This is a genomic window from Acinetobacter sp. CAU_H_56 (assembly GCF_058599425.1).
Window position 1 is genome coordinate 1,152,585 of sequence record NZ_CM178654.1, and the last position, 115,343, is coordinate 1,267,927.

Here is a 115,343-nt window from a genome sequence, read left to right on the forward strand (position 1 = left end):
ACTGCCAGCACTATAAGCTTTCCATCCTTCAGGAGCGCGGCTGTTAAATAACACTTCTGAAAGGACGCTACGGCAACTATTGCCTGTACATAAGAAAAGGAATTTCATAGTTATTAATCACAATGAATAGAGATAGAGGTATCGGTAGAGGTGCTATTAATCATGTCTTCGTTTTGATTCGAGATGATATTTAGTACAGCTTTAGCCCATTCAGGAAGATTTGGGTTCAGACGGTAATAGACCCATTGTCCTTGTCGCTGATCTAGCAAAATCGAAAGGTTTCTAAGTAATGCTAGGTGTCTGGAAATCTTAGGCTGACTAAGCTGCAAACGTTCAGTGAGTTCACAAACGCAAATATTCTGCTTAGCTATAACAAGCTTTAAGATATCCAAGCGAGTTGGATCAGAAAGGCATTTAAAGAAATCAGTTTGATCCATTAAGTTGACTCAATTTATACTCTTATTCAAATATACGTATATCCATATATTAAGTCAATTTATATCTATTTAACATAGTGACGATTATATGAACTCTAAAGCGTCCAAGTAAGATAGGAATCTCTGTTCACTTTTCTGTGAGATTTAGTGTCCATTAAAATAAGAATACGCAATTAGCAACTGAATAAAAAACTCTCTAGGTAAATTAATGTCTTAAACAGGAAATTGATATCGAGCCCAGCATCCATTACACCAAAATATGAAATATTAAGAACTTTATAGACATCTGTTTTAGTAATAAAGATGCTGGCATTAAGCCAGCATTTTAAATTTTTGAGTTCTTTAACCCGCTATTGACCCGCCATCCTTACGAGTGATTACTACAGTTGCAGAGCGTGGCCGGGAAGTAGCAGATGAGTTAGTCTGTGATGCAGGCCAATGACTAGTGGGCTTATCATAACTTCGAGAATCTTCTCCAGGATGCTGTACGTTGATGAAAATCGCTTTATAGTCTGGTGTCATGGTTACCCCCGTAATCTCGCAGCCTTTCGGACCTGTCAGGAAACGACGTAAAGTTTGATCTGAGACTTGAGCACCGACTATAGTTTCCTGACCAGAAGATGTGGTTGTTCGAGTACCATCTCCAACCTTACCAGGTAAAGCAGCCAACATCATACAATTGGTCGTATCTGTATAAGCACCATCATCAGTCTGAATCCAGAGTACACCACGAGGGTCAAACCACATTCCATCTGGTGAAGACAAGTCATTATTATCATTTAAACCCGATAGATTAATATTCTGTGCCATTTTAGCTTCAGCACCAAATAGGTAAATATCCCATTTGAATGTGATGGCTGTAGTCGTATCCTTATCTTCATGTAAACGGATAATATGACCATTTACATTACCTTTGCCACCTTCAGGATCGCTATAGTTACGTGGATTGGCTGCATCTAAGGCATGTGTAGTGCCGCGGTTAGAGTTATTAGTGAGCGTAACATAGACTTCTCCATTTTCAGGATTGACTGCAACCCATTCTGGACGATCCATTTTAGTAGCGCCTACGCTATCTGCTGCTAGACGGGCAAAGGTCACGACATCCGCCTGGGAACTAAAAGGGTAGATATTGTTCAGCTCATTCAACCCATTAATACCATAACTCAGCTCAATCCATCGACCATTTCCGTCTGCATTGAATTTGGCAACATAAAGTTTGCCATGATCCATATATTTATCTCCGACTGCATAACCGCCATTGCGGTCTTTTTCACTCCATTTGTAGTCAGAGACAAACTTATAGATGTATTCTCCACGTGAGTCATCGCCCATATAGAAAGCCAGGTTATCATCTTCACGAGCACGACTAGCACGACAGTCTTCATGGGCAAAACGCCCTAAGGCTGTACGCTTAACTGGATTTTGTCGGCTATCAAATGGATCAATTTCTACAATCCAGCCAAAAGTATTTGGGCCATTACGATAATCCTTGCTGGCATCACCGGCAGTAATATCTGCGCTCCATCGATCATAAAGATCCTGAGGTTCAATTGTACCTATTGCAGATTCCCAGCCATAACGTGAGCTTGAACCTGCTTTTAAACCATAACGCTCCAAAGCGATCTTTTCTTGCGCTAAGCGATGAACATCATCAGTTTTGCTACGGACAAAGTAACCAATAAAGTTTTCTTCAGTGGTGAGATAAGTACCCCAGGGGGTATAGCCGTTGCCGCAGTTGTTATGCGTACCGCGTGTTAATTTTCCACCTGGTGAAAAGCGTGTAGATAGAAGAGTAGATCCACTCGCAGGACCTGAAAAGCTCATGACAGTTGAGGCAGTAATTCGACGGTTATAAATCGAATTTTTGACAATTTCTATTTTTTGGTTGGAATTGTCTTTTTTGATATGAACGATTGAAACACCATGTGCATTTGTCTCACGAATGACTTCATCTTCAGGGCGGCGACCATCAACTTTGGTTGGTCCTTGAGGATGTAAAAAAGTCGGATTGATATATTCATGGTTCATAACGAGTAGACCGTGCTCAGACACAGTCGGGTCATAGCGGCCAGTAGTAATATTTAAGCCAAAAAAACTCATTCCATCATGGCAGTCGCCAGAGCGAAACTGAAAGCTTGGACCATTCGGGATATTGTTATCATCCCAGTCTGAATATGCAGGATTAATAGAATCTCCAAGAGCATACAGGACATTGGCTTCATAACCGTCTGGTACAGTAACGATATCATTCAAGTTTTTGGCAACTGGTGTAAAGTTCAGTTGCTCTGGTTTTGTATTTGGGTCAGTAGCAGGCGGGTTTGGTGCAGTCTCGGTTGGGGGCAGAGTAGAGCTATTATCGTTATCCCCACATCCAGTCAGAGAAGATGCAAGGGCCAATGCTGCAGCCCCACTTGCAGTTTTGGCAATCAAGTCACGACGAGAGATAGATTGTTCTAAAATATCCCGAAAATGATGATTATCTGACGTATTATTATCCAATTCCTGATTTTCATCATAAGGTAAGTAGTCTGTCATTGTTTTATTCCCATAACTAAGGTCTGGTTGTTTTAAAGTCAGGAATAAATTAGCGGTTAAATATGACAGTCGGGTGAAGCTAATATTGCGGATTTATTAAATATAATATTGATTTATAAATCAAAAATAAAAGCAGCTTAAGCTGCTCATAGAGAATTTTCTTCTTTTATGTTGTTTTTATTATTATTCAGTTATGTCCAGGCATCATTTTTCTATCCATTTTCCTGCTGCTAAACCTAATTCAAATAACAGCCACATTGGAACAGCTAACATAATCATTGATAGGGCATCGGGTGGTGTCACAAACATGGCAATAAAAAAACATCCCACCACAATAAATCGTCTTTTTTCCACCAAGGTCTGTGTGCTGACAACACCAATTATAATAAGTAGGAGCGTGATAATAGGGATTTCAAAAGTAAATCCAAAAACTAAAAATAGTTTTAAGCAAAAAGCCAGATAACTATTGATATCGGTCATCGGCGCAACAGTCTCAGGTGATACGCTGATAAAAAAATGAAGGATAGAAGGTAAAGCGATTAAATAGGCAAAAGCAATACCTGCATAAAACAGTACAATACTGCTGATTAATAGTGGTAAAGCTAACTTTTTTTCTTTTACGTACAATGCTGGTCTAACGAAGGCCCAAAGTTGATACAAAATAAAAGGCATGGCAATAAGTAAAGCAATAAAGAAGTTCAACTTAAATGGAGCCATGAAAGTCGCAGTCACATCTGTTGCAATCATGGTGGAGCTTTCAGGTAACTGAGCGCGTAAAGGCTCTGATAAAAGCTGATAAGTTTGGGTTGCAAAAGGCAGTAAACATAAGAATAGTCCTAATAATACGCCCACAATTTTGAAAAGGTGCTTTCGAAGAATCACTAGATGCTTGGTAATTGGCATTTCTTCTAACGGGATTTGCCGGGTATCGTTGTTTGTTTGAGTCGAAGGCAAAATACTCATACGGCCACCTTTATATCAGTATAAGTTTTTTCTTGTTTTGTTAATTTATTCAGCTGGATTGGCGGTAAATGAACAGGTGAAACTGATTCATTAATTAATTGGTAAGTCGGCTCATGGTTCAAAAGATGTTGTTCCGGATTTCTAATGAAGGGCTGATGGATTACATTGATATTATCCATCTGTGCCTGCACTTTGATTTCTAATTCCTGAATACGTTTCAGCTCGCTTTGCATTTGCTCCCGTAGTTCCGATAGTCGCAATTCACGGTCAAGATCATTTTGTATATTACCGGCGATCCTTTTGATTTTGGCTGACCATTTACCTATAAAACGTACCGCCTCAGGGAGTTTATCTGGTCCAAGAATGAGCAGGGCAATAGCCCCAAAGACCAATAGCTCAGTCATTCCAATATTGAGCATGGTAATACCTTAATTCTTGATTGAACTCTCACTGGCTTTAACTTCCGCATCAATCGTTCGAGAGTGCTGAAGTTGAGCTGTTTTAGTTTCTTCTTCACGGACAGATTTCTTAAAGTCCTTGATTGCACCCCCTACATCTTTTCCTAGATTTTTTAGTTTAGAAGTACCAAACAGTAAGATCACTACAATTGCAAAAATTAGTACATGCCAGATGGATAACCCTGCCATATTTTGTCCTCATTTAATCTTCTTAAGTTTATTGGCTTATATCAACACTAACAAATGACAGTGCTATGACGATTTGATGTCAATATAATGACAAGGATTCAGAAAAAGGCAGGCCTTTTATTTCTATTATTTTAAAATTAGCAAAGAACTACTACATTTTTCACATACCATTCATGTCAAAAATTCTCTACTTTAATAGTTCAATTACATCTTAATAGAAACTGATATGGCTCAAGAAATATATGACCTCCTTTCCTTGATAAAAGAGTCTTAGTCATGGGGCTGTTTCTTTTAATTATTATTATCTTTATAACTGTTCTAGTAATGGTAAGACCGAATACTAGGTATAAGCCTAGTGGAAAGTTTAAAGAATTAACTAAAAACAAATTTAGACATGAAGTTTCAAGTGCAACCAATTTTCAGCGACCTTTAATTACGATCATTGGCCCGGAGATTGAAAATACTGTCAGTAAAGTCGTTAGTGCGCTTTTAATTATAGATCCTGATAAAGTGAATGCAATCATGGTGGTTGTAAATAATGTTCAAGTGGGTTATCTGAGTGAAGAGGATACTGAAAAGTTTTTAGAGTTATTAAAGGATCATCATTTATCAAAGTTTACCGGATTAGAAGTAAAAGCTCTAATCTATGGTGATTGGGGAAATGACCATGAAATTTCTAACTTTAAAGTTAGGTTGAATTTACCTAAAAATTTGGAAGATTCAGAAATTCAATAATTTGATCTAGTAATTAGGTAAAGAATCTTTTTTTATAATTGTTTAATAATATAATAATAAAAACCGTCATTTAGACGGTTTTTTAGATCTTGTATTCTGCTACCTGTGAAGCACAAATGAGCTTAAATTAGGTGGAGGAGATAGACTCTGTATGTGGGAAAAATAGACGAAATTTGTCTAGGAGAGTGGTGGCAGTCCATAAAAATGAAATGTCTGTCTAAGGCTCTAATTTCATTTTTAGCTTTAATTTTTGTAGGAAGTTTCAAAATTAACTTTTATGGAAAGCTTTTTATAAAGAGGAAATTAAAGCTTATAAATATCTTTAATAATAGAAGGGTTGATATTTGAAGTAGGTAATCATTACAAAACATCATTTGAACATTAATAAAATCATGAATTTGCCTATGCCTATATAGTTTTAATATTTAAATTATTCTAGTTCACTAACTTTTTGAATTCGATATTTTTTTGACTTAAAAATGAAAAATTTCTAGCTCTTTATATTTTTACTATGTGAAATAAAAGTCTGAGAAAATTTAGTATTTAAATATTCAATAAAGTCTTTAACTTTTTCGATTACGTCTAAGTTAAATATAGGTCTTTTTCTCCAAATAAGCTTCACAAACTAAAAGCGCTTCTTGCTGCAATTCATCGGTAATATAGCCATAACGATAAAAACTATGCTTCATCAATGCAAAAATTAATTCAATCATAATAGTTATGTCATCTGGCTTTTTAAGTGTTAGAGGATTTTCCTTTTGAGTAAAAATTTTGACGAATTCTTTAGATATCTCTTCGATTACGGCTTCATGGAGGCTAAAACCTTCAATGTTCACAGGACCACCGAGAATAAGCATACTTGCTGGTTTGTTTTGATTATAAAAAGTTGAAGCTTTACTTAAAGCATCTTGAATGATGTCCAGCACTGACCATGTCATGTAGATTTGAGCGTTATGAGTCAAGTAACTTTGGAGTTTTTGGAAATAACGATTTACGATTAAGCTAAATAGATGATCTATCGTAGGAAAATACTGATAAATGTGATTTCTTGGAACACCTGAAATTTGTGAAATTTCCTGGATATTGCATTCTGCTAAGGTCTTGGTTTCTAAAAGTTCTATAGTGGTTTGAATCACTTTTTCCAGACGTTCGATACTTCTTTTCTGAACAGGCATCTTTATTTCATTCATCAGCATCTTGCATCCCCTCATTGATTTATTAAAAAAACTCCCCTATATTTTTTAAAAACCGACATGTGACGGATTTTTGAATAAAATATTTTCATGGAGCTGAAAATGAATAAAACTGTCTGCATTATTGGCGCAGGCCCTTCAGGCATTGCCGCAGCAAAAAACTGTAAAGATTATAATATAGCGTTTGATCTATTTGAAAAAAATGACAAAGTTGGTGGTAACTGGGTATTTAATTCCAAAACAGGCCATTCCTCTGTTTATGAAAATACCCATATCATCAGCTCTAAAAAACTTTCAGAGTATGAAGACTACCCGATGCCGGATCATTATCCAGATTACCCACGGCATGATCAATTACAGCAGTATTTTGAAAACTATAGTAAAAACTTCAATGTGTATAACCAAATAAAGTTTAACCATACTGTTGACCATGTTGAACGCACGTCTGATGGTCAATGGCAAGTGGATTACACGGATGCAGAAGGGCAGAAACATCAAAAAATTTATCAGTATCTGATGGTATGTAATGGTCATCACTGGATGCCGAAATATCCAAAATACGAAGGAGAGTTCACTGGCAAATGGATGCATTCACATGATTTTAAAGGTGTGAATGAAGAGTGGCGTAATAAAAAAATTCTGGTGATTGGTGCAGGTAATTCAGGTTGTGATGTTGCTGTAGAAGCTGCTCGTGTAAGTAAAGATATTTATTTATCCATGCGCAGCCCACAGTGGTTTTTACCCAAATTTTTGCTGGGTCTCCCAAGCGATATGGTCGCAAAAGCGTTAGAAAATTTACGGCCTAAAGCACGTCAGACCATACTCACCAAATCCTTAAAAATTCTTACGGGTGATTATGCAAGTTTTGGACTACCTCCAACGACTAAACCTGTATTAAGCCAGCATCCAACGGTTAACTCGGATTTAATTGACTATGTACGCCATGGCAAGATTAAGCCAAAACCTGCAATCAAAAAAATTGATGGAAAGACAGTTGAATTTACGGACGGTACTAAGCAAGAGTTTGACATCATTTGTTGCTGTACAGGATTCTGGACCGTATTTCCATTCTTTGATCCTGACTTTATTAATTTCCAGCATGCTGAGAAGGTACCGCTCTATCGTAAGATGATGCATGCTGATTATGACAATTTATATTTCATAGGCTTGTTCCAACCTATTGGATGTATTTGGCCGTTATCAGATTTCCAAGCACGTATCGCATGTCAGGAAATATTAGGGAAGTATAAGCGTCCAAAAGATATGAAAGCAGCGATTCAGTATGAGCTAGATCATCCTCACTATAAATTTGAGGGTGGACAACGTCATGCTGTAGAAGTTGATTACAACACTTTCCGTGCTGAACTGGTGTCAGATCTCGCCTCAGCAGGCGTGAAAATTCCTCCACGTGATTATAATATTTCAACATTAAAATTAATTTCTAAATTATTTGCTGCCTAGGCAAATATGAAGTTAAGCAATAAGTGCTGCTCGCACTTATTGCGTTTTAATATTTAAAAAATGTATTACAAGGAATGCGTAATGCAAATAAAAAATGTTTTTATACCTTTAGACTCTTTTCAAATTCAGGCTGATTTATATATAAATAATAATGGCTTGCCTTTTGTCATTATGGCTCATGGCTTGGGTGGAGACAAAAGTTGTGCTCTAGATCGATATATCAAATCTTATCTGGAACAGGGATATAGTGTTTGCTGTTTTGATCATCGAGGATTTGGCAAGAGTAGTGGTAAATATAAAAATCTTGTCGATAAAAATAGTCAATTAAGGGACTGGAAAGCAGTCATTCAATATCTCAAAAATGAGTTTAATCTGACTGAACAGGACTTTGTATTATGGGGTTACTCATTTAGCGGGGGACATGTCTTAACACTCGCCAGTGAGCAGAAGTATCATGCCGTCATTGCTAACTTTCCGCATGTGGATGGTTTGGCTAGTTTGCTGGGTTACCCTAAACGTTATCTCTTACCTGCAACCTATTTAGCAATCACTGACTTGTTCTATAGTCTATTTGGCAAGTCAAAATTGATGAAGATCGTGGCAAAAAGCCGGTTTGCAGTCCTATCGGGTTCAGATTGTTATCGGGGTTATTATTCATTAGTTGAGGAAAACCAAAACTGGGATAACCAGGTTCCTGCACGAATCGTCCTCACTATTCCATTTTATCGCCCCATTTCAGTAAGCCATAAAATTCAGACCCCAACCTTAATGATTGGAGCAAAGCAAGACTCCTTGATTCCAATTTCAAGTACACGTAAAACGGCGCAACAATCAAAGTCAATCTGCTATTTAGAAGAAGATTGTGGGCATTTTGATCTGTTTCATGCACCCTATATCGATCGCATCCAATCGCAACACATATCATTTCTACAGCAGCTTTAATTTAAAAATTTTCTATCGATCGCTTTAAAAAACAGCCTTATCCAAGGATAAGGCTATTTTAGCTGTTATAAACAGTATGGCATTTATACGTGTGCTCTTGAAGGCTTTAAGCTGTTTAAAAAGTCTAACTGATAACTTAAATTTTGTGAGAAGTATGGCTCAAAATAAGGGTCAAAATGGTCCGCTTCAATTTTCTTCATTTGAATGAAAGGATTCTTTACCTTTTCGATCTTTTTAGCTACGAACGGAGCGACGGTATCCTGAGTTGCCCCTACAATCAACATAGGTACTTTGACCTGCTTTAAACGTTTCCATGGGCGATAGAACCCCATGGTCAAAAGCGAACGTGCAGTAACACGATTATCATAGTCTATATTCAATTTCTCTTTAGCAAGTTCCATGGCATTCCAGGCCTGATCACGATCCATCGCTCCTAATTGACCCGGTTGTGACACAGTTGGAATACAAATTCGTTCACCTGGTTTAATTCTGTCCGCTAAACCATACCCTAAAAACTTAAACATTTGGGGTAGAGGTACAGAACGTACTGTACTGATCCCATCTAGCATAGGAACTTGAATAATGGCGCCTTTTAATTCAGGGTGTTCTGCTACCAGATCCACCACATGTCCACCACCAAATGAAGTACCCCAGGCAATAATATTGTCTGCATCCACCTGAGGCAGGGACTTTAAATGTGATAATGCCTTATTAACGGTTTTTACTCGCTTCCACGGATTAATATCCTGACGTGGCAGACCTCCACTCAATCCCCAGCCTGGATAGTCAAATTCCATCACAGCATAACCTTGGGTAACAAAGTGATTGATGAAAGAATCGGTCAATGCACCTTGAATACTTCCCCAACCACCTACCATTAAAACAGCAGGCAGCTTTTGCGTTGTTGACTCTTTAGGTACATGTAATGTTGCTGAGCACATATCGCCCTCAGTTAGGAAGTTAGACTCATAAACTGATTTTTCAATATGTGAGGTATCAGGATATTTGCGTTTTGTCATATAGTTTGGCCTGCTCTTAGATTTCTTGATGGCTGCCTTCCATCTTATTTCTTGTTAAAAATGCACCAGAAAATTAAATTTATTTTGATCAATCCGTAGTGCATTATTATTCTTTTACATTATCTTGAATGTCGTTCAAGATGGTATGATTTAACTATATTCTTGAATAGCATTCAAGAAGAATTTACGATACTGCTTTGATTTATTTTATGTGATAGCACCTTAATTTTTAGTAGAGTGGGAAAACTGAATGGCCCGTAATAAACGTGTACAAGATCGGGAAGAAAAACAACAAGAGATCATCGATGCTGCACGTTCGTTGTTTCTAACCGAAGGGTATGATGCTACTTCAATCAACCGCATTGCGGTCGAAGCTCAGGTAGCTCCAAATACAATATATTGGTATTTCAAAAACAAAGATGAACTGCTAGTGAGCATTTTGAATGCTGAATTAACGAAGCATATAAATGAATACATGTTGCAATCTTCAAAGGATCTTTCTGAACGTTTAATCTGGGTAGTGGATCAACTTCAATTAGTTGATCGCCTAGTGAGTACTGTGCATGCCAGATTAAAATTTTCACCAGAACTAAAGGAGTGGCATGAGAGGTTCCATGTCATGGTGGAAGCATTGTTTCGTTTAGAGCTACAGAAGATAGGGGTGGCCACTGATCAAATTGAGCCTAGAGTAAAAATAGCTGTCTTCACCATTGAAGGTCTTTTAGCCCATCAGTTATCTGAACCAGAAAAACGGGCAATTTGTTCGGCTTTGATTGCTAGTTCATAAGTTAGTTATGAATAGGCATAAGGTATAGAAGTTCTTCACACTATAAGAATTTTAAAAATGAGCATATTTTAAGTTATGAAAAAGCTTGGCAAATATCAGAAGTTTTATACTCATTTACTTCACTTCTATCTTAATGATAGAAGTAAAAGCTATCTTAGGAATTCATGATCAGAAACCTAGAGTAAAAAGGGGAAATTTTTGTTGAAAAAGATTGTGTTTATAGAGAGAAAATGTAAGTATTAAAATAGTTCTTTATGATTATATTTTTTTAAAATCAATGACTTTTAAATAAAAAATCTCTTTGATTTTAAGCTAAATTGTATTTTTTTTAATATAAAATTTTATATAAGATTTTGAAAATTAATGCCTTTTAATTATATGTATCTTTATGGTTTCTATCTATATTGTATTATCTTACGAATCTAAAGATCTCCAATGTCTTCACACATTCCGTCAATCTGAAAAAAATCCTTCATTTCATTGAGTGTATTAGCTAGTGTTCGATAAGCATTTATAAGAAGGCTAGAATAACGATTACCTATTTCCTGCTGATTCTTTTCATGTCCAAACAGCGCAAGAATTAAAGATTCCTCAGCTTTGTCAGTGAGAAATGCACGTGTGGTATGTCTGAGCCAGTTGGCATGATCAAGCTGCATGCCTTCGGTAAATTCCGCCACAATGGAAGGACTAAGAGGTTGCCACTGGTGATCAAGAAATACCCCCAGTAATGGCTTCTTACTCTCAAATATATCATCGATATACTGTGAGCCGTTCTCTATATGTACAGCAATACTCGCAGCATTCTTTCTTAAATATTTCAGATAGCATTTCAGTTCATTTCTAAGAAAGTCACATAAAGGCAGTATGCGTCCATCATCCTGTCTCCCATGAATCTCCTTATCTGACACCCACAGCCAGCCTTGCTCTAAATCAAAGTCTTTTAACACTCCTGGAAAATCCTTTACAGGTCGTGCTGCTGTAAATAATAGCAGGATATGCCATAGCCAGATGTTGTAATGGTTATAGGTGGCAACTACATCAAATTGATGCATGGCTTGAATCACTTGAGCGTACAGGTAGGCAAAGACACTGGTCACAGTAGAAGGTGTCGGTGCTTTAAGACTACCGAAATTTTCTGATGGTTGATCGATATGAAACAGCTTGGTCATTTCAGCAGATAAGTGCTTAACCGTATCAAGATACTGACTCTGCAAACGATAGACCGGGTAAGAGCAGTAGGAAATAGAACTGGATCGGTTAGCATCTATACCAGTCAAAATATCAGCAAGTTGTGCATTCCCAGTCATATGATAAATAGAGGCATGTAATAGAGTAGTTAATTTCTTACTTGTGAGAGAGGGAATATAGAGTTCTTCACGGCATGTTTTCAATGCGCTCCTAATATGAGACTGTTCAAGAACAGGTCCTGTCTTTAACCCTTCGATAAAGTTATAGGGTAAGGGTAAATCAAAGTGCGTGATCTGATTCTGTAAAGCATCTTTATGAGGGAAGTGCACTGGATCAAACAAAGTAAATTTAGAGCGCAGGACATACCTGCCATCAACGCAGATTAAACGTTGCCGCTGATTCAAACGCGAGATTTTGGGACTTTGTACCTTGAGCCATTCCTCCGTCGAATTGCCAGTGAGAAAGCTGAGCAGAATAATGAGATAGGCTTTATTTCTGTATTGCGCTGTACTGTATTGATTCCAGCAATGTGTAATCAGTAAACAAATAGATTCCAGATCAGGATAATGATTACTACTTCTAAAACGATGCTGAAGTCGAACAATGTACTGCTGCATCAATTTGACTGATTGCTGTTGAATGCTTTTAGATTGCTTGCATAACGGTGACACTGCTTCCGTATCAATCTGAACGTGCTGTAGCTCTGGCTGATCCGATAGTTCCTCAAACTGCAGAGACCGGACTTGCTCGGATGTGGACAGTTCCTGAAGGATCAGAAGACTGTCTGAATCTTCCAAGCTATATTGTTCAAAGCGTTTATGGGATGAGTTGTGATGTCCCTGCTTTTTTGCTGTCAGATTCAGTACATAACTATAGGCCCGTCTAATATCCCGGATGAGATTAAATTGGAAGCTTGTTAACTTGCCAGATTGTTCCAAATCACAAAGTTGCTGAACAAAAGCTTTCAGAGAAGTTGGAGATTGAGGTAACTGATCCCAAAGCCATACATATAATTTTTCATATTTAGACAGTTTTTTATTCTGTTGAGCTTTGATCAGGGCCAGGGAGGCGAGGCGGAACCGGCTGGCTAGCGTTGTAATAGTGGTTTGATGGTTAGAGGATGTTGTTGGATTAATGCTACTTAAAGTACTCAAGGCAAAGACTGTATTGATGCCCCAGAGATAGGCTGGGTGATCTGAGTTTAAGTCTTTTAAGCAGTATAGATAGCTACTGATCGGCTGTTGAGTTGGATGCGGTTTTTGCTGGGATAAATGAATCACTAGTTTTTCTAATGATAAAGATTGATCGAAGTATGGATGCAGCGACTTAAGGTCTTCAAGCAATGGCGTCTCGCTTAAGAAATGAGCACCTAAATACTGAAAGGCCTCCAGTGTTTTTTCAGACCCGAACAACCTAACCATGATGGATTGAAGAGAGTCATGCATGTTCAACTCTCCAGAACATTGAAGGCTCTATATGTATATGATGTAGGGCTTCGCATTTGGCTTGAAGGGCAGAGAATCTAGTTTTAAAAGCTTTATCAATTTGAGATTGGCGATAGTTGAGCTGGTTCCGTGTAAAACCTAGGATTTTGGCCAACAGTTCCATCGACATCGAGGTATGAGGTTTGTCGTATATACGACTGTTCAGATCATAAATAAAGGTCTTGCTCAGATACTGATTGAATAACATCAGCAGTCTGTTTGGAAAGATTTGGTCAATATTGATTTTAGACTGTACCAACATAGTGACAAATTGCTGAGTGAGCTGAAAATGGATATCTTCCCACTCCAGTTTTTCTGCATGCCTCAGAATTTTCTTTCGAACCGTAGTGAAGGCTTGGATTCCTGGGTGGATAGGCAGTACTGAAGGCATTGCCTTAGTGACTTCATGGAGACAAAGGTCAAAGCCTTTCACTATTTTTAGTAGTTTAAGAGCCTTTTCTTTGTGTGACATTGATTTAGCCATCGCAGTGGGTAAATTTCTTTTCATAGAGGTTTCTTATTATTTTTATGACCTATCTCTATGATAGAACCTAAATACATGCTCTGAATGCTTGATCAAAAACTTGGGAATAAAGGAGGGTGGTTTTTGTTGAAAAATTTGAATCTAGTTAAAGTTTAAATAAGAACTCTAGTAGGCCTAATTGTCTTAAATTAATATAAAATAAAAATATTTATAAAATAAAATCTCTGAGGTTTTAACCCATATTGTATTTTATTAATACTAGGATTTTTGGAACAACCATTTTGGAAAAGGCTGTACATGAGTAATTTTGATAGTATAAAAGAAAATTTAAGTGATATTTTGAAAAAGATAGTTGAGGGGAAATTACAGCTTCCTGATTTCCAAAGAGGGTGGGTTTGGGATGATGCGCACATTAAGTCTTTATTAGTCAGTATTTCTCGATCTTTTCCTGTGGGTGCAGTAATGCTCCTAGAAACAGGTGGAGAAGTTAGGTTTCAAGTACGACCTGTAGAAAATGTTGAGCTTATAAAAAAAGACATTGAACCTGAAGAGTTAATTTTAGATGGTCAGCAGCGGTTAACTTCATTAACACAAGTACTTAAGCTAGAGAAACCAGTAAAAACCTTTGATGAAAAGGGGCGGGTAATCAAGCGGTTTTATTATATTGATATAGAAAGGGCACTAAACGGGAACTTAGAGGATGCATTCATTTCTGTAGAAGAAGATAAAGTTGTTAAGACAAACTTTGGGCGAGATATCAAAAAAATAAAAAACGAGAAAGGTGAGGAAATTGAGTTAGATTTCTCAACGATAGAAAAAGAATGCAAAGCATTTTTTTTCCCATGTAATCGAATTTTTAATGCCAATGAATGGGAAGTTGTTTTATTTAAAAACCATACAAACAGAATTCAAGAATATATGGAATTTAGAGAGAAAATTCTTGAAAGCTTTAGACAGTATGCTGTGCCGGTCATTAAATTAAATAAAGAAAATTCTAAAGAAGCAGTCTGTTTGGTATTTGAAAAAGTGAATACAGGTGGTGTGCCGTTATCTGTATTTGAACTTGTTACAGCAACATTTGCTGCTGAAGGATATAACCTCAGGGATGATTGGTATGGGCATCCTGAGCGTAATCCAATTGGTCGTGCTAAACGATTGAGTGATAAAGAATCTATATTAAAGCTTGTAGAGCCAACAGATTACTTACAAGCTATTAGCTTATTAAGTACTTTGAAACAGAGAAAAGCAGATATCGCAGCTAAGAAGACTGGTAAATTTATTTCTGCGGTCAGTGCAAAACGTTCAGCTATTTTGGGTATGTCTCTTTCAGATTATAAAAAATGGGCAGACGAAGTAGAAAGAGGATTTTTATTAGTCGCAAAATTTTTAAGGAAAGAATGCTTTTTCTTTACCAAAGATTTACCTTATCGAACACAGCTAGTTCCATTGGCAGCGATTTTAACATTGCTTCAGGAAAGATGGTTAGAGCCGAAAATCTATGAAAAATTAAGCCAATGGTACTGGTGTGGTGTACTCGGTGAGCTTTATGGTGGCGCCGTTGAAACGCGGATTGCTAATGATTTAGAAGATTTTAGCAATTGGGTTGTAAACCCTGATCATGAAATTCGAACAATTCAAGAATCCTCATTTCAGGCACAACGCCTGAAAACGTTGAGATCTCGCTTGAGTGCAGCATATAAAGGCTTAAATACATTGGCGCTGAGAGAGGGGGCACAAGACTTCTTCTGGAAGGAATCGGTTCAAAATTTAGATGTCGAAGAAGTTGCATTGGACATTCATCACATCTTTCCGAAAAAATGGTGTGAAGAAAATAATAAGCCTTCTAAAATATATGACTCTATCCTTAATAAGACACCAATTTCGTATAAAGCAAATCGTATGATTGGTGGTAAGGCACCGTCGAAATATCTTAATGACTTGCAAAATCATAAGACAGTGTTGATGGATGATATCAGTATGAACCAAATCTTAGCATCACACTTTATTGAGCCTGAGTTGCTAAGAACTGATAATTTCGAAGCGTTTATTGATGCTCGTCAACAGCAATTATTGAAGATCATTTCTAGAGTAATGGGTAAAACACTAACAGAAGATAATATCGTTTAGTGAGATATTAAGGGAGCATTGACTCCCTTAATTTTTTGTTTTTGAGTAGACTACGTTTAGTTTTTGGCCCAAGCATTAATTATGAAAACAATAGACTATTACAATCAGTATGCAGATGAATTTACGCAAGCCACACTCTACGTTGATATGGAAAGTTTGTATCAGCCGTTTCTAGAAAAATTACCAAATAATGCTCATATTTTAGATTTAGGCTGTGGATCTGGTCGCGATACATTAGCATTTAAAAATAAAGGCTATACGGTTGAAGCAATGGATTATTCCAAAGTATTGGTTGAGCAAGCTACGATATTAACAGGTATTCAAGTGCGTCATGCAAGTTTTTATGAATTAGCTGAATCCAATCAATATGATGGTGTTTGGGCGTGTGCATCCTTACTACATTGCGAGAGGGATAAGTTACTTGATGTACTGCGCAGAATTCATCGTTCATTGCGCTGTACTGGTGTTTGCTATATGTCTTTTAAATATGGAACGACAGATCGTGAAAAAGATGGTAGATCATTTACGGATCTAGATGAAAATCAGGCCAAAGCATTGCTAGACCAGTTAGATGGTAATGAGATATTAGAACAGTGGATCACAGTAGATAAACGTCCTGAACGTAATGAAAAATGGCTGAATATACTTTGGAAAAAGAAATAAAATAATACGGAAATCGATTTAATGTCTGAGTTTTACGAGATTGAGCCATCTTTAGAAAATTATTGGCGTGCTGTTATTCTATTTGGACGTAATGTAGCTTCCTACAAGTTTGCTTTAGCTAAGTCGCTATACGAGTTACAAGCCTCTTCTGGTACGGTCATTACACTCGATCAACTGGCTGGCCCATTTAGTCATCATATCTGTGAACACTTAAAATTAGTGGATAAGCAGGCAACTTCAAGCTCTAGTAAATTCTTGGATTTTTGCCGCGCGTTTAATGCAGATGAAATAGATCAGCAAACTTTGATCGCAAAGACAGTGCAATATGGTTTTGTGAATGTTATTGATGCTTTTCATAATGTACATGGTCAGGAACTTCCACAAAGATTTTTTATGGATGCCCGAAAAACGCATGGAGGCATCATTTTGACTGATGAAGTATTTCAGCTATTTGAAGCACAGAATTCTAAAGATTTGATCGATGAAACTGAAGCAAGATGGCGCTTAGTTGAAACAGCTTGGGATATGAATTTACCTAAGCATTTAGTACAAATTCAGCACGACGATCAAGGAATTTTGGTTGCGGACAATAAAATACGAAGAATAAATGTCACATCAGCTAAGCCTGCTTTAAATGGATACCAGAAGAGCAGGTGTTTTTATTGTTTTGCTCCAGTTACGATTGAACAGCTTTTTGAACATTCAGCGGATGTTGATCATTTTTTCCCACATAAACTTCGTGAGTGTGATATTCAAAAGCCTATCAACGGAGTTGCGAATTTAGTATTAGCATGTCCCTCATGTAATCGTGGTCAACAAGGGAAGTTTGATAGGTTGCCTTCAGTAAACTTATTAGAACGCTTGCATAAGCGTAATGAGTATTTGATTACTAGCCATCATCCATTAAGAGAAACTTTAATTGCCCAGACAGGATTTACAGAGCAAGCGCGGCGAGGCTTTCTGCAGGATGCTTATAATTGTGCCACATTGACCATGGGTAGTAGTAAGAAATGGGAACCTATGAGTAGTGGGATAGCAATATTTTAAAATGATAACCTAAACTTATTATCAATATGCTAGGCTAAATACTCAGAACTTTAGTTTGCTGTAGAAATACCATAACAATACCTAGTATATAAATAAATCCAAACGAAGCCCAAATTAGCAATATGAAAGCACCTTCTAATCTGAACTTAATTAAAAGACTATTTCTTAATCCTTTGAATTTTTTTGATATTTCAATTAAGTTATTGTCTTCTTTATTTGGCTTAGTCATAAGGCGAATACGATCAAATTTCTCTCCCTGACGCCATAAATAATCTCGATAGTCGTTATATAAAATACAAACATTACTAATAGCAGAGTACATAGACCAAAGAATAAGTAATATTCCTAATATATAAAGGCAGGTATAGTTAAATAAAGATAAATTAGACTTAGTATCAATTGTATAGAGAGATAATAATGCAAATCCCCCTAAGAGTAATTGAGAAGCAATGTTTCTAGAAAAGGACTGCAACTCTTTATTCATCGTATTATCAAAAAGCATATTAACTCCATAATTCTTATTATTAAATCAATAAAATAAGGAAATCTAGGCTTAAGCATGTTACGACAATTTATGTCGTAAGAGTAATCTTTTAAGAAATTAGTGCTTAATTTAAAGAGTCAGATATGGCAAAGTATTGCCATTCTAAAATAATGATTTTTGGTTGATTTTTAACATGACCCAAGTACAACTCCAACAACTGCAAAAACAGCTCTGGAATATCGCCAATACTTTGCGTGGCACCATGGGCGCCGATGAATTCCGTGATTACATACTGGGTTTTATTTTCTTTAAATATTTATCAGAAAAATCGGTGAACTTTGCCAATGAATTGCTCGATGGTGAAGACCTCAGCTTTTTAGAATTAGATGAAAATAATCCTGAGCATGTGCCGTACATCGAAGAAATTAAAAAGAATGCCATTGCCGAAGTCGGTTATGCGCTCACACCAAAACAGCTATTCCATACCTTAGCCGAGCGTGGTCGTCAGGGCGAATTCATTTTGGATGATTTAACTGCGACCTTAAAATCAATTGAACAAAGCACTTTAGGCACCGACTCTGCCGATGACTTTGCCAACCTGTTTGAAGATTTGGATCTAAACTCGACCAAGCTTGGCAATAATGCCAGTGACCGTAATGCACTGGTGGCGAAAGTCCTTAGCCATTTAGATGATATTGATTTTGATATTAGTAATACCGAAGCCGATGTACTGGGAGATGCTTACGAATACCTGATTGGTGAATTTGCCTCAGGCGCGGGCAAAAAAGCGGGGGAATTCTATACCCCGCAAACGGTATCGACTTTACTGGCAAAGATTGTCACCCAAGGCAAAGACCGTTTACGTTCAGTCTATGACCCGACTTGCGGTTCAGGTTCGTTATTGCTTCGGGTAAAACGTGAAGTGAAAGATGTCGATATGATTTACGGTCAGGAAATGAACCGTACCACCTACAACTTGGCGCGCATGAACATGATTCTGCATGATGTGCATTTTGCCAAGTTTGACATCAAGCAGGAAAATACTTTAACCCGTCCGCAGCATTTAGATAAAAAGTTTGATGCGGTGGTGGCGAATCCGCCATTTTCTGCAAAATGGTCTGCCGATCCGTTATTTTTACAAGATGAACGCTTTGCTGCGTATGGCAAACTGGCGCCAAGTTCTAAAGCCGATATGGCTTTTGTACAGCACATGCTGTATCAACTCGATGACAACGGCACCATGGCGGTGGTATTACCGCATGGCGTCTTGTTCCGTGGTTCAAGTGAGGGCGTGATTCGTCAGTACCTGATTGAACAGATGAACGTGGTGGATGCGATTATTGGTCTACCCGCCAATATTTTCTATGGCACGTCTATTCCGACCTGTATTTTGGTGTTGAAGAAAAACCGTGAGCAGAGCGGCAATATTCTGTTTATTGATGCCAGCAATGATTTTGAAAAGCAGAAGAATCAAAACAAGTTATTGCCTGAGCATTTAGATAAGATTGTTGCGGCATTTGAAAAGCGTGAAAATATTGAAAAATATGCGCATGTGGCGACTTTGCAAGAAGTCAAAGATAACGATTACAATCTGAATATTCCGCGTTATGTGGATACCTTTGAAGCGGAAGCCGAAATTGATTTAGATGCGATTGCAAAACAGCTTCAAGCTTTGGAACACGACAGCCAAAAAACCGATGCCATCATTGCAGATTTCTGCAAAGAGCTAGGGATTGTTTCACCATTTGCGGAGGTGAAGTAATGGTTGCACCTCTATTGAGATTCACGGAGTTTACCGATGACTGGGAAGAAACTACGTTAGAGAATTTGGCAGAAGTTGAACGAGGTAAGTTTTCGGTTCGTCCTCGAAATGACCCTCGTTATTTTGATGGAGAAATGCCATTTGTTCAGACTGGTGATGTTGCTGGCTCTGATATGTATTTAAAGGGTTATAGTCAAACATTAAATGCTGATGGTATTAAAGTTAGTAAGGTTTTTCCTGCGGATACTATTTTAATTACAATTGCTGCAAATATAGGTGATACAACAATTACTCGATATGCTGTTGCTTGTCCTGACAGTGTTGTGGCGATTCAATCAAAAAAAGATAAAGCTAATACGATCTTTCTAAAAAATTTAATAGATTTACAAAAAGAAGTCTTAGATTCTCAAGCAACTCAAAATGCTCAGAAGAATATCAATTTACAAGTTTTAAAACCTTTAGAATTGTTTGCTCCCTCAATTGAAGAACAAACCAAAATCGCTTCTTTTCTTTCAGCCGTGGATGAAAAGATTAGCCAGCTCACGAAAAAACATCAGCTACTTAGTCAATATAAACAGGGCATGATGCAAAAGCTGTTTAGTCAGCAGATTCGTTTTAAAGCGGATGATGGTAGTGAGTTTGGGGAGTGGGAAGAAAAGACATTAATAGATTCTGTAGATACTAATATTAAGTGGAGTTTCACAGGTGGTCCATTTGGGTCAAATTTAAAGTCTGAGGATTACACTGAATTAGGTATTAGAATTATTCAACTTCAGAACATAGGTGATGGTGCATTTTTAAATGACTATAAAATCTATACGTCACCTGAAAAAGCTAATGAATTATTAAGCTGTAACATTTATCCAGATGAAATTTTAATTTCCAAAATGGGTGATCCTGTTGCTCGTTGCTGTATTGTTCCTAAACATCATGATCGTTATGTAATGTGTTCAGATGGAATCCGCTTAGTTGTTGATAAAAAAAACTATTCATCAATTTTTATGTTTTATCAAATTAATTATCAAGATTTTAGACAAAGTGCATCTGATGTAAGTACAGGATCAACAAGAAAAAGAATTGGTTTGAGCGATTTAAAACAGCTTCCAATCAAAGTCCCATGCTTAGAAGAACAAACTAAAATCGCCAATTTCTTATCTGCAATTGACCAAAAAATTGAAGTGGTGGCACAGCAAATTGAACAGGCTAAAACTTGGAAAAAAGGCTTGTTGCAGCAGATGTTTGTGTGAATTTTAAGGTTTAGAGTTTTTAAATTTTTTTGTATGGGTGTGGAATGTTGGATTGGCAAAAGTGGAAATATGAAAATAGAGACAAGATTAAGCATATTGTTGGGTATGAAGAAAAATTTGTAGATGAAATCTTAAGTCAAATTCCAGAAATCTCCCCCGATGATGTTATCGCTCAGTATCCGTTTAAAGATAATAAATCTGGTAATCGGTATATTGATTTCATGATCGTTAATAAAAGCAAAGGCTATCAATTGCCAATTGAGTTGGACGGTTACGCAAAAATCAATAATAAGGGCTATGAAAAGTTTAATGACTTTCTCGAGCGTCAGAATGATTTAATTCAACAATTTGGAATTGTCTTACGCTATACCAATAAAAAAGCATTTCAACAACAGCAACAAGTAATCCTTGAGATTCGTAAAGCATTACAAGCTCAAGTGAGCCATCAAATTACTGAACAATCTAAACAAAAACAGATTCAAGTTCTGATCGCTGAATATGAAGCTAAAATAGCCGATTATGAAAAACAGCAAACTACAAATAATTCACTAAATCATTCAGATGTTTCAAATGAGCTAAGCAATGTCAGAAAAGGTATAGATGCATTTAAACAAAATCATTTACAAGAACTACAAAATGTACAAAAAGAACTTTCAGAGATGAAAGGAAGGCAAACACAAGAGCTTGGCTCAGTTAAAAATGAAATCAAAAAACAGATTTATATCGGAGTAGGTCTTGTTGCCTCTATTGCGCTAGGTGCAGTGGTATATATAAAATCAACCTCACAATCTGCTGAAAATATACCCATAACACAGCAAGTTTCATCTAGTTATCTTTCATCAGATGTTCAGGCAGATCAAAATTCAACTTCAAGTGCGAATCATATTCAATCTATTCAAGCTAGTATGTATATTGGTCAAAATCGAATAGTATGCGGTAAGGTAGCCCAATTAAAAGAGTTCTCAAAAGGGGTGTATTTGAACTTTGATCAACCTTATCCAAAAGCAACATTTACAGTAGTCATTTGGAATAATAACTCTCATATCAGCAAACAACTGCGAAATGTAGAAAATAATACACTCTGTGTGAAAGGGATGATCGAGGAGTACAAAGGCAAGCCTCAGATGATTCTAGGCTCATTGGATCAAATCGTGTAAAGAGAAACGGAATGTTTGAATTTGCTATTGGTTTTGCAATTTTCGTAGCGGTCATGATTGTTCTAAGTATTTGCAAATTCTTTTCAGAGACTAATCAGGAGCTGAAAGAAAAAAAGCGATACGATTTTGAGCAAAAGAAAAAACAAGATGAGTTTGCGCTAGAAGCACAGAGGAAGCAGGTTGAACAAGAATTAGAGTTTAGAAAGCAAGCGGGTCTTGATCCTATTTACCAAGAACAGACTCGCAAGAATAAACAATATAAGGCTGTAATTGTTAGCTTGATTGCTTTGATAATTTTTATTGGTGGCTATATTTTATTTTCAAACAATGAATCTGCAGTTGCTAGAGAAGATCAGGTACTTCTTAACGCAGAAGAAATAGCAGATGCCACACGACAATTGCCAGTGGACAGTCAACAAAATCAAGACTTGCCAGAAAGATTTACGCCATCGAATGTGCATGAGCAACAAATAGAAACTGATACAGCATCAACTACTAAACCAATTGATCAACCTAAAATTGAAGAGCCAAGACAGGCTGTTTTAAATCCATTTGAAGGCAATATAGACGATACAAATTTATCGACATCTGGTCAAATTTCAGTATATGAAGCAGATGCACATATTGGAGAAAGTACGACTGTGTGTGGTGAAGTGAGTCAAATTTCACAAACATCAAAAGCAACGTATATAAATTTTGGAGGTATATATCCAAAACATAAATTCAGTGCAGTGATTTGGTCAAACAACATCATGCCGACATCAGAGGGTAGCAATATTTGTATCACTGGCTTAATCGAAAGCTATAAAGGTGTTCCTCAAATTGTGATTCGCTCTGTTGAAAATCAGATTTCAAGCTATTAAATACTTAAGGTGTTCCCTATGCTAAAAAAAATATTAATTACTTCTTTGTTGTCTATGGCGAGCTTAAATGCTTTTTCGCAGGAAATTAAAATTGAGGCAATTAAAGCTCCATTCCATGTTGGTAAGACCGTGATGGCATGTGGGCAGTTAGCTGAGATTAAGCATTTAGGAAATCGGCATTATTTAAATCTTGATCGAATGTATCCGAATCAAACGTTGACGCTTTTAGTTTGGGACAATAACTACAAATGGTTTGAAGAGCGCTTCGGTCGTATTGATGGCATGGTAGGTAAGCGTTTCTGTGCTCGAGGAACAATTGAAGAATATAAAAACAATTTGCAAATGAAGGTGAATAATCCTCAGTTTTTGAGATTAATGCACTGATTCTTTAAAAGTTTTCTATGTGGTATTCCTCTTATCAAGTCTTTAAATGAGATTAATGAAAAATATGCGTTGCACAGATTTTGTTTAAATAGAGTCTAAAATTTGATAAATAGCTAAAACTATGCTTAGTTATTGTATTGGTTAAGTTGTTGTTAAATATTGATTTAAAGTGATGGTGAAATGACAGTACAAAGCGAATATCAACTTGAAAATGAACTGATTAGCCAGCTCAAGCAATTGGGATATGCTGCGGTGACCATCAAGGACGAAAGCCAACTACTGTCTAACCTAAAAAACCAAGTCGAACGTGCCAATGGACTTGCGCCACTGTCAGAAACGGAATGGAAACAGGTCATCAGTTTTTTGAACACGGGCACAGTGTTTGAGCGCGCCAAAAATCTGCGTGATCTATTTCCAGTCAAATTTGATGATGGTACCAGTAAACACCTTTTTTTCCTGTCTGATGATCCTAGCAAAAATATTTATCAGGTCACCAATCAAATCACTATCGACCACCGCGACTATAATGGCAGAACCAGCCGTTTTGATGTCACACTCTTGGTTAATGGTTTGCCTTTGGTACAGATCGAGCTAAAAAAACGAGGCATGGAAATCGCCGAAGCTTTTAATCAAACGCAACGCTATATTCGTGAAGCCTATTGGGCAGGGCAAGGGCTGTTTGGTTTTATTCAGCTGTTTGTCATTAGTAATGGTGCCAATACCCGTTATTACTCCAACGGCACCACAGGCATCGAGTTTGCCTTTCCTTGGGCGGATGTCCATAACAAACACACCAATGAAATTGTCGACTTTGCCGAAGCATTTTTAAATCAGCAGCATCTAACCCAAATGCTGACCCAGTACATGGTACTGCTGGAAACCACCAAAAGCCTGATGGTGCTGCGTCCCTATCAGATTTATGCAGTACAGAAAATTGTGCAGCATGTGCAAAACTCCAATCAGAACGGCTATATCTGGCACACTACAGGTTCAGGTAAAACCTTGACTTCATTTAAAGCCAGTCAGATCATCATGCAAATGCCCGATGTAGAAAAGGTCTTGTTTGTGGTGGATCGTAACGACCTCGACACACAAACCTCACGTGAGTTTAATGCTTTTAAAGCCGACAGCGTGGACAGCACTGATAACACATCGACCTTGGTGAAACAGCTGGATCAACGCCACGACAAACTGATTGTGACCACCATCCAAAAACTCAATCGAGCCATCAGTACCGACCGTTATTTAGAATCGATTGATTATCTTAAAAATAAAAAAGTGGTGTTTATTTTTGATGAATGTCATCGCAGTCAATTTGGTGAGACCCATCAGAACATCAAAAAATTCTTCAGCAATGCACAAATGTTTGGTTTTACCGGTACGCCTATTTTTGAAAAGAACAGCCAAAGTAAAGCAGGTTTAAAACTCACCACAGATTACCTGTTTAATGAGTGTTTGCATAAATACGTGATTGTCGATGCCATCCGTGATCGTAACGTCTTGCAGTTCCAGATTGATTATCGTGGCAAATACACCGCCAAAGGCATGGCGACGAATGAAAGTTATGAGGAAGATGTAGAAGGCATCGATACCAAAGAACTGTATGACAATCCGCAACGCCTTGAAATGATTGCCCGCTACATTGTCAATATTCACGATACCAAAACTCGTAATCGCGAATTTACCGCAATGTTCTGTGTCAGTTCGGTCGAAACACTGACCCAATATTACGACCTCTTTGAAAAGGTGCAGGCTGAAAAGCAAATTGAAGATGAAGCACAAGGTCGGATATTTAAACCGTTGACCATTGCCACTATCTTTTCCTATGCGGCAAATGAGGCTGTACCGACTGATGACTTAACTGGCTTGATTCATGAAGAAGCCGCAGATATTCCAAGTCAGGTCAATTCATCCAGTCGGGATAAGCTGGATCGCTACATTGCCAATTACAACCGACAGTTTAAAACCAACTACAATTCTGGTGATCAATTTTATGCGTACTACCGCGACATTGCACAGCGCGTAAAAAACAGACAGATTGATATTCTAATCGTGGTCAATATGTTCCTCACGGGCTTTGACTCTAAGCCGTTAAATACCTTGTATGTCGATAAAAATCTAAAATATCATGGTTTGATTCAAGCATTCTCACGCACCAACCGTGTCTATAACGATAAAAAACCATTTGGCAATATCATCTGTTTCCGCAACCTAAAACGTGCAACAGATGAAGCACTGGCGCTATTTTCCAATAAAGATGCGCAAAAGGTGGTACTGGTTCCAAGCTTTGAGGAAATTAAGCAGGATTATGATGCTGCTGTTCAGAAGTTGCTCAAGATCACGCCTGATTATCAAAGCGTGGATGATCTCATGACAGAAGATCAGCAGTTGGAGTTTATTAAGGCCTTCCGTGAAGTGATGCGTTATAACGCTCAGCTGCAAACCTTTATCGAATACGATCAGAACCAGACCGCTTTAGATAAACAGCACTTTGCCAATTTTGCTTCCAAGTATGCTGACTTATGTCGTGATGTACGCAAGACTACGAAAAAAGAAAAAGTCTCTGTACTGGATGATGTCGATTTCCAATTGGATCTGCTACATAGTGACCGGATCAATGTGGGCTATATTATCAATTTGCTGCAAATGGCTCTGGATAGCGGGGATGAGGCCAAACGCAAGAAATACGAAGCACAGATACATGATCTAATTGGTAATGAAGTTACCTTGCATGACAAGCAGGAACTGATTCAGAAGTTCATTGAAGAAAACATGCCGAAGATGATCAATGGACAAAGTGTCCAGAGCACTTTTGCTGCTTTCTGGGATGCGGAGAAAGAACAAGCCTATCAGTACCTCTGCCAAGAGGAAAACTTGAAGCCTGAAGCAATGAGAACTGTTCTGGAAAACTACGAATTTACAAAGCGTTTACCAAGGAAAGAAGAGCTAAAGGATTTACCGAATTTTAAAGTCAAGCTCTTTGAAAGAGAGACTGTATTTAATCAGTTGTGGGATAAGACTAAGCAGTTCATTCAGACTTTTTATACAGGGATTTGAATAGGGAATATACATGCCAAATCTTGATGCAAAGTTTCAGCTATGCAAAGAGGTAAAGCTACGTTTAAGTATGTAAGTTATAAATGGAAATTTCCTGATAAAAAGGTCGAGGTTGATGAACATTTAGAATAAACAATTGTTAGAGAGATCTTTGAGAAATTGCATATAATGGTAAAGTGGTTAGATCACCTCGAAATTTAAATTAGGGTGATGCATTTAGCTATCGTAGCTACTGTATTGGCAATTTAAAGATATTAGAAAGGACTATTACCTTCAGGTAAGGATAATCTCTCCTATATTACTATGAGTTTTATCTGATCTTGGTAAAATGAATTATATGATGATCTCATCATAAAGTATTCTTATGTACATGGTGATGTTGTATTCTTAAAAAGTCTACTAAAACCACCTTAAATTATATGTTACTAAACTTTAATTTTGGTTAAAAAATAAACAAATAAATCGTGTATCCTGATTTGTATCCTTACATATTTTTATGATAATTTTTATATTAAATTCAATAGGATAAAATTTTGTTATCGTCCGTCTGGGCCCACCAAATACATCAAGCATCTAGGAGCAATACTCTTAGGTGCTTTTTTATTTTTTGAATTCATTTAAGCACTATCTATCTTCAAAAATAACTAAAATTTCAATCTCTTATCATAAGGTAGGCTTTTAGTAGGTGGGATTCTTTTATCGTTCATTCAATACTTAAATCACGGTGAGGGTCACCGATAATAAGATGAATGGTAGAAGGAATCGAACCATGGCTTTTAAGAATATCGCAGATCAAACAAACGGTTTTTATATCCCTTGTGTTTCACTTTTCGGTCCAGGCTGTGCCAAAGAAATTGGCGTTAAAGCACAAAATTTAGGTGCCAAGAAAGCCCTGATTGTGACCGATGAAGGCTTATACAAATTTGGTGTCGCAGATACCATCGCAAATTATTTAAAAGAGGCTGGTGTTGACAGCCATATCTTCCCAGGTGCAGAACCAAACCCAACCGATATTAACGTCCATAATGGCGTGCAAGCCTACAATGACAACGGCTGCGATTTTATTGTATCGCTCGGTGGCGGTTCATCACATGACTGTGCCAAGGGTATTGGTCTAGTCACTGCTGGTGGTGGTCATATCCGTGACTATGAAGGTATTGATAAAAGTACTGTGCCTATGACACCGCTTATTGCAGTGAATACTACAGCGGGTACTGCGTCGGAAATGACACGCTTCTGTATCATTACCAATACCGATACCCATGTCAAAATGGCAATTGTGGATTGGCGTTGTACCCCACTGATTGCGATCGATGATCCAAAACTGATGATTGCCAAGCCAGCAGGCTTAACTGCGGCAACAGGTATGGATGCACTGACTCATGCGGTAGAAGCCTATGTCTCTATAGCAGCCAATCCGATCACAGATGCCTGTGCAGAGAAAGCCATTACCATGATCAGTGAATGGCTGAGTCAGGCAGTGGCAAATGGTGAAAATATTGAAGCGCGTGATGCAATGAGCTATGCACAGTATCTGGCAGGCATGGCATTCAACAATGCATCACTCGGATATGTGCATGCGATGGCACACCAGCTGGGTGGTTTCTATAACCTGCCACATGGTGTATGTAATGCGATTTTGCTACCGCACGTATGCGAATTTAACCTGATTGCCTGTCCGGATCGCTATGCAAAAATTGCCCAGCTGATGGGTGTAAATACTGAAGGATTAACTGTGACTGAAGCAGCTTATGCAGCGATTGACGCGATTCGCCAGCTTTCAGCTTCAATTGGAATTCCATCTGGTCTGAAAGGCTTAGGGGTTAAAGAGGAAGACCTTGCCATTATGGCAGAAAATGCGCAAAAGGATGCCTGTATGCTGACCAACCCGCGTAAGGCTAGCCATGCACAAGTCGTAGAGATTTTTAAAGCGGCGCTGTAAGCCTCTATGTAAGTCGATTCTCTCCACTCGGCAGACTTACATTTTATGCAACCCTGTTCGCGCTTCTTAGGAAGTGCGCCAAGATAAACGTATCCCCATGCGATGATCTTGGCTGATCCTTACCACCCTTGATAAGGATATGGAGCAGGCGTTGCTCTTTTTTTGCCTAAATTTTTGCTTTCAAAAAATATATTTGGGCAGTTAATTCATCAGGGTATAGCTTATTAAAATTAACTGAATGAATTCGATAATAATAAAATACTGGAATGAGCAGAGTATTGCTAAAAGCTTATTCGTAGCATGAGCTAAATCAATAAAATGTTATAAAAAAATTATAATTCTAAAGTAGTTAAATGCTTTTTATATTTTTATAAGTTGAAATCTTCTTAATGGAAGATAGCCGTAATTATCTTGCTAACGAGAAGCCAAACAAGAAATGATCTGATTTTTAAATATCCTGAAATTTAAGCAGGGTTTGATGTACTGGATGACCTTTTGGCATCAGTTCAATCAGACGTTCAACCGCATCAATTGCTTCAGGAAAGCGAGCAACATGCTTAAGTAATACATCAGTTTCATTGGCTTTAAAAATGGCATCACTGAGACGTGATTCCAGACAATCCCGCCAAGCACATAAAAATAGGCTTTCAGTTTTTGCCAGAAAGACTCCGGTATACAGTTTTAAGGCTGAATCAATATAACCAGCATCAAGCGACTGTTCAGTCTGTAAGAAATCCGCTTCAACATGCGCCAGTAAACGGTAAGGACGCGAACCAAGCATACCGCCCAGAATATCGCGTAACTGTGACATTTCAGCTTTTAGCGTACCCATGCTGACTTTACGCTCGCCATAAAGTGCTTGATGTAGGCGATCCAGACTTAAACCTTGTGGGCATAAAGCCAAAATAGCGAGAATTTCAGTCTGGCGTGGGGTTATGGTCAGGGTCTTACCATTAAAAATCACCTGAGGTACAGAAAAGGCACGAATATATAAACGCTGTTTTTGCGATTCCAGTAAAGCAGATTGAATGATGGATGCACAACGTTCGGCTGCTAATAGCCCTAAGCTATTATGTTTTTGCCAGTGGGTGGACAGGTCAATGACCCCTAGAATCTGTTTGGAATAAGGATCAATAATGGGGGAGGCATAACAGACCAGATCTTGTACTGATGGCATGTAATGTTCGCTGGAAAACACGCAGCTCGATTGTTGGGTTTTAATGGATAGGGCAAGGGCATTGGTTCCGACCAGTTCCTCACGCCACTGACCTCCTTCAACTAAATGAATATTATCAGCAATTGTGCGCAATTCAGGGCAGGAGGCTCTCCATAGTACCGTACTGCCAATATCTCCAACGGCCAAAACCATAGAGGACTGTTCAGCAATATGCTTTAAATTTTCCGCACAATGTTCCAAGGCATGACTTAAAGCCGAAGAAGTGCTGATTTGTTTTATATCTGTTAATGGGGCAGCCAGACGATTTTTGGGAATCTCGGCTAAAGAAGAGCGCTGCCAGGAGCTAACAATGCTCTGTTCGAGTTGTGCTGCATGTGAAGGCGATAAACTGCTGCTTTGACGAAGCTGATCAATTTTTTGCCTTTGTTGTATCAAGCTCTGTTCTGTCATCATTCCTTATTCTCACAATAATTCATGATTTACATCCAAATGTAATTATTATTGTTTTTATGAGGAATCAAAAGAAATGTAAATCGGTTGAGTGCCAACCTTTCTCCAACCTTATAACGCGTATGTTAACTAAATAGAGTACGGATGTACCTTATACCAAAGCTGTAGATGCAGCATTTTTAAAGATTAAAATAAGCAAAGGAAATACATATGCGTTATATCGATCCGAACCAGCCTGGCTCAAAAGTTCATTTCAAAGCCCAGTATGACAACTTTATTGGTGGGCAATGGGTGCCGCCAGTCAAAGGCGAATACTTTGATAATATTTCTCCTGTAGATGGTAAGCTGTTTACCAAAGTGCCACGTTCTAGCGTGGAAGATATCGAACTGGCGCTGGATGCTGCGCATAAAGCTAAAGCACAATGGAATAAATCATCTCCAACGACTCGCTCTAACATTCTGCTCAAAATTGCTGATCGTCTCGAAGCCAATCTGGAACTGCTGGCGGTGGCTGAAACCTGGGACAATGGCAAGCCAATCCGTGAAACCCTGGCTGCTGATATTCCTTTAGCGATTGATCACTTCCGCTATTTCGCCGGCTGTATCCGTGCGCAAGAAGGCGGCATTTCTGAGATTGATGAAGATACCATTGCCTACCATTTCCATGAGCCTTTAGGTGTGGTTGGTCAGATCATTCCATGGAACTTCCCGATCTTGATGGCAGCATGGAAATTGGCACCGGCTTTGGCCGCAGGCAATTGTATCGTTCTGAAACCGGCAGAGCAGACCCCGGTCAGTATTCTGGTACTGGCTGAGCTGATTCAGGACCTGTTACCTGAAGGTGTATTAAACATCGTGAATGGCTATGGTGTTGAAGTCGGCCGTCCACTGGCTGTGAATCCGCGTATTGCCAAAATTGCCTTCACTGGTTCGACTGCTGTAGGTCAGCAAATCATGCAATATGCCACTGAAAATATTATTCCGGTGACACTGGAACTTGGTGGTAAATCACCAAATATTTTCTTTGAAGATGTCATGGCGCAGCAGGATGATTATCTGGAAAAAGCACTGGAAGGTTTCACCATGTTTGCCTTGAACCAAGGGGAAATCTGTACCTGTCCATCACGTGCTTTGGTCCAGGAAAGTATTGCTGATCAGTTCCTGGAACTGGCAATCGATCGGGTTAAACGTATTAAAACTGGTCATCCACTCGATACTGAAACCATGATTGGTGCGCAGGCATCGCAGGAACAGCAGGACAAGATTCTGGGGTGTATTGCAACAGGTCGCGGCGAAGGTGCAGAAGTGCTTGTTGGTGGCGGTGTACGTCAGGAAGTCGGGCAAGGCTTCTACATTGAACCGACCATCTTTAAAGGCACCAATAATATGCGTACCTTCCAGGAAGAAATTTTTGGGCCGGTACTGGCAGTAACCACCTTTAAAGATTTTGATGATGCCATCAAGATTGCCAACGATACGATTTATGGCCTAGGTGCTGGTGTCTGGTCACGTTCGGCACATACCTCGTATCGCGCTGGCCGTGCCATTGAAGCGGGTCGTGTCTGGACCAACTGCTATCATATCTATCCGGCCCATGCAGCCTTTGGTGGTTACAAGAAATCTGGGATCGGTCGTGAAAACCACAAGATGATGCTGGATCATTACCAGCAGACCAAAAACCTGTTGGTGAGTTATTCAACCAAGCCAGCTGGTTTCTTCTAAATAAAAGCAAAAAAGCGAACTTCGGTTCGCTTTTTTTATAGTAGAGAATCTTTAATAAGTGGTATTTGAGATATAGATCACAGATGCTAATTAAAAGCATGAATCAATTGAAATTTAACTTTATCGGAAAGTTGTAAAAATGAATGAAATAGGTTTTACATTTTGAAAAATTCTGGTTATAAGTTAGAGGTGGTTTTTATCCAGAACAACAAATCGACACTCAGGAAGGGTGCCTAAAGAAGCGTATTTTAAAAATGATGAAACGGGAGTTTTATAATGCTTCAACTACTGAAAAAACTATTCTGCTTGCACATTTATGAATATCAACACATGGAAGAGATTGGAACGCATTGGGAATGTCGCAAGTGTGGGGTCAACAAAGACTGATACTGAACAGAAAAAAGTGAGCAGATGCTCACTTTTTTGTGCCTGAAATCCGGAAGTTTTCGCTAAAATATCCGTGAATAAAGAGCTTCTACGGGTGCAACATGAGTAAAGACTTTCAGTCTGATACCTATATTGTTGATGAGAATCTGGCAGATACTCTGCATTGGCTAAGCCTGCATCAGGATTGCTATGATTCTTTTCATTATGATGCTTTAAGTCAGACACTCACGGTTGAACATGCCAATGGTGCAGATGTGATCCGGGTCGGTGATTATCTCAATGCCAATTATGGCATTTTAATTACTGCACATAACTTTTCAGCGTCTTGAATTATTTCAATTAACTTGCCATTGCATCAGTCGCCAATGCGCGGATGCTTGGCTTAGGTTGTTCTGCTACCAGTCCCAATTTTTCAAAGAGCTGCTGGTCACGACCTTTGGCTGTATTTGGAGTCGTTAGCAGTTTTTCGCCTGAAAAAATCGAGTTGGCACCTGCTATAAATGCCAATGCCTGATCTGAGTCAGTCAGTGATTCACGGCCTGCCGAAAGACGAATATAACTTTTTGGCATCAGAATGCGGGCCACTGCAATAGTTCGAATCCATTCAATCACATCCAGTTTTTCAACATCTGCCATCGGTGTGCCTTCAATTGGCACTAGCATATTGATGGGCACAGATTCCGGATGAATTGGAAGGGTAGAAAGCTCAAACAATAAACCGATCCGGTCATTGCGACTTTCACCTAAGCCAACAATGCCACCACTACAGACTTTTAAACCCGCTTGGCGTACATGGTCCAGTGTATCCAATCGGTCATCAAAGCTGCGGGTACTGATAATATGTGAATAGTATTCACGTGACGTATCCAGATTGTGATTGTAATAATCCAGTCCAGCATCTTTCAGGCGTTCTGCCTGTGAGGCATTCAGCATACCTAAAGTCATACAGGTTTCTAGTCCAAGTGCTTTCACTTCACGTACCATGTCTAGCACATAAGGCATATCACGTTCATGCGGATTACGCCACGCTGCTCCCATACAGAAACGCGAACTGCCAGAAGCCAGTGCTTCTTTTGCTTCCTGAATTACTTTTTCTACTGCAATGCGTTTTTCTGCTTCGAGTTTGGAATCATAATGTGCGGACTGAGAACAGTATTTGCAATCTTCCGGGCATTTACCGGTTTTAATAGAGAGTAGGGTACTGACCTGAACGGCATTGGCATCAAAATATTGACGATGAACCTGTTGAGCCTGAAAGAGCAAATCCATTAAAGGTTGTTGATACAGGGCCTCAATTTCTGCACGAGACCAATCATTACGTATCGGATTAATACTGTTCATCTGTCCATCCTTGTTCATATTTATTTATCAGGCTCCATCTTAAGTAAAAGTATCGCCGTCTTCATTAGCAAAATATGACCTTATAGAAAAAAAACCCACACAAGGTGGGCTTTGTTGTTGAACTCTTGATCAGACTTTATTCACGATGATTTCCGTGAATATTCTGATTTTGTAAATCACTACGATGTTGCTTGTTTAATACACGTTCATCTTGTTCGTGCTGGTTATTTTTTGGAGAGCCAAGCGGGCCATGTTGTGACTGCTGCTGTTGCTGTTGTTGCTGCTTCTGGTGTTGATGTTGCAACTCTTCAAGCTGTTCCTGATTTTGATGTTGTGTATCAGATGACTTTTGCATATCCACCTCCGGCTTTATTTCTATTCTTTTTCCTTTATGCCATAGCTTGCACAGTAACTGTGTAAGGCTTTGACGAGAAAATGTGAACCGAAGTAAAAATTGAAAATTACCGGGATTTTGCCAGTTGTTCCTGTATGGCCCAGTCAATATGAACTTGTACAATCTCATCATGTTGATTTTTTTGAGCTTGTAATGCCTGAACAATCTGTGGATCAAATGGCGCATTACCCAAGCCGATCGCAATATTGCGCATAAAGCTTTGATAGCCAGTGCGGCGTAATGGACTGCCTTCAGTTGAGTTTAAAAATGTAGCTTCATCCCATTGCCAGAGATCCAGTAAACTCACTTGATCCAGTCCATGTCGGGGATGAAAATCTTCAATCGTAGTTTTTTGAGCAAAACTGTTCCACGGACAAATCAACTGACAATCATCGCAACCAAAGACCCGGTTACCAATTCCTCGACGTAACTCCTCTGGAATGATTCCTTTATATTCAATAGTTAAATAAGCAATACAGCGGCGTGCATCCAGCATATAAGGTTCAACAATAGCCTGTGTGGGGCAAATATCAATACAGGCTGTGCATGAACCACAATGTTTGCTTTCAGGTTCATCAAAAGGCAGTTCCAGTGAGCTAAACAGTTCTCCTAAAACAAAAAAAGATCCGGATTTTTTGTGGATTAATAAAGTGTGTTTGCCGGTCCAGCCCATACCCGCACTTTCGGCCAGAGATTTTTCAAATACAGGTGCAGAGTCTGCAAAGGGACGGGATTCAAATTTACCGACTTTTTCCCGAATTTTTGCAGCCAGCATTTTTAGGCGCCCGCGCATGGTTTTATGATAATCACGACCACGGGCATAACGGGCAATAATTGCAGAATTTGGTGCATAGGGTACTAGACGCGGTTCTGGAAGATCGACCAGATAGTCCATTCGTACACAGATCACGGATTTGGTATTAGGAATAAGCAGTGTGGGATCGGCACGTTTTTCCAGATTTTCTTCCAGAAACTTCATATCACCGTGATAGCCGCGGTCTAAATATTCCTGCAAGCGAGCTAATTCTGCTTGAGCATCCGGTTTGGCAATGACACAATCAGAAAAACCCAGCTCTCGTGCCTGCGCTTTGATCCACGCCTTCAGTTCATTTGGATCTTGTTGATAAACTTGAATTTGCGCTTGGGAATCGGGTGTTGTCATAAACCAGAAACAGGAAATAAGAAATGCAGCAGCAAGTTTATCATAGCCGCGATATACAAGCATGGGAGCAGCGTTGGTTTGGCAAGCAAAATAGTTCTTATGGTTTGATGCAACAGGTGGCATGGTCGATTGCGCAGCGACTCATCCCCTTGTTGGAACAACGGCAATTGACTCAAATCGCTGTGTGTTGCGGTCAGGGTAATAATGCCGGTGATGGTTATCTGGTAGGTAAATATTTAAAACAGGCCGGTTTTGAAATAGATATTTATGCAGCAGAACCCGGTCCATCACAGGATCTGGTTCAAGCAATCCAGGAAGCTCAGGAAATCGGTATATCCACTTATTCAGATTTTAATTTTCAGAAACAATATGAAGTCTATATCGATGCCTTATTTGGGATCGGCTTGAACCGTGATCTGAATGAAAATTGGCAACAGATTATTCAAAGTATTAATGCCCAGCAAGGACTCAAAATCGCAGTGGATATTCCAAGCGGACTGCATGTCAATACTGGACAGCCTTTGCCGGTAGCCATTAAGGCAGATCATAGTTTTACTGTTTTAGGTTTAAAGGTGGGATTATTTACCGGACAAGGCAAAGAATATGCCGGCAAGGTAGAGGTCATCTCGGCTATTCCTCCTGATGTTGAACTTGTGCCGATAGCTCAACTTTCCTCGACTCAAATTCATCTGCCTAAACGTGAGGCTTTTGGACATAAAGGCAGTTATGGGCATGTGCTCGTGATTGGAGGACATGCTGATATGGGTGGTGCGGTCATTATGGCAGCTGAGGCGGCCTTTGCTGCTGGTGGTGGTAAGGTCACTGTGGTTTGTGATGCCAAACATCATACGGCCATTTTGTCACGTGCTCCGAATATCATGTTGCGTGATATTAATGCGCTAGATGCTGAGCAACGCCAAGCTTTAATTAATCATGTGGATGCTGTCTGTTTTGGTATGGGGCTAGGACGCGATACTTGGGCTGAACAGCAATATAATTACTGGTTTGACCTGATTCAGCAATCAGAACTGGAGACAGTTCTCGATGCAGACGCCTTGTGGTTTCTGGCAAAAGCACCACAAAAGTTGAATGCCCATACTTATGCAACACCGCATCCGGGTGAAGCGGCTATTTTGTTAGAAATGAAAGCATCAGGAGTCGAAGCAGATCGTATTCAGGCAATTCAACAGCTCCAGCAAAAATATCAGGGACAATGGGTGCTCAAAGGTTCAGGTAGCCTGATTTTAGAAGATGCTCTTTTCATCTGTACCGCAGGCAATGCCGGTATGGGAACCGGAGGGATGGGAGATGTACTTGCTGGCATGATCGCCAGTTTGAAAGCCCAATTTAGAAATACTATCCATTTACACGAGATCGTAACTTTGCATGCACTTGCAGGTGATGTACTGGCGGAAAAGGGTGAACGCGGCTTACAGGCGCAAGATATGAAATATGCCATTTACCAGGTCGTGAATCACTAAGGACAATAAAAATACAGGCCATTCATTTAATCATTCAGGGTAAAGTGCAGGGCGTGGGCTACCGTCGCTGGTTTGAACAACAAGCAATTCAATTAGGTTTAAAGGGTTTTGTACGTAATCTGGAAACAGGCGAAGTTGAGGCTGTCATTGTTGGGAAGGAAGCGATTGTTCAGGACATGATCCAGCTCAGCAGAACTGGATCACAACGTGCAGAAGTCACTGCAATTCATCAGCAGAGTTTGAATCTTCAAGACGCGGATTTTCAGGATTTTAGAGTATTAACTAAAGACTAACGACGACGGGTGCTGACCCGGCTGCGTCCGCGTGCCATACCGCCTAAGGCATTCAATACGGCCATTTTACTCATGCTGCCTGAAGCATGAGCATGACAAATCGCAGCAGCAAGTGCATCGGCAGCATCTTGTTGCGGTTTGATTGTCAGGTTCAGAATACGCATAACCATCATCTGAACCTGTTCTTTGTCTGCAGCGCCATAGCCTACAACAGACTGTTTGATCTGCCGCGCCGTATATTCAGCAACTTTGAGATCTAGGTTCACCAAGGCGGCGACTGCCGCACCTCGTGCCTGGCCTAGTTTAAGAGCAGAATCCGGGTTTTGTGCCATAAATACCTGTTCCACCGCAGCCTCGGTCGGGCCATAAAATTTGACAATCCGTTCTACACCGGCAAAGATTCGTTTTAAACGTTCAGGCATTTCCGCTGTTTCAGTTCTAATCGTTCCCGCATCAACAAAAGTGAGTTTTGAACCTTCTTTTTGGATGATACCGTAACCTGTTAGACGCGAACCGGGATCAATCCCAATAATTAATGACATGCCTGCACTTTAAAAATAAAATAATGCCCATATTGTTACATAAGCGTATCAAAAAAGCTTGATCCTGATGAAGCAGTTGATTACAGCATCCTAATATTTATTTTACTGAGATTAGATTAATTTTCATGAAATTATTTCTTATTATCCTGGCCGGCTTAGTCCTCGAAGTATTTGTATGGATTGGCGTGGGTGACCTTGTCGGGAGCATGTGGTACGTATTTTTCTGGTTCGTGGCGGCCTTCTTTATTGGTATGAACCTGATCCGGAAATATTCGGCTGGTGTAATGCCACAAATGCAGCAAATGCAGATGGGACAGATGAGTGCAGATCCGGCATTATCGAATAATTTGCCAAAGATCTTAGCCGGCTTTTTCCTGCTGATTCCTGGTTTGATTAGTGATGTACTTGCGGTATTAATGCTAATTCCACCTGTACAACGTGCTTTCCAGGCAGCCATGATGAAAATGATGATGAAACGTCAGCAAGCCATGATGGAAAAAATGATGGGTGGCATGATGGGCGATGTCGGTGGCGGTGCAGGTCAAAACCCGTTTGCGGAAATGATGCGTCAAATGCAAGATATGCAGAACCAGCAGGGTGGTCATGGTGATTCAACTATTATTGATGGTGAAGCTCGTGAAGTGACCCCGGAAGCCAAGAAAATTGAAATGAAAGATGTGAACAAGAAATAAAATCACGCTTTCAATATAAATGCTTTAAGCCGAATCTTATGATTCGGCTTTTTTATTGGAACTTTCTAATTTCGTTAAACAAAAGTTATAATAGTTTTTTTACCATTTGATCTTTTTTAAATGTCTTTGCTTTTTACCATCTGTTTTCTACATTTTGTAGCTCAATTAAGCCCCGGTCCTGACATTTTACTTATCGCAAAAAGTGCAGCCTCTACGACACGTATGAATGCCTTAAAGGTGATTGCTGGAATTTCAGCGGGGATCGTAGTTTGGGTGGTATTGACGCTAGCAGGCTTTACAGTATTGATCGACCAGTTTCCCTGGATTCAGCAGGTATTGATGGTCATCGGTGGGTTATTTTTGGCCAAAATGGGCTGGGCCATGCTAAAAGGCGGATGGCAAAGTTTTCAGAATAGACATCAAACTCAAGATGATTTAAATACGGTAGAAGCACCAAAAAGTTATTTTATGCAGGGTTTATTGACTAATCTGTCGAATCCTAAAACCCTGATCTATTTCAGTAGTGTATTTTCACTTGCCCTAAGTTCATCAGCTTCTGATTATTTAAAAGCGCAACTGGCAGTGATTATTCCGCTGCAAACCTTTATTACTTTTACTTTACTGATGCTATTAATTTCCCATCCTAAAATTAAAGAGGCTTATCAGCGATCAGGAAGTTATATCGATATGATTTCAGGCGGATTATTCCTGATTTTTGCAGTCTGGTTATGGTATGACGCGCTGATTCTAATGAACTAAAAATCTTAATTCGATGGGGTAACAGAGGAGTTTTCGGCAAAAAGCTGCTGTGCAGCGGAAGCGTCAGAAACTGGATTATCCTGTTTCTGTACTGGAGACTGATAACGATTCGGTTTAAGGGTGGCCTCAGTATTTTCCGAACCCTGATAACTGCGACTGCGATTGGCACGCTCACGTAACCCGCCTTTTTTAATTAACTGAACCATTTTCATCTCTCACTGCAAGATGACTTATTGTAATTCAAATTTTCTATTCTGGCAGCGTTTCATATTCAAGTTAAAAACGCATAAAAAAGACCTGATCCAAGTCAGGTCTTGCTGGAGGATAAAAAAATTAGCGCTGACGTTTATTATCTTGTTGTAGCACATCAAATAATGATGACTGAGCTGGCACTTCCTGCTGCTGTGGCTGGATATAAACATGCATTACCTTGAATGCGATTGCAGTAACCAGACAGGCCACCAGACATAAAATCCAAAAACCATAAGGGCTGCGAATATTATGTGAGCCACAGGCATGACATTCTTTTTGGCCAGCTTCCACAACTTTATCGCAGCACGCACAGTGATATTGATAGTACATTGCTAAGCTCCATTACATTTCTGATATTTTTTTTGTTATCTTTCACGGACTTTTATCTCAGGTCTGTGTTTCATGTTAATGATGCAATTAGACGCTGACAAGTCATATAACAAAAAGTTACCCAAGTCTCAGTGAGGAAAACAAATAATAATTGGCTAAGTACATAACATCATTAAGTTATTCCGAGAAATTTCTCTGAAATAATTAAATATGCTATCTATCAATTCATAAGCAATTTTTGAACCAGTTCGAGTGGAGCTTAAGAACAACAAGTATAAAATGGGAAATAGACAGGGCAAGAACTTAGATGAATTGATCTGCCCTAAAAAATAGAATGATATGGAATATATTTTGCTTATTTTTTAGCTATTCGTTGCACTGTATTAAGTCTATAAAAATGTTTAATTTCAATAATTTTTATGAAAGTGCATTATAAACTTAAGGAACAATACTGATCTCATGAAGAAAATATCACTGTTTTTATCATCCTTGCTCTGTATGAGCAGTCTTTATGCACAATCGGATATTGAAAAGGAAGTTATTGCCCAGTTTCAGCAGGATTTTAATGCGCAAAATTATGCAGCAATTTTTGAAAAGTTTTCACCTGAAGCGAAAAAGGCAATTCCTTTAAATATGTTTGAAAAAGTCTCTAAAGACTTACAGCAGCAACTAGGCACAATACAAAGTCTTGAGTACTTGGAATCCAAAGGTAAAGAAACTGCAGTCTATAAGGCCAACTTTGAAAAAGACCGTCTGAAACTCAGCATGAGTTTGAATAATGATCAACAGATTTCCGGTCTTTTATTTACGCCCTATATCGAATCTACTGCAGCAAATAATAAGACAGTCAATGCTATTCAAGGCTATCCAAAAGCGATTGCAGAGAAAATTTATCAGGCTACTCGTACTTTTCCAGAACAGACTCAAGTGGCTATAGCGGTATTAGATCAAGACCAAACCCATTACTATGGGGTACAGAAGCATAAGGACAAAATCCAGGCCAAGGCCAATCAGGATAAAGTCTTTGCAATTGGTTCTCTGACCAAAGTAATGACATCAACCATATTGGCTGAACTGGTGACACAAAATAAAATTAAACTGGATGACAAGATTAATCCTTATTATACCTTTCCATTTAAGGACAATATCCAGCTTCGCTTTCAGGATTTAGCCAATCATACGTCAGGACTGCCACGACTACCGAGTAATTTGGAAGTAGATGATGATACTGATCCATATAAGGAATATGATGCAGCTAAACTAGAAGAATATTTAAAAAATTCATTAGAGCTTGAACATGCAAATAACAGTGGAAAAGTGCCACATTATTCTAATTTGGCTGTGGCTTTATTGGGACAGAGTTTGAGTCAATCACAAAATCAGGATTTTGCTGAGTTACTCAATGAATATGTCTTTAAAAAGTATGGGATGAAAAATAGCTATACCTCGCCTGATCAAGCAGCTAAGCCACTTGTGCCTGCATTTGATGCCCAGGGAAAAGAAATCACCACCTGGACATTTGATACCTTTTTACCTGCGGGCGGCGTGCTCTCTACAGCTTCAGATTTAACCAGATTTGCACAAGCTCAGTTTGATGAAAAAAATGCAGCAGTGCAATTAACCCAGCAAGCAACCACAGAACAAGCAGGTAGTTACCAATTGGGATTGGGCTGGTTTATACGAGAACAGGACAATGGCACCAAAATCATCTGGCATGGGGGAAATACCGCAGGGCATTCTGCTATTTTGATGATTGATTTAAACAAGAAGAAGGCAGTGACGATTTTAGCTAATGTTGCTGCTGTACATCCTGAAATGGGAAATATTGAAAAACTGGCTGCTCAATTACTACAGGAATAAATCAGCTTTAAGATATAAAAAAGCCCGCATTGCGCGGGCTTTTTTAATTCATGAATTTTAAGGATTACTGACCAGAACGGATGATGTAATCAAAGGCAGATAATGATGCTTTGGCACCTTCACCAGTCGCGATGATGATCTGTTTGTAAGGCACAGTAGTACAGTCACCTGCAGCAAACACACCTTTCACATTGGTTTCATTACGTTCGTTAATCACGATCTCACCACGGTTGGTTAGCTCAACATCGGTTCCTTTCAGGAAGTCAGTGTTTGGCAACAAACCGATCTGAACGAAGATCCCTGCCAGTTCAACAGTGTGCTCTTCATCAGTTGCACGGTCTTTGTATTTCAACGCTGTGACTTGTGAACCATCACCGATCACTTCGGTAGAAAGCGCATTTTTGATCACAGTGGTGTTTGGCAAGCTGTTCAATTTGTCTTGAAGCACTTGGTCAGCACGTAGTTTGGTATCAAACTCAACCAGCGTTACATGCTCAACAATCCCTGCAAGGTCGATCGCAGCTTCTACACCCGAGTTACCACCACCAATCACCGCAACACGTTTGCCTTTGAACAATGGCCCATCACAGTGTGGGCAGTACGCTACACCACGAGTTTTGTATTCTGCTTCACCTGGAACATTCATCTCTCTCCAGCGTGCACCGGTAGACAGAATGACTGTTTTAGATTCAAGTTTCGCACCATTCTCTAAAGTCACTTCTACCAGACCATTGGCTGTGCTATCTGCACCTTTGATGTCAGAGACACGTTGCAGGTTCATGATGTCAACACCGTATTCACGCACGTGTGCTTCCATTTCAGCGGCGAATTTTGGACCTTGAGTTTTTTGCACTGACGTATAGTTTTCGATGTCCATGGTATCCATCACCTGACCGCCCATGCGTTCAGCCACGATCCCAGTTTTGATACCTTTACGTGCTGCATAGATCGCTGCAGTATTACCAGCAGGTCCACCACCGATCACCAACACATCAAATGCATCTTTGGCATTGAGTTTTTCCGCATCTTTGGCTGCCGCATTGGTATCCAGTTTGGCAATGATTTCTTCTAAAGTCATACGGCCCTGACCGATATGTTCATTGTTCTGGAAGACCATCGGTACGGCCATGATTTTGCGTTCTTCCACTTCGTCCTGGAAGAAGGCACCATCAATCATGGTTGCTGTTGTACCCGGGTTATAAATGGCAATCAGGTTCAATGCCTGCACCACATCCGGACAGTTATGACAGCTCAGTGATACGAATACATCAAAGTCAGATTTAATGCCCAAGCCTTTAATCGATTCCAGAACTTCAGCAGAAACTTTGGGTGCATAGCCTGAAGTTTGTAGCAATGCCAAAATCAAGGAAGTAAACTCATGGCCCATCGGCAAGCCTGCAAAGAACACACGAGGCTGTTCACCGGCTTTTGCAACACCAAAGCTTGGTGCACGTTTGTTGGTACCATCAAAACGGGCAGTGACTAAATCAGAAAGCTGAGCGATTTCCTCAACCAGTTCTTTGATTTTGGCTGATTTGTCAGAGCCATCCAGAGTTGCCACTAATTCAATCGGGCCTTCCAAACGTTCAAGTAGTGTTTTTAATTGAGCTGAAGTATTTTGATCTAACATTGCTAACGTCTCCAAAGGAGTAAGAATTCATTCGATAAGTAGATACTAAGCCAAATCGATAAATAGATAAAACAGTTTGTTTTTATAAATTTGATCGGTTTTGCAAATGTATTGAAAAATTCATGATTAATTTCAAGCTTATATATGGGTGCTTAGCATGAATTTTCAAGTAGTTTAAAGTGTGATTGGTCTTTTTCAGTTAAGATTGGAATTCTGCATTTGAGAGTTGAACGATGGAATTACAACGCGGTATTTATCAACATTATAAGGGTAAACTTTATCAGGTCCTGCATGTGGCAACACATAGTGAAACGGAAGAAAAGCTGGTGGTTTATCAATGTCTTTATGGTGACTATTCGATTTGGGTTCGACCGCTATCCATGTTTACGGAAAGTATTAGTACCAGTGATGATCGTGAAGTAGAACGCTTTAAATTGGTTCAGGCACTTTAATCAATCCATAAAAAATTTATTTAGATAACCTCAGGGAAGAGCAATGAATCAATTACAACATTTTGAAAGTTTCATGCAGGAACTGTATAAGACTTTTCATGCGCATGATCTTCAGCAAACTGAACGTCTGCAACGCTATCGAAATATTGAGCCTGAATCAGGTCGATTTTTATCATTACTCATTCGTGTCCAGCAGTCCAAACGTATTCTGGAAATCGGTACTTCTACAGGCTATTCCACTTTATGGCTCGCCGAAGCCGCCCGGCAGACTCAAGCGACGATTACAACATTAGAAATAGATGCAGAAAGAGTTGCGCAGGCTGAGCAGTATGCAAGTCAGCTAGGCTTGAAGGATTTGATTGATTTTAAAGTGACAGATGCATTGCATTATCTGCAAGCTGAACAGGACGTATTTGATTTTATATTATTAGATGCGGAACGTGATGCTTATGTGGATTATTGGACCCATTTGGCCCGATTACTCAAGCCAAAAGGTGGAGTATTACTGGTGGATAATGTGATTTCACATGCTGCGGAAGTAGAAGAATTTATTCAGCTCATCCAGCAGAATTCACGTTTTATCATGAGTACGTTGCCGATTGGGGCTGGCTTACTCATGGTGACTTATCGTTAAGCAGAAATTAGTTAAATTAAAACAGGCAAACCCGGTCAAAATGTAAGTTGTATTCAAGATATTTCTGTACAAAGGCCATTTTATCTTGGCGTCTTAACAGGTTGTCATAAACAAATTCGGGAACAGGATGGTAGAGCTCTATATCGCCATTGCTATAAATGATTTTCAGGTGGCGGCTAGAAGGACTATAAGCCCATGAGATCACGGTTAGCAGTTTTTGCATACGTTTTCCTCCACTGAATATTATTATCTTATGTCTTGAACTTATGCCAACTGACATTGAAGATGTATAACTGAATTGTAAGCATAAGTAGGGGATTGTTATGAAGAGAATGCAATATGCATGCCTGATTTTTATATGATCTTTAAAGTGAAAAATAAAGATTTAATAGGATGGCTTTAGATACAAGAAAAGGGAAAATAAAACGTTTGGCCAATAGAGCAATCAAATAAACGTTCAAATAAAAAACCACGCTAAAAGCGTGGTTTTTTTGAATCAGTTCAATCTAATGCAGATTAGATTTTACCAACTAGGTCGATTGAAGGAGCAAGAGTTGCGTCGCCTTCTTTCCATTTAGCTGGGCAAACTTCGCCTGGGTGAGCGTGTACATATTGAGCTGCTTTAACTTTACGAAGAAGTTCTTGAGCATCACGACCGATACCGCCAGCGTTGATTTCAACGATTTGGATTTTACCTTCTGGATCGATCACGAAAGTACCACGGTCAGCAAGGCCGTCAGCTTCGATTAATACGTCGAAGTTTTTAGCAAGAGTCCAAGTAGGATCGCCAACCATTACGTATTGGATTTTTTTGATTTCTTCAGAAGAATCGTGCCAAGCTTTGTGAGTGAAGTGAGTGTCAGTAGAAACTGAGTAGATTTCAACGCCTAATTTTTTGAATTCTTCGTAGTTGTCAGCAAGGTCGCCAAGTTCAGTTGGGCAAACGAAAGTGAAGTCAGCTGGGTAGAAGAATACTACAGACCATTTACCTTTAAGGTCAGCTTCTGTTACTTCAATGAATTTACCATTCTGGAACGCAGTTGTTTTGAACGGTTTAACTTCAGTATTAATTAAGCTCATCATTGTCTCCATGATTGAGGTTTGTATTTAATTTCCAATAGGGTACAGAAATTATTTTTCTTGCTGAAACAGTATTTTTACATAACATACATCGGAAAAACCGAATTAAGCTAAAAATAAAACACCATCAGCGCAAACAGCATTGCTCTTGATATAAATGATTCAACCGTAAAATGGTGAATACATCATGACAAGACTCACCCCGGTTTAATGCCTCTTCAGACATGATGCCGCAAGCAGTAAAATTCAAGGGTAAAAATTAAAAAATTATAAAAATATTCAAAATGGCCGTTCTTTCGCTTAGGGGCAATACAGCGTAAAATAGCTGCCTATTGTCTTTTTTTATATCAGGTGTTTTCTCAGTGCAGAGTCCTTTAAATGTAGATCAGCTCGTTATGGCGCGTGACCGTCATCGTTTAAATCGACTCCAAAAAGGTAAAGATGCCAACCAAAAGCAATATCAAGAATTATTTGAAAAATCGCATGCCAAAGTCATGCAGCGTATCGAACGCATTCCCAATATCAAGCTGAATCAGGATCTGCCTGTTACCCAGTATGCAGACAAGCTGATTGAAGCGATCCAGCAGCATCAGGTTATTATTGTGGCTGGTGAAACTGGTTCCGGTAAAACCACACAATTACCACAAATCGCCATGTTGGCAGGTCGCGGCCTGACTGGTCTGATTGGTCATACTCAACCACGTCGTCTGGCTGCGCGTAGCGTATCACAGCGTATTGCGGAAGAAGTTGGCGAGAAACTGGGTGAATCGATCTCCTTTAAAGTCCGTTTTAATGAACAGGGCTCGCAGGATTCAATTGTCCGTTTGATGACGGATGGTATTTTATTGGCAGAGCTGGCCAATGACCGGTTCCTGACCAAATACGACACCATTATTATTGATGAAGCGCATGAACGCTCGCTAAATATCGACTTCATCATGGGGTATCTCAAGCAGCTGTTGCCGCGTCGTAAAGATCTAAAAGTGATCATTACTTCGGCAACGCTGGATGTAAACCGTTTCAGTAACTACTTCAATGGTGCGCCGATCTATGAAGTGGAAGGGCGTAGCTATCCGGTAGAAGTGCGTTATCGTCCAATTTCTGAAATGAGCATTGTCGGCAGTGATGACGACGAGTTTGATGATTTTGAAGAAAATCTGCCACGCGCAGTGGTTGCAGCAGTAGAAGAATGTTTTCAGGATGCACAAGAGAGAGGCCATCCGGAACATGCCGATATCCTGATTTTTGCCAGTACCGAACAGGAAATTCGTGAACTGCAGGAAACCCTGATTAAGCATGGTCCACGTCATACTGAAGTGTTACCACTCTACGCACGATTAGCACTAGCAGAACAGCAAAAAATCTTTAATCCATCGGGTGGTGGTCGACGCATTATTATCGCCACCAATGTAGCAGAAACAGCATTAACTGTTCCGAATATCCGTTATGTGATTGATAGCGGTTTTGCCCGTATTTCCCGATATAACTACCGTTCACGGGTGCAGCGCTTACCGATCGAAGCAGTTTCTCAAGCTGCTGCCAATCAGCGTAAAGGTCGTTGTGGCCGTATTGCGCCAGGTGTCTGTGTTCGTCTGTATAGTGAAGAAGACTTTTTAAGTCGTCCTGAATTTACCGAACCTGAGATTAAACGGACCAATCTGGCATCCGTTATTTTACAGATGCAAAGTCTGGGCCTAGGTTCACTGGAAGATTTTGATTTCATTGAGCCACCAGATCACCGTCTGGTCAATGATGGTCGCAAGCTCTTGATTGAGCTTGGGGCAATGGTGGAGAAGAGTAAAGCCCCTCTTTCTGAAAGAGGGGTTGGGGGAGATTCTACTAATCCTCCTAAATCCTCCTTTACGAAAGGAGGACTTCAAGGCAAGGGAGATTCTCTAACTAAAATCGGTCAGCAAATGGCAAAAATGCCAATTGATCCACGTCTGGCGCGAATGATTCTTGGCGGTGCCCATTTTGGTGCGCTGAATGAAGCTTTGGTGATTGTCGCGGCGCTGGCAGTACAAGACCCACGTGAACGTCCTGCGGATAAGCAGATGCAAGCTGATCAGAAACATGCCTTGTTCCGTGAAGCAGATTCAGATTTCCTGTTTTATATCAAGCTCTGGGATACCTTGCATAATAACCGTGAAAGTATGAGCGAAAACAAACGTCGTACTTTTGCACGGAATCATTTCCTGAGCTGGTTACGTCTGCGTGAATGGAAGAAAACTCATGAGCAGCTGGTGGATCTGGCTAAAGGCTTAAAATTATCCTTTAATGAAAAGAAAGCCAGTTATGAAAACCTGCACCGTGCCTTGTTAACTGGCTTGCTATCTTTTATTGCCAACAAGACTGATGAACGTAATGTGTTTATGGCAGTCCGTCAGCAGAAAGCACGGATTTTCCCGGCATCAACGCTGCACAAAACCAATACCCCATGGGTGATGGCTTTTGAAATGGTTGAAACCTCGCAGGTGTATTTACGGACTCTAGCGAAAATTGAGCCGGAATGGATTCTGCTGGCTGCGCGGGACTTACTGAAACATCATTATTTCGAACCGCACTGGTCGAAAAAAGCGGGTGTGGTCAATGCCTATGATCAGATTTCGTTATTCGGCCTGATCATCGAACCAAAACGTCCGGTTAATTATGAGAAAGTGGATCAGCCGGCTGCGCATGAAATCTTCCTGCGTGATGCACTGACCACTGGAAATCTCGGTATTAATCCACCCTTCCTGAAGCATAATCTGCTGAAACTGGAAGAAGTGGAACGGGTAGAAGACAAACTGCGCCGTCGTGATCTGGTAGTGGATGAAGAAACCATTTACCAGTTCTATGCCTCCAAAGTGCCGCCTGAAGTAGCCAGCCGCCGCAGTTTTGAAGACTGGCGTGCCACAGTTGAGCCACATGATCCGCGTTATCTGTTTATTGATAATGATGCGCTGTGGCTGAATGATCGTCCGACCACACAACAGTTTCCGGATTATTTACGTAATGGTGAATTGCGTCTGGCGACCAGTTACCGTTTTGACCCAAGTCATGATGAAGATGGTGCAACGGTTAAAATCCCGCTGCAGGCTTTGCCGCAGGTCGATGAAAATATCTGGTCGTGGGGTGTTCCAGGCTGGCGTCTGGATCTGATCGAAGCTTTATTAAAGACTTTGCCTAAAGATAAACGCCGCAGTCTGGTGCCGATTCCAGATACTGCGAAAAAGCTGGCAGCCCGTATTGATGCGGTAAATTTACATGAGCATATTTTCAGTTTTCTAGCTTTCCAGTTGCGTGGCGAGCAGATTACAGAAAAAGATTTCAGCCTGGATCGGGTTGAGCAATATCTCTTGCCTTTGATCAAGGTGATTGATGAAAAAGGTCGTGTGATTGAACAAGGCCGTGATCTGGCCGAGCTGAAAGCCCGTTGCCGTACTGAAACTCATAGTCCGGTGAAACAGTTAAAAGGTGAGTTTAAAGCCTTCCCGGAAAACTTTGTCTTTGAAGCATCGCAGAAAGTGACGGGTGTAGTGGTCAAGCAATATCAGGCTTTGGTTCCGACCAAAGACTTTGCTGCACTGGAACAGAAAGATGAATCTGGTGTGGTGATTCAGACCTTTAATGATCAGGCTGAAGCCGTCAAACAGCACCGGGAAGGGATCATTCGACTGGTACATATGCAGCTCGGAGATCTGGTGCGTCAGCTGAAAAAACAAATTTCCAAACCGCTGGCACTGGCATATTCACCGCTTGGCGATAAGGCTCAGTTGGAGCAAATGTTAGTTTATGCCACACTGCACCTGTCAATTAATGAGCTGCCTGTCAATATGCAAGAGTTCCAAAAGTTGGTAGAGGATGTAAAAAAATCTTTCCTGACTCATGGCCAGACTGCACTGAAAGAAATCACAGATATTTATATCCAGTGGCAGGAAATCCGTCGTAAATTACTGGTTTTAGACCCATCTATATTTGGAAAAAATATTGATGATATTGAGGATCAGCTTGATTTGATGAGTCTTTCTGACTTCGTTTATCGGAAACCTTCCGACGTATGGTCAGAATTTCCACGTTATTTGAAAGCCCTGATCTTGCGTTTAGAGCGCTTGCCAAATAACCTACAGAGGGATGATTCCGCCATTGACCAAATTGATCCGTGGATGGAAAAATTATTTAAGTTTAAAAATGACGCTCGCCTTAAAGAATTGTATTTTATGGTTGAGGAGTTAAGGATTTCATTGTTTTCTCAACCGATGAAAACGAAAACACCCGTTTCTCCAACTCGCCTGCAAAAAGTATGGGAACGTCTTGGAATCAGTTAAGATATAGGTCATTTTGAGAAGGAGTTTTACATGGGCATCCGTATTACGGGTACTGGCTTGTTCCATCCGGAAGATGTCATTACCAATGAAGAGTTAGTTGAAAGTTTAAATGCTTATGTGGAACTGTATAATCACGAAAATGCAGATAAAATCGCTGCAGGCGAATTAGATGCGCGTCGTGGTTCTAGCGCAGAATTTATTGAAAAAGCGTCAGGCGTACAACGCCGTTATGTGTCAGAAAAAACTGGCATCCTCGATCCAAAACGTTTACGTCCAAATCTACGTGAACGTTCAGATGATGAAATTTCCCTTCAGGCAGAATGGGGCGTGACTGCCGCTAAACAGGCGATGGAAAATGCCGGTGTTACTGCTGAAGATATCGATGTCGTGATCCTGTCATGTTCAAACCTGCAACGTGCTTATCCTGCGGTTGCGATTGAAATCCAGACTGCTCTGGGTATTCAAGGTTATGCGTATGACATGAACGTCGCATGTTCAGCAGCAACTTTCGGTTTGAAACAGGCTGCCGATGCCATCAAAGCAGGTGCACGTCGTGTATTGCTAGTGAATGTTGAAATCACCTCTGCACATACCGATTTCCGTTCACGTGACTGTCACTTTATTTTTGGTGATGTCGCAACTGCATCGATCATTGAAGATACTGAAACTAAAACCGGTTTCGAGATTCTGGATACTTCATTATTTACCCAGTTCTCGAACAATATCCGCAATAACTTCGGTTTCCTGAATACGTCTGAAAATGCTGATATCGATGACAAACGTTTCCGTCAGGACGGTCGTAAGGTATTTAAAGAAGTGTGTCCACTGGTTGCCAAGATGATTACTGCTCAACTTGAGAAAAATCATATTGCACCTACAGATGTAAAACGCTTCTGGTTGCACCAAGCCAATGCCAGCATGAATGAATTGATTCTGAAACTGGTAGTGGGCAAAGAAAATGCCAAGCCAGGTCTGGTACCCATCATTCTGAATGAGTTTGCCAATACTTCTTCCGCAGGTGTCATCATTGCCTTACACCGTACTGCAAATGAAGTTGAAGACGGCGAATATGGCGTACTGTGTTCATTTGGTGCAGGCTACTCAGTGGGTTCAATCCTGGTACAAAAACGCGTGGCATAAGCCGGGAGCATATTTTGCAGGTCAAGCATGACGGAGCATGGATCAGGCGCTTAAGTGCCTTATCCAAACTGTATTTCACGCCTACTTTTTTAGGGGCTGAAAATATTGATGCCAGTCGACCTGCAATGTATGTGGGTAATCATTCCATGTATGGCATCTTTGATGCGCCAATGCTGATTGATTACCTGTACAACGAACATCAAGTGGCTGTGGTCAGTATTGCTGATCATAGCCATTTTTATGTGCCGCTATGGCGTGAAGCAGTGAAGAAATTTGGTGCTATTGATGGTGTACAGGACTATGTCCGCTCGGCCATGCAGCAAGGCTACTCGATTCTGGTCTTTCCGGGTGGTGGCCGTGAAGTGCTGAAACGGGAAGGTGAGCAGTATCAGCTGATCTGGAAAGAGCGTTACGGTTTTCTGAAATTAGCTCAAGAGTTTCAATATGATATTGTCCCTTTTGCTGCACTTGGCGGTGATGAAATCTATGAGATTGGATTTGATGCAAATAAAATCATTCAACATAAGTATTTTCAAAAATTATTAAAAATCCCCCAACTCAATAAATTATTACGTCATGGTGATGTGATTCCTTCCTTACCTAAAAATCTGTTTCCCAAACGCTTGCCTTTTTATTTTCAGTTTATGCCACGGCAGCCGATTCATCATGTGCAGCATGAGAATGATCTGATTGATTTTCGTGAGCATTTACAACAAAAGATCTATCAGGGGCTAGAACTGTTGGCTGACAGACGTCGGCAAGATGAAGTCTAGGTCTTTTCATCATTCCTGCTTTGCTTTACATTGAGATCGAATCGTCTAAAAAATTACCATGCTTCAATTTCTGTAATAGAAAGGAAAAAGTGATTTTAAAAGATTGAAATTCAGTAGGTCTGTAACTCAATAGGATTAAAACGAAGGGGGAAATATGGAACAGGAGGGTTTGTTACTGTCATTCAGACAGCTTGCTCAACAATGCCTCAGTATTTTTCCTGAGTTAAATCAGCTGTATCTGGATCAAATGGCGCTTATTGGTCATGTGAATGCCCAGAATTTATTCAGGATTCATCAGGATGAGCATCGAATTGATCTGCTTAATGGCTTATTAAATATCCAGCTGTATATGCCACAAGATTTAAATCCGGAAAGTCCTCATGCCTTAGCAGAAATGCACATTGATTCTAGGCTGGGTAAAGCAGAGGCTTTGGAAGAATTCTTCTTTCAGGATATTTACTTTCTGACTGGCGATTTAAAGCCTCAACATTCCCTGTTTTTACGGGATAAGGCCAAACAGCTCCGTCAACTTATTATTGATCAAGTCTATATATGGGTTAATGCGCCTGAACGAGTTGCTAATTGCTTAAAGCAGATGTCGCTTGTGCAGGCTGAAATTATCGACTCCTTTATGATTAAGGCTGAAGTTTATACTCAGCCTTTGATCAGCAATTGGATTCAAAGCGGTCATGAGATTCCGGCGAATATCTTAAAACAGCTACAGCTAATCTTCTCCTTGCAATATTTACAGCCAGATGAGTTTCTATCGATTCAGTCAGTGATGGACAGTCTGGATGCCTTCTGTTTTAGTGCGCCTGAGTTTCTGCACCCCGCGACCTTCCGGATTATCTCCTTATCCTTTGAAAACCGGTTCAATCTGCATGAGTTGAATGACCATATTGACGATATCCGTTTGCTGTATCGGCATGCCGAAGAGCAAAGTCATCTACTGGGCTTTGTCCGGCTGATGAATCGTGATAGCTGGCATCGGAGTGATCTGCTATCCAAACGCAATTTTCTGGAAAATAATCCTTATTTATGGCAAAAAAAAGTCGCCAAACTTCCCTTATTTGATTGTCATCGGGTAGTGAACTGGCTATTTAAACAGCCTGCGGAAATCTTGGATTGGCTGAGCAGCAATATTCAACATAGCAGTGTGCGGGTAGCAGCAACAGCCTTAAGCTTTATCGATACGCATCATATTCATCCGCAGATTGTTTTAGCTACCTTGCAATATTTTCAATATATCGCAGCACGTCTATTTATTGATGATGTTCATCAATATGCCCTTCAGCATCACTGGTTTGAGCATGAGCTGAATCGAACAGTTGTTCTCAAAGGGACGCGTCAGGCTATTGAGGATCATCGCATTGCGATTAGTCCATCGATTCTATATCTGGATGAATGGATCGGATTATTGCGGGATGTAGTGGCAATGGATGATCAGATGACCAAAAGGGTCTATGCTAACTTAAGTCGGGTCATGCAAGCTTATATGCAGCATCTGTATAAGATTACCTGTGATTTGCCTGAGGATGTGCTGGTTTATATTCGGCCCCAAACTCAGCAAGACCGCGATTTTTATAATGTACTACAACGTAACCAGATTCCATTTGTAGAGTTCAGGAAGCGTTTTTACTTGCATGCCAGACATGTGCGGGAATCCTGTTTTGATGGTTATATCCGTGATTATCTGCCGGAGTATTTTTCTACTCAAACGGAAGTGCCTAAGAATTTAAGCTGGACCAGTTTATTTACGCAGGCAGTTGCCTGGCATGAACAGATTCAGAAGCAAGAGATTATTGCCAAGCTCAAAAAAGACTTTGCTTTAGCCAGCTGGAGGCCACTCACACAGGCACATTTTCTACTGTATTTTAATTGGCGGTTTGAGGAGTTGAAAACACTAGAGCGGATTATTGAAGAGGCCAGAATATTCCGGAACTGTCTGGCTGCAAGTTATGCACAGCGTATAGTCGAAGGTGAATATGTGGCTTTTCGCATGTCACATCCTGCAATCAAATTACCTCTGATTTTAGGCTGTCAGTTGCAGAATGACCAAGTCATCTTTGACCAGCTTGAGTATCCAAATAATCAAAAAGCGCAAGTTGAATATATCAATATTGCCCAGCATTTTATTAACTGGTTAAACCTGCAGGCTTGACCGGATTCAGTGCTTTTCTATCCGTGAAGCTTAACTTTTCCTGCAAAAATCGTTAGGCTATAGCCGTTCTTTTACGGTATCTCTTTTATGAAACAGGAAACTGCACTTAAGCTCTTAAAAGCAGGGGAAAATGTCTTTTTAACCGGTTCTGCGGGTGCAGGGAAAACTTATACGCTCAATCAATATATTAATTATCTGAAAGCCCGTAAGGTATCGGTCGCCATTACTGCATCGACTGGTATTGCGGCAACGCATATGAATGGCATGACCATTCATACCTGGGCCGGAATCGGAATCAAAGACTTTTTGTCTGAAGAAGACCTGAAGCGCATGAAAGAGCGTAAATACCTGAAAGAACACTTGGAAAATGCGCAAGTTCTGATTATTGATGAAATTTCCATGCTGCATGCCAAGCAGCTCAATCTGGTCAATCAAGTACTGAAATATTTCAAGGAAAGTGATGAAGCTTTTGGCGGGATTCAGGTCATTGTTGCAGGGGACTTTTTCCAGTTGCCACCCGTTGGAAAAAATGATGAACGTAACCGCGATAAATTCTGCTTTATGTCGGATGCCTGGGTTGAAGCCAAATTTCGGGTTTGTTATCTGACTGAGCAGCATCGTCAGGGTAATGACTACCTGAATGATATTCTGAATGCCATTCGTGCGCAGGCCATTTCACCTGAACATCGTTCAGCATTACAGGCCACACGTCAGCAGGACATTGGCGATACCTATACACGTCTCTACACCCACAATATGGATGTCGACAGCATTAACTTTAAGCATCTGAATGAAATTGATCAGGATCCCCGCCAGTTTGATGCGCAATGTGATGGCAATGAAAAACTGATTGAAACCTTAAAGTCTTCAGTCCGTGCACCCGAAGCCTTAACCCTGAAAAAACATGCCAAGGTCATGTTCGTGAAAAATAACTTTGATATGGGCTATATCAACGGCAGCTTGGGTGAAGTGATCGGCTTTGAAGATGATGATGAGCATGGCGTTTTGCCAAAGGTCAAACTGACAGACGGAACTACCCTGATTGTAGAACCTGAAACCTGGTCAGTGGATAATGAAGCAGGCAAAACCATTGCCAGTTTCCAGCAGATTCCACTACGTCTGGCTTGGGCGATTACCATTCATAAGTCTCAAGGCATGACGCTAGAAGCTGCTGAGATTGACCTGAGCCATACCTTTGAAAAAGGGCAAGGTTATGTAGCATTATCTCGTTTGAAAAGCTTAAATGGATTACGTCTAAAAGGCTTTAATGAACAGGCTCTGGAACTGGATAGTCTTGCCATTAAGGCTGATCGCCGTTTTCAGGAACTGTCAGATGAAGCAGAAGCGAATTTTGAAAATGTAGATTTGACTGTACAGCATAAGGCCTTTATCCGTCATTGTGGTGGCACTTTGAACGAAGTCGAGATCCAGCGCAATGAGAAGAAAATTGCTAAAAATGGTGGCAAGCAAAACTACGCGACTGCAACCTTGGATGAAACCCGTGAATTGTTTGAAGAAGGTTATGAGATTTCCGATATTGCAACTGAACGTGGCTTGACACCTGCTACTATCATTAACCATTTGGGACGTTTGCATAAAGAGCAAGGGCTGGATATTTCGGTGGCTCATCCGGGTGAAGAAGTTGTTGAACAAGTCCGCAAGATTTATAAACGTCTAACCAAACGTCAAAACTCAGATCATTTCAATGATGACGGCAGTATTAAATTACGTCCGATCGTAGAACTGACCAGTCCGCGTATGGGTTATGATCAGGTGCGTTTGGCTTTGCTGTTTGTGGAATAAAATTTGGGTTTTTAAATTTTAGTATTTAACCTGAGCTTTTACTTTTGAAAGATCAAAAGTAACAAAAATCTTTTGTTGGATTGAAGGTACATCCTGTACCTCAATCCAACGAGCGACATCCATGTCGCTGATCATGTGATTTAATACTATGCAGTTCTTAATTTTAGAATATTAATTTTTAAGAATATTGCACAATCATGGTTAAAGACTTATTGCGTTCCAATCAATAACGATAAAATCCCGGCTGCAATTAATGGCCCGACTGGGACACCACGAAGTACCGCCACACCTGCGACCGTACCAATTAATAGACCTGCAACGACATCAGGCTGACTCGACATCAGTTTCACCCCACGTCCACCAAGCCAGGCAACAAATAGACCGATTGCAATTGCCAGTAAAGATTTCCAGCTCAGGAATGATTTCAGAATACTGTCACCGGGAATTTTCCCGCTAGCAATCGGAGCCAATACACCAATGGTTAAAATAATAATCCCGATATTTAAGCCATGTTGCTGTACATAAGGTAAGAGGTCATTGAGAGGTGTAATCTTCAGGACGATCAACACGGCCGCAGCAATGGTCACAGCAGTATTATGACTAAAAATACCGCAAGCCAATAAAACCAGAAGAACAAGCAGATTCAGATCAAGTTGGGACATGAGGAGATAAAAAAAATGAAAAGTCACAGGATTATAGGCTTTTTAGCCATTTAAAGGGGGAAAGCCCTACAAGAAATGAATCTGGTTAGTTTTCAGTATAGAATGCGCCTATCGCTCATTTAAACAGGTTCAGATGGATGCTATTGGAAAAAATGTTGCAATCACAGGGTTTCGGTTCACGAAAACATTGTCAGCAACTGATTAAAAATGGTGCTGTTTCGATTCAGAATGAAATCATTGATAATCCCAAGCATAAACTAAATCTGCAAGATCTGACCTTTAGTATTTATGGTCATGAATACCGCTATCGGGAAAAAGTATATATTGCACTCAACAAGCCACAAGATTATGAGTGCTCACATCAGGCTACCCATCATTTCAGTGTATTTGATCTGTTTGATGACATTCTGTTAAACCGTGGAATTCAATGTGTAGGTCGTCTCGATCAGGACACTACCGGACTATTATTACTGACGGATGATGGTCAGTTTCTACAAGCATTGACCCATCCTAAGAAACATGTAGCGAAAGTCTATCAGATGACTACTGCCGATCCCGTGACAGATGAGCAGATTCAACAGCTTGAACAGGGTGTGGAATTGAGAAATGAAAAAGGCACCTTTGCTGCTACAGATATTGTTCGTCTAGATGAAAATCGTCTGCAAATGACCATTCATCAAGGGGTTTATCATCAGGTGAAACGTATGCTGGCAGCTGTTGGCAATAAAGTGGAGCAGCTGCATCGTGCCCAGATTGGTGCATTGGCCTTGAGTGAACTGGCAATAGGGGAATGGACCTATCTGGACGCAGAACAAGTGGCACAGGCAAAATTCCGTACCGAATAAAGTCTGGGATTTATTTCAGGAAACAATGGAAAGTCACGAATTCATTGTCCTGAATAAATCCAAGTGACTCATAAAGTTTATGTGACTGATAATTGGTTTTTTGCGTTTCCAGGCTGATTCGAAGCGCATTTTCATGTCGGGCAAACAAGATAGCAGTGTCAATCAGTTGCTTGGCTGCACCATGCCGGCGATAAGGCGGGCTAATATAGACATCGTCCAGCACATAATAAGTAGAACATGCGACTGAGGAAAATCTTAAATACAGCAGAATAAATCCGGTAAAAATATCATCCTTAGTGTTGATAAAAATGACAGTTTGACCATCTTCAAAACGCTGTTTCAGAAACTCGTAAGATAAATCCAGATTGGAAGAAGTACCATAAAATTGACGGTACTCATCAAATAAAACGGCCAGGTTAGGTAGATCTTCTGACTGGGCACGTCGCACGATCATCGGCTTACTCCATGTTAATTTTATTATTTATCATTAACATCAAGCATAGCGAAGTTTGAAAGGAGAGAAACTTAAGAATTGTTCGTAAATGCAACAATGTTAAATTTTGTCGCTTTCACCTAAAATAGCATTCAGTTCTTCAAATAAATCAAAATGATCATCATCCAGATTCATTTCCTGATGATCTGCTGGAATAGCTGTAGTACTTGGACTTGAGGTTTGTTCTGCCTTAAGTTCATTCTGTTTCTGCTTGCGTAACTTGATCAGCTGTTCCAGATTAATATTCTGATTTTCAATCGAGAAGGGGATTGATTTGGTCAGAACAACCTGTTTAAAAAAAAGACGAACTGCCTGAGCCGGCGTAATCCCCAATTGTTTAAATACTGCAAATGCCTGTTTCTTTTCTTGGGAATCCAGGCGAATTTGATAAACTTCAGTTTTTCTCATAATATTTTCAAAGCTTTAAATTACTTAACTTTTCGCCTTATTCTAATCGATAACTTTGGGATTTCAATCCTCAAGTTGCCGTTTTTAGAAAATAATCTGTAATGACAAGAGATTTACAGTGTCAATTCAAGTTCAGAGCTAAATTGCATCTGCTTTTGGGTAACTGGATCCGTAAAATGAATGTGTTTGGCCAGTAGCTGTAAAGGTGCAGAAAAATCATCATCCGCCTTATGGGAAACCTGCGGATAAAAAGGATCATTCTGGATCGGAATCCCTAAATGGCTTAAGTGTACCCTTAACTGATGCTGTTTTCCTGTATGCGGTTTTAGCTCATATTTGCCCCATTGCCCATTATGTTGCAGCAATTGAATTTCAGTTTCGCTATTAGGCTCTCCTTCTACCACCTGCATGGTATAAAAGGGCTGGCCTTTTTCCATTTTGAGCTTTGTGATGAGCGGAAAACTTAAATCATTACGATAAACCGCAATCGCATGATAAGTTTTCTGTACCTGCCGAGTCGCAAATATTTGCTGATAAACCCCACGCGATTGCACACATTTTGAAATCAGCACCACACCTGCCGTTTCACGATCTAAGCGATGAATCGGAGTAAGATGTTCATTTCCAGTTTGCTGTTTTAGGCGTACCAGCAAGGTTTCCTGTACATATTTTCCAGTAGGACTCATGGTCAAAAAATGCGGTTTATCCACCACCAGCAAATGTTCATTCTCAAACAGAATCTGATGCTGAAAAGGAACATGCACTTCGTGTGCCAAAAAACGATAATAAAAACAATGAGTATTCGCTTGAAAAGAACTTTCGATGGTTAAGGTATTGCCTTGAGCATCGTAAACCAGACCATTATCGAAACGGGATTGCCATTCGCTCGGATCAATATGTGGAAATTGTGCACAGAGATAGGCATAGACTGTCTTGGGTGAATCAGCTGTCGCTTGCAGGAATACTTTACTTGCCGTCACCCCATTCAGCATGGGTGGGCTAAATTCAACAGTCGAAGTCATCACAACGTGGATCTATCTCTGGTCTGGAACGGATGCTGTGAAAAAATACAGTTTCTCACAGAGGTAAATAGGCTTTTAAAGCGTTGCGATGCTATCATAATTATTCTTTTTCATCATGTCGTGAGTAATATGCCTTATTCATTTAACGTCACTTTAAAACATGAAGATGACACCCAAAATCTGGCCAAAGTTCTGGCAAATAATTTTTCTGCGGGCGTTATATATCTGATTGGTGACTTGGGTGCGGGGAAAACCACGCTGACGCGTTATTACTTACAACAGCTCGGTCATAAAGGCTCAGTAAAAAGTCCGACTTACACGCTGGTGGAACCGTATCAGGTGAATGGTCAGGATATCTTTCATTTTGATTTATATCGTCTTAATGACCCTTATGAACTTGAATTGATGGGGATCCGGGATTATTTAGAAACTCCCAATGCGCTATTTTTATTCGAATGGCCTTCTAAGGGGGGTGATGAAATCCCGCAAGCCGATTTAATTATTGAAATTTTAAAATCAGAAGATGAGCTGACCCGTACCGCGAGTCTGATTTCTTCTAATCTGGCATTACAGCAAGCTTTGGAGCGTGAATTCCCAAATGGTTGATGATTTAAGCATACGCCGTATCCGTGCACTTGATCCTGCGCTGGCGAACCAGATTGCAGCAGGTGAGGTGATTGAACGGCCCGCATCTGTGGTCAAGGAGTTACTGGAAAACTCGATTGATGCAGGTGCGACCGAGTTGATTATCCGGGTGGAACAGGGCGGCAGTACGCTGATTGAAATCATTGATAATGGCCGTGGTATCCATCATGAAGATTTGCCACTGGCCGTGATGCGTCACGCGACCAGTAAGATTCAAACGGCTGAAGAGCTGCATGCGATTACCAGTTTGGGCTTTCGTGGTGAGGCATTGGCCTCAATTGCCGCAGTGTCTCGTCTGACTTTAACCAGTAGCCAGAATGAAGATGGGATTGGCTATCAGGTGGAAGTGAACGGTACGGCTTTTGATCATCAGGAGATTCGACCGGTCGCGGCATCTAAAGGAACTCAGATCCGGGTGCAGGATTTATTCTTCAATGTTCCGGCGCGGCGCAAATTCCTGAAAAAGCCCGGCACTGAATTTGGACATATCGAAGAAATTGTCCGCCGTATGGCTTTAACGCATTTCGATATTCGCTTTGTATTGGAACATAACCAAACCATCAAGCTGAATTTGCCAGTTGCAGATAGTGGTGCTTTGCGTTTTCAGCGTGTGCAACAATTACTTGGCCGTCAGTTTACTGAAAATGCTTACTGGATTGATGCAGACAGTATCAATATGCGTTTATCAGGCTGGCTCGGACATCCTTCGGATGCACGGGCTCAAGCCGATCTGCAATATGTCTATGTGAATGGCCGGACTGTTAAAGACAAGACCATTTCGCACGCTTTGCGTATGGCTTATGATGGTATCCTGCATGGCCATCAGCATGCTGCTTATTTACTATTTCTGGAAATCGATCCAGAAAGTATTGATGTCAATGTGCATCCGACCAAACATGAAATTCGTTTCCTGAACCAGCGTGAAGTACATGAATTTGTACGTCACTATGCCAAGGAAACCCTGGCGCAATTCCAGACTGCGACCGCTGATCTGGCTGAGGCCATGAAAACTGAGTCTGAAGCTGTTGCGATAACACCTCAGCCGCGCTATCAGGAGCAGTTCAGCCTGCATCAGTCCGTAGCCACTCAACCGGTTATTCCAGTCACATCTCCGTATCATCAGCGTGAAGAAGAAGCTTCTGATGTGTTAACGGATTTTGAGTCATCAGGTCCACAAACTGTGCATTATGCGCAGGATTACAATAAGTCATATTCGGGTTCGCAGCAGCTGAATAATGCCCTGAAAAGTTATCTCGCTCCTTTAAGAGAAACTGAAGCAGAAACCAGTCATTCAGCATCGAATGCATTACAGTCACATTTACATAGTAAAGTGGATGAGCATCCTTTAGGGATTGCGATCGCCCAGCTGCATGGTATTTATATTCTGGCGCAAAATACCGAAGGCTTAATCATTGTAGATATGCATGCGGCGCATGAGCGTATTCTGCTGCAACAGATGAAAATGGCTTGGGATAAACCGGAATTCTGGATATCCCAGCAATTACTGATTCCTAAAGTGGTAAGCATTAGTCGTATGCAAGCCATGCGTGTTGACGAACTTAAAGATCAACTTGCTCGTTTAGGTCTGGAAATTGACCAGTATGGTGATGAACAGGTCATTGTGCGAGGCGTACCGGCCATTTTACATAAGGCTGATTTTGATGCCTTGATCCCTGAATTATTGAATGATCTGGATCCGAATGATCAGGGACAAAGTTTAATGCAAAAACGTGATCAGATTCTTGCGGGCATGGCCTGTCATGGTGCGGTACGTGCACATCGAATGTTGAGTCTGTCTGAAATGAACGCTTTGCTGCGTCAGATGGAACAAACTGAATTTGCGAGCCAATGTAATCATGGTCGTCCAACCTGGCGAGCATTTCCATTGTCTCAACTTGATAAACTTTTTGCTCGGGGAGAGTAGCCTTACATGTCCAATCAACTGCCGGTCATCAATTTAATGGGACCAACTGCAAGCGGTAAAACTGCTTTGGCATGTGAACTATACGAGCAAGGTCATTTTGAGCTGATTTCTGTCGATTCTGCGCTGGTCTATCAGGAAATGGACATTGGTACAGCGAAACCTTCTAAAGAGGAATTAGAGCGCTATCCGCATCATTTGATCGATATTATTAGTCCGCTGGAAGTCTATTCTGCAGCAAACTTTGTCGAAGATGCTTGCCGTCTGATTGATGATATTCATGCGCGTGGTAAAACCCCAATTCTGGTGGGTGGCACCATGCTGTATTTTAAAGCCTTACTTGAAGGTTTATCTGATAATTTACCAAGTGCAGATTACGCAGTACGTGCCCAGATTGAAGAGAAAGCCGCTCGTGAAGGGTGGGAAGCGGTATATGCTGAATTATGTCAGGTAGATCCCTTAGCTGGCCAGAAATTTAAAGTCAGTGATAAACAGCGAATTATCCGTGCATTAGAAGTTTTTAAGCTGACAGGCAAACCGATTACAAAACTACAAGCAGAACAACCAAAAAATTTACCATATCGTTACAGTTTCCATAATTATGCCTTAATGCCCGATCGGTTAGAATTGCACAAACGTATTGAAAAACGTCTTGAAATTATGTGGAAAAACGGATTTTTAAATGAAGTTAAAGGATTAATGGGAAAATACGATTTTGACGAAAATTTACCCTCAATGCGTTCAGTAGGTTACCGCCAAGCCATAGAATTCTTAAAAAAAGGTGACCTAAGTCATGAAAAACAACGGGAAATGGAGGATAAGGCTTTATTTGCGACACGACAACTTGCCAAACGTCAATATACCTGGTTGAGATCTTTGCAAGAAAAGCATAAATTTACAACATATTTTACGCTCGAGCAGGCCCAAGAAGACTTGCGAAACTGTCACGGATAAAGCAAAATTTGAGTACTATCTTTTTTATAATTTTTAATTGAAAAATAGAGATAGTTTTTTGCGCTGATTTTTAAATTTTTGGAGTTATAACATGTCTAAAGGTCAAACTTTACAAGATCCATTCTTGAATTCTCTCCGTAAGGAACGTATTCCAGTTTCTATCTTCCTGGTAAACGGTATCAAATTACAAGGTCACATCGAGTCTTTTGACCAATACGTTGTATTATTAAAAAATACAGTAAGCCAAATGGTTTACAAACACGCGATTTCTACAGTTGTACCTGCTCGTAACCCTCGTCCAGCTGGTGCTCCTGCTGGTCCACAAGGTGCTGGCTTCGGTGGTCAAGGCGGCGCAGGTGGCTTCGGTGGTCAAGGCGCTGCTGGTGGCTTCGGCGGTCAAGGTGGCTTCGGCGGTCAAGGCGCTGGCTTTGGTGGTCAAGGCGGCTTCGGCGGTCAAGGTGGCTTCGGTGGTCAAGGTGCTGCTGGTGGCTTCGGCGGTCAAGGTGGCTTTGGTGGTCAAGGCGCTGGCTTTGGTGGTCAAGGCGCTGGTTTCGGTGGTCAAGGCGCTGGTTTTGACAACGATTCAAAATTTGAAGATTCTTCTGACGACGAAAACAATCGTTAATCGGATCTGAAATAAAAAAGCCTCTTAATAAGAGGCTTTTTTATTGCTTAAAGAATTAAGTCATTAAAAAAGCCAGCATTATGCTGGCTTTCTTTTCTTATATTAACGAGCGCGTTTAGGATCTAGCTGAGGATCTTTGATTTCTACATAGGCATTGCTACGAGTTTCACGTAACCAGCTATCTAGCTCAGCATCAAACTGGCGTTCACCCAGGATCTGGCGTGCCATACGTTCCTGATATTCCTGAGTCATATCTTGCTGACGTGTATCGGTCACTTGCAGGATATGCCAGCCAAATTGTGACTGGAATGGTTCACTAATCTGACCTACTGGCGTACTTTTCATACGCTGTTCAAATTCAGGTACCATGACACCTGGGCTGACCCAGCCTAAACTTCCGCCATCACGCGCTGAACCTGTGTCATTAGAGAAAGTAGATGCCAATACTGCAAAATCTTCACCTTGCTTAAGACGCGCATACAAGCTATCAATCATCTGTTTGGCATTTTCTGGGCTAACCACTTCTGATGTTTGAATCAGAATATGACGAGTCTGGTACTGAGGAACCAGTGCTTTTTGCTCACCACCTTTACGTTCTAGAAGTTTCAGGACATGCACACCATCTGCTGCTGGAATCAGTTCTGATGTTTGACCCGCTTGCAGGGTAGAAACACGTGCAGCGAGTTCTCCTGGAATTTCTGACAGGTTTCGAACACCCATATCAGACGCATCTACTTTAATATCGCCAGTTGAATATTTTTTGCTGATCGCCTGAATATCATTGCTGCTACTCAAGTCATTTCTTACCTGTGCTGCAACCTGCTGTGCATTTTCTCCGGTTATACGTAAATGCAGAACATGTACCTGGCTGCCTAACAAAGCTTGACCTTGCGGTGTATTCAGGAAGTTTTTCACATCCTGATCACTGATCTGGATACGTGAATTTACGGCTTGCTGGCGTAAACGGCTAAGTGCTAGATCTTCTGCAATACGGTTACGCAAAGAGGCATACGTATTCGGCGCGATAGCATCCAGTTTTTGCTGGAAAGCTTCCAAGCTAGGGGAGCCTGAATCACGTGCTACTTTAAGCACTGCTTCATTTAAAGATTTTTCATCTGGACGGATATTGTAGCGTTTTACCTGTTCCAGTTGAGCCTGACGTACAATTAGCTGTTCAAGTGCTTGTTGTTCAAGATAAGGTTGTGGTGGAACAGGCTTGTTTTGCTTTTGCAACTGGTGAGAAATTTCAGCAACGCTTTGTGCCAGATCACTACGCAGAATAGCGCTATTGTCGACAACAGCTACAACTTCATCTTTAGGTTGGGCAACAGCAAAAGTCGTCATCGCTGAAGAAAGACATAGCGCAAGTGCGGTCGCTTTAAAAATTTGTTTTAACTGTTTTGTCTTCATTAACGTTCTGTCCAAGTTTGATTGATATTGTTAAAACCTAGAATACGATTTTCTAGTAATGAGGTTAGCTTGTTGCTTAACCCGCCAAGACCTTTAAGCGTTACTTCAGCCATTACTGCACGTTTCGCTTTCACATCTGGGTCATTGATATCGTCTAGGTCATTGTAGTATGAGCGGCCATAGACAGATACTCCCCAACAGCATGACTCATAGTTTACGCCAAGTAAATATTCACGTGCGACACTATTATCCAGGTCAAATTGCGCATGGCCGACCAGACGCCAGTTATTGGCAATTGGCTGGATAAATGAGCCAACCACCTGATCATAACTTTCCTGACGGTTTGGAATATCTTTACGATAGAAATAGCCTAAGTTATACAGATTGCCTTGATCGCCCGTATAATAAACCTGTACATCACGCTGGGCATTGGAGCCATTCGACATCCAGCTAGAATTCAGGTTGACATGCACGTTTTTGTTTAACTGACTTCTAAGCTGAATAACTGGTCCAGTATGACTTTCACGGTCAAATTCATCTGCCTCACGATCTAGGGTGACACGGCGATCTTCGAAGAAGAAACTTTGCCCCACACTGGCGCGTAATCGCTCTAAACCTTCTTCATTAAATAAACTGTAACTAAGACCTAAAGAAGCGAAGTTATTGTCTTCTAAGCGGTCATTACCATAGAAGCGGCGTGCACTAAATAATTGGTCATAATTAATTGAGGCTACGACAGAGTCGAAGTTTGGCTGATTGCGCTGGTTTTCATACGGTGAATAAGCGTAGAACAGGCGAGGCGTCAAGGTCTGTAAATAGCGACCATCTTTTTCAAAAATTAAACCGGTATCCAGCGTAAATTGTGGTACTACGATAGAATGATTTTCACTTGATGAGCTGGTTTGATTATTATTAATACGATCAATAGTATCTTGATCATAGAAAGTATTGATATTGCGTAATGTCGCCTGAGGAATGAAGAATGACCAAGGCGTAAAGTGATTATAGCGTACCGAGAAATCATTATAGATTCGTGTACCACTTGGTTGATAGATGGCTTCATCACCGGTATCAATATTTTCAGTATTTCTGATGTCTTTCTGGAAATAAGCCGTATCGTTATTAAATTCGTATTGTAAACCCAGTGGGTTACCGGTCTTATAATTCACCAAAAGCTGCGGCAAACGCGCATAAGGACGGTCTTCATCCAGAACGGCAGGATCAAGTGTCTGGAAATCTTCAACTTTAAACTGAGCTTTTAAGCCAGGGATGCCATTTTTATAATTAACTTCCCAGGCGCGGCGCAAGTTCAGGTCTGTTTTTGAATCTGGGTTATTATCCAGATCGGCAAAAAAGTCCTTGTCTGATGCGTAATTATATTCAAGATTTGTTGAGAACTGATCGTTGATTTGCCAGTTATGCAGGAAGTGCAGGTCTTTACGGTCTTTATTGTCATAACTTTCATCAGATGGCAGGTAGCCACCCCAAATCCGGCCTTCACCATAATTTTCTGTTAAATAACGAAACTCGCCATCCAGCATCGCACCACGGTCACTAATATAACGTGGCGTAATAGTCGCATCATATTGTGGTGCCAGGTTGAGATAAACCGGCACACCCAGTTCCAGACCACCATCATTAGTAAATCCGAAAGTTGGCGTCAGAATCCCTGTGGTACGGCGATCATCGATTGGGAAGTTAAAATAAGGAACAGCCAGTACCGGAACATCTTTCACATAGAGCTTGGTATTACGGGTTTCACCGCGACCGGTTTCCTGATTTAGCTTGATTTGGTCTGCCTGAATTTTCCAGGTCGGCTTTTGCTCAGGTGGACAGGTAGAATAGGTGGCATTTTCCAGTTCAAGCGTATCGTCTGAGGTTTTGGCAATCTTTTCAGCACGGCCATGCGCATGCTGTTCTTCGGCAATGAAAAAACTGTTGTTTAAGTCACCTTGCTGGGTTTTTAGGTTGTAATTGATATCATCGCTTTGCGAAATCAAGCCACCTTGGGCCAATTGGACTTGACCTTCTGCCTTAGCATAGGTTTGAGTCTGATCAATCGTCACGCGTTCCGCACGAATCTGGCGACCTTCCTGATCAATGACCACATTGCCTTCTAAGTAGGAATCACCGGCCGGATTATAATGACCATAGTCTGCAGTAATGGTTGAAGTTGCCTGTTCAGGGTCAATCGTCGGTGCATCAGGTGTAATAGGAGTGACCCAGGCGCCCTCACAATAGGCTGAACTGAGATATTTACCTTGACGCTGCTGTGCTTCTGGTGAAGATTTATCTACATAATATTGTGAGAAGAATGCTTCACCGGGATAGGTCTCATTAATGCGTTGTTTAAGTTGTTCCGCATTTACATTGGATGAGTCATTTGATGCAGCATAGCTTGAGACCGAGCTACTACATAAAAGGGTTAAGATCGCAGTCGCTAGAGGGTTTATTTTAAAGTGATGCTTCATTTGTCTCATTAACCAATCATGCTTTTATCGCAATTAATTATTGTCGCATCATAGAGAAAAAGTTGATAAGTAGCTACACTTAGCACTTTAAAAACTCAGCCTGTACTAGAATTTATTGCAAATGAATACTCAACGCGAACAATTGATACAATCTTGGATTGCTTCTGTACTCGGTTCAGATCAATTTGAAACACATTTTTTAGCAGGCGATGCAAGTTTTCGTCGTTATGCACGAATCAAACTGAATAATAAAACATTTATGCTCATGGATGCACCACCAGAAAAAGAAGATTGTGTGCCTTTTGTGACGATTGATGAATTTTTTGATGCCCATGGCGTACGTGTTCCACACATCGTGGCCAAAGACCTGGAAAATGGCTTTTTGCTGCTCGAAGATTTTGGTGATGTGCTGTTATCAAATTTGCTGAATGATCAGACGGTTGATACCTATTATGAGCAAAGTTTTAAACAGCTGATTCAGCTACAGTCCATTCCGGGAGAAGGTCAGTTTCCTGCTTATTCTTATGAGAAGCTGATTTCTGAAATGGAGCTGCTGACTGACTGGATGCTGCCTGCTCTAAAAATTCAGCCAACAGAATCAGAGTCTGCGCTGATCAAGCGCACATTTGCGATTCTGGCGAATGCTGCTTTGGCACAACCACAAGTCATTGTGCATCGTGATTTTCATAGCCGTAACCTGATGAAAATCGAAAATGAAACCGAACTGGGTGTGATTGATTTTCAGGATGCAGTGATTGGTGCTGATACCTATGACCTGATCTCTATTACCCGTGATGCTTATGTACAGTGGAATGCAGATCGCGTGTATCGCTGGTTTAAAGTGTTCTATGACCTATTGCCAGCAGCTGCAAAACAGGACCGTGATTTCGAACAGTTTAAAAAAGATGCGGATATGATGGCGATTCAGCGTCATATCAAGATTTTAGGTATTTTTGTCCGCTTGTTTGAGCGAGATGGTAAATCTGGCTATCTAAAAGACCTGCCACGTGTGATGTGGTATCTACTGGAAGAAACCAAAGACTATCCAGAATTACAACCATTTATGCAGTTTATTCATGAAAAAGTCATGCCTGTCTTTGAAGCAAAATATGGTTCATACGAGGTAGCGGCCTAAATGAAAGCGATGATTCTCGCGGCTGGCTTGGGCAACCGCATGCGTCCTTTAACTTTGCATACGCCAAAACCTTTACTGGAAGTGGGTGGCAAACCATTAATTGTCTGGCATATTGAAAAACTGGCGGCGATAGGCGTGAATGAAATTGTCATCAATACTGCCTGGCTAGGTGAAAAACTGGCTCAGGCGTTGGGTGACGGTTCACAGTTTGGTGTCAAGATTTTATGGTCACATGAAGGTGAAGGTCTGGAAACAGCCGGTGGTATTATTAATGCTTTACCACTGCTTGGTGATGAACCTTTCATTCTGGTCAATGGTGATGTCTGGACAACCATGGACTTTGCACCTTTATTGAATGTTGAGCTGGGTGAAAATCTGGCACATCTGGTATTGGTACAAAACCCGGAACAGCATCCAAACGGTGATTTCACACTTGCAGACGGCAAGGCTTATATCTTTGATCAGCAGATCAGTGGTGAAAATCTGACTTTTAGCGGTGTATCAGTGATTCATCCGAAAATGTTTGCAGGCTTAGAGGCTGGAAAACGTCCTTTAGCACCACTATTAAAAGCAGCAATGCTGGAAAACAAGATTGCTGCTTCTAAATTGACAGGTATTTGGGTGGATGTGGGAACGCCTGAGCGTTTGAATGCACTGGATTTAATGATCCGTGAAGGGAAGTCTGCTTAAGTGAATATTCACTAAGCACTCCCTACTGTGCCAATATAGAGAAAACGGTATACTTCCACTTAACTTTTTCGAGCGTTGATTGTTTATGCACACGTTTTTTCAAGAACTAAAGCAGGGTAGCCAGGCTTTAGGTTTAGAGCTGTCTGATGAAGCTTTAAATTTATTACTCAAGTACCAGGACGCTTTGGTACTGTGGAATAAAGCATACAATTTGACTGCAATCCGTGATCCTAAGGAAATGCTGGTTAAGCATCTGCTTGACAGTCTGAGTATTTTGAAGGATTTGCCTGCAGGTCGTTTGCTCGATATCGGAACTGGTGGTGGTATGCCGGGCATGATCATTGCTTTATGTCAGCCTGAGCGTGATTGCGTACTACTGGATTCAAACGGTAAAAAAATTCGTTTTCTGAAGCAGTTTATTGCAGACCTAAAATTAAAAAATGTCATTGCAGTACAAACCCGTGTGGAAAATGAAGACAGTATCAATGAGCTGGGTCAGTTTGATGTGATTACCAGTCGTGCATTTGCTTCATTGACAGATTTTGTGAATGCGTCTAAACCGTATATGCATGAGCAGAGTATTATTGCTTCCATGAAAGGTTTGATTCCTGAAGAGGAAGTGGCAGCATTAAAAGATGAATTTAGCTGTCAGATTATTGAACTGAAGGTTCCGCGCTTGGACGAACAACGTCATTTACTTCTATTAAAACGTATTTAAAATTTTTGAAGGATCGGGGTCAACATGGCACAAATTATTGCGATTGCCAACCAGAAAGGTGGTGTCGGTAAAACCACAACCGCAGTAAATTTGGCGGCATCTCTCGCTGTGCTAAAAAAACGCGTTTTGCTTGTGGATATGGATTCTCAAGGTAACGCGACCATGGGGTCGGGGATTCAGAAAAATGACCTGCTGTATTCAGTGACTGATGTATTGCTGGGTGAAGTGCCGATTGAAACTGCGATTACTAAGGCTGAAGTCGGATACAAGGTTTTAGGGGCAAACCGTGATCTGGCTGGTGTGGAGCTGGCGATTGCCGAGCAGAAAGGCCGTGAATTCATTTTGCGTGAAGCTTTGCAGGAAATTGAATCTTCATTCGACTATATCATTGTTGATTGTGCACCAAGCTTAAGCCTGATCACCGTAAATGCACTGGCAGCGGTGGATGGCGTGATTATTCCGATGCAATGCGAATATTATGCTCTCGAAGGTCTGGCTGATCTGACACAAACCATCGACCGGATTCAGCAGGCACTTAATCCAGACCTGCAGATCGTGGGTGTATTGCGTACTATGTATGATGCACGAAATGCCTTGACCCGTGATGTTTCAGAAGAGTTAGAGCAATATTTTGGTAAAAAACTTTATGAAACCGTGATTCCACGTAATATCCGTCTGGCTGAAGCGCCGGCACATGGTCTACCAGTGATTTATTTTGAAAAAAGTTCAAAGGGTGCAGTTGCTTACTTAAATCTGGCAGCTGAAGTATTAAAGAAAAGCAAAGTGAAAAAAGGAAGTAAAGCATGACCGTCAAGAAACGTGGACTCGCCAAAGGTCGTGGTTTAGATGCCTTGCTGGGATCAATTCAAAAAGAAAAATTACAACTCGAAGCACAAGGTCTTGATCATGGTCAGTTGAAACAGATTGATGTCAATCTGCTGAAACGTGGTGAATATCAGCCACGTCGCTATATCAATGAGCAGGATCTGCAGGAACTGGCCGCATCGATTGAAAAGCATGGCATCATGCAGCCAATCGTGATCCGTCCGGTCGATGATGAACGCTATCCATACGAGATTATTGCGGGTGAGCGTCGTTGGCGTGCGGCACAGTTAGCAGGTCTGACTGAAGTTCCTGCGATTGTGCGTGAGCTGAATGATCAGGTCGCAATTGCATTAGCTTTAATCGAAAACATTCAGCGTCAGGACCTGAACCCGATTGATCAGGCGATGGCTTTGCAGCGTTTCCATGACGAGTTTGGTTTAAGCCATCAGGAAATTGCCGATACCGTCGGTAAGGCACGTACTACAGTAAGTAATCTACTGCGTCTGCTAACTCTGGCTGAAGAAGTAAAAGACTTTATGCAGCAGGGCCTGCTGGATATGGGACATGCACGTGCCATCCTGACTTTGAAGGCTAAAGATCAGCTTAAAGTTGCTGAGATGGTCATTGAAAAGAGCCTGTCAGTACGCCAAACCGAACAGTTGGTACGCGACTACAATGCACCGAAAACAGAAAAACCAAAAGCAGCGATTGCGCCGGACATTCAGCAGTTGACTCAGCGTCTGTCTGAGCGCTTTAGTGCGGATGTTAAAATTGACTACAACAAGCAAGGGAAAGGCAAACTGGTCATTAGCTATCATTCTTTAGAAGAGCTGGACGGGATTCTTTCAATCCTGGGCGATGAATAATTAATTTAAAATTTGTTTTTATTGGGGAATAAATCAGATGTGGGAATTGGTTAAAGCAGGCGGCTGGTTGATGCTGCCGCTGGTATTGTGTTCGATATTTATGTTGGCGATTTCAGTTGAGCGTTTCATTCGTTTAAAAAAGAGTCTGGTACTGCCCAACTCACTTCTGATGGGTCCTGCACAAAATGCAGACCAAGCCATGCAAAAGTTGCAGCAAAGTTCAGCTTTAAAAAACAGTACTTTGGGTCGTGTATTTACAGCTGGTTTTGAAGCGTGTCACCAGTCTGAGCAATATGCTCGTGCCCAGATGGAAGTGGTAGCTTCACAGGAAATAGGCTATCTGGAAAAGAATATTAATTTTCTGGGTACTTTGAGTGCAGTAGCGCCTTTACTCGGTTTGCTGGGTACAGTCATTGGGATTATCGAATCATTCTTAATGATTGATGTCGGTACTAATAGTGACCCGGTTTTAATGATGCCCGGTATTTCCAAAGCACTGATCACGACAGCAGCGGGTATGCTGATTGCTATTCCTGCTTTATTTGCACATCGTTATTTCCAGCGTCTGGTTCAGGAATATGTGGCGGAACTTGAGCAGCAAGCAACGTTATTTCATGCCAACCTGTTCTATTTAAATGCTTCAGATGATGTAGAAGAACGCATCAAGAAAGCAAGTTAGGAGCAGTGGCATGAAATTTAAACGTAACCAGGTGGAAGATGTACATATCAATCTGACGCCCATGATTGATTGCCTGTTATTTATTTTGGTCTTTCTGCTGCTTTCAACCACGTTTAACCAGATGAGCCGAATGAACCTGACGCTCCCAGATGCGCAAGGTGTACCGCCAAAGAATTTTGACCAGAAAATTGAAGTGATTGTGGATGCCAATGGTCACTATGCCGTGAATGGTCAGTCTATTGCCAGTAAAGACGCAGCAGATTTAAATACGGCAATTAAACAGATTTCGAATGAACGTCGTGATTTAATGTTTGTCATTGCCGCTGATGCAAAAGCGACACATCAGGATGTTATTCGTGTCATGGACGTTGCAGGGCAACTTGGCTTTGTCAATGTCAACATCAGTACGAAAGTACCAACTCGAGGTTATTAGTGAAGCACGATTTTAAGGTCTATCTTCGCCTTTTAAGCTATTTAAAACCATTTTGGGGCACAGCCTTAATTGTCCTGCTTGGTTTCTCTATTAATGCGGCGACAGAAGTTTCTGTAGCCAAATTACTGGAATATATTATTGAGGCGATTCAAAACAGAGACCAGGGTTTCACCTTACTTTTCCCATTCTTAGTGGTAGTACTGATGTTCTTTCGGGGTCTAGGCCTATTCCTCGGTGGGTATTATACGGCGGTCATCTCGCGTAATCTGGTATTTAATATACGTCAGGAAGTCTTTGCCAAAATATTGCGTTTGCCTGCGCAATATTTTCTGGACAATACCAGTGGTCATATTACGGCCAAAATTATGTATAACGTTGAGCAGCTCACTGCAGCCTCAACTGAAGCACTTAGAACGATCATTCAGCAAGGTCTGATCACGATTGCCTTATTGGGATATCTTTTATATACCAACTGGCGTTTAACCATGTGTATTTTGATCTTTGGACCTGTGATTGGTTTTGTGATCAGTAAAGCTTCAAAACGGATGCGCAAGCTATCACAACAGGTTCAGGACACCATGGGTGACGTAAACCATGTGGTTCAGGAAACGGTAAATGCCAATCTGATCGTTAAAGGTTTTGGTGGTCAGATTTATGAGCAGGAACGCTTTAAACAAAATTCTTTGGAAAACCTGCGCCGTGGTTTGAAAATGGTGGCAGTACAGCAGCTGAACAGTCCAGTGGTACAGTTGATCATGTCAGTTTCACTCAGTATCGTGATGTATATTGCGTTGCGCCCACAAATTCTGGGAGATACGACTGCGGGTGAATTTGTTGCTTATATTACAGCTGCAGGCATGTTGGCACGACCAATCAAGACATTAACTGATGTGAATGAAAAAATTCAGCGTGGTATGGCGGCCGCACATTCTGTATTCGAATTGCTAGATATGCCTGAAGAACATAATACCGGCAAGCTCAATGATGCCTTAAAAGGCAACATTCACTTTAAAGATGTCAATCTGGTTTATGGCGATGGTCACCATGCGATTCATGACTTTAACCTGGAAGTGAGAGCGGGCGAGACTGTAGCATTGGTTGGGCGTTCAGGAGCAGGTAAAACCTCGCTGGTGAATCTGTTGGTACGTTATCAGGAAACTTCATCCGGGCAAATTTTGCTGGATCAAAAACCGATTACTGATTATGAGTTGACTGCTTTACGTACCCAAATCGCAATGGTAAACCAGCAGGTAGTGCTGTTTAACCGTACTGTTCGTGAAAATATTGCTTATGGCCAGCTAGAAAATGCGAGTGATGAAGAAATCATTGCAGCGGCAAAAGCCGCCTATGCCCATGATTTCATTATGGCCTTGCCACAAGGTTATAATACGCCACTGGGTGCTCAAGGTCTGAATCTGTCAGGTGGTCAGCGTCAGCGTATTGCCATCGCCCGTGCCATTTTGAAAAATGCACCGATTCTGATTCTGGATGAAGCGACTAGTGCGCTGGATAATGAATCTGAATACTTTATTCAGCGTGCCTTTGATCAGGCGATGCAAGATCGGACTACGATTGTGATTGCCCACCGTCTATCAACAATTGAAAATGCCGACCGCATTGTCGTAATGGATCAGGGTCGTATTATAGAGCAGGGTAATCATGCTGAGCTAATTGCACGTCAAGGTGCTTATTATCAGCTGCACCAACGTAATTTTGAGGAACATTAAGTCATGGCTTTGGCACAGATCATTCAGGATGCTTGGAATACACAGGCAAAGTGGCTGGTTGTGCTGCGTCCTTTGTCATGGCTTTACCGTTTGGGTTTTGTCAGCAATCACTGGCTTTACCAAAAAGGGATCAAAAAAAGCTATACCGCACCTATTCCAGTAATGGTGATTGGGAATATTACCGTAGGCGGTAGTGGTAAAACACCTTTGCTGATTCATCTGGTGGATTACCTCACTGAAAAAGGCCTACGGATTGGTGTGATCAGCCGAGGTTATGGTGGTAAAGGTCCTTTTCCTGCTTATGTCGATTTAAATACCTTGCCTGAAGTGGTAGGTGATGAACCAGCCTTAATTGTCCAAGCGACTGGTGTGCCGATGGCTGTGGGGCCAAATCGCCAGAAGAGCATTGAGCTTCTGCTAGAAAAGCATAGACTGGATTTAATCATTTGTGATGACGGCTTGCAGCACTGGGCTTTAAATCATCAGATCGAATGGATTGTGCTGGACAATAACCGTGGTTTGGGTAACCAGAAACTTTTACCTGAAGGTTATCTGCGTGAACCCGTTACCCGGTTGGAAAAAGGTACCGTGATTGAACATGCAGCAAATCCAGTTTCGCCTTTGCATATGCATCTTGCAGCCTCTCAGCCCTATCTATTAAATCAACAAGATGTCATCAAAAGCTTTGATCCAACTGCGGCTTTTTATGCAGTAGTCGGCATCGGTTTTCCACAGCGTTTTTATCAAACGCTAGAATATCTGGGGCTGCAACAATTCCAGTGTCACGAATTTCCAGACCATCATGATTATGAAATTGAAGATCTGCAATTTGATGATAATAGCCCGATCATTACGACTGAAAAAGATGCAGTTAAAATTATGGCATTACTCAAACAGTATCCAGATTATCAGCGCGATATCTGGGTGGTGCCAGTCGATGCAGTCTTGTCACCTGCCTGTTATACAATATTGCAGCAGCAATTAGAGCAACAGGGTATTTCTATTTCCTAAGGTTTATTTACGATGAAACATATAGTTATTCCTGCACGCTTCTCCAGTTCACGTTTGCCGGGTAAACCTTTGCTGGAAATCCATGGTCGTCCAATGATTCTGCGTGTCGTGGATCAGGCTAAAAAAGTACAGGGCTTTGATGACCTGTGTGTGGCGACAGATGATGAACGTATTGCTGAAGTCTGCCGTACTGAAGGCGTGGATGTGGTCCTGACTTCAGCAGATCATCCCTCAGGTACGGATCGTTTGAGTGAAGTCGCTCGAATCAAGGGTTGGGCGAGTGATGACATTATCGTGAATGTGCAGGGTGATGAACCTTTATTGCCAGCCCAGTTAGTTAAACAGGTCGCGCAACTCTTAGAAGATCAACCGGCTTGTTCAATGTCTACTCTGTGTGAGCCAATTCATCATTTAGAGGAATTCAAGCGTGACAGCATTGTTAAGGTTGTGATGTCTAAGCACAATCAGGCATTGTATTTTAGTCGCGCTATGATTCCTTATGACCGTGATGGTGCCAAGCTGACTGAACAAAAACTGCATGATCGGGCTTATCGTCATTTGGGTTTATATGCTTACCGCGTGAAACTGCTACAGGAATATGTAACCTGGGAAATGGGTGTGCTGGAAAAACTGGAATCTTTAGAACAGTTACGTGTACTGGAAAATGGTCACCGTATTGCCATTGCTGTGGCAGAAGCCAATTTACCGCCAGGTGTTGATACGCAGGAAGATCTGGATCGCTTAAACCAGATGGATCCATCTTCTTTTGCTTAATTTGAGAATTCTCCATGCCGCTTGATGTCAATGCACAGATTTATCCATGGCAGCAACAGGTTTGGGATACGCTAACCGGGCGTTTTCCTAAGCTTGGGCATGGTTTGTTATTCTATGGAAAAAAAGGCTGTGGTAAAGAAGCCTTTGCCCAGCAGTTTCTGGCCTGGGTTTTATGCCTGAACCGTCAGCCTGATGGGCCATGCGGTGAGTGTGGTAGCTGTCAGTGGCTGAAAGCGGATACCCATCCGAATTACGTCTATATCAGTACTGATGAAGACAATAAAAAACAGAATGCCAAAATTAAAATTGAAAAAATCCGTGATCTTCTTCCTTTTGTACAGCAGACCGTTGATGGCTGGCGCGTCATTGTCATTGAACCCGCTGAAGCATTAAATATTGCCTCTTCTAATGCCTTGCTGAAAACTCTGGAAGAACCGGGTGAAAATATTGTCATTATTCTGCTTGCGGACCATTATCTGAAATTACCTGCAACTATCCGCAGTCGTTTACAGCATTTTGCCTTAGACCGGATTTCATCGGTGCAATTCAGTGAATATGTAGAGGCGCAGTTACCTGAAGCAGGTTCGAGCCAGCAGCAGTTATTGATGAATTTATCCAATCAGATGCCTTTGCAAGCGATTGAGGTTGCACAAAGTTCATGGCTGCCACTACGTCAGGAATTCATGGAAGACTGGAAAAAACTGGTCATTCAAAAAAATACGCCAATGGCAATTGCGACCAAATGGAATAAAAGCCTGAGTTTTGGTGAATTTGGTCAAATGTTTGAATACTTGTTGTCCGATTTAATTTGTGTCAAGCTAAATCAGGCCGTAAAAAACATTGATCTGGACTTTAGTGTATTGGCCGAACAATATTCATTGGAAACACTTTTTAAAATTTATGAGGATTTTCAGCGAGCCAAACAATACCTAGAGCAGAACGTACAAAGTAATCTGGTGCTCGATGAATTGTGTATCAAGCTGATGAATCTTTAGCTTAAGGGGAAAACAAGATGCAACCACGTATGGGCGGTATTATTCAGGCCAATATTCCGGATATTGAAACATTATTTGCCAGTTATATGCCATATGTTGTAGGTGGTGGACTTTTTATTCCTTCCAAGCAGCCAGTAAAATTAGGTGAAGAAGTTTTTGTTTTGACGACTTTACCTGAACAGACGCAGAAAATTCCATTAACCGGAAAAGTAATCTGGGTGTCTCAAAAGCAGAATGGCATCAAGCCACAAGGTTTTGGGATTCAGCTCACTGGTGAAAAAGGCGTTTTCTTCAAAAATGAAGCCGATCGTCTGGTTGCGGGTCTTAAATCTGATGGACGTAAAAGTTACACTATGTAGTTAATTTACCTTCGGTAGGAACTCATTGTGTTTGTAGATACTCATTGCCATTTAACCCTGCTTGATTTAACACCTTATAACGGTGATCTGGATCAGGCGCTCGCTCAGGCCCGTGAAGCAGGCGTATCCAAGTTTATGAGTATCTCGGTGGATCTGGATGATCATATCGAGCTGGCGAAAATCGCGGCCCGTCATCCTGATGTCGGTTATACCGTCGGTGTACATCCTTGCGAAGATGCTGCGACGATGGCGCGTGCGACCACTGAATATCTGGTTGAACTGGCACAGCCTGAAAAAGTCTGGGCACTGGGTGAAACGGGACTCGATTATTATCACAGCACCGATTTTATTGCCGAGCAAAAAGACTGTTTTGCCCGTCATATCCATGCCTCACAAATCGTGAAAAAACCTGTCGTCGTGCATACCCGTTCTGCCAAGCATGACACGGTTGATATTATCCGTGCAGAGAAATCTACCCATGGCATTTTGCACTGTTTTACCGAAGACTGGGAAACCGCTAAAGCTGTTTTAGACTGCGGTTATTATGTGTCTTTCTCAGGTATTGTTTCTTTTAAAAATGCCCAGGATTTGCGTGACGTTGCCAAACAGGTTCCACTTGATCGGGTTTTAATCGAAACGGATAGTCCTTACCTTGCTCCAATGCCATATCGTGGCAAATCTAATGAACCAAAATACGTTCCTTATGTAGCCAAAGCGCTTTGCGATGTATATGATAAGTCGCTAGAAGAAATGGCTTATATCACAAAGCAGAACTTTGAGAATCTTCTGAATTCAAAGTAAATAAAGTTAGATAAGAGTACAAGAGAGTTATAGGGTGAAGATGGATCGTCAGGCTCAGTTTCGAGCAAGAGAAACCTTGATTTTTCAAGTTGCAGAACAGTTACTGCTAGAAAATGGTGAAGCCGGGATGACCCTGGATGCACTGGCAGCAGAACTGGATCTGGCCAAAGGCACTCTTTATAAGCATTTTCAGAGCAAAGATGAATTGTACATGTTGCTGATTATTCGTAATGAGCGCATGTTGCTGGAAATGATTCAGGATAGTGACAAGGCTTTTCCTGAACATTTGGCTTTCTTTATGTTGCACCATCTGCATCACCCTGAACGTACTGTCCTGTTTCATCAGATTGAAGAACGTCTTTCGACAACAGGTGTTGGAATTCAGCATCTGTTTAGCGAACTTTATCAGGTGCGCAAACAGCGTTTACGCCTGATTATTCGTATGACGGAAAGCTATCTGGCTTCAATCAATAGCAGCATGTCGGTGCGTGATTATCTGGCCTCAATTTGGTCGATGACCCATGGTGCAGCTGCGATTCTGAACTCCAGTTTTTATCAGCGCTATCTCGGTTCACGCGATACCTTGCGCGTTGCCCTTATTGATCAAGCTTTAGCTTTACCGAAACAGGTCCATCCTGCCGAGCAGTTCGCCTAAGAGTTGCCTATGATCAGATCACATCACGCCTCCATTCGTGGATTCACTCTAATCGAAGTGATGGTGGTGATTGTGATTATGAGTATTATGGCGTCACTGGTCGTGCTCAATATTAGTGGGGTAGATCAGCGCAAGGCAATGCAGGCGCGGGAAGTCCTGTTACTGGATTTGCAAAGAATCTTGCGGGAATCCAATGATCAGTCTCGTATTCTTGCGCTTGATGTTCAGGCTGCCACTGATGTTTCACCATTTCGCTACGGGGTCGTGGAATATCGCGCCCTTAATCCAGCAGAACCCACTTTAAATCAGCAGAAATGGCAAAGCTATGCGGAGTTTAATCTGCGTAATTTGCCAGAGCAGGTCTCTTTCCGGATTCAGTCTTTAGAGCAGCGTTATAATAATGCCCAAAATCGGGATCTTACTGAAGCCAATGCACCCAAGCTGATCTGGTTAGGCAATGGTGAAGTTAAACCGGTCAGAATCCAGTTCTATCTGGAAGATCGTGTAGTGGGCAATCCGATTGAAATTGATCACTTGGGTAAAGTCCATGAAAGCTAGGGTTTTCAAGCAGAGTGCCGAAGCTGATGTAATCAAGCCGTTTAAGTCAAATGCTGATCGTGCGCAATCCGAGTATAGCTCTTCGTCTTGCGCAGCGGTGAAACAGCGTTTCACTCATCGCGGCTCCTCAAGCACAGCTTTCGGACTTTTTTGCGCGATAATGCCGCTCAGGTCGAGGATTACTCGACTTAATCGTGCCTCAGGATTTACCTTGCTGGAAGTGATGGTCGCGCTGGCGATCTTTGCCACAGCAGCCATGACCCTGACTAAAGTTGCTATGCAATATACCCAATCGACTTCGAATGCCATTTTGAGAACCCAAGCCCAGTTTGTTGCCTTGAATGAAGCGGCACTGATGGAAATTAATCAGCAGTGGCTTACTGGTACAGAATCTAAACAACTCACTCAACAGGGCGAAACCTGGCAAATTGATAAGCGCAGTGAACCCACTGTAAGTCCTAATGTACAACGCATTGAATTACAAGTGAGTCTGGTCAACACTGAAACCGGTCAGGCAGAAAATGGAATTAGCAGCTTGATGTTCTTTAATCACCGGATGAATGAAGCGCCATGAAGTCTAAGGGATTTACGCTGGTCGAACTACTGGTTGCTATTGCTATTTTCGCCGTACTCTCTGCTCTAGGCTGGAAAGTATTTGATTATATTGTACAAACCAAAGACCGTAATGCGGTGCATGAACAGCGCTTAAGTCAGTTGCAAGATACTTATCAGCAGATTTTGCGTGATACGGTGCAGGCGGTGCCTTTAACGGCCAATATTAATGGTGATATTCAGCCGGCACTGGTTTTGCAAAACGGGCGTTTTAACTTTAGTAAGACTGGAGTCACCGATCCTCTGGAAGAGGGGGTTTCTCCAGATGAGCGGGTTGAATATCAGTACCGGGCAGATGAACAAAAACTCTATCGCCTGAAATACCGGAATTTAAACCAGACCGGGCGTGATCAACCTGAATCCAGTGTGTTGTTGTCCGATGTTGAGCAGTTTCAGATCGTAGTACTTAATCCAAATGAAATGACCCAATGGCCAGACTCATCTTTTGATTTAAATCAGATTGAGCAAAAACAGCGTTTACCCAAAGGCATTAAAATTAACTTAATGGTTAATGGGGTCAGTTATGAGTGGATTTTCAGTTTATTGAATACAGATTTCCTGCTTGAAACCCAAAAGTTAACCTGACAAAGAATAATAAAATGCAGATGAACAAAGCAATGATGATCAAACAGCAGAAGGGGATTGCTCTGATTACCATTCTAGTGATGGTGGCACTTGCAACTATTTTGGCTGCGACTATTGCTAAACGTCAGGCCGCAACTGCTGAAAGTACCGCTTATTTAATGCGACAAAACCAGTCTTTGATGTATGCCAAAAGTGCTGAAGCGTTTTTTTCTGAATTGCTAGTTGATGACGCAGAGAATGCAGCGGAAGTTGATCATTTAAATGAAACCTGGGCGCAGCCAATGCCGGCTTTTCCAGTTGAAGATGGTTATGTCTCGGGAATACTGCAAGATGAGTCGGGTAAGTTTAATTTAAATAGCCTGATTACAGCTGAAGGCACGGTGAATGAAAATGCTAAAGCCTGGTTCGAGCTGATATTAAAACGTGCTGGATTGCCAGAGCAGTTGAGTGAAGCCGTGATCGACTGGCAGGATGAAGATGAAATACCAAGTGGCCCAATGGGTGCAGAATCTAATTATTATCAGGGCTTGCCGAATGGTTCCCTACCTCCGAATGCCAAATTTCACAACGTTGAAGAGCTGAAACTGGTACGAGGCTTTGAAGAAAACAAGTACAAACTAATCGCACCTTATCTCAGTGCTGCGCCTGTAGAAGACAGTACAGTCAATATTAATACCGCATCTGCATTTCTTTTGGCGAGCATGGATGAAAAGCTGGATGTGAATGCTGTGCAGCAATTGCTGGATCGCCGTCAGGCAAATCTGGAATATTTTTCCAATGTGGCTGATCTCTGGACACTAGAACCCTTTGCTCAGGTGGATGCAGCCAAACACAACCTGTTTAATAACCTGCTTGGGGTGCAATCCAATCACTTTAAAGCACGTATCGAAGTGATGCTGAGTGAACGTAAACGTCAGTTTAGTAGTGATCTAGTGCGGCAGGACAAAAAGGTTTATGTTGCCTATCGAAGCATGGCGCCTTTTTAAAATATCACCATTTTAGAATGCTCTCATTTCTTGAACTTGATTCGCGTAGCCTTAATCCCTTTTCCCTATCATGATGAACTGCAAAATTAATCCTCATAGGTATACTTTTGCTTTATAATTGAAATTAATTCACCTATTTTTTGACGACATTACGGCATATGTTAATTCGTAAGTTATTTAAGTTTGAAAATGCTCATATTGTGCGTAACTGCACCTCGGATCGCTGTAAACGTTCGATCCATGGTCACAGTTATAAAGTCGAGTTATTGCTGAAAGCGTCGAAGTTGGATCATGGCCAGATGGTATATGATTTTGGTCTGCTCAAAGGGGTGATTAAGGATTTCTTTGATTCTTTTGACCATGCGATCTGTTTCTGGCAAAAAGATGATCCTGAATATATTCAGGCATGTAAAAACTTTAGTGCACGCTGGGTATCTTTGCCGGTTTCGCCATCTGCAGAACAGTTTTCACGTATTTTCTTCTTTCTGGCTCAGCAGGTATTGGCATCTACCATTACTCAGAATGGTGAAGGGGATGTTGAAGTTTACTCTGTGATTGTCCATGAAACTGATACAGGCTATGCGCAAAGTTTCCTGGAAGATATCCAGAATGAACAGATGGGTCCACTTAGCCTGGAACAGATTGAATTCTCGGAGCAGGTGCGGGCAGAATGGACAGATCCAGAGATGTTTGCGAAACTGAAACAGGGTCTTCCATTTCATAATCCGGCTGTAGATATCCAAGTCCAGCCTTAAAAATTCGAATATAAACGCAGACTGACATAGATTTAGGATTGAAGCATGTCTTTAAATGAACAGCAAATTGCGAAACTGAATAAAGTTCAGTTAGATGACAGCTGGAAATATGGACTCAGTGAGTTTTTATTGAGTCCAAAAATGGATGCGTTAAAAACGTTTTTAATTGAAGAAAAAAAAGCAGACAAAGTGATTTATCCACCGAATCACCTGATTTTTAATGCTTTGAATACAACGCCATTAGACCGGGTCAAAGTGGTCATTATTGGTCAGGACCCTTATCATGGCCCGAATCAGGCGCATGGTTTAAGCTTCTCGGTGCAAAAAGGGGTTGCATTACCTCCATCTTTACGTAATATTTTTCATGAGTTACACAATGATTTAGGCGTAAAAATCCCTAAACATGGTGATTTAACTCATTGGGCGGAACAGGGTGTACTTCTGCTCAATGCTGTACTGACTGTAGAGGCAGCACAGCCAACTTCACATCAGAAACGTGGCTGGGAAGAATTCACAGATCACGTCATTGATGTATTGAATGAACAGCGTGAACATATCGTTTTTATTCTTTGGGGCGCATACGCACAGCGTAAAGGACAGCGCATTGATCAAAATAAACACCTGGTCTTAAAGGCGGCACATCCTTCGCCTTTGTCAGCAAACCGCGGTGGTTTTTTTGGTTGTAAAGTTTTTTCGAAAACGAATAATTATCTCAAACAACATGGCATTGAGCCTATAGATTGGCAGCTGGACGCATGACTTATTCTCCTGTAACTAAACCTTACCATCCGGACCTGATTGTTGAACAAGCCAATAATGGCTGGCGCATTGTTCGCCTGAATCGTCCAAAATCATTACACGCTTTAGATGAATCTCTGGTTTCAGCATTGCTAGAAGTCTTTCAGGACTTTCATACAGATGACAGCGTAAAAGCGATCTGGCTGGATTCAACTACCCCGAAAGCATTTTGTGCCGGTGGCGATGTACGTAAGCTGCGTCAGTTAGTAATTAATGATGAAGTGGCAACCGCTAATAAGTTTTTTGAACAGGAATATGCGCTAGATCTATTGTTGCATAACTATGCCAAGCCGGTATTGGTGTGGGGTGAAGGTTATGTTATGGGTGGTGGTTTAGGCCTGTTTATGGCGGCTCCATTCCGTTTGGTGACGCCGTATTCACGTCTGGCCATGCCTGAGATTAATATTGGTTTATATCCAGATGTGGGTGCGACCCGCTTCCTGGCAGACCGTGGAGCGATTGGCCTGTTTACAGGTTTAACGGGTTCCATTATGACTGCTGCGGGTGCTTACGGTATTGGCTGGGCGACTCATATCTGTGATGCACAGCGTGATTCAGTATTAGATAAGGTCGTAAATATAGACTGGGAACATTATCCAGCTGGGGATTTCCGTGCGATTGATGACACCTTGAACAGCATGCACCGTCCGGTAGGCCCGGGTCCTTTGCAAAACTCACTGGATGTAATCCACAGTGTATGTCGTGGCGTAAACTTCGAGCACGATTATGAATCGATTATTGGTTTAAGTGATGCGCGCAGTGACTGGTTGCGTCAGGCCAGCGAAAACCTGCAAAAAGGTTCACCTGCAACCGCTGCTCTAAGCTGGTTATTATGGCAATGGGGTAAACAGGTTCATTCATGGAATGAAATTTTTGAACTGGAAACCCAGATTTCAGATTGGAAAATCCGTCATCCTGACTTTGTTGAAGGTGTACGTGCACGACTGGTTGATAAAGATCTGTCTCCAGAATGGCAAAAGGGTAGTGATTTAAGTTTGAAAGGTATTCTGTCTCAGAATCCACCGGTAACCACCATTGAAAGCTGGAATGAGCTACTTAAACACTATGGTGTGATTTAAGCCGGAATGTCCGAAACACAATTTACCGATGAATATTGGATGCAGCTTGCTTATGAGCAGGCTGCACTTGCGGCTGAGCAGGGTGAAATTCCTGTAGGTGCTGTGATTGTCAGTCAAAATCAAGTTATTGGCCGTGGCTACAATGCGCCTATTTCTTTAAATGATCCGACTGCCCATGCTGAAATCGTAGCATTACGTGAAGCATGTCAGTACCTGCAAAACTACCGCCTGCCTGAAGATGCTGTTCTCTATGTAACATTAGAACCTTGCACTATGTGTGTAGGGGCGTTGGTGCATTCGCGTATTTCACGGGTGGTCTTTGGCACAACTGAGCCCAAAGCAGGTTCTTTGGTGAGTGCGCGCAAGCTTTTTGAGACAGGCTACTATAATCATGTATTTCCATTTGACTCGGGCTGTATGCAGCAGCAGTGTGCTGAACAGCTCAGTGCATTTTTTAAGTTGCGTCGTGAACAAAAACGCCAGCTGAAATTGCAAGAAAAATTACTGAATGCTCATAAATAAATCGAATCTAATTCGTTAAACTTTGCTCACTTTAAAATCATTTATTTTCAGGAAAAAGAAAAATGAAAAATGCGATTCAGGTAAAAAAAGAATTCCCAGCAGCGATTGATAAGGTTTTTGAATTGCTGTCTAAACACGATGCTTATAATGTGGCTTTTGCACCAATGCAGGTGGAACGAATCAAGGATTCGGCAGACCCTGAGCGCCCAGATGGTGTGGGTTCTGTGCGTAGCATGGGTTTAGGTCCAGTCAAGCCGCTAAAAGAGCAAATTACCTTGCTAGAGCCGAACTCCCGTATTGAATACAAGATCGTAAAGAATCCTTTGATTAAACATCATTTGGGTATTATTGAGTTTGAAGCATTGGACGATAACAAAAGTCTGGTGACTTATACGATAGAATTGCAGGCACGTCTTCCATTTGTCAGTAAATTAATTCTTGCACAGCTCAAGACAGGGATTAAACTAGGCCTCGCAAAACTTGCAAAATCTGTATAAATAACGGGAAAGTAATGACAGTTCAAATTATTACCATTGATGGTCCAAGCGGATCTGGCAAAGGCACACTGGCTGCAAAACTGGCAGCACATTACCAGTTTCATTTACTGGATTCAGGGGCTTTGTATCGTTTGTTAGGACTGTCATTGCATCACCATAATTTACTCGATGAACTGGATACTAAACTGGCTGAATGCGTACAAATTGCAACAAATTTGGACATCCGATTTGTCAGTACTGAATCAGGTGTTCAAGTATGGCTGAATGGTGAAGATGTCTCCCAAACTATCCGTACTGAACGGGTCGGTGAGTATGCTTCAAAAGTTGCTGCAATTCCTGAACTTAGAACCGCTTTGGTGGCCCGTCAGCATGCTTTTGCTCAAGCTCCTGGTCTGGTGGCAGATGGCCGCGATATGGCAACCAGTATCTTTCCAGAGGCACAGGCCAAGATTTATTTGACAGCTTCGGCTGAATCCCGTGCGCAAAGACGTGTAAAGCAGTTGCAGGGTATGGGGCTGGATGTTAAAATAAACGACATTTTAGCTAATATCGAAGCGCGGGATAAACGAGATATGGAACGCACTGTCGCTCCGCTCAAACCTGCTGCTGATGCGTACATTATCGATAGTTCAGATTTGAATATCGATGAAGTATTCAAGCTGATGACTACGTATGTGGATCAGCAATTAGCTCAATAACCCTATTATTTCAGCAGACGCATAGCTTGATCAGTTTTATATGGACTATGTAGATGCTTAATTAAACCGGCCTTGTCTGATCCAAGACCGCTGACTTTATCGGATATATCATGACCGAATCTTTTGCAGCCCTCTTTGAAGAAAGCGAATTAAACCTCAACGTTGAAAAGGGTGCAGTCATCCAAGGCGTTGTAGTAAGCATCGACTCTGATTGGGTAACTGTTGACACTGGCCTTAAATCTGAAGGCGTTGTTGACCGTGCTGAGTTCTTAAATGAACAGCGCGAACTTGAAGTTCAAGTTGGCGACACTGTAGACGTAGTTGTTGAAGCACTTGACAACGGTATGGGTCAAACAGTTCTTTCTCGCGAAAAAGCTAAACGCGCTGAGACTTGGACTAAACTTGAAAAAATCTTTGAAGACGGCGAAATCGTTACTGGTGTTATCTCTGGTAAAGTTAAAGGCGGTTTCACTGTTGACATCGGTCCAGTTCGTGCGTTCCTTCCAGGTTCTTTAGTTGATACTCGTCCTATCCGTGATACTACTCACTTGGAAGGTAAAGAGTTAGAATTCAAAGTAATCAAACTTGACGCTAAACGTAACAACGTTGTTGTTTCACGTCGTGCTGTTATGGAAGCTGAATCTTCAGCTGACCGTGAAGCGCTTCTTGCTCAGCTTGAAGAAGGTCAAACAGTTACTGGTACTATCAAAAACCTTACTGACTACGGTGCATTCGTTGACCTTGGCGGTATCGATGGTCTTCTTCATATCACTGATATGGCTTGGAAACGCATCAAGCACCCTTCAGAAGTTGTTGAAGTGGGTCAAGAAGTTACTGTTAAAGTACTTAAATTCGACCGCGAACGTAACCGCGTATCTTTAGGCCTTAAACAATTAGGCGAAGATCCATGGTTAGCGATCATGAGCCGTTACCCTAAAGGTTCTATCGTTAAAGCTCGCGTAACTAACCTGACTGACTACGGCTGTTTCGCAGAAATCGCTGAAGGCGTTGAAGGCTTAGTACACGTTTCAGAAATGGACCACACTAACAAAAACATCCACCCATCTAAAGTAGTTCAGATCGGTGACGAAGTTGATGTTATGGTTCTTGAAGTAGACGAAGAGCGTCGTCGTATTTCTCTTGGTATCAAACAAACTCGTGCTAACCCATGGGAAGAGTTTGCTAAGAACCACGACAAAGGTGAAAAAGTTTCAGGTACTATCAAGTCAATCACTGACTTCGGTATCTTCATCGGTTTACCAGGCGGTATCGATGGTCTAGTTCACTTGTCTGACATCTCTTGGAACGAACAAGGCGAAGAAGCGATTCGTCGTTACAAGAAAGGTGACACTGTTGAAGCAGTTATCCTGTCTGTAGATGCTGAAGGCAACCGTATCAGCCTTGGTATCAAACAATTGAACAGCGATCCGTTCAACGATTTCTTAGCTGCTAACGAACGCGGTGCGCTTGTTAAAGGTACTGTAACTGCAGTTGACGCTAAAGGCGCTACTGTTAAGTTAGCTGATGAAGTTGAAGCAACTCTTAAAGCATCTGAAATCAACCGCGACCGCGTTGAAGATGCAACTAAATTCCTTGAAGTTGGTCAAGAAGTTGAAGCTAAGATTATCAATGTAGATCGTAAATCTCGCTCTATCAACTTGTCTATCAAAGCGAAAGACGAAGCTGAAGAGAAAGAAGCTGTTGCGAATCTGAAAACAGCTGCTGCTGGTCAAGACAATGGTCCTAAAACTATTGGTGACTTGATCAAAGCGCAAATGAATCACTAAGAGTAGATGGTGAATTGTATTGTTAATGTAAGTTAAGTAATACTTTTTACACAAATACTGTAAACGGTAGCGTAGTATTTAATTATTGCGCTACCGTTTTGTATTTAAACAGGTTATTATCGGAAAATAGATCCCGAGTAGCTTGATAATTAAAGAGGTCGCAGATGACTACTGAAGCACTTAATAAGTCTGACTTAATAGAGCGCATCGCGCTAAAGAATCCGCATTTGGCTGAACCTTTAGTGGAAGAAGCAGTTAAAATTATGATTGATCAAATGATTGAAGCTTTATCATCTGATAACCGTATTGAGATTCGCGGGTTTGGCAGCTTTGCATTGCATCATCGTGAGCCTCGTGTGGGTCGTAATCCTAAAACTGGTAAATCTGTTGAAGTTGCAGCAAAAGCTGTTCCACACTTTAAGCCAGGTAAAGCACTTCGTGATGCAGTAAACGAATCTGCAAACAAATAAACAAGATATTTACGGGGTGTTCATGCGTTACGTTCTGGTCATTCTTTTATTGCTCGTCTTTGGCTATTCATTAGCTTTGGTGTTGCAAAACGGTACTGAGGTCTCAGTGGACTTGTTATTTACTCAAGTTCCTGCAATGCGCTTAGGGTTATTGCTCCTTTTGACTCTTTCCTTAGGAATAGTGGTTGGCTTGTTACTCGGTGTGCAGGTTTTCCGCGTTTTTCAGAGCAATTGGGAAATTAAGCGACTACGTAAAGATATTGAGCATCTACGTAAGGAACAGTTGAATACTGCAAAGATGATGGCAGCAGAAGCGGCGGCTCATACACGACATGAGAAAACAGTATTAGATATTAATTCTAATGACAGGCCATCGGCACCGCTTTAAACGAAAATGAGAAGTCGAAGTAATCTATCGAATTTTTACTTCGCCTGTTTTGATTAAACGCCTTTTAGCTTAGCTTCTAAGGCGTTTTTTATTGCTAAATTATATTTAGAAGAAATATATAAAAATTATATAAATAAATGACTTAATTTGAATCAAAAAATCATTTTTGCGAAAATATTCTTGGTTGTTATAGGGCTAATCCGTATAATGGTTTAATTTTGTCAATTTGAAGGGTCTTCTCATGAGTATCATCGTTGCACTGGATGCTAAAAGTCAATTTGATGCCTTAACGATTGCAGAGCAGCTCGATCCTGCCTTATGCCGAGTAAAGGTGGGCAAAGAGTTATTTACTCATGAAGGTCCTATCATTGTAAAAGCACTTCAGGACAAAGGTTTTGACGTGTTTCTAGATCTGAAGTTCCATGATATTCCGAATACCACTGCACAAGCGGTATGTGCCGCGGCAGACTTGGGGGTGTGGATGGTCAATGTCCACGCTTCAGGTGGTCGTAAAATGATGGAGACCTGCGTTGAGCGTTTAAAAGCAGGTAACTATAATACTCAACTCATTGCGGTAACTGTGCTGACTTCAATGGGACGTGAAGACCTGAAAGATATTGGCTTGGATATCGAGCCTAATGAACATGTAAAACGTCTGGCTCAACTGACTAAAGACAGTGGCCTAGATGGGGTGGTCTGTTCCGCACAAGAAGCGAAAATGCTGCGTGAAACTATTGGACAAGACTTTGCACTAGTCACTCCTGGGATCCGCCCTGAAGGTTCAAATGCAGACGATCAAAAACGTATTGTGACACCAAAACAGGCAATGCTGGATGGATCAACACATCTGGTGATTGGTCGACCAATTACAAAGTCGGAAAATCCTCGTCAAACCTTAAAAGATATTCTGGCAACATTGTAATTTCTACTACCCGATAAAAAGCCTTTCATATGAAAGGCTTTTTTTATACATTGAGAAAAGCTGTATAAAAATAAAAAGGAATTTCAAATGAGAATAATAAAGACACCAGAACAAAAAATGCTAGAACAAAGGCTGGAGATGGAAAAAATAGCAGATCAATTCGAACAGCAGGAAAAATACAAACAACAGGCACAGTCGGGTTCATGGGACTGGATGTCAGGCCTTGATAGCATAGATATTGTAGAACTCGCTTCAGAAATGATGGAGACAGTAGGGGATTCATTGAGTAGGGTTGATTTGAATTTTTAATATTCCTCAGTTTATTTTTATTTCTAATTAAACCCCCTAAATCCCCCTTTATGAAAGGGGGACTTCTCCTCCCTTTTTAAAAGGGAGGTCGGGAGGGATTTTTAAATTACCGCCAACACACTTACCGCTACTGGCGCCAATACAGATAAAATAAAACCGCTCACCATGGCATGTGGAATAAAATCATTGCCACAGGCCTGTTTGACCATGGGTAAAGTCACATCCATCGCAGTCGCACCTGCAGCAGAAATTGCTGATCTTGGGTAACGCCAGCCGGCACAATACATCAGTAAAATCGCAAAAATTTCCCGAAACAGGTCATTCATCAGGGCAATACTGCCGAGTTCCGCATTTCTTAGTTCTGTAACGACAACACCCGACATTGAATAAAAACCATAACCTTGTGACAGCATAATCAGGTCTTTTAAATGAATATCCGGATTCCAGAAAGAATAGGCAATTGCTGCCACGCATGAACCAGCAATACAACCTGTTGGGACCAGCAGGATTTTCCAGTTCAACCATGAGCGATCAAGTGGTGAGTAGGCAAGATCCAGTCCAATCAGAAACATAAAGACCAGTAATAAATGCCAGGTGCTGATCTGAACAGAAAGACCCATTTGAGTGAAACTATAATGCAGCAAGTACCCAGCAGCTAAGGCGAAGAATGCATAACTGATATTAATCAGTGATTTAATCACTAGCTCAGTGGAGACTCGTCCAGAAGAAGGTTGAAAATCTGCCCATTTAAATAGCAGATAACAACAGCTAAATGCCCCAATAGAGGTGAGAAAAGCAATTGTAATAGAGGTATTTAGAATCTGGGCAGGGTGAGGTAATTCCGTCAGAAGCCCAGAAAACTCAAAAGCAATAGCGACCAGTAAGATATAACTAAAATATGGTAGAACCTTAAAGCATATTTTCGTGAGTGAAGCAGGAAGCCGTTTTGCAAAAACAAAACCAAGCGCTAAACAGACCAGAAGCTGGGATACTAACCAAAGCGATTGCATAATAAAAAAGTATGATAAATCAGTCTTTATTATGCCATCGCTAGCCCTATGAATGTGAAGGGCTTTTAACTGGCTTTATTTAAAAAATAATAATCTGCTGTATTAAGGGTTTTGGTTTTGAGCCAGTATTTCCAGGTATAAGTGGGCCACAAGGCAAAATTTTTCCCGCCTTCCTGCTGATACCAGCTAACGCAGCCAGATTGCCAGACCGTATTGTCCAGCATATGTTGGACATCCTGGTTGAATTTTTCCTGTACCTGATCTTTGACCACAATCGCATCACTATGTGATTGATCCACTAGGGCGATCATTTGCAGGATATAACTTACTTGGGCTTCAATCATAAAAAGCACTGAGTTATGTGCCAGCACAGTATTCGGTCCTAATAGCTGAAACAGATTCGGAAAACCTTTAACACAGATCCCATAATAGCTTTCGGCACCATCTTTCCAGACATCATTCAAGTGAATGCCATTCAGGCCAGTGCAATCGAAATTTTTCAGATAAATTCTTGGATCGGTAATAAATCCGGTACCGTAGATCAGGCAGTCGATCGAACGTTCTTTACCATCTACAGTAATAATACTGTTTTCGGTCACTTCACGAATACCTTCAGTCACCAGTTCCACATTTTTACGGTTAAAGGTAGGGAAATATTGGTTAGACACCAGAATCCGTTTGCAGCCCATGATGTAATCTGGGGTCAATTTCTTGGCAGTTTCCTTGTCCTTGACCTGATAGCGAATATAAGCTTCAGCCAGTTTCTGGGCATATTTCATAACAGCTGGTTTAACGATAGGCACCACACGCGATTCATTAGACCAGTACAGCCGAATACGGTGTAACTTGCGGAACCATTCATATTTGGAAAACAGCTTTTTTTCCAGGTCATGATATAGGCGTTCATCTCGTGGAATGACCCAAGCCGCAGTACGCTGCAAGACATAGAGCTGTTTGCATTCGGGTGCAATTTCAGGGATATATTGAATTGCACTGCCACCAGTCCCAATCGATGCGACATTTTTCCCCTTGAGATCATAATGATGATCCCAGTGAGAAGAGTGAAAGATTTTACCCTTAAATTTTTCAATGCCCGCAATATGGGGAATTTGAGGAACATGTAAAGGGCCAGAGGCAAATACTACAAACTGAGCTTCCAGAATGCTTTGATCATGCAGATGGATCTGCCATAAGCATCGGTCTTGCTGATAATGAATCCCGAGTACTTCAGTATTGAGCCGAGCAAAAGCCCGAAGATTATAATCACTGACTAAATCTTGAATATAGCTGAAAATTTCTGGTGCTTCGGCATAGCGTTTTGACCAGTCAGTTTTGGGTGCAAAGGAAAGGGAATACATATGTGATTGCACATCACAGGCCGCTCCAGGATACTGATTATCGCGCCAGGTTCCACCAAAATCGCTATCTTTTTCTAAAATAATAAAATCATGGATACCTTGCTGCTGTAAACGTATTGCCATCGCTATCCCGCCAAAACCGGCACCGATAATGGCCACTTTGGTATAAGGATGATTATGGGTAAGGCGTGTATTGTCCAGCATCTTTGCATTCCTTGCTTATTTTAATAATGGATAATTATCTTGATTTATTAACTAGCTATTAGATATAAAATTGATCTAAACGGCAATAGCCGATTGCTTATTTTTATAGTACAACTAGAGCTATCACATTGTATTTGTATGGTTATGAAACGTTCTGTTCTCAGTCTGATGTATCTGATCCAGGGCATGCGCAAGGCTGGCATAGAGGTCGATCAAAAACTGCAAAATATCGGCTTGCGTGTTGATGCGCTTGATCCGACTTCAATTATTCACCCAAGCGTGGAATATGATGTGCTCAAAGTAGTGGGGCAGGATATCCAGCCAGAACAGGGTTTATTGATCGGCCAGCATTATGCATTGGCAGGTTATGGGCCTTTGCTGATGTTACTGGTGACCAGTCCAACCGTACGGGATGCAATGCATCAGGTAATTCGTTTTCAGCAATTGACGCATCTTACCGGTCAGTTGGGACTAGAGCAAAGTGAGTACCGCAGTGCGCTTTGCTATTATCCCAAGAAAACGGAAGATCATCTGGGAATGCTGGTCGCGCAAGCTGAGATTTCAGGTACATTCAAGTTCATTCGCGATATTTACAAGATGATGGGCCTGTCCAAGCCTGACCTGCAGATTGAACTGCCTTTCGCCGCACCGGAACAACCTGCTACCCAGAAAATCTATCATGATTATTATGGAACACAGGTACAGTTTGGTGCTGCAAGAGCTGCATTCTGGTTTGATGAGGCTATTTTGGATATCCGGATTCCTTCAGCAGATGCGGAGACCTTTGCAGTCTATGAAGCAAAGTGTCTGGCTGAACTGGAACGTCTGGCGGAAGATGCTGATGTCCCGACTGTGGTACAGCGAGTACAGGATTATCTTGAGCTGCAAACCGGTTTGATGCCGAGTATGGCTGAAACGGCTCAGGCTCTGAATATTCCAGAACGTACTTTACGCCATCAATTACAGCAGTTCGATACCAGTTATAAACAGATTCGCGAAGAGATTATTAAAGATAAAGCTTTGCGACTCATTGAATATAAACAGTATTCGATTGAAATGATTGCAGAGTTATTGGGTTATTCCGAACCGGCTGCTTTTAACCATGCCTTTAAGCGCTGGTTTGGGCAAAGTCCTCGGCAATATATAAAATAGCCTAAGTTAGTTAATGCCAAAGTGTTATAGTGTGCGTTCTAAACTCCGCTATAATTAAACAGATCCTGAATAGTACGAAACCTATGTCCGATTTTAATTCACAGCACAGCACCGCTTTTAGTCCGATCTCTCCTGCAGAACGTTATGCACAGGCTTTGTCTTCAGGACAGTTTATGCCTGATGATGCACAGGCCATGGCAGTACATGAGCTGAATCGTACCTGGCTGGAATTAATTCAGCGTTTTAAAGCTTCTAAGAAGGCCTTTCGCCGTTTCCGTCGTCAGACTTCGCCAAAAGGTGTATACATGTGGGGTGGAGTAGGTCGTGGAAAGACCTGGCTCATGGATCAGTTTTATGAGTCGATTCCATTTCGCCGTAAAACCCGTATGCACTTTCACCACTTTATGCAGCATGTGCATCGTGAGTTAAACAAGCTTTCAGGCCAGCGCAATCCGCTGGATCTGGTAGCGGATCAGATTTATAAAGATGCTGTGGTGATCTGTTTTGATGAATTCTTTGTATCTAACGTGACAGATGCCATGATTCTGAGTGATCTGTTCCAGAAGCTGTTTGAACGTGGCATTACGCTAGTAGCGACTTCGAATATTGCACCGGATGGTTTATATAAAAACGGGATTCATCGTGACCGTTTTTTACCAACCATTGAAATGGTTAAGAAAAACTGTGTCATTCTGAATGTAGATGCCGGTGTGGATTACCGTTTACGTGTCTTAAAGCAGGCGCAGTTATTCAAGTATCCATTAACGCACGACAATAAAAACTGGTTGGCACATCGCTATACTGCACTGACTCAAACCCAAACCTCCTCTCAAGAGCCAATTATCATCAATAACCGTATTGTTGAAACTGTGGCACATACTGAAGATGTCTTGTGGTGTGAGTTCTCTGAACTGTGTCTAAAACCGCGTAGTCCAGCTGACTTTATTGAAATTGCGAATATTTACAATACAGTATTGGTCAGTAATGTGCCGCATTTAACCGATTTTCTGAATGATGCCACACGCCGTTTCATTTATCTGGTTGATGAATTTTATGACCGTGGAGTCAAATTATTGCTGACTTCAGAAGATAATATCGTTGATCTTTATAAAGGTGAGCGACTGGCTTTTGAAATTGAACGGACCCGTTCACGTTTGCTAGAGATGCAGTCAGATGAATATCTGCATTCTGAACATCGCCAGATCGAGAAAATAGCTTCAAGCGAGCCTGAATAAATACAACAAGCGCTGGTCATGACCGGCGCTTTTTTATGCATTTCATTGCGTCAAAGATCGACAAGCTCAGCCAAACATGGCTTAATCTTGATCTAAATATGACCTTGTATAAAAAGAACGGACAACTTTTATTCAAAAATCTGAACTTAAGTCTAATTTCTACATTTCAAAAACTTTATACACTGTCATGAGGGTATTTAGCAGGATGATATTGCATCGTGTGAGACATCATTTAATAAGGATATGAGGGTATTCTTATTGGAAAAATGCTCATTATTTTGCGGTGTGATAGTACTATTCAGCTAGATTTTAATCGGTATACTAGAATCTCTTGTATAAAAAGTAGCAATATCAGGAAAGACAATGACTGCACGTATTCAAAAAGGCAAGTTAGCGATTGCTAAAGAACTTTACGATTTTATCGAAAATGAAGCACTACCAGGTTCTGGTTTGGACAGCGAAACATACTGGAAGAACTTTGAACAAGTCGTTGTTGATCTTAGCCCTAAAAACAAAGCACTTTTGGCTAAGCGTGATGATATTCAAGCTAAAATTGATGAATGGCATCGCAATAACACATTTGAATTACAAGCTTACAAAGCTTTCTTGACTGAAATTGGCTACTTATTACCAGAAGTAGAAGATTTCCAGATCAGCACTGAAAATGTAGACGAAGAGATTGCACTATTGGCTGGCCCACAGCTGGTAGTTCCAGTACGTAATGCACGTTACTGCCTGAACGCAGCGAATGCACGCTGGGGTTCTTTATACGACGCTTTATACGGCTTCGACGTGATCTCTGAAGAAGATGGTGCTGAAAAAGGTAAAGGCTATAACCCGAAACGTGGTGAAAAAGTTATCGCATTCGCGAAAAACTTCTTAAATGAAACATTCCCGCTGGCACAAGGTTCACATGCTGATGCAACCAAATATGCAGTTGAAGGTAATGCACTGGTTGTAACGCTGAAAGACGGCTCTACCACAACTGTTGCAGATAGCTCTAAATTCGTTGGTTACAATGGCGAAGCTTCTGCACCAACTGAAATCGTACTGAAAAATAACGGCCTGCACGCGATCATCCAGATTGATGCAAACAGCCCAATTGGACAGACAGATGCAGCAGGTGTAAAAGACGTTGTGCTTGAAGCGGCTGTAACAACGATTCAGGACTTGGAAGACTCTGTTGCAGCAGTTGATGCTGAAGAAAAAGTCGAAGGCTACCGTAACTGGTTAGGCTTGATGAAAGGTACGCTTGAAGAGTCTATCGAAAAAAATGGCAAGACCATTACCCGTAAACTCAATGCTGACCGCACCTTCAAAAATGTTGAAGGTGGTGAGACCAAGGTTCATGGCCGTTCATTGATGCTGCTTCGTAACGTTGGTCACTTGATGACAAATCCGGCGATCCTTGTAGATGGCGAAGAGATTTACGAAGGCATCATGGATGCATTGGTAACTCCATTGCTTTCTGTAGCTGATATCCGTGGTGAGAACACGATCAAGAACTCACGCAAAGGTTCGATGTACATCGTTAAGCCAAAAATGCACGGTCCAGAAGAAGTTGCATTTGCGGTTGAGCTGTTTGAACGTGCTGAACAAGCGCTTGGCTTACCTGAGAAAACCCTGAAAATCGGTATCATGGATGAAGAGCGTCGTACTTCGGTTAATCTGAAAAACTGTATTGCTCAGGCGAAAGACCGTACCATCTTCATTAACACCGGTTTCATGGATCGTACAGGTGATGAAATCCATACCTTCATGGAAGCAGGTCCGTTCGTTCGTAAAGGCGAAATCAAAGGCCAAAAATGGTTCCCAGCTTACGAAAACCGCAACGTGATGGTAGGTCTGCAAACAGGTCTACGTGGTAAAGCACAGATCGGTAAAGGCATGTGGCCAAAACCAGACATGCTGTTAGACATGTACAAAACCAAGACTGAACATCCAGAAGCAGGTGCAAGCTGTGCATGGGTTCCATCTCCAACAGGTGCAGTGATTCACGCAATTCACTACCACCAAATTAACGTGGCAAACCGTCAGCAAGAATTGCTTGCAACTGAAGCATTGCCTTTAGATGATCTGTTAACACCACCTCTTGCGACTGATACAAACTGGTCTGAAGAAGAGAAACTGAAAGAACTAGAAAATAACTGTCAAGGTATCTTGGGTTATGTTGTTCGTTGGGTTGATCTGGGTGTAGGTTGTTCTAAAGTTCCAGACATCAATGATGTGGGCTTGATGGAAGACCGTGCAACTTTACGTATTTCTTCTCAGCACGTTGCAAACTGGTTACGTCACGGGATCGTAACGCGTGAACAGGTTGAAGAAGTAATGCAACGCATGGCGAAAATCGTGGATGAGCAAAATGCCAATGATCCACTGTACAAGCCAATGGCTGCTGACTTTGACAATAGCATTGCATTCCAGGCTGCTTCTGACCTGATCTTCAAAGGTGGTGAACAGCCATCAGGTTATACAGAGCCGCTTCTACATGCAGCGCGTTTAAAGCTTAAAGGTTATACAGGTGACTAATCCTGTAACTTGAAAAAAAAGCCTCTTCGGGGGCTTTTTTTTATTGCTCTAAAATAAGATCTAAGGTTAAAAATGTATTTTTGGAATGTAAACTAACTGACTGAACACCTAAAACAGAGTAAGGTTAAGGGAGAAAACTTTAATAATAATTATCTGTTAAACAGTAGCTTTATATTTGCAAATCGCTATTCCTATGAGTGTTTACAGCTCCTCATGCTGGGTAGTTGTAGATCTTTGGATAGTGTATTTAAGACTCAGTTTAATTCACAATTTTTAATTTCTAAGAATCGTATTTTGGCTGATGTACTGGAAGATTTAAACTGCGATAAAAGAGAATCATGCATCAGTAAGTTCCACTTACTTATAAAGCTAAAGATAAAAGCGTAACAATTCGTCGCTGTCACTTCCATCCTGAAATGGCTCTGCTAAAGTAAAAGCAAATCAATAAATTGCAGGGAAGAACAGCATGGCATATCAAAATTTGGATCAGCAGTTTATTGCGGGTCAGTGGCAACCCGGCCGTTCCCAGAAAATGATTCAGAATTTGAATCCCTACACCCAGGATACGATCTTTACTTTGCAGGCGGCCAGTACTGCAGATGTTGATGCGGCTTATGCGGCAGCTGATAAAGCCTTTCAGCAGGGTGCTATTAAATCAGTAGAGTTAAGACAGCAAATCCTGCAAAAACTACAACATGTGATTCAGGTACGCCAAGATGAAATTATTGACTGGTTAATTCTTGAGTCTGGAAGTACCCGTTTTAAAGCGGGTCTGGAAGTTGGCGCTGCTTTATCCATTATTCAGGAAAGTCAGAAATTTCCGGAGCAGATCAAGACTGAACAGCTGGAGAGCAAAGATCCCCAACGTAAAAGTCTAGTACTGCGTAAACCCTTGGGTGTGATTGGTGTCATTAGCCCATGGAATTTTCCATTTCATTTATCCATGCGTTCGGTAGCAACAGCGATTGCCTGTGGAAATAGTGTGGTACTCAAGCCAGCAAGTGATACGCCAGTGACAGGTGGAACCTTATTAGGAAAGCTGTTTGAAGAAGCTGGCTTACCTGCAGGTGTGCTCAATGTGGTATCAGGTGCAGGCAGTGAAATTGGTGACTATTTTGTCGAACATCCGATTCCAAAAATGATCTCATTCACGGGTTCTACAGAAGTCGGACAGAATGTAGGAAGCAAAGCCTTAGCCAGCCCTCGAATTAAACGTCTGGCGCTGGAACTGGGCGGAAATGCGCCACTGGTGATTCTGGATGATGCTGATCTTGATCTGGCAGTAGAACTGACAATCATGGGGCGCTTTATGCATCAGGGGCAAATCTGTATGAGCACCAATCGGGTCATTGTCGATGCGTCTATTCATGATGCCTATGTGGAAAAACTTTTAGAGCGAGTGAAAACTGTTGCTGTGGGTGATCCAAATCTAGAAGAGACCATCATTGGGCCGATCATCAATCAAAGTCAGATCAAAAAACATCAGCAGATTATTCAAAGTGCAAAAGAGCAGGGTGCAGAGCTGGTATACGAAGGGGGGATAGAAGGTAATCTGGTCTATCCACATATCTTTACTGGGGTAGCACCTGAATCTCCACTGGCTCAGGAAGAAAGTTTTGGACCGATTCTGCCAGTACTGAAAGCTCGTGATGAAGCACATGCCTTAAAGCTGGCCAATGATACCCGTTTTGGCTTATCCAGTGCGGTTTGTACCTCGAATATTGAACGTGGTATCAGTTTTACAGAACAGCTGGATATCGGTATGACTCATATCAATGGTATTAGTGTGGCAGATCAGGCTAATGCTCCGTTTGGGGGAGAGAAAAACTCTGGGCTTGGGCGTTTTAATGGACGCTGGATTTTTGAGGAATTCACCCGTACTCACTGGCTGACTGTACCCAGTGAATAATATTAAATGATAGAAACTTATCCATAATCCATACAGGTTTAAGCTTGGCATCAAGCTATAATCAGAACATCAAGTGATCTGTCTGATTTAAGCATGTGTGCCAACTTTAAGCCTTTAACTTCACAGCAAATACATGATCTGGGCTTGCCGGAAATTCCCTTTGAATATCCGGAAGAAGTCTATCCGAATTATGCTACCCCCTTGTTATTTCAATCTGATCAAGGTCTGGAATGGCGCTCGGTTAACTTTGGCTTTATTCCCAAATGGGCAGAGGATAAAACGATTGGGACAAAAACCTACAATGCCAGAAATGAAACTTTGCTGCAAAAACCAACCTTTGCAGAAGCGACAGTCAAATGCAAGTTTGGGGTGATTCCCGTCTCGGAATTTTATGAGTCAAAGTATTTTGATAATAAACCACAGCGCTGGGGCGTCAGACGCAAGGATGGAAAAGCGACCTTTATTGCGGCACTCTATGAAATTGCACGGGTGCAGGATGAAATTGTACGTTCGGCCAGTATGATTACGATGGATGCAATAGACCATCCCATGATGAAAGAGTTTCATGAGCCGGGAAATATTAAACGTTCAGTCATTGTGATTCCGCATGAACGTTTACATGAATGGCTGAATCTCACACAACCAGATATTCGCAGCTTTGTACAGGGATTTCCAGTAGAGGAGTTCGAATGTTCACATGTACCAAAAGAAAGAATCAAAAAAGCCAGTCCACAGCTGAACTTTTTTGATTCCTAAAACCTAGAAAGCAATGGCGGATCGTTAATTATTATAAAAGGTGTTATTGATCTCGCCAGCTAAATTCAAAATTGAAAAAATACTTAACGGGCCAAGTTTTTAAAGATATGGCGTAAGCTTTCCATAGTTTTTTCAATTTGTAATGGGGTTAGCCCTTCAAATGACTGTTCCAGTACAACATTGGTCAGGTCATTAATTTTATGTGTCATTTCCATTCCTTTTTCAGTCAGCACGACACGGGTAATACGAGCATCGTCTTCACAGGAATAGGTTTCAACCAGACCTTCATCTTTTAAGCGATAAACAATCTTGGTGGTTGTCGACATTTTAGATACGACCATTTCTGACAGATCAGAAACGCTGGCATGTGGTTTGGCTTTAAGAGCAAGCAAGATACGGCGACGTGAATTATCGACACCATATTTTTTAAGTGCATGATCTACATTTAGGACATATTGGGCATGAACTTGAGTCACCCAGTAGTATGGAAAGTTTTCTAAATTAAAGTCTTCTGCACAAGGTAAAAATTTTGCATATTTTTTAGTCATGAAATGTTCCTTTTATTTATTTTTCTAGGGCACTGACATTTTATGTAAAAGTTTATACATGTTTCAACCTTTATTTTTAAAATGTTAACGAGATTGCATTTGTTAGATCTTCTTAACATCAAAAAAATCAGGTGATTTACATGTTGTAGATCAATCGGGGGCAAATTGTAACTCTCTTTATCCAGATGAATGGCATTGATATGACATGCAAATCTTAAGGCTCCAGATTAGGTTTAGAGTCTGAATAAAAACTGGATTGGCAAACCATATGGATAAATGGCCGACCTGCGCATATCTTACTTTTGGTGAGTATGCGGAAATACAATTCAAAATCGATGCTGTTTAAATGAATGCTCTGATACATTTTTTAATCTGTAGCACGATGCAGATTCGGATTTCTCAAATCTGATCGAAAGCTAGAGCGAGTACATTTAAATTGGTCACTCATCGAATAAAACCGTTTTGGATGAGAAACTTATGCATCTTTTTGATCCCACGACTAACTATTTATAACGTGTATGAACTATTTTAATAAAAAAATCCATATTTAAAATATGTCTTTAGATAAGTGGATTTAATCGGTGTAGCAGGATAGTGGATGATTCAATATTTTATGATGCATGAATAGATACGAATATTAAGAGAAACAGTAATTTATATCTCAGGCTTCTATCAGATAGATTTAATGCGCTTAGGGTCAAAAAGAAGCCTAAATTTTCTTTAATTTGTAATGAGTTATGTAGAATATAACAGATTCAGGCCAATGATTTGAAAATTAAAAGATTTTAGAATAAGGAGAGGCAAAGCGGTGCAACAGTTTTTCATAAATTTTATTGTTCAAAAATCATAAGTTTATGCATAATGGATGCATCTTAAGTCGAAAAGGTTAAATTAAATGGATCCCTCGCCGTGCGTTGATCTTCCATATTCGTTGCTTACATACTCAAACGGGATGGTGTTCTAATGGAATTTTTATTAGATCCCGGAATTTGGGTTGGTTTAATTACTCTTATTATTCTCGAAATCGTTTTAGGTATTGATAACCTAGTCTTTATTGCTATTCTGGCTGAGAAACTTCCTCCTGAACAGCGTGATAAGGCCCGCGTGATCGGTCTATCCTTAGCCTTACTGATGCGTTTAGGTCTGCTGTTTGCGATCTCTTGGTTAGTCACCTTGACTCAACCGCTTATTCAATTATTTAACTGGACTTTCTCCGGACGGGATTTGATTCTGCTCTTTGGTGGTTTATTCCTGCTCTATAAAGCCGTTACCGAACTTCATGAAAAAATTGAAGGCAAGCCTGAAATACAGGTCACGACCAAGGTGGCATATGCGGGCTTTACGGCAGTTGTGGCTCAGATTGTCATCCTGGATGCCGTATTTTCACTGGACTCGGTAATTACCGCCGTAGGTATGGTCGATAATATCTATGTCATGATGGCAGCCATGATTATCGCGATGGCCGTGATGTTATTGGCGTCTAAACCATTGACTAACTTTGTAAATCGTCATCCTACGGTCGTGATTCTGTGTTTGAGCTTCCTGTTACTGATCGGGATCAGCCTGATGGCAGAAGGTTTCGGTTTCCATATTCCGAAAGGCTACATCTATTCTGGTATTGGCGTTGCTATTGCAGTTGAAGCCTTTAACCAGTTTAGTCAGCGCAATGCTGCGAAACATGAAGCCAAGATTCCGCTGCGTCATCGTACCGCCAACAGTATTCTCCAACTGATGGGTGCCAAGCTGGAAACTACCAGTACTACTCAGCATGAGGCGCAGGAAACCTTTGCGGATGAAGAACGCTATATGATTGGCGGAGTATTGACCTTGGCAGAGCGTTCTGTAGCATCGATCATGACCCCACGAAGCCAGATTTCCTGGGTCGATCTGGAGGATAGTCCGGAACAGATTCGTGAAAAAATCCTGTCTGTACCCCACAGCCTGTTTCCGGTTTGCCGGGGCAGTCTGGATAAGGTGATTACCATCGTCCGTGCTAAAGAACTGTTAGATGTACTGGATGAACCGGAAGAATTAAAAGCTTTGATCAAGCGTCATCGTCCTATCTATATCTTTGAAAGAATGAAGGTGATTGACGCGATTAATACCTTGCGTACATCAAAAGGCTCTCTGGTGCTGGTGAGCGATGAATTTGGTCATGTACAAGGTCTGATTTCACCGCTAGATGTGTTTGAGGCAATTGCCGGTGAATTCCCGGATGCCGATGAGCAGCTGGATCTGGTCAAAGTTGATGATACACACTGGATTGCGTCCGGTATGCTGGACCTGTATCAGTTAGAACTTGAGCTCGGTATGCTGGATCTGATTGATGAAGATGCAGGCTATATCAGTGTTGCCGGTCTGATTCTGGATAAAACCAATAGTGTGGTCGAGGTAGGCACTGAACTGAACTACCAAGGTGTTCAATTCAAGGTAATGGAAATCGAAAATAACCGGATTAAATCGGTGAGTATCCATTATCAGGGTTAATCGCCTGTCTTTGTTATTTTTTTGAGTCAGTTGCTTAAGGGCAACTGACTTTTTTATTGAATATTATTTATGACTTAGATATTAATGCTCACCTAAGCTTATTCTTCAGGCCAAATGGAGTATTGAATATTTCAGAAGCCAAGAATGCGTAATAGGTTTTACTGGTTTAGAAGTAAGAAATCTTAATGAAGTATCAAATTCCAGACATGCTGTATTTAGAATTATTAAGCAAATTTAAATAAAGTTTAAAAATAAGTGTGAATTTGACTAAGTGGTAAAATATATATTTCACGTAATTTTGAAAGATTTTAGACAAATTCGAGATACAAAAGCTCATCCAAAGCTTACACAATACTCAGCTTGAGCGCTTGAAAAATTATTTTTGCCAGATTGGGCTGACTTTAATTATCTAAAAAATAAGTTGAATAGTGTAATAGGGTGTTCTATGTGTTCATTATAAAACACCCGACTGATGCTTAATCCGCCAAAATCCGAAAGTCTGCATATTGACGGATCGTTTCTATATTCAATTGATGGATCTCATCGGTAAATGCAGCATTAAACTGGCCTAAGGTCGGTGCTTTGGCAAAAGCCAATTGACCGGCGATTGCAAAATGAACATGAGCAGAGAGCGCTGCGATCGCAGGAGAACTTACTGCACTATACGCTGCAATCAGTGCGCCTAGGGCACATCCAGTTGCTGTGACGCGCGGCTGTAAATATGAACCGCCTAAAACCTGAATCACCGGATAATCTCTGGAAATAATGTAATCAGACTCACCTGAAATAGCGATACATTCACATTGTTCCAGTAAGGACTGCGCCTGTAGATAGACTTCCGAGCTATCTACAGTGCTATTGACGCCTTTGGACTCGATATTCTTTCCAGCAAAAGCACCAATTTCTGAAGCATTCCCCCGTAAAATTGTGGGTTGATAGGTCATGAGCTGATCCACAACACTTGAACGCCAATGCAGTACATTTCCATAACCGACAGGATCTAGTACCCATGGCTTTTGAATGCTGTGTGCTGTTTTCGCAGCAATCTGCATCGCCTCGACCTGTTCGGTAGTCGGTGTTCCTAGATTTAAACTGAGTGCCCCGGCAATTTTGACAAAGCTCTCTGCTTCAAAAGGATTATCAATCATGGCGGGTGAAGCATTCGCAGCCAGCAAGATATTGGCCACATAGTTGCTGGCCACCGTATTGGTCATCACATGCACCAAGGGTTGCTGCGCTTGAAGCAATGACCAGGCTTCACAGATCTGATCGAGAAGAGTGTTTTGTAATTGTTGCACGGAAGTATTCATCATCATGATCTTTCAAATATGAATAGGGCTGCTAAATGCTTAGCGGGTAAAATAATGGTCTTGATGCTTACAGTTACGGCATAACAGGCTGACATAATCGCTGGCATCATATTCAACAGTAAGCTCTTGTGAGCCGCAATGCATACAGCGTTTTTGTGAATAAAATTTCAAGCGTGGTTCAATCTTCTGCCATGAACGCCAGATCGGTTGGAAGAAAATATTTTCATCATAACCAAGAAAGCGGAAGAACAGGATGCTGCTCATCTTGCTCAAAGGCAATTGTGGTGGACGAGGCAGGATAGAGGTTTCCCATTTTTCATTCACTGAACGTTCCCGATACTGCTGTAGGGTCTTTTTCAGTAAATTGGTATTAATGAAATTTTCATTTCGTGGTTTTAAAGCTTTCTGCTGATACAGATATTCGAGTGCCGACTGCACCAGATAATAAATCTGTCCCACTGCTAAAACATCGAGCAGGCGATAGCAGAAGGTCTGAAAACTTTGATTGCCCGCAATCTGGATACCCCAGCTACGGCAATAGAACTGTGCGAATTGAATGACTTCCTGATACAACAAGCAATACAGTGCATCTTTGACTTCATCCGAACTTTTAAAAGGCACGCCTTTACTCAGATTTTCATAGAACCAGTAACGCAATTGCTGGGTAATACTAAACAGGCTTGGCTCAGAATAGCCATCCAGACGTACATTAATATAGTACTGCTGATTCTCTTGTTGAATATCTCTAGGAATTAGAATCTGATCTTTCAGCAGATTTTTGACCAGACCATGCTGATACAGGTAATTCGGGCTGATGCAATAATATTTAATGGCATGCCAGTCAATATATTCCTGATGCTGACTATGTTCCTGAACCTGTTCATCCAGAATCGAGAGCAGAAACAGTTTATTTATAAAGCTGAGCTGATTAAGCTCATATTCATGCCGATCCTGCTTTTTATGAAATTTCCGGTTTTCCTGTAAACGGACTTCTTTCAGCATACGTTTACGCTGAGCCAGACACTGATCGCAATAACAGTTGTGTTTCTGGTCGGTATAGAGCTGATGCTGGCAGTGGCTGCATTCATGATAAGTAATATCCTGATCATACTGTTCTGCCTCGATCCAGTACATGGAGGCCTTACATAGCGGGCACTGCGTACTTTCATCTAGCTGTTTTTGCAGAACGTTGAATACCATGATTGCGCACAACTCCAGAATAAAGAGAAACTGCGATTATACACAGCTCATCAAAATCACGCGTCATTTGAGAATATTTTTAATAAAGCAGATTTTTAGGAGAAGAGAGTCTTTAAACGAACAGAGCTACCGAAGTAGCCCTGTATTCAAGAAAACTGGATTATCGTTTTTAAACGGGGCAGGGTAATGTTTCGTCTTCCTCTCCTTGATGTTTCGCTTGAATCAATGCCTGCACTTTTTTGGATGGAACCTTTTTGGCACCAAGTGCATCATAAGTATTCAGAATCGCACTGACCTCATGCGCTTGTAGCTGAACGCCTTCAGAACTCATGAACAGGGCAATGACTTTGTGATCAATATTGGCCTGATCCAGAACCTGAAGTGTTTTAAGATTTTCAATCCGTACCACATGCTGTTTTAAATACATAGCTCACCTCAATTTCTTTGTTGTCGTTATTCTTGGAGTTTTTGCGCTTGGAGAAAACACACTTAGACTGTAGCAAAAACCATGCTCATTTTTTAATCAGTATTTCGGAATTGCTATTAATCATAAATTATATATTTTTAAATCAAACACATAAGAAAATGTAAAAAAATATGATATTGGCTGAAAACTTGGCATATATCTTTCTTTGAATCCTGCCATTGCTGTTGGGTGAGACAAAATGCATTCAAACTGGTGCATGTCATTTGTGCATTTAAAATGAAATTCAGAACGCAGATTAACCAGAACTTAATCTTTTAGAAGTCAGGTTTTGCAGCGCCCAGCATCTAAATTGGATAAGGTTGTCCTGAATTTAGGTAGTAATTTTTCATATTGAAGTAATACTTTGCATGTGCAGGAAACATGCATAAAGGAATCATACAATGCAGATGAAAGCTTTTTTTATTTTATCTTTAAGTTGTTTTAGAGATGGGGATTTTAGATATCGGGCAAATATAAGGCGATTATCGTATATTTTGATGTAGCTCAATTGAAAAGATCAGTAATTATTCCCATATACAATACAAATGAAATGCACAGACAGGTTCAAGATCAAGGCGTATGATCAATACATTGACAATCTTTTGCCTTAGAAGCTGTGCAATAAAGGATCAGGACATTATATGAATATCGCGGCGAATCCGGTGATCGAAGCAGATCAAACCATTTATTTAAAAGACTATCAAAAACCTTCTTTTGTTGTAGATTCAATCGACCTGAATATTCAAGTCTATGATGATCATACGCTGGTCAGCAGCAAACTGGAGATGCAGCGCCAAACAGCAGGTGATCTGGTATTGCTTGGCCGTGACCTGGAACTGCAATCGATCCAGTTAAATGGTCAGCCACTAAATGCATCAGATTATATTCTGGATGCTGAGCAACTGGTGATTAGCAATGCTCCAGATCAGGCGACCATTGAAACAGTTGTCAAGATTCATCCGGAAAGTAATACCATGCTGGAAGGTCTGTATCAGGCCAGTTCAGATTTGTTCGTCACTCAGAACGAACCGGAAGGTTTCCGTAAAATCACATTCTATCCAGACCGTCCTGATGTTTTATCAGTTTTTACTACGCGTGTTGAAGCCGATAAAAAGTATCCGGTTCTACTGGCTAACGGTAACCTGATCGAAACCGGCGAAGTGGATGAAAACCGTCACTATGCACTCTGGCAAGACCCGACCAAGAAACCAAGCTATTTATTTGCCTGCGTGATTGGCGATCTGGCAGTGATGAAAGATCGCTATACCACATCAGAGGGTCGTGATGTGGCACTGGAAATCTATGCTGAAGAAAAGGACATTCCTAAATGTAAAATCGCGATGGAAGCCTTAAAGCATTCCATGCGTTGGGATGAAGAGCATTATGGTCTGCCATATGACCTCGATAATTACATGATCGTAGCAACCAGCGCATTCAACATGGGAGCGATGGAAAACAAAGGTCTGAATATCTTCAATACCTCATGCGTGTTGGCTGATGAAGAATATACAACTGATGCTGCCATCATGCGTGTACAGTCCGTGATTGCTCATGAGTATTTCCATAACTGGACGGGTAACCGGATTACCTGTCGTGACTGGTTCCAGCTATGCTTGAAAGAAGGTTTGACTGTATTCCGTGATCAGTCTTTCTCTGAAGACCTACAATCTGCTGCGGTACAGCGTATTGATGATGTGGCAGTACTAAAAGCGCATCAATTCCCGGAAGATTCTGGCCCTTTATCACATCCACCACGTCCGGATCATTTTGTAGAAATTAATAACTTCTATACTGCGACCGTGTATGAAAAAGGTGCAGAAATTAACCGTATGATGGCGACTTTGCTCGGTAAAGAAAAATTCCGTCAAGGTACAGATGAATATTTCCGTCGTCATGATGGTCAGGCCGTAACGGTTGAAGACTGGGTGGCTGCCTTGACTGCCGGTTCAGGGGTAGATTTATCGAGCTTTCTGACTTGGTATAACCAGCCTGGTACACCGAAACTGGTCGCAAAAGGTGAGTATAATGCAGATGCACAAACTTATCGTCTTAGCTTTAAGCAAAGTCTGAAAGCTCATCCGAAATATCCGAATCTGAAAGCTGTTCCGATTCCAGTGGCTTTGGCCTTGTTTGATGCGAATACCGGTGAGCAGCTGAGCCTGAACTCTGATGCCTTATTTGAAAATGGCGTCAAAGATGGGGTGTATCTGTTTGATCAGGATGAAGCGACCATCGAGTTTAGCGGTGTGACCAGCAAGCCGGTTGTTTCTTTACTGCGTAACTTTTCTGCACCCGTTGATCTGCATTTTGATTACTCTGAACAAGAACTGGCGTTCTTGTTGCAATATGAAACCAATGGTTTTAACCAGTGGCAGGCGACCCAGACTTTATTAGAACGCATTCTGCTGGATGATCAACCTTCTGAAATCTATATCGAGGCAATGCTGAATACCTTGCCTGATCTGATTCAGAAAGATCCGCTATTGGCTTCGCGCTTATTTGATGTACCGGCAGAAGGTTACCTGGGTAGCCGGATTGATACAGACTACAATCCAGCCATGATCCAGGAAAAACGTGATGCCTTGCTGCATAAATTGGCACGTGCCTTTGGAGCCACAGCTAAAGAAATCTATCTGAGTCTGGATCCTGAGTTGCAGTCAGATTTCTCTCAGGCGATGGGTGTACGTGCACTGAAAAATATCATGTTAATGCTGATTGCACGTCAAGGTGATGAAAGTGCATTTGAATTGGCAGAGCAGCAATACCAAAACACAGGCAATATGTCTGAACGTTTGGGTGCCTTGCGTGTGCTGGTATGGAATGACGCCCCTCAAGCCAAAGCATTTCTGGATGATTTTTATAACCGCTTTAAAGATGAAGCACTGGCACTGGATCAATGGTTCATGCTGCAAGCAGCTCATCCAAAAGCGACTGCAGAAACAATTAAAGCACTCACTGAGCATGCGGATTATGACTTGAAAGTGCCAAACCGTATCCGTGCGGTGAGTGGCGGTTTGAATGCCAATCCGGTCAATACCTGGAGCTTTGGTGTGCAGCATTATATCGAGCTGGCGAAATATCTGGATCAGAAAAACCCGATTGTCGGTTCACGTCTACTTCAGGTGCTTTCACGCTGGTATACCCTGATTGAACCACAACGCAGTGAAGTCAAAGCACAACTTGAAGCTTTAAAACCACAGGTGAAATCGAAAAATGTCTCAGAGACATTGAACAGCATGTTAAGCGTATAAGATCGTTATGTAAAAAGCCGGATCACCTGATCCGGCTTTTTATTATTGACTTATTTTAAATGGTGAATTTAAGCGCATTTAAAATACTATAATGTGAAATCAGTCACATAAAAGGTTTACAGTAAGAGGCTAGACAGGAAAGTAAAACTATACTTTTCTATTAAACATGAAGAAATCTTCAAATTGATATACTAGAGGTCTTATTCAAGATGTTAGTGAAAATCGAAGATGGTTTTTATTTAAATACTCGGCATATTATTGCGGTTCATGTCAGCAGAAATGCTGCGACTGGTCTGTTTGAAATCTCCCTTCAATATACACCGCATTCTATTCAGCAAGCTGGAGAATACAAAAAAGTATTTAATAGCCAGCTGGATGCTGAACTCTTCCTGAACGAACTGAATCAAAAAGTTCGCTAAAAAAAGCCTGCATCGCAGGCTTTTTTGTTGTCTGGGTTACGTTAAGGTCTCACAATCAATACCGGAATCTCGGACTGGGAAAGGACATTCTGTGCCACGCTGCCCAGCATCAGTTTTTGCAGACCTTTGCGGCCATGTGAGCCCATGATAATCAGATCGGTCGGAACTTCCTGCGCTGCCTGAAGAATTCCTTCAGAAGGTGCCATACCATGAATGATCTTGGTAGTGACTTGTGTACCATCATGCACAAAATTTTCCTTGATCTCATTTAGAAGATCTAGTGCATGTTGTTCTGCCTGCATGAAATAGTCAGTAACTGCGGGAGCAACCTTATAAAAGTCCACGCCTTTAAATGGATCTACAGCAATAATACTGACCAATGTCACCTTACTATTAAAAGCTTTGGCCAGCTCACGGGCATGTTCAGCTGCAGCATAGGACATCGAGGATTCATCGAGTGCGACAAGAATATGTTCATAGTTTTGCATGGTGCCTCCTCATTTTTAGAATATGCAGTGAAATGATCATTTAGAAAATGGAGGTTCACTGTAGAAGGGTTCAGACAGAAACACTGCCTGAAAAAATTGCGCACCTTGAAGATGCGCAAATTAGATCATTTTTTAACAATTAACACCGGAATTTGACTGGCGCCAAGAACATCCTGTGCGAAACTGCCCAGAATCATTTTCTGGAAGCCTTTACGGCCGTGTGAACCCATGACGATCAGATCAGCCTGGGTTTCCTCTGCAGTCTCAGCAATATGTTCGGCATTTACCAGACCAGTTACAATGCGGGAATCTGCTTCTATACCTTCACTGCCTGCAATTGCAGTGGCTTCTTTTAGGGCATTTTTTGCATTGGCATGAGCTTGAGCAAAATACTCTTTCATGATGGTTGAACTGTAGTAGAAGTCAGCTTCGGTAAAAGGGTCTTCTGCAATCAGGCTGATCAGGGAAAGTTTACTGCCAAATGCCTTGGCAATTTTGGCTGCATGTCGAACTGCAGAAAAGGAAATATCTGAACCGTCTACTGGGACTAAAATATGTTGGTAAGCCATGATTTTTCTCCGCATGTTGTGTGTTTTTACGCTCTGATTTATTGATAGCATAGTGCGCCCAAGGGTGCAATTGCAAAAAGCTGAAAAATGGCAAAAAATCTTTAAATTACAGATATTTTTCACATAAAAGCAGAGATTTGATGAAAGAAAAAACAGAGTAAAAAACTAGGAATTCAGGTTTTATTGATCAAAAATAACAGGATAAATGACGCTGTTTTTCTGGGGATAGTTTAAACTGCCTAGGCTTATTTTTTGGCTGATCGAGGGGGAAGGTTTTGAGGTTCTTTGTCATTCATTTATTGCTGCTCTGTTCAATTATTCTGGCAGGCTGTCAAAATACTGTACAGAATAGCCGGGTCATTGCCGGTGCTTTTAATTTGACCACAGGGATGCAGCAAAAGGTGATGGATCGCTATGCACCAGGTTCGGTCATCGTGCATCAGAATATGGTCTATGAACCGCAGAAAAAGCTCTCTCTGGATCTGTATCAACCACAAAATATCAAAACTATTGGCCCGCAACCAACTATTGTGTGGATTCATGGTGGTGGCTGGATTTCTGGTTCCAAAGAACATGCCCGGGGTTATTTTAAACTTCTGGCTGCGCAAGGTTATAACGTGGTATCGGTCCAATATCAGTTTGCACCTCAAGCGATTTATCCAAGTCAGTTACATCAGATTGATCAGGCCTTGGAGTTTATTACTCAACATGCAGCCGAATACCATATTGATGCCCAGAATTTATATCTGGCCGGAGATTCAGCCGGGGCGAATATGGCTAGCCATTATGCTGCGCTTCTAACAAATCCTGACTTCGCCAAACAATCTGATTTTCAGCCTTATCTGGAACCTTCCCAACTTAAAGGTCTGATTCTGCACTGTGGTATTTATGACTTGGAGTCATTCGCCAGTACCGCACCTGATGAAATGAAGATCGTAGAGTGGGGAGTATATAGCCTGATTCAGGCCTATACAGGTGACCGTAAAAATGATGCCGAATTTCTCAAACGTATTTCTCCAATCCAATATATTACGCCGTCTTATCCGCCAGTATTCATTAGCGGGGGCAACAAGGACTTTCTGACCGACACCCAATCCTTGCCTTTTATCAAAGCTTTAAAAGCACAGCAAGTTCCAGTGACAGAAGTTTTTTATCCCGAATCAAAAGCCTGGCTGATTCATGAATATCAGTTCTTTATGGGCAAGAAAGAAAGTCAGCAGACTTTTATCAAGACGCTGGATTTTCTGCATCAGCTTTCACCCCTCAACATACAGTGATAAATAATTTATTTCTTAAGACATAACTAAGCTTTGGTTTAGGAAAGATAGATTTGGAGAGTGAAAAAATGAATCCTGCGACTTGGGCATATCTATTGTTGGGTTTGGCTATAATTGCCGAAGTCACTGGATCTACATTTCTAGTGAAATCTGAAGGCTTTACCCGTTTGTGGCCTTCTTTAGCGGTGGTCGTTTTATTCTGTATCGCGTTTTATTTGCTGTCTCAGGTGATTAAGGTAATTCCTTTAGGCATTGCTTATGCGATTTGGGCCGGTGTAGGGATCATTCTCACAGCCATTGTCGGTTATATTGTATTTAAGCAGGCGCTGGATCTTCCTGCTTTTATTGGTATTGCCCTGATTATTTCCGGTGTGGTGGTCATTAATCTGTTTTCTCAAACGGCAGGACATTAAAAGAGATAGACATAAGTCATCTCTATTTTCATGAATTTAAGCCAGCTGAGGTTTAAGCCTAAATAGTAAATAAACCATCAAACCAAGCAGTAGGCCCCAGAAAGCTGAACCTATGCCAAAAAACTGGATATTGGATGCACTGAACAGAAAGGTCATCAGTGCGGCTTCCCGGTCATGACTGTCCTGAAAAGCCAGTGCAATGTTGTGGCCAATGGTGCCAAACAGGGCAATGCCAGCCAGAACCGTAATCAGAATACCCGGAAAAGCCATCAATAAGCTGGTCAGGGTCGCAGCGAAGAAACCCATCAGGATATAAAACAGACCACAGCTCATACCTGCGATATAACGCTTAGCCGGATCAGGATGGGCTTGTGCATCCAGACTGACTGCTGCGCTAATCGCGGCAAGATTAACACTGAAACAGCCAAAAGGAGCGAGAAGCGCCTGAGTGAGGCCCGTCCAGCCTAAAATCGGATTCACCTTGGGTGGATAGCCATAGCTTTTAATCACGGCCAGGCCAGGTAAATATTGCGATGCCAGATTAATCACCATCAGCGGAAGAGCCAGTCCTAAAATAGCTTGCAGGCTAAATTCTGGTGTGGTCCATACAGGCTGGGCGATGCTCCAGTCCAAATGTGGAAGCGTAAAATCGATAAAGAACGGACAGAGTGCAATTGCAAGCAGCACAGTAATAACAATGCTATAACGCGTACTCATTTTTTTGGAAATGAGATAGATGGCCAGTACAGTGAGCACAAAGCTCCAGGATTGTTGCAGGCTGCCAAATACCGAAATTCCAAATTTCAGCAAGACACCAGCCAGCATGGCACTGGTCAAACTTTGTGGAATAAACTGAAAAATCCGGTCAAATATTCCGAAAAATCCCAGACAGGCAATCAGGATGCCGCAAATCAGAAAAGCGCCAATCGCTTCGGCCAGACTGTAATGGCCTGCGGAGGCAATAATTAACGCTAGACCGGCTGTCGACCAGGCGGTGGAAATCGGATAACGATATTTCCAGGAAAGCAGAAAGCCGGAAACCCCAATACCTATGCCGAGTGCCCATAACCAGGAACTGATTTGCGCTGCATTTGCATCCAGGCTTTGGGCTGCTTCAATGACCAGTACGGCGGATACGCTGATCCCAATCATGCAGGTAATAAAACCCGCCATGATGGCAGGAAAGGAGAGATCTTGTAAAAGTTTAGGCATCATCCATGACACTATTTTTAAATGCGTTTAAATCATACGCTTTTCATATCTCAACACAATGTTTTTAACAATTTTTGAAAGCGCTGCTCTTGCCAGAAAGCTGCTGATTCTTAGAAAGTAGATGTCGCCAGTTTGATGCCGAACCCGCAGAATAGAATTCCTACTGAAGCAACCCCGCCAGCGGTCAATTTATAATTCTGGTTGAAATAGCTCGCGAGTTTGACCCCGGAAAAGATCAGGATTGAAAGGTAGGTCATGCTGATCAGTTGCAGGATTAAAGCCAAGAGTGCAAAAGTCAGTGCCGGATAAGGGTAAACAGGATCAACAAACTGCACGAAAAAAGACAGGTAGAACAGAATCGCTTTAGGATTTAAAACACTGATTGTTAATGCTGTACGGAAGGGCTGAATCGACCCGACAGTTTCAGGAGTAGTCTTTTTAATCTGAACACGTTGTGACGACTGTTTCGGAAAGAAAGTCTGATAGGCGGCAATGATCAGTTTGATACCAAGATAACTGAGATAAACAGCACCAATAATTTTCAGGGCAATAAACAGCACGGGAAACGCATGAAGTAGAGAGGCTGCGCCTAACGCCGTACATAGAATCAGAATCAGGTCACCGGTATAAACCCCTAAGGCGCCCATATAACCGGTCTTGATACCAAAGCGGGAGGCAATCGACATGACATAGAGGGAATTCGGCCCCGGCAGTAACACAATTAACGTTGTCCCAATGATAAAGGTCGTTAGATCTGTGATACCAAACACGAAGAACTCGCAAAAATGAAAAAAGCCGATGCGGCATTATAGCAACATCGGTCTGCAGAAATTCTATAAATTCGCTGTGAATTTAGGTAGTGCTCAAAAAACTTTCCTTTAATAAAGCCGCCAGTTGCTCACGTGCCTTGATAAAGCCATCAATACCACCTTGCAGTAATTCACTGGCCATCTGGTCCTGTTTCAGTTGAGCATCAAAATCGGCATGACTGATTGGATTCAGTTCACCTTGAGATTGAATATCTTTGGCTGAAAGCTGAGCCTGAACTTCACGCTGATCATTTTCAAGTTGTTCCAGCAAGTTTGGTGCAACAGTCAGTAGATCACAACCGCTGAGGCCCAAGACCTGCTCAATACTACGGAAGCTTGCACCCATGATTTCAGTTTTAATCCCATGTGCTTTATAGAACTCATAAATGCGCTTTACTGAGAGTACACCCGGATCTTTTTCGATCGGATACGACTCAACACCTTCCGCTTTCTTGTACCAGTCTAGAATGCGGCCGACAAAAGGTGAGATTAAAGTCACTTTGGCATCAGCGCAGGCATGGGCCTGATGCTGGCCAAACAATAAGGTCAGATTGGTATGGATACCTTCTTCTTCCAGTGCTTTCGCTGCCTGAATGCCTTCCCAAGTCGATGCGATCTTAATCAGGATGCGGTCAGAATTAATCCCATATTGATCATACAGCGCAAGTAATTCTTTAGCCTTGGCGATGGTCGCTTCAGTATCAAAAGACAGGGAAGCATCCACCTCAGTCGAAACACGACCTTCAATCAGTTTTAAAATTTCAACACCGAATTTGACAGTCAAAATATCAATCGTGCGTTCAATCAGGGCATTATTCACATAGCCTTCTTGCTGGGCTTGTTGAAAAGCTGCTTCAATCAAGGCCTGATTTTCAGGCTGTTTCGCTGCAGCAGTAATCAGAGATGGATTTGTGGTTGCATCCAGAGGGCGAAATTTCTCAATTGCGCTTAAATCACTGCTATCTGCCACAATAGTCGTCAAGTTTTTTAATTGGTTTAATGCAGTTAATGTCATTACGATCTAGTTCTATGGTTATTGCTTATGCATTCTTATATATCATAAATCATCCTCTTACCAAGTAGACTGTCGTTGAATTTCTGTGATTAATGGTCGGTTTTTCGCTGCTGACGCAAGTGATTAATCAAAAAATGAGCAGCTGTACCCAGTCGAGTTTCCCGGCTCCAGACCAGATCGACAAAATATTCAAATTTTGGGGTGAA

At 41.3% G+C, this 115,343-nt stretch carries 111 protein-coding genes (2 of these 111 cut by a window edge); 72 read left to right on the forward strand and 39 right to left on the reverse strand.

Annotated features, from left to right (window positions below; genetic code table 11):
• The 6 genes from AC4MCC_RS05655 to tatA all read right to left on the reverse strand — a co-directional run.
• On the reverse strand, positions 1 to 108 hold the 5' end (the start) of the coding sequence (locus AC4MCC_RS05655) for an arsenate reductase ArsC (RefSeq protein ID WP_166136172.1). It extends 366 nt beyond the left edge of the window; only the first 108 of its 474 coding nucleotides appear in the window; it begins with the start codon at positions 106 to 108; its stop codon lies off the left edge, out of view.
• Positions 109 to 113: 5 nt separating this feature from the next.
• Positions 114 to 437 carry an ArsR/SmtB family transcription factor gene (locus AC4MCC_RS05660; RefSeq protein ID WP_166136176.1) on the reverse strand — a complete coding sequence of 108 codons (324 nt, stop codon included), beginning with the start codon at positions 435 to 437 and terminating at the stop codon, positions 114 to 116.
• Positions 438 to 779: 342 nt separating this feature from the next.
• Positions 780 to 2,972 (reverse strand): PhoX family protein, encoded by a 2,193-nt coding sequence (locus AC4MCC_RS05665; RefSeq protein ID WP_491876719.1) that lies wholly within the window; start codon positions 2,970 to 2,972, stop codon positions 780 to 782.
• Positions 2,973 to 3,176: 204 nt separating this feature from the next.
• Positions 3,177 to 3,935, reverse strand: coding sequence for a twin-arginine translocase subunit TatC (tatC, locus tag AC4MCC_RS05670; protein ID WP_419375328.1), 759 nt, complete (start codon positions 3,933 to 3,935; stop codon positions 3,177 to 3,179).
• Positions 3,932 to 4,354 (reverse strand): Sec-independent protein translocase protein TatB, encoded by a 423-nt coding sequence (tatB, locus tag AC4MCC_RS05675; RefSeq protein WP_419365557.1) that lies wholly within the window; start codon positions 4,352 to 4,354, stop codon positions 3,932 to 3,934. The genes tatC and tatB overlap by 4 nt, the downstream gene beginning before the upstream one ends.
• A gap of 9 nt (positions 4,355 to 4,363) precedes the next feature.
• Complete coding sequence (tatA, locus tag AC4MCC_RS05680; RefSeq protein ID WP_419365558.1) at positions 4,364 to 4,582, reverse strand: Sec-independent protein translocase subunit TatA; 219 nt, start codon at positions 4,580 to 4,582, stop codon at positions 4,364 to 4,366.
• 276 nt (positions 4,583 to 4,858) lie between these two features.
• Here tatA and AC4MCC_RS05685 point away from each other — a divergent pair, with 276 nt between their 5' ends.
• Complete coding sequence (locus AC4MCC_RS05685; protein WP_166236181.1) at positions 4,859 to 5,317, forward strand: hypothetical protein; 459 nt, start codon at positions 4,859 to 4,861, stop codon at positions 5,315 to 5,317.
• Between the two features lie 587 nt (positions 5,318 to 5,904).
• Here the strand turns inward: AC4MCC_RS05685 and AC4MCC_RS05690 are convergent.
• Complete coding sequence (locus tag AC4MCC_RS05690) at positions 5,905 to 6,513, reverse strand: TetR/AcrR family transcriptional regulator (protein ID WP_491885783.1); 609 nt, start codon at positions 6,511 to 6,513, stop codon at positions 5,905 to 5,907.
• Between the two features lie 99 nt (positions 6,514 to 6,612).
• Between AC4MCC_RS05690 and AC4MCC_RS05695 the strand changes: the two genes are divergently transcribed.
• Together AC4MCC_RS05695 and AC4MCC_RS05700 are read left to right on the forward strand one after the other, a co-directional pair.
• Positions 6,613 to 7,971, forward strand: a complete 1,359-nt coding sequence (locus AC4MCC_RS05695; protein WP_419365856.1) for a flavin-containing monooxygenase — start codon at positions 6,613 to 6,615, stop codon at positions 7,969 to 7,971.
• An 81-nt stretch (positions 7,972 to 8,052) separates the two neighbouring features.
• Positions 8,053 to 8,913, forward strand: a complete 861-nt coding sequence (locus tag AC4MCC_RS05700; protein ID WP_491876721.1) for an alpha/beta hydrolase — start codon at positions 8,053 to 8,055, stop codon at positions 8,911 to 8,913.
• A gap of 83 nt (positions 8,914 to 8,996) precedes the next feature.
• On the opposite strand, the gene AC4MCC_RS05705 is transcribed toward AC4MCC_RS05700, so the two are convergent.
• Positions 8,997 to 9,932, reverse strand: coding sequence for an alpha/beta hydrolase (locus AC4MCC_RS05705; protein ID WP_491880132.1), 936 nt, complete (start codon positions 9,930 to 9,932; stop codon positions 8,997 to 8,999).
• Between the two features lie 250 nt (positions 9,933 to 10,182).
• Between AC4MCC_RS05705 and AC4MCC_RS05710 the strand changes: the two genes are divergently transcribed.
• Positions 10,183 to 10,719, forward strand: a complete 537-nt coding sequence (locus AC4MCC_RS05710; RefSeq protein WP_419365859.1) for a TetR/AcrR family transcriptional regulator — start codon at positions 10,183 to 10,185, stop codon at positions 10,717 to 10,719.
• A gap of 422 nt (positions 10,720 to 11,141) precedes the next feature.
• Here AC4MCC_RS05710 and AC4MCC_RS05715 read toward each other — a convergent pair whose 3' ends face one another.
• Both AC4MCC_RS05715 and AC4MCC_RS05720 read right to left on the reverse strand, forming a co-directional pair.
• Positions 11,142 to 13,352: a hypothetical protein gene (locus tag AC4MCC_RS05715; RefSeq protein WP_491885784.1), complete on the reverse strand. Its 2,211-nt coding sequence runs from the start codon at positions 13,350 to 13,352 to the stop codon at positions 11,142 to 11,144.
• Positions 13,345 to 13,899, reverse strand: coding sequence for a hypothetical protein (locus tag AC4MCC_RS05720; RefSeq protein ID WP_419374586.1), 555 nt, complete (start codon positions 13,897 to 13,899; stop codon positions 13,345 to 13,347). The genes AC4MCC_RS05715 and AC4MCC_RS05720 overlap by 8 nt, the downstream gene beginning before the upstream one ends.
• Before the next feature lie 273 nt (positions 13,900 to 14,172).
• On the opposite strand from AC4MCC_RS05720, the gene AC4MCC_RS05725 reads away from it, so the two are divergent.
• The 3 genes from AC4MCC_RS05725 to AC4MCC_RS05735 all read left to right on the forward strand — a co-directional run bounded on the left by AC4MCC_RS05725 (position 14,173) and on the right by AC4MCC_RS05735 (position 17,712).
• A complete protein-coding gene (locus AC4MCC_RS05725) occupies positions 14,173 to 16,002 on the forward strand; it encodes a GmrSD restriction endonuclease domain-containing protein (RefSeq protein ID WP_491885785.1) in 1,830 nt (609 codons plus the stop codon).
• Positions 16,003 to 16,083: 81 nt separating this feature from the next.
• Positions 16,084 to 16,665, forward strand: a complete 582-nt coding sequence (locus AC4MCC_RS05730; RefSeq protein WP_491876727.1) for a class I SAM-dependent DNA methyltransferase — start codon at positions 16,084 to 16,086, stop codon at positions 16,663 to 16,665.
• Between the two features lie 21 nt (positions 16,666 to 16,686).
• The gene (locus AC4MCC_RS05735) at positions 16,687 to 17,712 is read left to right on the forward strand and encodes an HNH endonuclease family protein (RefSeq protein WP_491876728.1); all 1,026 of its coding nucleotides are present in this window, start codon (positions 16,687 to 16,689) and stop codon (positions 17,710 to 17,712) included.
• A 34-nt stretch (positions 17,713 to 17,746) separates the two neighbouring features.
• Here the strand turns inward: AC4MCC_RS05735 and AC4MCC_RS05740 are convergent, their stop codons facing one another.
• The gene (locus AC4MCC_RS05740; RefSeq protein WP_166136778.1) at positions 17,747 to 18,214 is read right to left on the reverse strand and encodes a hypothetical protein; all 468 of its coding nucleotides are present in this window, start codon (positions 18,212 to 18,214) and stop codon (positions 17,747 to 17,749) included.
• A 175-nt stretch (positions 18,215 to 18,389) separates the two neighbouring features.
• Here AC4MCC_RS05740 and AC4MCC_RS05745 point away from each other — a divergent pair, with 175 nt between their 5' ends.
• The 7 genes from AC4MCC_RS05745 to mdh all read left to right on the forward strand — a co-directional run bounded on the left by AC4MCC_RS05745 (position 18,390) and on the right by mdh (position 28,608).
• On the forward strand, positions 18,390 to 19,958 hold the full coding sequence (locus AC4MCC_RS05745; protein WP_491885786.1) for a type I restriction-modification system subunit M: 1,569 nt from the start codon (positions 18,390 to 18,392) through the stop codon (positions 19,956 to 19,958).
• Positions 19,958 to 21,205, forward strand: a complete 1,248-nt coding sequence (locus AC4MCC_RS05750) for a restriction endonuclease subunit S (RefSeq protein ID WP_491885787.1) — start codon at positions 19,958 to 19,960, stop codon at positions 21,203 to 21,205. Before AC4MCC_RS05745 ends, AC4MCC_RS05750 begins: the two co-directional genes overlap by 1 nt.
• A gap of 44 nt (positions 21,206 to 21,249) precedes the next feature.
• A complete protein-coding gene (locus AC4MCC_RS05755; RefSeq protein WP_491876731.1) occupies positions 21,250 to 22,362 on the forward strand; it encodes a hypothetical protein in 1,113 nt (370 codons plus the stop codon).
• 11 nt (positions 22,363 to 22,373) lie between these two features.
• The gene (locus tag AC4MCC_RS05760; protein ID WP_491876732.1) at positions 22,374 to 23,225 is read left to right on the forward strand and encodes a hypothetical protein; all 852 of its coding nucleotides are present in this window, start codon (positions 22,374 to 22,376) and stop codon (positions 23,223 to 23,225) included.
• A gap of 18 nt (positions 23,226 to 23,243) precedes the next feature.
• Positions 23,244 to 23,609, forward strand: a complete 366-nt coding sequence (locus tag AC4MCC_RS05765) for a hypothetical protein (protein ID WP_491876733.1) — start codon at positions 23,244 to 23,246, stop codon at positions 23,607 to 23,609.
• Between the two features lie 180 nt (positions 23,610 to 23,789).
• Positions 23,790 to 26,666 (forward strand): type I restriction endonuclease subunit R, encoded by a 2,877-nt coding sequence (locus AC4MCC_RS05770; protein WP_491876734.1) that lies wholly within the window; start codon positions 23,790 to 23,792, stop codon positions 26,664 to 26,666.
• A gap of 769 nt (positions 26,667 to 27,435) precedes the next feature.
• Positions 27,436 to 28,608 carry an iron-dependent methanol dehydrogenase gene (mdh, locus tag AC4MCC_RS05775; RefSeq protein ID WP_034582942.1) on the forward strand — a complete coding sequence of 391 codons (1,173 nt, stop codon included), beginning with the start codon at positions 27,436 to 27,438 and terminating at the stop codon, positions 28,606 to 28,608.
• 448 nt (positions 28,609 to 29,056) lie between these two features.
• Here mdh and AC4MCC_RS05780 read toward each other — a convergent pair whose 3' ends face one another.
• A complete protein-coding gene (locus tag AC4MCC_RS05780; RefSeq protein WP_491885788.1) occupies positions 29,057 to 30,238 on the reverse strand; it encodes an AfsR/SARP family transcriptional regulator in 1,182 nt (393 codons plus the stop codon).
• 207 nt (positions 30,239 to 30,445) lie between these two features.
• On the opposite strand from AC4MCC_RS05780, the gene exaC reads away from it, so the two are divergent.
• Positions 30,446 to 31,957 (forward strand): acetaldehyde dehydrogenase ExaC, encoded by a 1,512-nt coding sequence (gene exaC / locus AC4MCC_RS05785; RefSeq protein ID WP_180014192.1) that lies wholly within the window; start codon positions 30,446 to 30,448, stop codon positions 31,955 to 31,957.
• A 488-nt stretch (positions 31,958 to 32,445) separates the two neighbouring features.
• Positions 32,446 to 32,673 (forward strand): hypothetical protein, encoded by a 228-nt coding sequence (locus tag AC4MCC_RS05790; protein WP_419374595.1) that lies wholly within the window; start codon positions 32,446 to 32,448, stop codon positions 32,671 to 32,673.
• A gap of 10 nt (positions 32,674 to 32,683) precedes the next feature.
• Here AC4MCC_RS05790 and bioB read toward each other — a convergent pair whose 3' ends face one another.
• The 3 genes from bioB to queG all read right to left on the reverse strand — a co-directional run bounded on the left by bioB (position 32,684) and on the right by queG (position 35,241).
• Positions 32,684 to 33,685, reverse strand: coding sequence for a biotin synthase BioB (gene bioB / locus AC4MCC_RS05795; protein WP_419365861.1), 1,002 nt, complete (start codon positions 33,683 to 33,685; stop codon positions 32,684 to 32,686).
• 136 nt (positions 33,686 to 33,821) lie between these two features.
• Entirely contained in the window at positions 33,822 to 34,040 is a 219-nt protein-coding gene (locus AC4MCC_RS05800) for a hypothetical protein (protein ID WP_005236211.1), read from the reverse strand.
• 106 nt (positions 34,041 to 34,146) lie between these two features.
• Positions 34,147 to 35,241 carry a tRNA epoxyqueuosine(34) reductase QueG gene (gene queG, locus AC4MCC_RS05805; RefSeq protein ID WP_180018392.1) on the reverse strand — a complete coding sequence of 365 codons (1,095 nt, stop codon included), beginning with the start codon at positions 35,239 to 35,241 and terminating at the stop codon, positions 34,147 to 34,149.
• A 23-nt stretch (positions 35,242 to 35,264) separates the two neighbouring features.
• Here queG and AC4MCC_RS05810 point away from each other — a divergent pair, with 23 nt between their 5' ends.
• Together AC4MCC_RS05810 and AC4MCC_RS05815 are read left to right on the forward strand one after the other, a co-directional pair.
• Positions 35,265 to 36,722 (forward strand): NAD(P)H-hydrate dehydratase, encoded by a 1,458-nt coding sequence (locus AC4MCC_RS05810; RefSeq protein WP_419374596.1) that lies wholly within the window; start codon positions 35,265 to 35,267, stop codon positions 36,720 to 36,722.
• 11 nt (positions 36,723 to 36,733) lie between these two features.
• The gene (locus AC4MCC_RS05815; protein ID WP_419374615.1) at positions 36,734 to 37,015 is read left to right on the forward strand and encodes an acylphosphatase; all 282 of its coding nucleotides are present in this window, start codon (positions 36,734 to 36,736) and stop codon (positions 37,013 to 37,015) included.
• Here AC4MCC_RS05815 and ruvC read toward each other — a convergent pair.
• On the reverse strand, positions 37,012 to 37,557 hold the full coding sequence (gene ruvC, locus AC4MCC_RS05820; protein WP_004784062.1) for a crossover junction endodeoxyribonuclease RuvC: 546 nt from the start codon (positions 37,555 to 37,557) through the stop codon (positions 37,012 to 37,014). The two genes, AC4MCC_RS05815 and ruvC, sit on opposite strands and share 4 nt — an antisense overlap.
• A gap of 125 nt (positions 37,558 to 37,682) precedes the next feature.
• Between ruvC and AC4MCC_RS05825 the strand changes: the two genes are divergently transcribed.
• Together AC4MCC_RS05825 and AC4MCC_RS05830 are read left to right on the forward strand one after the other, a co-directional pair.
• Positions 37,683 to 38,249 (forward strand): FxsA family protein, encoded by a 567-nt coding sequence (locus AC4MCC_RS05825; protein ID WP_159124495.1) that lies wholly within the window; start codon positions 37,683 to 37,685, stop codon positions 38,247 to 38,249.
• Positions 38,250 to 38,369: 120 nt separating this feature from the next.
• Entirely contained in the window at positions 38,370 to 39,008 is a 639-nt protein-coding gene (locus AC4MCC_RS05830; protein ID WP_302700464.1) for a LysE family transporter, read from the forward strand.
• Positions 39,009 to 39,013: 5 nt separating this feature from the next.
• Here AC4MCC_RS05830 and AC4MCC_RS05835 read toward each other — a convergent pair whose 3' ends face one another.
• On the reverse strand, positions 39,014 to 39,214 hold the full coding sequence (locus AC4MCC_RS05835) for a hypothetical protein (protein WP_419365865.1): 201 nt from the start codon (positions 39,212 to 39,214) through the stop codon (positions 39,014 to 39,016).
• Between the two features lie 127 nt (positions 39,215 to 39,341).
• Positions 39,342 to 39,590, reverse strand: coding sequence for a hypothetical protein (locus tag AC4MCC_RS05840; protein WP_419374597.1), 249 nt, complete (start codon positions 39,588 to 39,590; stop codon positions 39,342 to 39,344).
• Between the two features lie 459 nt (positions 39,591 to 40,049).
• Here AC4MCC_RS05840 and AC4MCC_RS05845 point away from each other — a divergent pair, with 459 nt between their 5' ends.
• Positions 40,050 to 41,450 carry a serine hydrolase domain-containing protein gene (locus AC4MCC_RS05845; RefSeq protein ID WP_419374598.1) on the forward strand — a complete coding sequence of 467 codons (1,401 nt, stop codon included), beginning with the start codon at positions 40,050 to 40,052 and terminating at the stop codon, positions 41,448 to 41,450.
• A gap of 64 nt (positions 41,451 to 41,514) precedes the next feature.
• On the opposite strand, the gene ahpF is transcribed toward AC4MCC_RS05845, so the two are convergent.
• Complete coding sequence (ahpF, locus tag AC4MCC_RS05850) at positions 41,515 to 43,080, reverse strand: alkyl hydroperoxide reductase subunit F (protein ID WP_491885789.1); 1,566 nt, start codon at positions 43,078 to 43,080, stop codon at positions 41,515 to 41,517.
• A gap of 233 nt (positions 43,081 to 43,313) precedes the next feature.
• Between ahpF and AC4MCC_RS05855 the strand changes: the two genes are divergently transcribed.
• Both AC4MCC_RS05855 and AC4MCC_RS05860 read left to right on the forward strand, forming a co-directional pair.
• Complete coding sequence (locus tag AC4MCC_RS05855) at positions 43,314 to 43,532, forward strand: DUF1653 domain-containing protein (protein WP_125279047.1); 219 nt, start codon at positions 43,314 to 43,316, stop codon at positions 43,530 to 43,532.
• 43 nt (positions 43,533 to 43,575) lie between these two features.
• Entirely contained in the window at positions 43,576 to 44,166 is a 591-nt protein-coding gene (locus tag AC4MCC_RS05860) for an O-methyltransferase (protein WP_419374599.1), read from the forward strand.
• Positions 44,167 to 44,182: 16 nt separating this feature from the next.
• Here AC4MCC_RS05860 and AC4MCC_RS05865 read toward each other — a convergent pair whose 3' ends face one another.
• Positions 44,183 to 44,389: a KTSC domain-containing protein gene (locus AC4MCC_RS05865; RefSeq protein ID WP_004784043.1), complete on the reverse strand. Its 207-nt coding sequence runs from the start codon at positions 44,387 to 44,389 to the stop codon at positions 44,183 to 44,185.
• Positions 44,390 to 44,682: 293 nt separating this feature from the next.
• On the reverse strand, positions 44,683 to 45,246 hold the full coding sequence (ahpC, locus tag AC4MCC_RS05870; RefSeq protein WP_004784041.1) for an alkyl hydroperoxide reductase subunit C: 564 nt from the start codon (positions 45,244 to 45,246) through the stop codon (positions 44,683 to 44,685).
• A 362-nt stretch (positions 45,247 to 45,608) separates the two neighbouring features.
• Here ahpC and hrpA point away from each other — a divergent pair, with 362 nt between their 5' ends.
• The 5 genes from hrpA to AC4MCC_RS05895 all read left to right on the forward strand — a co-directional run bounded on the left by hrpA (position 45,609) and on the right by AC4MCC_RS05895 (position 55,430).
• Positions 45,609 to 49,553, forward strand: a complete 3,945-nt coding sequence (gene hrpA, locus AC4MCC_RS05875; protein WP_491876735.1) for an ATP-dependent RNA helicase HrpA — start codon at positions 45,609 to 45,611, stop codon at positions 49,551 to 49,553.
• A gap of 30 nt (positions 49,554 to 49,583) precedes the next feature.
• Positions 49,584 to 50,693 (forward strand): beta-ketoacyl-ACP synthase III, encoded by a 1,110-nt coding sequence (locus AC4MCC_RS05880; RefSeq protein WP_491876736.1) that lies wholly within the window; start codon positions 49,584 to 49,586, stop codon positions 50,691 to 50,693.
• A gap of 14 nt (positions 50,694 to 50,707) precedes the next feature.
• Positions 50,708 to 51,466, forward strand: coding sequence for a lysophospholipid acyltransferase family protein (locus tag AC4MCC_RS05885; RefSeq protein ID WP_312087583.1), 759 nt, complete (start codon positions 50,708 to 50,710; stop codon positions 51,464 to 51,466).
• 154 nt (positions 51,467 to 51,620) lie between these two features.
• A complete protein-coding gene (locus AC4MCC_RS05890; protein ID WP_491876737.1) occupies positions 51,621 to 53,627 on the forward strand; it encodes a hypothetical protein in 2,007 nt (668 codons plus the stop codon).
• An 87-nt stretch (positions 53,628 to 53,714) separates the two neighbouring features.
• A complete protein-coding gene (locus AC4MCC_RS05895) occupies positions 53,715 to 55,430 on the forward strand; it encodes an AAA family ATPase (protein WP_180068828.1) in 1,716 nt (571 codons plus the stop codon).
• Positions 55,431 to 55,639: 209 nt separating this feature from the next.
• On the opposite strand, the gene AC4MCC_RS05900 is transcribed toward AC4MCC_RS05895, so the two are convergent.
• On the reverse strand, positions 55,640 to 56,092 hold the full coding sequence (locus AC4MCC_RS05900) for a DUF441 domain-containing protein (protein WP_125279042.1): 453 nt from the start codon (positions 56,090 to 56,092) through the stop codon (positions 55,640 to 55,642).
• Positions 56,093 to 56,229: 137 nt separating this feature from the next.
• On the opposite strand from AC4MCC_RS05900, the gene AC4MCC_RS05905 reads away from it, so the two are divergent.
• The gene (locus AC4MCC_RS05905; RefSeq protein ID WP_491876738.1) at positions 56,230 to 56,937 is read left to right on the forward strand and encodes a pseudouridine synthase; all 708 of its coding nucleotides are present in this window, start codon (positions 56,230 to 56,232) and stop codon (positions 56,935 to 56,937) included.
• 10 nt (positions 56,938 to 56,947) lie between these two features.
• Here the strand turns inward: AC4MCC_RS05905 and AC4MCC_RS05910 are convergent, their stop codons facing one another.
• The 3 genes from AC4MCC_RS05910 to AC4MCC_RS05920 all read right to left on the reverse strand — a co-directional run bounded on the left by AC4MCC_RS05910 (position 56,948) and on the right by AC4MCC_RS05920 (position 58,860).
• Positions 56,948 to 57,391 carry a GNAT family N-acetyltransferase gene (locus tag AC4MCC_RS05910; protein WP_004784033.1) on the reverse strand — a complete coding sequence of 148 codons (444 nt, stop codon included), beginning with the start codon at positions 57,389 to 57,391 and terminating at the stop codon, positions 56,948 to 56,950.
• A gap of 99 nt (positions 57,392 to 57,490) precedes the next feature.
• On the reverse strand, positions 57,491 to 57,838 hold the full coding sequence (locus AC4MCC_RS05915) for a type II toxin-antitoxin system RelB/DinJ family antitoxin (protein WP_004784032.1): 348 nt from the start codon (positions 57,836 to 57,838) through the stop codon (positions 57,491 to 57,493).
• Between the two features lie 113 nt (positions 57,839 to 57,951).
• Entirely contained in the window at positions 57,952 to 58,860 is a 909-nt protein-coding gene (locus AC4MCC_RS05920) for a pseudouridine synthase (RefSeq protein ID WP_491876847.1), read from the reverse strand.
• A 129-nt stretch (positions 58,861 to 58,989) separates the two neighbouring features.
• Here AC4MCC_RS05920 and tsaE point away from each other — a divergent pair, with 129 nt between their 5' ends.
• From tsaE to hfq, 4 genes are all read left to right on the forward strand, one after another.
• Positions 58,990 to 59,466: a tRNA (adenosine(37)-N6)-threonylcarbamoyltransferase complex ATPase subunit type 1 TsaE gene (gene tsaE, locus AC4MCC_RS05925; protein ID WP_104425941.1), complete on the forward strand. Its 477-nt coding sequence runs from the start codon at positions 58,990 to 58,992 to the stop codon at positions 59,464 to 59,466.
• Positions 59,459 to 61,429, forward strand: a complete 1,971-nt coding sequence (gene mutL / locus AC4MCC_RS05930) for a DNA mismatch repair endonuclease MutL (RefSeq protein WP_491876739.1) — start codon at positions 59,459 to 59,461, stop codon at positions 61,427 to 61,429. The genes tsaE and mutL overlap by 8 nt, the downstream gene beginning before the upstream one ends.
• A 6-nt stretch (positions 61,430 to 61,435) precedes the next feature.
• Complete coding sequence (gene miaA, locus AC4MCC_RS05935; protein ID WP_419364943.1) at positions 61,436 to 62,380, forward strand: tRNA (adenosine(37)-N6)-dimethylallyltransferase MiaA; 945 nt, start codon at positions 61,436 to 61,438, stop codon at positions 62,378 to 62,380.
• A gap of 91 nt (positions 62,381 to 62,471) precedes the next feature.
• Positions 62,472 to 63,005 carry an RNA chaperone Hfq gene (hfq, locus tag AC4MCC_RS05940; protein WP_419364941.1) on the forward strand — a complete coding sequence of 178 codons (534 nt, stop codon included), beginning with the start codon at positions 62,472 to 62,474 and terminating at the stop codon, positions 63,003 to 63,005.
• A gap of 102 nt (positions 63,006 to 63,107) precedes the next feature.
• Here hfq and AC4MCC_RS05945 read toward each other — a convergent pair whose 3' ends face one another.
• Together AC4MCC_RS05945 and lptC are read right to left on the reverse strand one after the other, a co-directional pair.
• A complete protein-coding gene (locus tag AC4MCC_RS05945; protein WP_419364939.1) occupies positions 63,108 to 64,415 on the reverse strand; it encodes a peptidylprolyl isomerase in 1,308 nt (435 codons plus the stop codon).
• A complete protein-coding gene (gene lptC / locus AC4MCC_RS05950; protein ID WP_419364958.1) occupies positions 64,415 to 66,886 on the reverse strand; it encodes an LPS export ABC transporter periplasmic protein LptC in 2,472 nt (823 codons plus the stop codon). Before lptC ends, AC4MCC_RS05945 begins: the two co-directional genes overlap by 1 nt.
• A gap of 121 nt (positions 66,887 to 67,007) precedes the next feature.
• On the opposite strand from lptC, the gene AC4MCC_RS05955 reads away from it, so the two are divergent.
• The 29 genes from AC4MCC_RS05955 (at position 67,008) to AC4MCC_RS06095 (ending at position 89,520) form a co-directional block, all read left to right on the forward strand.
• Entirely contained in the window at positions 67,008 to 68,021 is a 1,014-nt protein-coding gene (locus AC4MCC_RS05955; RefSeq protein ID WP_419364937.1) for an aminoglycoside phosphotransferase family protein, read from the forward strand.
• Positions 68,022 to 68,711 (forward strand): N-acetylmuramate alpha-1-phosphate uridylyltransferase MurU, encoded by a 690-nt coding sequence (gene murU / locus AC4MCC_RS05960; protein WP_419364935.1) that lies wholly within the window; start codon positions 68,022 to 68,024, stop codon positions 68,709 to 68,711.
• Between the two features lie 85 nt (positions 68,712 to 68,796).
• Entirely contained in the window at positions 68,797 to 69,429 is a 633-nt protein-coding gene (gene rsmG, locus AC4MCC_RS05965) for a 16S rRNA (guanine(527)-N(7))-methyltransferase RsmG (RefSeq protein WP_166139427.1), read from the forward strand.
• A 24-nt stretch (positions 69,430 to 69,453) separates the two neighbouring features.
• Positions 69,454 to 70,236 (forward strand): ParA family protein, encoded by a 783-nt coding sequence (locus tag AC4MCC_RS05970; RefSeq protein ID WP_004784019.1) that lies wholly within the window; start codon positions 69,454 to 69,456, stop codon positions 70,234 to 70,236.
• Complete coding sequence (locus tag AC4MCC_RS05975; protein ID WP_004784018.1) at positions 70,233 to 71,120, forward strand: ParB/RepB/Spo0J family partition protein; 888 nt, start codon at positions 70,233 to 70,235, stop codon at positions 71,118 to 71,120. The genes AC4MCC_RS05970 and AC4MCC_RS05975 overlap by 4 nt, the downstream gene beginning before the upstream one ends.
• A 37-nt stretch (positions 71,121 to 71,157) precedes the next feature.
• A complete protein-coding gene (locus AC4MCC_RS05980; RefSeq protein ID WP_125279032.1) occupies positions 71,158 to 71,799 on the forward strand; it encodes a MotA/TolQ/ExbB proton channel family protein in 642 nt (213 codons plus the stop codon).
• 10 nt (positions 71,800 to 71,809) lie between these two features.
• Positions 71,810 to 72,232, forward strand: coding sequence for an ExbD/TolR family protein (locus AC4MCC_RS05985; RefSeq protein ID WP_004784014.1), 423 nt, complete (start codon positions 71,810 to 71,812; stop codon positions 72,230 to 72,232).
• Positions 72,232 to 73,959 carry a lipid A export permease/ATP-binding protein MsbA gene (gene msbA / locus AC4MCC_RS05990; protein ID WP_491880124.1) on the forward strand — a complete coding sequence of 576 codons (1,728 nt, stop codon included), beginning with the start codon at positions 72,232 to 72,234 and terminating at the stop codon, positions 73,957 to 73,959. The genes AC4MCC_RS05985 and msbA overlap by 1 nt, the downstream gene beginning before the upstream one ends.
• Positions 73,960 to 73,962: 3 nt before the next feature.
• A complete protein-coding gene (gene lpxK, locus AC4MCC_RS05995) occupies positions 73,963 to 74,970 on the forward strand; it encodes a tetraacyldisaccharide 4'-kinase (RefSeq protein WP_419374603.1) in 1,008 nt (335 codons plus the stop codon).
• 12 nt (positions 74,971 to 74,982) lie between these two features.
• Positions 74,983 to 75,744 carry a 3-deoxy-manno-octulosonate cytidylyltransferase gene (gene kdsB / locus AC4MCC_RS06000; protein ID WP_419374604.1) on the forward strand — a complete coding sequence of 254 codons (762 nt, stop codon included), beginning with the start codon at positions 74,983 to 74,985 and terminating at the stop codon, positions 75,742 to 75,744.
• A gap of 14 nt (positions 75,745 to 75,758) precedes the next feature.
• Entirely contained in the window at positions 75,759 to 76,739 is a 981-nt protein-coding gene (locus AC4MCC_RS06005) for a DNA polymerase III delta subunit-related protein (protein WP_419374605.1), read from the forward strand.
• 17 nt (positions 76,740 to 76,756) lie between these two features.
• Positions 76,757 to 77,098, forward strand: coding sequence for a PilZ domain-containing protein (locus tag AC4MCC_RS06010; RefSeq protein WP_004784000.1), 342 nt, complete (start codon positions 76,757 to 76,759; stop codon positions 77,096 to 77,098).
• A gap of 27 nt (positions 77,099 to 77,125) precedes the next feature.
• Complete coding sequence (locus tag AC4MCC_RS06015; RefSeq protein WP_004783999.1) at positions 77,126 to 77,899, forward strand: TatD family hydrolase; 774 nt, start codon at positions 77,126 to 77,128, stop codon at positions 77,897 to 77,899.
• A 40-nt stretch (positions 77,900 to 77,939) separates the two neighbouring features.
• Positions 77,940 to 78,554, forward strand: coding sequence for a TetR/AcrR family transcriptional regulator (locus AC4MCC_RS06020; RefSeq protein WP_419364926.1), 615 nt, complete (start codon positions 77,940 to 77,942; stop codon positions 78,552 to 78,554).
• 9 nt (positions 78,555 to 78,563) lie between these two features.
• Complete coding sequence (locus AC4MCC_RS06025; protein ID WP_125279026.1) at positions 78,564 to 79,112, forward strand: type II secretion system protein; 549 nt, start codon at positions 78,564 to 78,566, stop codon at positions 79,110 to 79,112.
• On the forward strand, positions 79,102 to 79,686 hold the full coding sequence (gene gspI / locus AC4MCC_RS06030) for a type II secretion system minor pseudopilin GspI (protein WP_180014261.1): 585 nt from the start codon (positions 79,102 to 79,104) through the stop codon (positions 79,684 to 79,686). Before AC4MCC_RS06025 ends, gspI begins: the two co-directional genes overlap by 11 nt.
• Complete coding sequence (gene gspJ / locus AC4MCC_RS06035; protein WP_419364920.1) at positions 79,683 to 80,309, forward strand: type II secretion system minor pseudopilin GspJ; 627 nt, start codon at positions 79,683 to 79,685, stop codon at positions 80,307 to 80,309. Before gspI ends, gspJ begins: the two co-directional genes overlap by 4 nt.
• 14 nt (positions 80,310 to 80,323) lie before the next feature.
• Positions 80,324 to 81,295: a type II secretion system minor pseudopilin GspK gene (gene gspK, locus AC4MCC_RS06040; protein WP_419374606.1), complete on the forward strand. Its 972-nt coding sequence runs from the start codon at positions 80,324 to 80,326 to the stop codon at positions 81,293 to 81,295.
• A 158-nt stretch (positions 81,296 to 81,453) separates the two neighbouring features.
• Positions 81,454 to 82,050: a 6-pyruvoyl trahydropterin synthase family protein gene (locus AC4MCC_RS06045; RefSeq protein WP_419374607.1), complete on the forward strand. Its 597-nt coding sequence runs from the start codon at positions 81,454 to 81,456 to the stop codon at positions 82,048 to 82,050.
• Between the two features lie 45 nt (positions 82,051 to 82,095).
• Entirely contained in the window at positions 82,096 to 82,809 is a 714-nt protein-coding gene (gene ung, locus AC4MCC_RS06050) for a uracil-DNA glycosylase (RefSeq protein WP_004783992.1), read from the forward strand.
• Entirely contained in the window at positions 82,806 to 83,927 is a 1,122-nt protein-coding gene (locus tag AC4MCC_RS06055; RefSeq protein WP_180179580.1) for an enoyl-CoA hydratase/isomerase family protein, read from the forward strand. The genes ung and AC4MCC_RS06055 overlap by 4 nt, the downstream gene beginning before the upstream one ends.
• 6 nt (positions 83,928 to 83,933) lie before the next feature.
• Positions 83,934 to 84,449, forward strand: coding sequence for a tRNA adenosine(34) deaminase TadA (gene tadA, locus AC4MCC_RS06060; RefSeq protein WP_419364913.1), 516 nt, complete (start codon positions 83,934 to 83,936; stop codon positions 84,447 to 84,449).
• A gap of 62 nt (positions 84,450 to 84,511) precedes the next feature.
• The gene (locus tag AC4MCC_RS06065) at positions 84,512 to 84,946 is read left to right on the forward strand and encodes an SRPBCC family protein (protein WP_004783989.1); all 435 of its coding nucleotides are present in this window, start codon (positions 84,512 to 84,514) and stop codon (positions 84,944 to 84,946) included.
• 14 nt (positions 84,947 to 84,960) lie between these two features.
• Complete coding sequence (gene cmk, locus AC4MCC_RS06070; protein WP_166139451.1) at positions 84,961 to 85,644, forward strand: (d)CMP kinase; 684 nt, start codon at positions 84,961 to 84,963, stop codon at positions 85,642 to 85,644.
• A gap of 110 nt (positions 85,645 to 85,754) precedes the next feature.
• Positions 85,755 to 87,431 carry a 30S ribosomal protein S1 gene (gene rpsA / locus AC4MCC_RS06075; protein ID WP_004783987.1) on the forward strand — a complete coding sequence of 559 codons (1,677 nt, stop codon included), beginning with the start codon at positions 85,755 to 85,757 and terminating at the stop codon, positions 87,429 to 87,431.
• 164 nt (positions 87,432 to 87,595) lie between these two features.
• A complete protein-coding gene (locus AC4MCC_RS06080; protein ID WP_005097312.1) occupies positions 87,596 to 87,901 on the forward strand; it encodes an integration host factor subunit beta in 306 nt (101 codons plus the stop codon).
• 22 nt (positions 87,902 to 87,923) lie between these two features.
• Positions 87,924 to 88,289, forward strand: a complete 366-nt coding sequence (locus tag AC4MCC_RS06085) for a lipopolysaccharide assembly protein LapA domain-containing protein (RefSeq protein WP_005236124.1) — start codon at positions 87,924 to 87,926, stop codon at positions 88,287 to 88,289.
• Positions 88,290 to 88,530: 241 nt separating this feature from the next.
• Positions 88,531 to 89,211 carry an orotidine-5'-phosphate decarboxylase gene (gene pyrF / locus AC4MCC_RS06090; RefSeq protein ID WP_419374608.1) on the forward strand — a complete coding sequence of 227 codons (681 nt, stop codon included), beginning with the start codon at positions 88,531 to 88,533 and terminating at the stop codon, positions 89,209 to 89,211.
• Between the two features lie 87 nt (positions 89,212 to 89,298).
• Complete coding sequence (locus AC4MCC_RS06095; protein ID WP_005236122.1) at positions 89,299 to 89,520, forward strand: hypothetical protein; 222 nt, start codon at positions 89,299 to 89,301, stop codon at positions 89,518 to 89,520.
• A gap of 101 nt (positions 89,521 to 89,621) precedes the next feature.
• Here AC4MCC_RS06095 and AC4MCC_RS06100 read toward each other — a convergent pair whose 3' ends face one another.
• Both AC4MCC_RS06100 and AC4MCC_RS06105 read right to left on the reverse strand, forming a co-directional pair.
• The gene (locus AC4MCC_RS06100; RefSeq protein WP_419374609.1) at positions 89,622 to 90,530 is read right to left on the reverse strand and encodes a LysO family transporter; all 909 of its coding nucleotides are present in this window, start codon (positions 90,528 to 90,530) and stop codon (positions 89,622 to 89,624) included.
• A gap of 65 nt (positions 90,531 to 90,595) precedes the next feature.
• The gene (locus tag AC4MCC_RS06105; protein ID WP_491885790.1) at positions 90,596 to 92,092 is read right to left on the reverse strand and encodes a flavin-containing monooxygenase; all 1,497 of its coding nucleotides are present in this window, start codon (positions 92,090 to 92,092) and stop codon (positions 90,596 to 90,598) included.
• A gap of 144 nt (positions 92,093 to 92,236) precedes the next feature.
• On the opposite strand from AC4MCC_RS06105, the gene AC4MCC_RS06110 reads away from it, so the two are divergent.
• The 5 genes from AC4MCC_RS06110 to AC4MCC_RS06130 all read left to right on the forward strand — a co-directional run bounded on the left by AC4MCC_RS06110 (position 92,237) and on the right by AC4MCC_RS06130 (position 99,673).
• Entirely contained in the window at positions 92,237 to 93,244 is a 1,008-nt protein-coding gene (locus tag AC4MCC_RS06110; RefSeq protein WP_312209421.1) for an AraC family transcriptional regulator, read from the forward strand.
• 83 nt (positions 93,245 to 93,327) lie between these two features.
• Positions 93,328 to 94,479 carry a cell division protein ZapE gene (zapE, locus tag AC4MCC_RS06115; RefSeq protein ID WP_166135048.1) on the forward strand — a complete coding sequence of 384 codons (1,152 nt, stop codon included), beginning with the start codon at positions 93,328 to 93,330 and terminating at the stop codon, positions 94,477 to 94,479.
• Positions 94,480 to 94,842: 363 nt separating this feature from the next.
• Positions 94,843 to 97,008: a malate synthase G gene (locus tag AC4MCC_RS06120; RefSeq protein ID WP_419364902.1), complete on the forward strand. Its 2,166-nt coding sequence runs from the start codon at positions 94,843 to 94,845 to the stop codon at positions 97,006 to 97,008.
• Between the two features lie 466 nt (positions 97,009 to 97,474).
• Positions 97,475 to 98,917 carry an aldehyde dehydrogenase family protein gene (locus AC4MCC_RS06125; RefSeq protein ID WP_419364900.1) on the forward strand — a complete coding sequence of 481 codons (1,443 nt, stop codon included), beginning with the start codon at positions 97,475 to 97,477 and terminating at the stop codon, positions 98,915 to 98,917.
• A 93-nt stretch (positions 98,918 to 99,010) separates the two neighbouring features.
• Positions 99,011 to 99,673 carry an SOS response-associated peptidase family protein gene (locus AC4MCC_RS06130; RefSeq protein ID WP_159124314.1) on the forward strand — a complete coding sequence of 221 codons (663 nt, stop codon included), beginning with the start codon at positions 99,011 to 99,013 and terminating at the stop codon, positions 99,671 to 99,673.
• Positions 99,674 to 99,756: 83 nt separating this feature from the next.
• On the opposite strand, the gene AC4MCC_RS06135 is transcribed toward AC4MCC_RS06130, so the two are convergent.
• A complete protein-coding gene (locus AC4MCC_RS06135) occupies positions 99,757 to 100,221 on the reverse strand; it encodes a MarR family winged helix-turn-helix transcriptional regulator (RefSeq protein ID WP_179992445.1) in 465 nt (154 codons plus the stop codon).
• Between the two features lie 963 nt (positions 100,222 to 101,184).
• On the opposite strand from AC4MCC_RS06135, the gene AC4MCC_RS06140 reads away from it, so the two are divergent.
• Positions 101,185 to 102,708, forward strand: a complete 1,524-nt coding sequence (locus AC4MCC_RS06140) for a TerC family protein (protein WP_313483988.1) — start codon at positions 101,185 to 101,187, stop codon at positions 102,706 to 102,708.
• Positions 102,709 to 103,184: 476 nt separating this feature from the next.
• On the opposite strand, the gene thiM is transcribed toward AC4MCC_RS06140, so the two are convergent.
• The 3 genes from thiM to AC4MCC_RS06155 all read right to left on the reverse strand — a co-directional run bounded on the left by thiM (position 103,185) and on the right by AC4MCC_RS06155 (position 105,645).
• Positions 103,185 to 104,018, reverse strand: a complete 834-nt coding sequence (gene thiM, locus AC4MCC_RS06145) for a hydroxyethylthiazole kinase (RefSeq protein WP_491880123.1) — start codon at positions 104,016 to 104,018, stop codon at positions 103,185 to 103,187.
• A gap of 39 nt (positions 104,019 to 104,057) precedes the next feature.
• Positions 104,058 to 105,218 carry a hypothetical protein gene (locus tag AC4MCC_RS06150; RefSeq protein ID WP_419364896.1) on the reverse strand — a complete coding sequence of 387 codons (1,161 nt, stop codon included), beginning with the start codon at positions 105,216 to 105,218 and terminating at the stop codon, positions 104,058 to 104,060.
• A 169-nt stretch (positions 105,219 to 105,387) separates the two neighbouring features.
• Positions 105,388 to 105,645, reverse strand: a complete 258-nt coding sequence (locus tag AC4MCC_RS06155) for a hypothetical protein (RefSeq protein ID WP_004783954.1) — start codon at positions 105,643 to 105,645, stop codon at positions 105,388 to 105,390.
• A 680-nt stretch (positions 105,646 to 106,325) separates the two neighbouring features.
• Between AC4MCC_RS06155 and pepN the strand changes: the two genes are divergently transcribed.
• Both pepN and AC4MCC_RS06165 read left to right on the forward strand, forming a co-directional pair.
• Positions 106,326 to 108,935, forward strand: coding sequence for an aminopeptidase N (gene pepN / locus AC4MCC_RS06160; protein WP_419364894.1), 2,610 nt, complete (start codon positions 106,326 to 106,328; stop codon positions 108,933 to 108,935).
• Positions 108,936 to 109,144: 209 nt separating this feature from the next.
• On the forward strand, positions 109,145 to 109,354 hold the full coding sequence (locus tag AC4MCC_RS06165; RefSeq protein WP_004783945.1) for a hypothetical protein: 210 nt from the start codon (positions 109,145 to 109,147) through the stop codon (positions 109,352 to 109,354).
• 41 nt (positions 109,355 to 109,395) lie between these two features.
• Here the strand turns inward: AC4MCC_RS06165 and AC4MCC_RS06170 are convergent, their stop codons facing one another.
• Both AC4MCC_RS06170 and AC4MCC_RS06175 read right to left on the reverse strand, forming a co-directional pair.
• On the reverse strand, positions 109,396 to 109,842 hold the full coding sequence (locus AC4MCC_RS06170; RefSeq protein WP_419364891.1) for a universal stress protein: 447 nt from the start codon (positions 109,840 to 109,842) through the stop codon (positions 109,396 to 109,398).
• Between the two features lie 125 nt (positions 109,843 to 109,967).
• Positions 109,968 to 110,411, reverse strand: coding sequence for a universal stress protein (locus AC4MCC_RS06175; RefSeq protein WP_125279008.1), 444 nt, complete (start codon positions 110,409 to 110,411; stop codon positions 109,968 to 109,970).
• Positions 110,412 to 110,686: 275 nt separating this feature from the next.
• On the opposite strand from AC4MCC_RS06175, the gene AC4MCC_RS06180 reads away from it, so the two are divergent.
• Both AC4MCC_RS06180 and AC4MCC_RS06185 read left to right on the forward strand, forming a co-directional pair.
• Positions 110,687 to 111,688, forward strand: coding sequence for an alpha/beta hydrolase (locus tag AC4MCC_RS06180; protein ID WP_419364889.1), 1,002 nt, complete (start codon positions 110,687 to 110,689; stop codon positions 111,686 to 111,688).
• 68 nt (positions 111,689 to 111,756) lie between these two features.
• The gene (locus tag AC4MCC_RS06185) at positions 111,757 to 112,101 is read left to right on the forward strand and encodes an SMR family transporter (RefSeq protein WP_004783937.1); all 345 of its coding nucleotides are present in this window, start codon (positions 111,757 to 111,759) and stop codon (positions 112,099 to 112,101) included.
• A 36-nt stretch (positions 112,102 to 112,137) separates the two neighbouring features.
• Here the strand turns inward: AC4MCC_RS06185 and AC4MCC_RS06190 are convergent, their stop codons facing one another.
• The 4 genes from AC4MCC_RS06190 to aceR all read right to left on the reverse strand — a co-directional run.
• Positions 112,138 to 113,313 (reverse strand): benzoate/H(+) symporter BenE family transporter, encoded by a 1,176-nt coding sequence (locus AC4MCC_RS06190; protein ID WP_419364886.1) that lies wholly within the window; start codon positions 113,311 to 113,313, stop codon positions 112,138 to 112,140.
• Positions 113,314 to 113,423: 110 nt separating this feature from the next.
• A complete protein-coding gene (gene leuE / locus AC4MCC_RS06195) occupies positions 113,424 to 114,083 on the reverse strand; it encodes a leucine efflux protein LeuE (protein WP_179992453.1) in 660 nt (219 codons plus the stop codon).
• Between the two features lie 82 nt (positions 114,084 to 114,165).
• Entirely contained in the window at positions 114,166 to 115,137 is a 972-nt protein-coding gene (tal, locus tag AC4MCC_RS06200; protein ID WP_159124304.1) for a transaldolase, read from the reverse strand.
• An 89-nt stretch (positions 115,138 to 115,226) separates the two neighbouring features.
• Positions 115,227 to 115,343, reverse strand: the end of a protein-coding gene (aceR, locus tag AC4MCC_RS06205) for an HTH-type transcriptional regulator AceR (RefSeq protein ID WP_419364884.1). 774 nt of this gene lie beyond the right edge of the window; the window shows 117 of its 891 coding nt (coding positions 775-891); its start codon lies beyond the right edge, outside the window — the gene reads right to left on this strand; it ends in the stop codon at positions 115,227 to 115,229.

Excerpts from the sequence above, each read along its gene's own strand:
- AC4MCC_RS05660 (WP_166136176.1), bottom strand. The coding sequence starts at position 437 with ATGGATCAAACTGATTTCTTTAAATGCCTTTCTGATCCAACTCGCTTG.
- AC4MCC_RS05665 (WP_491876719.1), bottom strand. The coding sequence starts at position 2,972 with ATGACAGACTACTTACCTTATGATGAAAATCAGGAATTGGATAATAAT.
- tatC (WP_419375328.1), bottom strand. The coding sequence starts at position 3,935 with ATGAGTATTTTGCCTTCGACTCAAACAAACAACGATACCCGGCAAATC.
- tatB (WP_419365557.1), bottom strand. The coding sequence starts at position 4,354 with ATGCTCAATATTGGAATGACTGAGCTATTGGTCTTTGGGGCTATTGCC.
- tatA (WP_419365558.1), bottom strand. The coding sequence starts at position 4,582 with ATGGCAGGGTTATCCATCTGGCATGTACTAATTTTTGCAATTGTAGTG.
- AC4MCC_RS05685 (WP_166236181.1), top strand. The coding sequence starts at position 4,859 with ATGGGGCTGTTTCTTTTAATTATTATTATCTTTATAACTGTTCTAGTA.
- AC4MCC_RS05690 (WP_491885783.1), bottom strand. The coding sequence starts at position 6,513 with ATGCTGATGAATGAAATAAAGATGCCTGTTCAGAAAAGAAGTATCGAA.
- AC4MCC_RS05695 (WP_419365856.1), top strand. The coding sequence starts at position 6,613 with ATGAATAAAACTGTCTGCATTATTGGCGCAGGCCCTTCAGGCATTGCC.
- AC4MCC_RS05700 (WP_491876721.1), top strand. The coding sequence starts at position 8,053 with ATGCAAATAAAAAATGTTTTTATACCTTTAGACTCTTTTCAAATTCAG.
- AC4MCC_RS05705 (WP_491880132.1), bottom strand. The coding sequence starts at position 9,932 with ATGACAAAACGCAAATATCCTGATACCTCACATATTGAAAAATCAGTT.
- AC4MCC_RS05710 (WP_419365859.1), top strand. The coding sequence starts at position 10,183 with ATGGCCCGTAATAAACGTGTACAAGATCGGGAAGAAAAACAACAAGAG.
- AC4MCC_RS05715 (WP_491885784.1), bottom strand. The coding sequence starts at position 13,352 with ATGCATGACTCTCTTCAATCCATCATGGTTAGGTTGTTCGGGTCTGAA.
- AC4MCC_RS05720 (WP_419374586.1), bottom strand. The coding sequence starts at position 13,899 with ATGAAAAGAAATTTACCCACTGCGATGGCTAAATCAATGTCACACAAA.
- AC4MCC_RS05725 (WP_491885785.1), top strand. The coding sequence starts at position 14,173 with ATGAGTAATTTTGATAGTATAAAAGAAAATTTAAGTGATATTTTGAAA.
- AC4MCC_RS05730 (WP_491876727.1), top strand. The coding sequence starts at position 16,084 with ATGAAAACAATAGACTATTACAATCAGTATGCAGATGAATTTACGCAA.
- AC4MCC_RS05735 (WP_491876728.1), top strand. The coding sequence starts at position 16,687 with ATGTCTGAGTTTTACGAGATTGAGCCATCTTTAGAAAATTATTGGCGT.
- AC4MCC_RS05740 (WP_166136778.1), bottom strand. The coding sequence starts at position 18,214 with ATGCTTTTTGATAATACGATGAATAAAGAGTTGCAGTCCTTTTCTAGA.
- AC4MCC_RS05745 (WP_491885786.1), top strand. The coding sequence starts at position 18,390 with ATGACCCAAGTACAACTCCAACAACTGCAAAAACAGCTCTGGAATATC.
- AC4MCC_RS05750 (WP_491885787.1), top strand. The coding sequence starts at position 19,958 with ATGGTTGCACCTCTATTGAGATTCACGGAGTTTACCGATGACTGGGAA.
- AC4MCC_RS05755 (WP_491876731.1), top strand. The coding sequence starts at position 21,250 with ATGTTGGATTGGCAAAAGTGGAAATATGAAAATAGAGACAAGATTAAG.
- AC4MCC_RS05760 (WP_491876732.1), top strand. The coding sequence starts at position 22,374 with ATGTTTGAATTTGCTATTGGTTTTGCAATTTTCGTAGCGGTCATGATT.
- AC4MCC_RS05765 (WP_491876733.1), top strand. The coding sequence starts at position 23,244 with ATGCTAAAAAAAATATTAATTACTTCTTTGTTGTCTATGGCGAGCTTA.
- AC4MCC_RS05770 (WP_491876734.1), top strand. The coding sequence starts at position 23,790 with ATGACAGTACAAAGCGAATATCAACTTGAAAATGAACTGATTAGCCAG.
- mdh (WP_034582942.1), top strand. The coding sequence starts at position 27,436 with ATGGCTTTTAAGAATATCGCAGATCAAACAAACGGTTTTTATATCCCT.
- AC4MCC_RS05780 (WP_491885788.1), bottom strand. The coding sequence starts at position 30,238 with ATGATGACAGAACAGAGCTTGATACAACAAAGGCAAAAAATTGATCAG.
- exaC (WP_180014192.1), top strand. The coding sequence starts at position 30,446 with ATGCGTTATATCGATCCGAACCAGCCTGGCTCAAAAGTTCATTTCAAA.
- AC4MCC_RS05790 (WP_419374595.1), top strand. The coding sequence starts at position 32,446 with ATGAGTAAAGACTTTCAGTCTGATACCTATATTGTTGATGAGAATCTG.
- bioB (WP_419365861.1), bottom strand. The coding sequence starts at position 33,685 with ATGAACAGTATTAATCCGATACGTAATGATTGGTCTCGTGCAGAAATT.
- AC4MCC_RS05800 (WP_005236211.1), bottom strand. The coding sequence starts at position 34,040 with ATGCAAAAGTCATCTGATACACAACATCAAAATCAGGAACAGCTTGAA.
- queG (WP_180018392.1), bottom strand. The coding sequence starts at position 35,241 with ATGACAACACCCGATTCCCAAGCGCAAATTCAAGTTTATCAACAAGAT.
- AC4MCC_RS05810 (WP_419374596.1), top strand. The coding sequence starts at position 35,265 with ATGCAGCAGCAAGTTTATCATAGCCGCGATATACAAGCATGGGAGCAG.
- ruvC (WP_004784062.1), bottom strand. The coding sequence starts at position 37,557 with ATGTCATTAATTATTGGGATTGATCCCGGTTCGCGTCTAACAGGTTAC.
- AC4MCC_RS05825 (WP_159124495.1), top strand. The coding sequence starts at position 37,683 with ATGAAATTATTTCTTATTATCCTGGCCGGCTTAGTCCTCGAAGTATTT.
- AC4MCC_RS05830 (WP_302700464.1), top strand. The coding sequence starts at position 38,370 with ATGTCTTTGCTTTTTACCATCTGTTTTCTACATTTTGTAGCTCAATTA.
- AC4MCC_RS05835 (WP_419365865.1), bottom strand. The coding sequence starts at position 39,214 with ATGGTTCAGTTAATTAAAAAAGGCGGGTTACGTGAGCGTGCCAATCGC.
- AC4MCC_RS05840 (WP_419374597.1), bottom strand. The coding sequence starts at position 39,590 with ATGTACTATCAATATCACTGTGCGTGCTGCGATAAAGTTGTGGAAGCT.
- AC4MCC_RS05845 (WP_419374598.1), top strand. The coding sequence starts at position 40,050 with ATGAAGAAAATATCACTGTTTTTATCATCCTTGCTCTGTATGAGCAGT.
- ahpF (WP_491885789.1), bottom strand. The coding sequence starts at position 43,080 with ATGTTAGATCAAAATACTTCAGCTCAATTAAAAACACTACTTGAACGT.
- AC4MCC_RS05855 (WP_125279047.1), top strand. The coding sequence starts at position 43,314 with ATGGAATTACAACGCGGTATTTATCAACATTATAAGGGTAAACTTTAT.
- AC4MCC_RS05860 (WP_419374599.1), top strand. The coding sequence starts at position 43,576 with ATGAATCAATTACAACATTTTGAAAGTTTCATGCAGGAACTGTATAAG.
- AC4MCC_RS05865 (WP_004784043.1), bottom strand. The coding sequence starts at position 44,389 with ATGCAAAAACTGCTAACCGTGATCTCATGGGCTTATAGTCCTTCTAGC.
- ahpC (WP_004784041.1), bottom strand. The coding sequence starts at position 45,246 with ATGAGCTTAATTAATACTGAAGTTAAACCGTTCAAAACAACTGCGTTC.
- AC4MCC_RS05880 (WP_491876736.1), top strand. The coding sequence starts at position 49,584 with ATGGGCATCCGTATTACGGGTACTGGCTTGTTCCATCCGGAAGATGTC.
- AC4MCC_RS05890 (WP_491876737.1), top strand. The coding sequence starts at position 51,621 with ATGGAACAGGAGGGTTTGTTACTGTCATTCAGACAGCTTGCTCAACAA.
- AC4MCC_RS05895 (WP_180068828.1), top strand. The coding sequence starts at position 53,715 with ATGAAACAGGAAACTGCACTTAAGCTCTTAAAAGCAGGGGAAAATGTC.
- AC4MCC_RS05900 (WP_125279042.1), bottom strand. The coding sequence starts at position 56,092 with ATGTCCCAACTTGATCTGAATCTGCTTGTTCTTCTGGTTTTATTGGCT.
- AC4MCC_RS05905 (WP_491876738.1), top strand. The coding sequence starts at position 56,230 with ATGCTATTGGAAAAAATGTTGCAATCACAGGGTTTCGGTTCACGAAAA.
- AC4MCC_RS05910 (WP_004784033.1), bottom strand. The coding sequence starts at position 57,391 with ATGATCGTGCGACGTGCCCAGTCAGAAGATCTACCTAACCTGGCCGTT.
- AC4MCC_RS05915 (WP_004784032.1), bottom strand. The coding sequence starts at position 57,838 with ATGAGAAAAACTGAAGTTTATCAAATTCGCCTGGATTCCCAAGAAAAG.
- AC4MCC_RS05920 (WP_491876847.1), bottom strand. The coding sequence starts at position 58,860 with ATGACTTCGACTGTTGAATTTAGCCCACCCATGCTGAATGGGGTGACG.
- tsaE (WP_104425941.1), top strand. The coding sequence starts at position 58,990 with ATGCCTTATTCATTTAACGTCACTTTAAAACATGAAGATGACACCCAA.
- mutL (WP_491876739.1), top strand. The coding sequence starts at position 59,459 with ATGGTTGATGATTTAAGCATACGCCGTATCCGTGCACTTGATCCTGCG.
- miaA (WP_419364943.1), top strand. The coding sequence starts at position 61,436 with ATGTCCAATCAACTGCCGGTCATCAATTTAATGGGACCAACTGCAAGC.
- hfq (WP_419364941.1), top strand. The coding sequence starts at position 62,472 with ATGTCTAAAGGTCAAACTTTACAAGATCCATTCTTGAATTCTCTCCGT.
- AC4MCC_RS05945 (WP_419364939.1), bottom strand. The coding sequence starts at position 64,415 with ATGAAGACAAAACAGTTAAAACAAATTTTTAAAGCGACCGCACTTGCG.
- lptC (WP_419364958.1), bottom strand. The coding sequence starts at position 66,886 with ATGAAGCATCACTTTAAAATAAACCCTCTAGCGACTGCGATCTTAACC.
- AC4MCC_RS05955 (WP_419364937.1), top strand. The coding sequence starts at position 67,008 with ATGAATACTCAACGCGAACAATTGATACAATCTTGGATTGCTTCTGTA.
- murU (WP_419364935.1), top strand. The coding sequence starts at position 68,022 with ATGAAAGCGATGATTCTCGCGGCTGGCTTGGGCAACCGCATGCGTCCT.
- rsmG (WP_166139427.1), top strand. The coding sequence starts at position 68,797 with ATGCACACGTTTTTTCAAGAACTAAAGCAGGGTAGCCAGGCTTTAGGT.
- AC4MCC_RS05970 (WP_004784019.1), top strand. The coding sequence starts at position 69,454 with ATGGCACAAATTATTGCGATTGCCAACCAGAAAGGTGGTGTCGGTAAA.
- AC4MCC_RS05975 (WP_004784018.1), top strand. The coding sequence starts at position 70,233 with ATGACCGTCAAGAAACGTGGACTCGCCAAAGGTCGTGGTTTAGATGCC.
- AC4MCC_RS05980 (WP_125279032.1), top strand. The coding sequence starts at position 71,158 with ATGTGGGAATTGGTTAAAGCAGGCGGCTGGTTGATGCTGCCGCTGGTA.
- AC4MCC_RS05985 (WP_004784014.1), top strand. The coding sequence starts at position 71,810 with ATGAAATTTAAACGTAACCAGGTGGAAGATGTACATATCAATCTGACG.
- lpxK (WP_419374603.1), top strand. The coding sequence starts at position 73,963 with ATGGCTTTGGCACAGATCATTCAGGATGCTTGGAATACACAGGCAAAG.
- kdsB (WP_419374604.1), top strand. The coding sequence starts at position 74,983 with ATGAAACATATAGTTATTCCTGCACGCTTCTCCAGTTCACGTTTGCCG.
- AC4MCC_RS06005 (WP_419374605.1), top strand. The coding sequence starts at position 75,759 with ATGCCGCTTGATGTCAATGCACAGATTTATCCATGGCAGCAACAGGTT.
- AC4MCC_RS06010 (WP_004784000.1), top strand. The coding sequence starts at position 76,757 with ATGCAACCACGTATGGGCGGTATTATTCAGGCCAATATTCCGGATATT.
- AC4MCC_RS06020 (WP_419364926.1), top strand. The coding sequence starts at position 77,940 with ATGGATCGTCAGGCTCAGTTTCGAGCAAGAGAAACCTTGATTTTTCAA.
- AC4MCC_RS06025 (WP_125279026.1), top strand. The coding sequence starts at position 78,564 with ATGATCAGATCACATCACGCCTCCATTCGTGGATTCACTCTAATCGAA.
- gspI (WP_180014261.1), top strand. The coding sequence starts at position 79,102 with ATGAAAGCTAGGGTTTTCAAGCAGAGTGCCGAAGCTGATGTAATCAAG.
- gspJ (WP_419364920.1), top strand. The coding sequence starts at position 79,683 with ATGAAGTCTAAGGGATTTACGCTGGTCGAACTACTGGTTGCTATTGCT.
- gspK (WP_419374606.1), top strand. The coding sequence starts at position 80,324 with ATGCAGATGAACAAAGCAATGATGATCAAACAGCAGAAGGGGATTGCT.
- AC4MCC_RS06045 (WP_419374607.1), top strand. The coding sequence starts at position 81,454 with ATGTTAATTCGTAAGTTATTTAAGTTTGAAAATGCTCATATTGTGCGT.
- ung (WP_004783992.1), top strand. The coding sequence starts at position 82,096 with ATGTCTTTAAATGAACAGCAAATTGCGAAACTGAATAAAGTTCAGTTA.
- AC4MCC_RS06055 (WP_180179580.1), top strand. The coding sequence starts at position 82,806 with ATGACTTATTCTCCTGTAACTAAACCTTACCATCCGGACCTGATTGTT.
- tadA (WP_419364913.1), top strand. The coding sequence starts at position 83,934 with ATGTCCGAAACACAATTTACCGATGAATATTGGATGCAGCTTGCTTAT.
- AC4MCC_RS06065 (WP_004783989.1), top strand. The coding sequence starts at position 84,512 with ATGAAAAATGCGATTCAGGTAAAAAAAGAATTCCCAGCAGCGATTGAT.
- cmk (WP_166139451.1), top strand. The coding sequence starts at position 84,961 with ATGACAGTTCAAATTATTACCATTGATGGTCCAAGCGGATCTGGCAAA.
- rpsA (WP_004783987.1), top strand. The coding sequence starts at position 85,755 with ATGACCGAATCTTTTGCAGCCCTCTTTGAAGAAAGCGAATTAAACCTC.
- AC4MCC_RS06080 (WP_005097312.1), top strand. The coding sequence starts at position 87,596 with ATGACTACTGAAGCACTTAATAAGTCTGACTTAATAGAGCGCATCGCG.
- AC4MCC_RS06085 (WP_005236124.1), top strand. The coding sequence starts at position 87,924 with ATGCGTTACGTTCTGGTCATTCTTTTATTGCTCGTCTTTGGCTATTCA.
- pyrF (WP_419374608.1), top strand. The coding sequence starts at position 88,531 with ATGAGTATCATCGTTGCACTGGATGCTAAAAGTCAATTTGATGCCTTA.
- AC4MCC_RS06095 (WP_005236122.1), top strand. The coding sequence starts at position 89,299 with ATGAGAATAATAAAGACACCAGAACAAAAAATGCTAGAACAAAGGCTG.
- AC4MCC_RS06100 (WP_419374609.1), bottom strand. The coding sequence starts at position 90,530 with ATGCAATCGCTTTGGTTAGTATCCCAGCTTCTGGTCTGTTTAGCGCTT.
- AC4MCC_RS06105 (WP_491885790.1), bottom strand. The coding sequence starts at position 92,092 with ATGCTGGACAATACACGCCTTACCCATAATCATCCTTATACCAAAGTG.
- AC4MCC_RS06110 (WP_312209421.1), top strand. The coding sequence starts at position 92,237 with ATGAAACGTTCTGTTCTCAGTCTGATGTATCTGATCCAGGGCATGCGC.
- zapE (WP_166135048.1), top strand. The coding sequence starts at position 93,328 with ATGTCCGATTTTAATTCACAGCACAGCACCGCTTTTAGTCCGATCTCT.
- AC4MCC_RS06120 (WP_419364902.1), top strand. The coding sequence starts at position 94,843 with ATGACTGCACGTATTCAAAAAGGCAAGTTAGCGATTGCTAAAGAACTT.
- AC4MCC_RS06125 (WP_419364900.1), top strand. The coding sequence starts at position 97,475 with ATGGCATATCAAAATTTGGATCAGCAGTTTATTGCGGGTCAGTGGCAA.
- AC4MCC_RS06130 (WP_159124314.1), top strand. The coding sequence starts at position 99,011 with ATGTGTGCCAACTTTAAGCCTTTAACTTCACAGCAAATACATGATCTG.
- AC4MCC_RS06135 (WP_179992445.1), bottom strand. The coding sequence starts at position 100,221 with ATGACTAAAAAATATGCAAAATTTTTACCTTGTGCAGAAGACTTTAAT.
- AC4MCC_RS06140 (WP_313483988.1), top strand. The coding sequence starts at position 101,185 with ATGGAATTTTTATTAGATCCCGGAATTTGGGTTGGTTTAATTACTCTT.
- thiM (WP_491880123.1), bottom strand. The coding sequence starts at position 104,018 with ATGAATACTTCCGTGCAACAATTACAAAACACTCTTCTCGATCAGATC.
- AC4MCC_RS06150 (WP_419364896.1), bottom strand. The coding sequence starts at position 105,218 with ATGGTATTCAACGTTCTGCAAAAACAGCTAGATGAAAGTACGCAGTGC.
- AC4MCC_RS06155 (WP_004783954.1), bottom strand. The coding sequence starts at position 105,645 with ATGTATTTAAAACAGCATGTGGTACGGATTGAAAATCTTAAAACACTT.
- pepN (WP_419364894.1), top strand. The coding sequence starts at position 106,326 with ATGAATATCGCGGCGAATCCGGTGATCGAAGCAGATCAAACCATTTAT.
- AC4MCC_RS06165 (WP_004783945.1), top strand. The coding sequence starts at position 109,145 with ATGTTAGTGAAAATCGAAGATGGTTTTTATTTAAATACTCGGCATATT.
- AC4MCC_RS06170 (WP_419364891.1), bottom strand. The coding sequence starts at position 109,842 with ATGCAAAACTATGAACATATTCTTGTCGCACTCGATGAATCCTCGATG.
- AC4MCC_RS06175 (WP_125279008.1), bottom strand. The coding sequence starts at position 110,411 with ATGGCTTACCAACATATTTTAGTCCCAGTAGACGGTTCAGATATTTCC.
- AC4MCC_RS06185 (WP_004783937.1), top strand. The coding sequence starts at position 111,757 with ATGAATCCTGCGACTTGGGCATATCTATTGTTGGGTTTGGCTATAATT.
- AC4MCC_RS06190 (WP_419364886.1), bottom strand. The coding sequence starts at position 113,313 with ATGCCTAAACTTTTACAAGATCTCTCCTTTCCTGCCATCATGGCGGGT.
- tal (WP_159124304.1), bottom strand. The coding sequence starts at position 115,137 with ATGACATTAACTGCATTAAACCAATTAAAAAACTTGACGACTATTGTG.